General features: G+C 68.8%; 105 protein-coding genes, 1 tRNA gene, 2 pseudogenes and 1 riboswitch (1 of these 109 cut by a window edge). Of the genes and pseudogenes, 43 read left to right on the top strand and 65 right to left on the bottom strand.

Features of this window, described 5'->3' with window-relative positions:
* The 5 genes in view from AC1RVW_RS11595 to rbsD are tightly spaced (at most 33 nt apart) and all read left to right on the top strand, a layout consistent with a single transcriptional unit that may run on beyond the window.
* Positions 1-261, top strand: partial view of a sugar ABC transporter ATP-binding protein gene (locus AC1RVW_RS11595; protein ID WP_106936794.1) — the final stretch only. The gene continues 1,335 nt to the left of window position 1, outside the view; 261 of the gene's 1,596 nt are visible here — the last part of the coding sequence; its start codon lies beyond the left edge, outside the window; it ends in the stop codon at positions 259-261.
* Complete coding sequence (locus tag AC1RVW_RS11590) at positions 258-1,253, top strand: ABC transporter permease (protein WP_106936793.1); 996 nt, start codon at positions 258-260, stop codon at positions 1,251-1,253. Before AC1RVW_RS11595 ends, AC1RVW_RS11590 begins: the two co-directional genes overlap by 4 nt.
* 33 nt (positions 1,254-1,286) lie before the next feature.
* Positions 1,287-2,378, top strand: a complete 1,092-nt coding sequence (locus AC1RVW_RS11585) for a LacI family DNA-binding transcriptional regulator (protein WP_081271104.1) — start codon at positions 1,287-1,289, stop codon at positions 2,376-2,378.
* Positions 2,375-3,340, top strand: a complete 966-nt coding sequence (gene rbsK / locus AC1RVW_RS11580; protein WP_106936792.1) for a ribokinase — start codon at positions 2,375-2,377, stop codon at positions 3,338-3,340. The genes AC1RVW_RS11585 and rbsK overlap by 4 nt, the downstream gene beginning before the upstream one ends.
* Positions 3,337-3,729 (top strand): D-ribose pyranase, encoded by a 393-nt coding sequence (gene rbsD / locus AC1RVW_RS11575; protein WP_106936791.1) that lies wholly within the window; start codon positions 3,337-3,339, stop codon positions 3,727-3,729. Before rbsK ends, rbsD begins: the two co-directional genes overlap by 4 nt.
* Before the next feature lie 25 nt (positions 3,730-3,754).
* On the opposite strand, the gene AC1RVW_RS11570 is transcribed toward rbsD, so the two are convergent.
* Entirely contained in the window at positions 3,755-4,636 is an 882-nt protein-coding gene (locus AC1RVW_RS11570; RefSeq protein ID WP_106936790.1) for an MOSC domain-containing protein, read from the bottom strand.
* A gap of 146 nt (positions 4,637-4,782) precedes the next feature.
* On the opposite strand from AC1RVW_RS11570, the gene AC1RVW_RS11565 reads away from it, so the two are divergent.
* The 3 genes from AC1RVW_RS11565 to AC1RVW_RS11555 are packed head-to-tail and all read left to right on the top strand — an operon-like array spanning position 4,783 to position 8,523.
* Positions 4,783-5,910 carry an FAD-dependent monooxygenase gene (locus AC1RVW_RS11565; RefSeq protein ID WP_493200004.1) on the top strand — a complete coding sequence of 376 codons (1,128 nt, stop codon included), beginning with the start codon at positions 4,783-4,785 and terminating at the stop codon, positions 5,908-5,910.
* 40 nt (positions 5,911-5,950) lie between these two features.
* Positions 5,951-6,673, top strand: a complete 723-nt coding sequence (locus AC1RVW_RS11560; protein ID WP_081271109.1) for a DsbC family protein — start codon at positions 5,951-5,953, stop codon at positions 6,671-6,673.
* Complete coding sequence (locus tag AC1RVW_RS11555; RefSeq protein ID WP_106936788.1) at positions 6,673-8,523, top strand: M61 family metallopeptidase; 1,851 nt, start codon at positions 6,673-6,675, stop codon at positions 8,521-8,523. Before AC1RVW_RS11560 ends, AC1RVW_RS11555 begins: the two co-directional genes overlap by 1 nt.
* Here AC1RVW_RS11555 and AC1RVW_RS11550 read toward each other — a convergent pair whose 3' ends face one another.
* Both AC1RVW_RS11550 and AC1RVW_RS11545 read right to left on the bottom strand, forming a co-directional pair.
* Positions 8,524-9,108, bottom strand: coding sequence for a DUF2325 domain-containing protein (locus tag AC1RVW_RS11550; RefSeq protein ID WP_493200001.1), 585 nt, complete (start codon positions 9,106-9,108; stop codon positions 8,524-8,526).
* Positions 9,109-9,169: 61 nt separating this feature from the next.
* Entirely contained in the window at positions 9,170-9,505 is a 336-nt protein-coding gene (locus AC1RVW_RS11545; RefSeq protein ID WP_093130430.1) for an SMR family transporter, read from the bottom strand.
* Between the two features lie 97 nt (positions 9,506-9,602).
* On the opposite strand from AC1RVW_RS11545, the gene AC1RVW_RS11540 reads away from it, so the two are divergent.
* On the top strand, positions 9,603-10,382 hold the full coding sequence (locus AC1RVW_RS11540) for an enoyl-CoA hydratase (RefSeq protein WP_285414158.1): 780 nt from the start codon (positions 9,603-9,605) through the stop codon (positions 10,380-10,382).
* 33 nt (positions 10,383-10,415) lie between these two features.
* Here the strand turns inward: AC1RVW_RS11540 and AC1RVW_RS11535 are convergent, their stop codons facing one another.
* Positions 10,416-11,660 (bottom strand): hypothetical protein, encoded by a 1,245-nt coding sequence (locus AC1RVW_RS11535; protein WP_493199998.1) that lies wholly within the window; start codon positions 11,658-11,660, stop codon positions 10,416-10,418.
* Complete coding sequence (locus tag AC1RVW_RS11530; RefSeq protein ID WP_493199996.1) at positions 11,657-12,322, bottom strand: sigma-70 family RNA polymerase sigma factor; 666 nt, start codon at positions 12,320-12,322, stop codon at positions 11,657-11,659. The genes AC1RVW_RS11535 and AC1RVW_RS11530 overlap by 4 nt, the downstream gene beginning before the upstream one ends.
* A gap of 146 nt (positions 12,323-12,468) precedes the next feature.
* Here AC1RVW_RS11530 and AC1RVW_RS11525 point away from each other — a divergent pair.
* The 5 genes and pseudogenes from AC1RVW_RS11525 (at position 12,469) to AC1RVW_RS11505 (ending at position 14,949) form a co-directional block, all read left to right on the top strand.
* Positions 12,469-12,545, top strand: a tRNA-Met gene (locus tag AC1RVW_RS11525).
* Positions 12,546-12,612: 67 nt separating this feature from the next.
* Positions 12,613-13,014: a DUF2946 family protein gene (locus AC1RVW_RS11520; protein WP_493199994.1), complete on the top strand. Its 402-nt coding sequence runs from the start codon at positions 12,613-12,615 to the stop codon at positions 13,012-13,014.
* Between the two features lie 124 nt (positions 13,015-13,138).
* Positions 13,139-13,749, top strand: a pseudogene (locus AC1RVW_RS11515) (SCO family protein).
* A 41-nt stretch (positions 13,750-13,790) separates the two neighbouring features.
* Positions 13,791-14,276 (top strand): copper chaperone PCu(A)C, encoded by a 486-nt coding sequence (locus tag AC1RVW_RS11510; RefSeq protein WP_493199992.1) that lies wholly within the window; start codon positions 13,791-13,793, stop codon positions 14,274-14,276.
* Positions 14,277-14,463: 187 nt separating this feature from the next.
* Entirely contained in the window at positions 14,464-14,949 is a 486-nt protein-coding gene (locus tag AC1RVW_RS11505; RefSeq protein WP_234382314.1) for a hypothetical protein, read from the top strand.
* 184 nt (positions 14,950-15,133) lie between these two features.
* On the opposite strand, the gene AC1RVW_RS11500 is transcribed toward AC1RVW_RS11505, so the two are convergent.
* Positions 15,134-16,774: a 3-(methylthio)propionyl-CoA ligase gene (locus AC1RVW_RS11500; protein WP_493199989.1), complete on the bottom strand. Its 1,641-nt coding sequence runs from the start codon at positions 16,772-16,774 to the stop codon at positions 15,134-15,136.
* 123 nt (positions 16,775-16,897) lie between these two features.
* On the opposite strand from AC1RVW_RS11500, the gene AC1RVW_RS11495 reads away from it, so the two are divergent.
* Positions 16,898-17,569, top strand: a complete 672-nt coding sequence (locus tag AC1RVW_RS11495; protein WP_493199988.1) for a nitroreductase — start codon at positions 16,898-16,900, stop codon at positions 17,567-17,569.
* A 50-nt stretch (positions 17,570-17,619) separates the two neighbouring features.
* Positions 17,620-18,417: a phosphodiesterase gene (locus AC1RVW_RS11490; protein ID WP_493199986.1), complete on the top strand. Its 798-nt coding sequence runs from the start codon at positions 17,620-17,622 to the stop codon at positions 18,415-18,417.
* A gap of 46 nt (positions 18,418-18,463) precedes the next feature.
* Here the strand turns inward: AC1RVW_RS11490 and AC1RVW_RS11485 are convergent, their stop codons facing one another.
* The 3 genes from AC1RVW_RS11485 to AC1RVW_RS11475 form a co-directional block, all read right to left on the bottom strand.
* Positions 18,464-19,624 (bottom strand): GGDEF domain-containing protein, encoded by a 1,161-nt coding sequence (locus tag AC1RVW_RS11485; protein ID WP_106936777.1) that lies wholly within the window; start codon positions 19,622-19,624, stop codon positions 18,464-18,466.
* A 66-nt stretch (positions 19,625-19,690) separates the two neighbouring features.
* Positions 19,691-20,869: an acetyl-CoA C-acetyltransferase gene (locus AC1RVW_RS11480; RefSeq protein ID WP_493199984.1), complete on the bottom strand. Its 1,179-nt coding sequence runs from the start codon at positions 20,867-20,869 to the stop codon at positions 19,691-19,693.
* 32 nt (positions 20,870-20,901) lie between these two features.
* The gene (locus AC1RVW_RS11475; protein ID WP_493199982.1) at positions 20,902-21,684 is read right to left on the bottom strand and encodes an SDR family NAD(P)-dependent oxidoreductase; all 783 of its coding nucleotides are present in this window, start codon (positions 21,682-21,684) and stop codon (positions 20,902-20,904) included.
* Between the two features lie 138 nt (positions 21,685-21,822).
* On the opposite strand from AC1RVW_RS11475, the gene AC1RVW_RS11470 reads away from it, so the two are divergent.
* The 4 genes from AC1RVW_RS11470 to AC1RVW_RS11455 all read left to right on the top strand — a co-directional run bounded on the left by AC1RVW_RS11470 (position 21,823) and on the right by AC1RVW_RS11455 (position 26,906).
* On the top strand, positions 21,823-24,522 hold the full coding sequence (locus tag AC1RVW_RS11470; protein ID WP_493199981.1) for a winged helix-turn-helix domain-containing protein: 2,700 nt from the start codon (positions 21,823-21,825) through the stop codon (positions 24,520-24,522).
* Between the two features lie 209 nt (positions 24,523-24,731).
* A complete protein-coding gene (locus tag AC1RVW_RS11465; protein ID WP_493199979.1) occupies positions 24,732-25,583 on the top strand; it encodes an AP2 domain-containing protein in 852 nt (283 codons plus the stop codon).
* Positions 25,584-25,738: 155 nt separating this feature from the next.
* On the top strand, positions 25,739-26,470 hold the full coding sequence (locus AC1RVW_RS11460) for an AP2 domain-containing protein (protein ID WP_493199978.1): 732 nt from the start codon (positions 25,739-25,741) through the stop codon (positions 26,468-26,470).
* A gap of 58 nt (positions 26,471-26,528) precedes the next feature.
* Positions 26,529-26,906, top strand: coding sequence for a hypothetical protein (locus AC1RVW_RS11455; protein ID WP_081271123.1), 378 nt, complete (start codon positions 26,529-26,531; stop codon positions 26,904-26,906).
* Between the two features lie 14 nt (positions 26,907-26,920).
* Here the strand turns inward: AC1RVW_RS11455 and AC1RVW_RS11450 are convergent, their stop codons facing one another.
* The 6 genes from AC1RVW_RS11450 to AC1RVW_RS11425 all read right to left on the bottom strand — a co-directional run bounded on the left by AC1RVW_RS11450 (position 26,921) and on the right by AC1RVW_RS11425 (position 34,242).
* Positions 26,921-28,069 (bottom strand): acyl-CoA dehydrogenase family protein, encoded by a 1,149-nt coding sequence (locus AC1RVW_RS11450; protein ID WP_493199975.1) that lies wholly within the window; start codon positions 28,067-28,069, stop codon positions 26,921-26,923.
* A gap of 27 nt (positions 28,070-28,096) precedes the next feature.
* Entirely contained in the window at positions 28,097-29,656 is a 1,560-nt protein-coding gene (locus tag AC1RVW_RS11445) for an acyl-CoA synthetase (RefSeq protein ID WP_493199973.1), read from the bottom strand.
* A 38-nt stretch (positions 29,657-29,694) separates the two neighbouring features.
* Positions 29,695-30,807, bottom strand: a complete 1,113-nt coding sequence (locus tag AC1RVW_RS11440; protein WP_493199971.1) for a CaiB/BaiF CoA transferase family protein — start codon at positions 30,805-30,807, stop codon at positions 29,695-29,697.
* Between the two features lie 91 nt (positions 30,808-30,898).
* The gene (locus AC1RVW_RS11435; RefSeq protein WP_493199969.1) at positions 30,899-32,050 is read right to left on the bottom strand and encodes an acyl-CoA dehydrogenase family protein; all 1,152 of its coding nucleotides are present in this window, start codon (positions 32,048-32,050) and stop codon (positions 30,899-30,901) included.
* Positions 32,051-32,060: 10 nt separating this feature from the next.
* The gene (locus AC1RVW_RS11430; protein WP_493199967.1) at positions 32,061-33,278 is read right to left on the bottom strand and encodes an acyl-CoA dehydrogenase family protein; all 1,218 of its coding nucleotides are present in this window, start codon (positions 33,276-33,278) and stop codon (positions 32,061-32,063) included.
* Between the two features lie 94 nt (positions 33,279-33,372).
* Complete coding sequence (locus AC1RVW_RS11425; RefSeq protein WP_493199965.1) at positions 33,373-34,242, bottom strand: UDP-2,3-diacylglucosamine diphosphatase; 870 nt, start codon at positions 34,240-34,242, stop codon at positions 33,373-33,375.
* A gap of 94 nt (positions 34,243-34,336) precedes the next feature.
* Between AC1RVW_RS11425 and AC1RVW_RS11420 the strand changes: the two genes are divergently transcribed.
* A complete protein-coding gene (locus AC1RVW_RS11420) occupies positions 34,337-36,079 on the top strand; it encodes a lysoplasmalogenase family protein (protein ID WP_493199963.1) in 1,743 nt (580 codons plus the stop codon).
* Between the two features lie 121 nt (positions 36,080-36,200).
* Here the strand turns inward: AC1RVW_RS11420 and dmeF are convergent, their stop codons facing one another.
* Complete coding sequence (gene dmeF / locus AC1RVW_RS11415; RefSeq protein ID WP_493199961.1) at positions 36,201-37,148, bottom strand: CDF family Co(II)/Ni(II) efflux transporter DmeF; 948 nt, start codon at positions 37,146-37,148, stop codon at positions 36,201-36,203.
* A 7-nt stretch (positions 37,149-37,155) separates the two neighbouring features.
* Entirely contained in the window at positions 37,156-38,220 is a 1,065-nt protein-coding gene (gene ruvB / locus AC1RVW_RS11410) for a Holliday junction branch migration DNA helicase RuvB (protein WP_081271131.1), read from the bottom strand.
* A gap of 84 nt (positions 38,221-38,304) precedes the next feature.
* Here ruvB and AC1RVW_RS11405 point away from each other — a divergent pair, with 84 nt between their 5' ends.
* From AC1RVW_RS11405 to AC1RVW_RS11375, 7 genes are read left to right on the top strand one after another with little or no spacing between them, the layout of a single operon-like run.
* Complete coding sequence (locus AC1RVW_RS11405; protein WP_081271132.1) at positions 38,305-38,928, top strand: CDP-alcohol phosphatidyltransferase family protein; 624 nt, start codon at positions 38,305-38,307, stop codon at positions 38,926-38,928.
* A 26-nt stretch (positions 38,929-38,954) separates the two neighbouring features.
* Entirely contained in the window at positions 38,955-40,721 is a 1,767-nt protein-coding gene (locus tag AC1RVW_RS11400; RefSeq protein ID WP_493199958.1) for a bifunctional alpha/beta hydrolase/class I SAM-dependent methyltransferase, read from the top strand.
* Positions 40,718-42,064 carry a phosphatase PAP2/dual specificity phosphatase family protein gene (locus AC1RVW_RS11395; protein WP_493199956.1) on the top strand — a complete coding sequence of 449 codons (1,347 nt, stop codon included), beginning with the start codon at positions 40,718-40,720 and terminating at the stop codon, positions 42,062-42,064. Before AC1RVW_RS11400 ends, AC1RVW_RS11395 begins: the two co-directional genes overlap by 4 nt.
* The gene (locus AC1RVW_RS11390; protein WP_493199954.1) at positions 42,057-42,509 is read left to right on the top strand and encodes a hypothetical protein; all 453 of its coding nucleotides are present in this window, start codon (positions 42,057-42,059) and stop codon (positions 42,507-42,509) included. Before AC1RVW_RS11395 ends, AC1RVW_RS11390 begins: the two co-directional genes overlap by 8 nt.
* A gap of 50 nt (positions 42,510-42,559) precedes the next feature.
* On the top strand, positions 42,560-43,240 hold the full coding sequence (locus AC1RVW_RS11385; RefSeq protein WP_106937665.1) for a lysophospholipid acyltransferase family protein: 681 nt from the start codon (positions 42,560-42,562) through the stop codon (positions 43,238-43,240).
* Positions 43,237-44,190, top strand: coding sequence for a phosphatidate cytidylyltransferase (locus tag AC1RVW_RS11380; RefSeq protein ID WP_081269701.1), 954 nt, complete (start codon positions 43,237-43,239; stop codon positions 44,188-44,190). Before AC1RVW_RS11385 ends, AC1RVW_RS11380 begins: the two co-directional genes overlap by 4 nt.
* 44 nt (positions 44,191-44,234) lie before the next feature.
* The gene (locus AC1RVW_RS11375) at positions 44,235-44,789 is read left to right on the top strand and encodes a YdeI/OmpD-associated family protein (protein WP_493200027.1); all 555 of its coding nucleotides are present in this window, start codon (positions 44,235-44,237) and stop codon (positions 44,787-44,789) included.
* A gap of 23 nt (positions 44,790-44,812) precedes the next feature.
* On the opposite strand, the gene AC1RVW_RS11370 is transcribed toward AC1RVW_RS11375, so the two are convergent.
* Entirely contained in the window at positions 44,813-45,700 is an 888-nt protein-coding gene (locus tag AC1RVW_RS11370; RefSeq protein WP_493199951.1) for a hypothetical protein, read from the bottom strand.
* A complete protein-coding gene (gene ruvA, locus AC1RVW_RS11365) occupies positions 45,697-46,269 on the bottom strand; it encodes a Holliday junction branch migration protein RuvA (protein WP_106936759.1) in 573 nt (190 codons plus the stop codon). Before ruvA ends, AC1RVW_RS11370 begins: the two co-directional genes overlap by 4 nt.
* 20 nt (positions 46,270-46,289) lie before the next feature.
* On the opposite strand from ruvA, the gene AC1RVW_RS11360 reads away from it, so the two are divergent.
* Together AC1RVW_RS11360 and ybeY are read left to right on the top strand one after the other, a co-directional pair.
* Complete coding sequence (locus AC1RVW_RS11360) at positions 46,290-47,246, top strand: PhoH family protein (protein ID WP_493199949.1); 957 nt, start codon at positions 46,290-46,292, stop codon at positions 47,244-47,246.
* Position 47,247: 1 nt separating this feature from the next.
* Positions 47,248-47,715 (top strand): rRNA maturation RNase YbeY, encoded by a 468-nt coding sequence (ybeY, locus tag AC1RVW_RS11355; RefSeq protein ID WP_106936758.1) that lies wholly within the window; start codon positions 47,248-47,250, stop codon positions 47,713-47,715.
* A gap of 14 nt (positions 47,716-47,729) precedes the next feature.
* On the opposite strand, the gene dtd is transcribed toward ybeY, so the two are convergent.
* Positions 47,730-48,173, bottom strand: coding sequence for a D-aminoacyl-tRNA deacylase (gene dtd, locus AC1RVW_RS11350; RefSeq protein WP_106936757.1), 444 nt, complete (start codon positions 48,171-48,173; stop codon positions 47,730-47,732).
* Positions 48,170-49,087, bottom strand: coding sequence for a cation diffusion facilitator family transporter (locus tag AC1RVW_RS11345; RefSeq protein WP_493199946.1), 918 nt, complete (start codon positions 49,085-49,087; stop codon positions 48,170-48,172). Before AC1RVW_RS11345 ends, dtd begins: the two co-directional genes overlap by 4 nt.
* A 151-nt stretch (positions 49,088-49,238) precedes the next feature.
* Here AC1RVW_RS11345 and AC1RVW_RS11340 point away from each other — a divergent pair, with 151 nt between their 5' ends.
* Both AC1RVW_RS11340 and AC1RVW_RS11335 read left to right on the top strand, forming a co-directional pair.
* Complete coding sequence (locus AC1RVW_RS11340) at positions 49,239-49,703, top strand: FecR family protein (protein WP_285414203.1); 465 nt, start codon at positions 49,239-49,241, stop codon at positions 49,701-49,703.
* Positions 49,700-50,299 carry an OmpA family protein gene (locus AC1RVW_RS11335; protein WP_493199943.1) on the top strand — a complete coding sequence of 200 codons (600 nt, stop codon included), beginning with the start codon at positions 49,700-49,702 and terminating at the stop codon, positions 50,297-50,299. The genes AC1RVW_RS11340 and AC1RVW_RS11335 overlap by 4 nt, the downstream gene beginning before the upstream one ends.
* Before the next feature lie 11 nt (positions 50,300-50,310).
* On the opposite strand, the gene tyrS is transcribed toward AC1RVW_RS11335, so the two are convergent.
* On the bottom strand, positions 50,311-51,519 hold the full coding sequence (tyrS, locus tag AC1RVW_RS11330) for a tyrosine--tRNA ligase (RefSeq protein ID WP_081269693.1): 1,209 nt from the start codon (positions 51,517-51,519) through the stop codon (positions 50,311-50,313).
* A gap of 183 nt (positions 51,520-51,702) precedes the next feature.
* Here tyrS and AC1RVW_RS11325 point away from each other — a divergent pair, with 183 nt between their 5' ends.
* Positions 51,703-53,049 (top strand): M23 family metallopeptidase, encoded by a 1,347-nt coding sequence (locus AC1RVW_RS11325; RefSeq protein ID WP_106936752.1) that lies wholly within the window; start codon positions 51,703-51,705, stop codon positions 53,047-53,049.
* A 39-nt stretch (positions 53,050-53,088) separates the two neighbouring features.
* Positions 53,089-54,213 carry an anhydro-N-acetylmuramic acid kinase gene (locus AC1RVW_RS11320; protein ID WP_493199940.1) on the top strand — a complete coding sequence of 375 codons (1,125 nt, stop codon included), beginning with the start codon at positions 53,089-53,091 and terminating at the stop codon, positions 54,211-54,213.
* Between the two features lie 13 nt (positions 54,214-54,226).
* On the opposite strand, the gene mdtD is transcribed toward AC1RVW_RS11320, so the two are convergent.
* From mdtD to AC1RVW_RS11290, 6 genes are all read right to left on the bottom strand, one after another.
* Positions 54,227-55,651: a multidrug transporter subunit MdtD gene (gene mdtD / locus AC1RVW_RS11315; protein WP_493199938.1), complete on the bottom strand. Its 1,425-nt coding sequence runs from the start codon at positions 55,649-55,651 to the stop codon at positions 54,227-54,229.
* A gap of 81 nt (positions 55,652-55,732) precedes the next feature.
* Positions 55,733-56,098, bottom strand: coding sequence for an iron-sulfur cluster insertion protein ErpA (erpA, locus tag AC1RVW_RS11310; protein ID WP_007827949.1), 366 nt, complete (start codon positions 56,096-56,098; stop codon positions 55,733-55,735).
* Positions 56,099-56,280: 182 nt separating this feature from the next.
* Positions 56,281-56,673 carry a 30S ribosomal protein S9 gene (gene rpsI, locus AC1RVW_RS11305; protein ID WP_081269689.1) on the bottom strand — a complete coding sequence of 131 codons (393 nt, stop codon included), beginning with the start codon at positions 56,671-56,673 and terminating at the stop codon, positions 56,281-56,283.
* Between the two features lie 12 nt (positions 56,674-56,685).
* Positions 56,686-57,117 carry a 50S ribosomal protein L13 gene (rplM, locus tag AC1RVW_RS11300; RefSeq protein WP_007827946.1) on the bottom strand — a complete coding sequence of 144 codons (432 nt, stop codon included), beginning with the start codon at positions 57,115-57,117 and terminating at the stop codon, positions 56,686-56,688.
* Between the two features lie 175 nt (positions 57,118-57,292).
* Positions 57,293-58,576, bottom strand: a complete 1,284-nt coding sequence (locus AC1RVW_RS11295; RefSeq protein WP_493199934.1) for a S1C family serine protease — start codon at positions 58,574-58,576, stop codon at positions 57,293-57,295.
* Positions 58,573-59,187, bottom strand: a complete 615-nt coding sequence (locus tag AC1RVW_RS11290) for a hypothetical protein (RefSeq protein ID WP_493199932.1) — start codon at positions 59,185-59,187, stop codon at positions 58,573-58,575. The genes AC1RVW_RS11295 and AC1RVW_RS11290 overlap by 4 nt, the downstream gene beginning before the upstream one ends.
* A 161-nt stretch (positions 59,188-59,348) precedes the next feature.
* Between AC1RVW_RS11290 and AC1RVW_RS11285 the strand changes: the two genes are divergently transcribed.
* A complete protein-coding gene (locus AC1RVW_RS11285; RefSeq protein WP_493199930.1) occupies positions 59,349-60,314 on the top strand; it encodes a 23S rRNA (adenine(2030)-N(6))-methyltransferase RlmJ in 966 nt (321 codons plus the stop codon).
* Positions 60,315-60,324: 10 nt separating this feature from the next.
* Here the strand turns inward: AC1RVW_RS11285 and AC1RVW_RS11280 are convergent, their stop codons facing one another.
* The 4 genes from AC1RVW_RS11280 to ahcY all read right to left on the bottom strand — a co-directional run bounded on the left by AC1RVW_RS11280 (position 60,325) and on the right by ahcY (position 64,093).
* Entirely contained in the window at positions 60,325-60,939 is a 615-nt protein-coding gene (locus AC1RVW_RS11280; protein ID WP_285414284.1) for a septal ring lytic transglycosylase RlpA family protein, read from the bottom strand.
* A gap of 92 nt (positions 60,940-61,031) precedes the next feature.
* Positions 61,032-61,856: a methylenetetrahydrofolate reductase [NAD(P)H] gene (gene metF, locus AC1RVW_RS11275; RefSeq protein ID WP_493199928.1), complete on the bottom strand. Its 825-nt coding sequence runs from the start codon at positions 61,854-61,856 to the stop codon at positions 61,032-61,034.
* A 10-nt stretch (positions 61,857-61,866) separates the two neighbouring features.
* The gene (locus AC1RVW_RS11270; RefSeq protein ID WP_493199926.1) at positions 61,867-62,643 is read right to left on the bottom strand and encodes a TlyA family RNA methyltransferase; all 777 of its coding nucleotides are present in this window, start codon (positions 62,641-62,643) and stop codon (positions 61,867-61,869) included.
* Between the two features lie 10 nt (positions 62,644-62,653).
* The gene (gene ahcY / locus AC1RVW_RS11265) at positions 62,654-64,093 is read right to left on the bottom strand and encodes an adenosylhomocysteinase (RefSeq protein WP_081269683.1); all 1,440 of its coding nucleotides are present in this window, start codon (positions 64,091-64,093) and stop codon (positions 62,654-62,656) included.
* 67 nt (positions 64,094-64,160) lie between these two features.
* Positions 64,161-64,230, bottom strand: a riboswitch (S-adenosyl-L-homocysteine riboswitch).
* A 233-nt stretch (positions 64,231-64,463) separates the two neighbouring features.
* Between ahcY and AC1RVW_RS11260 the strand changes: the two genes are divergently transcribed.
* From AC1RVW_RS11260 to AC1RVW_RS11250, 3 genes are all read left to right on the top strand, one after another.
* On the top strand, positions 64,464-65,108 hold the full coding sequence (locus AC1RVW_RS11260; RefSeq protein WP_493199924.1) for a hypothetical protein: 645 nt from the start codon (positions 64,464-64,466) through the stop codon (positions 65,106-65,108).
* Positions 65,109-65,240: 132 nt separating this feature from the next.
* Positions 65,241-65,747, top strand: coding sequence for a TIGR01841 family phasin (phaP, locus tag AC1RVW_RS11255; RefSeq protein ID WP_285414211.1), 507 nt, complete (start codon positions 65,241-65,243; stop codon positions 65,745-65,747).
* 96 nt (positions 65,748-65,843) lie between these two features.
* Positions 65,844-67,472, top strand: a complete 1,629-nt coding sequence (locus tag AC1RVW_RS11250) for a peptide chain release factor 3 (protein ID WP_081269679.1) — start codon at positions 65,844-65,846, stop codon at positions 67,470-67,472.
* A 14-nt stretch (positions 67,473-67,486) separates the two neighbouring features.
* On the opposite strand, the gene AC1RVW_RS11245 is transcribed toward AC1RVW_RS11250, so the two are convergent.
* The 3 genes from AC1RVW_RS11245 to AC1RVW_RS11235 all read right to left on the bottom strand — a co-directional run bounded on the left by AC1RVW_RS11245 (position 67,487) and on the right by AC1RVW_RS11235 (position 70,436).
* Positions 67,487-68,290, bottom strand: a complete 804-nt coding sequence (locus tag AC1RVW_RS11245; RefSeq protein WP_493199921.1) for an ABC transporter permease — start codon at positions 68,288-68,290, stop codon at positions 67,487-67,489.
* 311 nt (positions 68,291-68,601) lie between these two features.
* Positions 68,602-69,378 (bottom strand): ABC transporter permease, encoded by a 777-nt coding sequence (locus AC1RVW_RS11240; RefSeq protein ID WP_493200025.1) that lies wholly within the window; start codon positions 69,376-69,378, stop codon positions 68,602-68,604.
* Positions 69,379-69,440: 62 nt separating this feature from the next.
* A complete protein-coding gene (locus AC1RVW_RS11235; protein WP_285414214.1) occupies positions 69,441-70,436 on the bottom strand; it encodes an ABC transporter ATP-binding protein in 996 nt (331 codons plus the stop codon).
* A 107-nt stretch (positions 70,437-70,543) separates the two neighbouring features.
* Between AC1RVW_RS11235 and AC1RVW_RS11230 the strand changes: the two genes are divergently transcribed.
* On the top strand, positions 70,544-71,377 hold the full coding sequence (locus AC1RVW_RS11230; protein WP_493199919.1) for an HAD-IIB family hydrolase: 834 nt from the start codon (positions 70,544-70,546) through the stop codon (positions 71,375-71,377).
* 13 nt (positions 71,378-71,390) lie between these two features.
* Here AC1RVW_RS11230 and AC1RVW_RS11225 read toward each other — a convergent pair whose 3' ends face one another.
* Entirely contained in the window at positions 71,391-72,641 is a 1,251-nt protein-coding gene (locus AC1RVW_RS11225) for an MFS transporter (protein WP_493199917.1), read from the bottom strand.
* A gap of 88 nt (positions 72,642-72,729) precedes the next feature.
* Between AC1RVW_RS11225 and AC1RVW_RS11220 the strand changes: the two genes are divergently transcribed.
* The gene (locus tag AC1RVW_RS11220; RefSeq protein ID WP_493199915.1) at positions 72,730-73,335 is read left to right on the top strand and encodes a TetR/AcrR family transcriptional regulator; all 606 of its coding nucleotides are present in this window, start codon (positions 72,730-72,732) and stop codon (positions 73,333-73,335) included.
* Here AC1RVW_RS11220 and AC1RVW_RS11215 read toward each other — a convergent pair.
* From AC1RVW_RS11215 to AC1RVW_RS11190, 6 genes are all read right to left on the bottom strand, one after another.
* On the bottom strand, positions 73,298-74,446 hold the full coding sequence (locus tag AC1RVW_RS11215; RefSeq protein ID WP_493199913.1) for a Fic family protein: 1,149 nt from the start codon (positions 74,444-74,446) through the stop codon (positions 73,298-73,300). The two genes, AC1RVW_RS11220 and AC1RVW_RS11215, sit on opposite strands and share 38 nt — an antisense overlap.
* 113 nt (positions 74,447-74,559) lie before the next feature.
* The gene (locus AC1RVW_RS11210) at positions 74,560-75,531 is read right to left on the bottom strand and encodes a Bug family tripartite tricarboxylate transporter substrate binding protein (RefSeq protein WP_081269672.1); all 972 of its coding nucleotides are present in this window, start codon (positions 75,529-75,531) and stop codon (positions 74,560-74,562) included.
* Between the two features lie 140 nt (positions 75,532-75,671).
* The gene (locus AC1RVW_RS11205) at positions 75,672-76,712 is read right to left on the bottom strand and encodes a histone deacetylase family protein (RefSeq protein WP_493199911.1); all 1,041 of its coding nucleotides are present in this window, start codon (positions 76,710-76,712) and stop codon (positions 75,672-75,674) included.
* Positions 76,713-76,752: 40 nt separating this feature from the next.
* A complete protein-coding gene (ocd, locus tag AC1RVW_RS11200) occupies positions 76,753-77,802 on the bottom strand; it encodes an ornithine cyclodeaminase (protein ID WP_493199909.1) in 1,050 nt (349 codons plus the stop codon).
* A gap of 143 nt (positions 77,803-77,945) precedes the next feature.
* Entirely contained in the window at positions 77,946-79,154 is a 1,209-nt protein-coding gene (locus AC1RVW_RS11195) for an amidohydrolase (protein ID WP_493199907.1), read from the bottom strand.
* A gap of 11 nt (positions 79,155-79,165) precedes the next feature.
* Positions 79,166-80,152 (bottom strand): Bug family tripartite tricarboxylate transporter substrate binding protein, encoded by a 987-nt coding sequence (locus AC1RVW_RS11190; protein ID WP_493199905.1) that lies wholly within the window; start codon positions 80,150-80,152, stop codon positions 79,166-79,168.
* A 112-nt stretch (positions 80,153-80,264) separates the two neighbouring features.
* Between AC1RVW_RS11190 and AC1RVW_RS11185 the strand changes: the two genes are divergently transcribed.
* Positions 80,265-81,224, top strand: a complete 960-nt coding sequence (locus tag AC1RVW_RS11185; protein ID WP_493199903.1) for a LysR family transcriptional regulator — start codon at positions 80,265-80,267, stop codon at positions 81,222-81,224.
* Positions 81,225-81,234: 10 nt separating this feature from the next.
* Here the strand turns inward: AC1RVW_RS11185 and uvrA are convergent, their stop codons facing one another.
* Positions 81,235-87,087 (bottom strand): excinuclease ABC subunit UvrA, encoded by a 5,853-nt coding sequence (gene uvrA, locus AC1RVW_RS11180; protein ID WP_493200023.1) that lies wholly within the window; start codon positions 87,085-87,087, stop codon positions 81,235-81,237.
* 187 nt (positions 87,088-87,274) lie between these two features.
* Between uvrA and AC1RVW_RS11175 the strand changes: the two genes are divergently transcribed.
* Positions 87,275-88,387 carry an ABC transporter substrate-binding protein gene (locus AC1RVW_RS11175; protein ID WP_493199901.1) on the top strand — a complete coding sequence of 371 codons (1,113 nt, stop codon included), beginning with the start codon at positions 87,275-87,277 and terminating at the stop codon, positions 88,385-88,387.
* Between the two features lie 15 nt (positions 88,388-88,402).
* On the opposite strand, the gene AC1RVW_RS11170 is transcribed toward AC1RVW_RS11175, so the two are convergent.
* From AC1RVW_RS11170 to AC1RVW_RS11110, 13 genes are all read right to left on the bottom strand, one after another.
* Complete coding sequence (locus tag AC1RVW_RS11170; RefSeq protein WP_199851880.1) at positions 88,403-88,552, bottom strand: hypothetical protein; 150 nt, start codon at positions 88,550-88,552, stop codon at positions 88,403-88,405.
* A gap of 121 nt (positions 88,553-88,673) precedes the next feature.
* The gene (locus AC1RVW_RS11165) at positions 88,674-90,368 is read right to left on the bottom strand and encodes an MFS transporter (RefSeq protein WP_106936727.1); all 1,695 of its coding nucleotides are present in this window, start codon (positions 90,366-90,368) and stop codon (positions 88,674-88,676) included.
* A 182-nt stretch (positions 90,369-90,550) separates the two neighbouring features.
* Positions 90,551-91,198: a 2-hydroxychromene-2-carboxylate isomerase gene (locus tag AC1RVW_RS11160; protein WP_493199898.1), complete on the bottom strand. Its 648-nt coding sequence runs from the start codon at positions 91,196-91,198 to the stop codon at positions 90,551-90,553.
* Positions 91,195-91,452, bottom strand: coding sequence for a DUF1289 domain-containing protein (locus AC1RVW_RS11155; RefSeq protein ID WP_081269663.1), 258 nt, complete (start codon positions 91,450-91,452; stop codon positions 91,195-91,197). The genes AC1RVW_RS11160 and AC1RVW_RS11155 overlap by 4 nt, the downstream gene beginning before the upstream one ends.
* Positions 91,449-91,937, bottom strand: coding sequence for a YbaK/EbsC family protein (locus AC1RVW_RS11150; RefSeq protein WP_081269662.1), 489 nt, complete (start codon positions 91,935-91,937; stop codon positions 91,449-91,451). Before AC1RVW_RS11150 ends, AC1RVW_RS11155 begins: the two co-directional genes overlap by 4 nt.
* A gap of 14 nt (positions 91,938-91,951) precedes the next feature.
* Complete coding sequence (gene rhtB / locus AC1RVW_RS11145; protein ID WP_081269661.1) at positions 91,952-92,593, bottom strand: homoserine/homoserine lactone efflux protein; 642 nt, start codon at positions 92,591-92,593, stop codon at positions 91,952-91,954.
* A 3-nt stretch (positions 92,594-92,596) separates the two neighbouring features.
* Positions 92,597-93,517 carry a hydroxymethylglutaryl-CoA lyase gene (locus AC1RVW_RS11140; protein ID WP_493199895.1) on the bottom strand — a complete coding sequence of 307 codons (921 nt, stop codon included), beginning with the start codon at positions 93,515-93,517 and terminating at the stop codon, positions 92,597-92,599.
* Between the two features lie 137 nt (positions 93,518-93,654).
* Positions 93,655-94,824: an acyl-CoA dehydrogenase family protein gene (locus AC1RVW_RS11135; protein ID WP_081269659.1), complete on the bottom strand. Its 1,170-nt coding sequence runs from the start codon at positions 94,822-94,824 to the stop codon at positions 93,655-93,657.
* Positions 94,821-96,044 carry a CaiB/BaiF CoA transferase family protein gene (locus AC1RVW_RS11130; protein WP_081269658.1) on the bottom strand — a complete coding sequence of 408 codons (1,224 nt, stop codon included), beginning with the start codon at positions 96,042-96,044 and terminating at the stop codon, positions 94,821-94,823. Before AC1RVW_RS11130 ends, AC1RVW_RS11135 begins: the two co-directional genes overlap by 4 nt.
* A gap of 52 nt (positions 96,045-96,096) precedes the next feature.
* Positions 96,097-97,116, bottom strand: coding sequence for a Bug family tripartite tricarboxylate transporter substrate binding protein (locus tag AC1RVW_RS11125; protein WP_493199892.1), 1,020 nt, complete (start codon positions 97,114-97,116; stop codon positions 96,097-96,099).
* 26 nt (positions 97,117-97,142) lie between these two features.
* Complete coding sequence (locus AC1RVW_RS11120) at positions 97,143-97,532, bottom strand: cupin domain-containing protein (RefSeq protein ID WP_198968860.1); 390 nt, start codon at positions 97,530-97,532, stop codon at positions 97,143-97,145.
* On the bottom strand, positions 97,529-98,278 hold the full coding sequence (locus tag AC1RVW_RS11115; protein ID WP_106936720.1) for an IclR family transcriptional regulator: 750 nt from the start codon (positions 98,276-98,278) through the stop codon (positions 97,529-97,531). Before AC1RVW_RS11115 ends, AC1RVW_RS11120 begins: the two co-directional genes overlap by 4 nt.
* A 93-nt stretch (positions 98,279-98,371) precedes the next feature.
* Complete coding sequence (locus tag AC1RVW_RS11110; protein ID WP_493199889.1) at positions 98,372-99,292, bottom strand: 2-hydroxyacid dehydrogenase; 921 nt, start codon at positions 99,290-99,292, stop codon at positions 98,372-98,374.
* Positions 99,293-99,377: 85 nt separating this feature from the next.
* Between AC1RVW_RS11110 and AC1RVW_RS11105 the strand changes: the two genes are divergently transcribed.
* Positions 99,378-99,692 (top strand): EthD family reductase, encoded by a 315-nt coding sequence (locus tag AC1RVW_RS11105; protein ID WP_493199887.1) that lies wholly within the window; start codon positions 99,378-99,380, stop codon positions 99,690-99,692.
* Positions 99,693-99,712: 20 nt separating this feature from the next.
* On the opposite strand, the pseudogene AC1RVW_RS11100 reads toward AC1RVW_RS11105, so the two are convergent.
* The 9 genes and pseudogenes from AC1RVW_RS11100 to AC1RVW_RS11060 form a co-directional block, all read right to left on the bottom strand.
* Positions 99,713-99,988 (bottom strand): annotated as a pseudogene (locus AC1RVW_RS11100) (glutathione transferase); the annotation flags it as partial.
* A gap of 53 nt (positions 99,989-100,041) precedes the next feature.
* Entirely contained in the window at positions 100,042-101,007 is a 966-nt protein-coding gene (locus tag AC1RVW_RS11095; protein WP_493199885.1) for a DUF4349 domain-containing protein, read from the bottom strand.
* A 59-nt stretch (positions 101,008-101,066) separates the two neighbouring features.
* Complete coding sequence (locus AC1RVW_RS11090; RefSeq protein WP_493199883.1) at positions 101,067-103,091, bottom strand: acetyl/propionyl/methylcrotonyl-CoA carboxylase subunit alpha; 2,025 nt, start codon at positions 103,089-103,091, stop codon at positions 101,067-101,069.
* On the bottom strand, positions 103,084-103,758 hold the full coding sequence (locus AC1RVW_RS11085) for a DUF4126 domain-containing protein (protein WP_493199881.1): 675 nt from the start codon (positions 103,756-103,758) through the stop codon (positions 103,084-103,086). The genes AC1RVW_RS11090 and AC1RVW_RS11085 overlap by 8 nt, the downstream gene beginning before the upstream one ends.
* A gap of 15 nt (positions 103,759-103,773) precedes the next feature.
* A complete protein-coding gene (locus AC1RVW_RS11080; RefSeq protein WP_493199879.1) occupies positions 103,774-104,277 on the bottom strand; it encodes an SMI1/KNR4 family protein in 504 nt (167 codons plus the stop codon).
* 5 nt (positions 104,278-104,282) lie between these two features.
* Positions 104,283-105,083 (bottom strand): enoyl-CoA hydratase/isomerase family protein, encoded by an 801-nt coding sequence (locus AC1RVW_RS11075; protein WP_493199877.1) that lies wholly within the window; start codon positions 105,081-105,083, stop codon positions 104,283-104,285.
* A 16-nt stretch (positions 105,084-105,099) separates the two neighbouring features.
* Entirely contained in the window at positions 105,100-105,966 is an 867-nt protein-coding gene (locus AC1RVW_RS11070) for an alpha/beta hydrolase family protein (RefSeq protein WP_106936713.1), read from the bottom strand.
* A gap of 21 nt (positions 105,967-105,987) precedes the next feature.
* The gene (locus AC1RVW_RS11065) at positions 105,988-107,616 is read right to left on the bottom strand and encodes a carboxyl transferase domain-containing protein (protein WP_081269647.1); all 1,629 of its coding nucleotides are present in this window, start codon (positions 107,614-107,616) and stop codon (positions 105,988-105,990) included.
* Entirely contained in the window at positions 107,613-109,292 is a 1,680-nt protein-coding gene (locus AC1RVW_RS11060) for an AMP-binding protein (protein WP_493199874.1), read from the bottom strand. Before AC1RVW_RS11060 ends, AC1RVW_RS11065 begins: the two co-directional genes overlap by 4 nt.
* Between the last annotated feature and the right edge of the window lie 56 nt (positions 109,293-109,348).

The following is a 109,348-nucleotide window of genomic DNA, read 5'->3' as shown; positions in this document are numbered from 1 at the left end:
TACGCCGAACTCGACCGCATGACCGACGCCGGCAAGGCGCTGCTGATGGTGTCGAGCGACCTGCGCGAACTGATGGCCATGTGCGACCGCATCGGCGTGATGAGCGCCGGCCGGCTGGTGGCGGTGTTCGAACGCGGCGAATGGACCGAACAATCGCTGCTGGCCGCAGCATTCAGCGACGCGGCCGGACGCGCCGCCAACAATCCGCCGACGGCATCCCCCGTTTCCGATTCGACCCCGGTCACCGCCGACACACAATGAACGCCGAAGCCTCCACGAAATCCACCCCGCCGTCCTCGCCCTCCGCACTCAAGGGCCAGCTCGGCACCTACCTGGGCCTGACGGTCGTGCTCGTGGGCATGATCGCGCTCTTCGGCTCGCTCAGCGAATACTTCCTGACGCGCGAGACCTTCGTCTCCATCGCCAACGAGATTCCCGCGCTGGCCGTGATGGCGGTCGGCATGACCTTCGTGCTGATCATCGCGGGCATCGATCTTTCCGTCGGCTCGGTGCTGGCGCTGAGTGCGGCCGTCACGGCGGCGGCCATCCTCGAATGGAAGCTGTCGGTGCCGGTGGCCGCGGCGCTCGGCCTCGCCACCGGGCTGGTCTGCGGCACGGTCACCGGCGCGGTGTCGGTCGCGTGGCGGCTGCCGAGCTTCATCGTCTCGCTGGGCATGCTCGAGGCGGTGCGCGGCGGTGCCTACCTGGTGACCGATTCGCGCACGCAGTACGTGGGCGACGCCATCTCGGGCCTGGCCGCGCCGTGGATCGGCGGCATCTCGGCCGCCTTCGTGCTGGCGGTGGTGCTGGTCGTCATCGGGCAGCTGGTGCTCACGCGCACGGTGTTCGGCCGCCACGTGGTGGGCATCGGCACGAACGAAGAAGCGATGCGCCTGGCAGGCGTCGACCCGCGCCCGATCCGCATCATCGTTTTCGCGGTCACCGGGCTGCTGGCCGGGCTCGCGGGCCTGATGCAGTCGGCCCGCCTCGAAGCCGCCGACCCGAATGCCGGCGTCGGCATCGAGCTGCAGGTGATCGCGGCGGTGGTGATCGGCGGCACCAGCCTCATGGGCGGACGCGGCTCGGTCATCAACACTTTCTTCGGCGTATTGATCATCGCGGTGCTGGAGGCCGGCCTCGCGCAGGTGGGGGCCAGCGAGCCGAGCAAGCGGATCATCACCGGCGCGGTGATCGTCGTGGCCGTCATCATCGACACGTTGCGCCAGCGCCGTGCCGAACGCCGGCTGGCCTGACGGCACCCGCCAACCAGGAAAAGGACAAGCCCCATGGCCACCATCAAGGACGTCGCGCTCAAGGCGGAGGTTTCGGTCACCACCGTGTCGCACGTGGTGAACGACACGCGCCACGTGAGCGCCAAGGTGCGCGAGCGCGTGGAGCTCGCCATCCGCGAACTGGGCTATGTGCCCAACGCGATGGCGCGCAGCCTGAAGAGCAACACCACTTCGACGCTGGGCATGCTGATTCCCAACAGCTCGAACCCCTACTTCGCCGAGATCGTGCGCATCGTGGAAGACCGCTGCTTCGGCGCCGGCTACACGCTGGTGCTGTGCAACACCGACGACGAGCCCCACCGCCAGAGCGTCTACCTGCAGGTGCTGGCCGAGCGCCGCATCGACGGGCTGATCGTGGTGTCGACCGGCGCGGGCGACGAGGAATCCCTGATGAAGCAGCTGCGCGGCCTGCGCATGCCCACGGTGCTGGTCGACCGCGAGATCGCCGACCCGGCCTGCGACCTGGTGGAGACCGCGCACATGCAGGGCGGCCTGCTCGCGGTGCGGCATCTGCTGTCGCTGGGCCACAAGCGCATTGCCTGCATCGGCGGGCCGGTGGGCGTGATGCCGAGCGAGCAGCGCATCGAGGGCTGGCGCATGGCGCTGGCAGAGACCGGCGCAACGCCCGACATCGCGAATGCGCAAGCGCTGCTCTGGCGCGGCGGCTTCACCAGCCAGGGCGGCTACGAGGCCATGCACGCCATCCTGCGCACCGAACAGAAGCCGTCGGCGGTGTTCGTCTGCAACGACCTGATGGCCATCGGCGCGCTGCGCGCCGCGCACGAGAGCGGCGTGCGCGTGCCGGACGATCTTTCGATCGTCGGCTTCGACGACATCGAACTCTCGGCCTACACCAGCCCGCCGCTCACCACGGTGGCGCAGCCCAAGGAGCGCATCGGTGCGCTGGCGGTCGACATGCTGCTCGAGCGCGTCGGCGGCAAGCGCCGCGATGCGCGCAAGGTGGTGCTGCAGCCCGAGCTGCGCGTGCGCGCCTCGACTGCGCGGCACGCGAGTTTCCGCGAGCCCGCCGCCCCCGTTCCGGCCGAAACGCCTTCCACGCAAACCCGAAAGTCCCGCACCCCGTGAGCCTGAAGCCTTCCTCCAGCAGCCCAGCCCGGGCCCCGCGCATCGTGGTGCTCGGCAGCCTCAACATGGACCTGGTGCTGCGCGTGCCGCACGCCCCGGCCGCGGGCGAAACCCTGCTCGGCCATTCGATCGCCACCATCCCCGGCGGCAAGGGCGCCAACCAGGCCGTGAGCTGCGCGCGCGAGGGCGCTCAGGTGCGCATGATCGGCTGCGTCGGCGACGACGCGCACGGCTCGGCGCTGCGCGATGCGCTCCAGCGCGACGGCATCGACACCGCCGCCCTGCGCACCGTGGCCGGCGAGCCCACCGGCACGGCGCTGATCCTCGTGGAGGACAGCGGCCAGAACCGCATCGTGCTGATTCCCGGCGCCAACGCGCGCCTGGAGGTCGACGAAGCCGCGCTGGCGCAGCAGGTGCAGGGCGCGGCCTTCCTGGTGGCGCAGTTCGAGACGCCGCTGGACCAGGTGGCGCGCGGCATCGCCGTGGCGCATGGCGCGGGCTGCAAGGTGATGCTCAACCCCTCGCCGGTACAGCCGATCGCCGAGCCCCTGTGGCCGCTGATCGACACGCTGGTGGTCAACGAGATCGAGGCGCAGGCGCTGTGCGGCCAGTCCGCCGACAGCCCGCAGGAAGCGGCGCAGGCCGGCCGGGCGCTGCGCGCCAAGGGCATCGCGCGCGTGGTCGTCACGCTGGGCGCGCGCGGCGCGGTGGCCGTCGATGCCGACGGTGCGCGCCACCATCCCGCGCCCAAGGTGCAGGCGGTCGACACCACGGCCGCCGGCGACACCTTCCTGGGTGCGCTCGCGGTCGCGCTGGGCGAAGGCCAGTCTTTCGACGACGCCGTTCGCCTGGGCATCCGCGCCGCCGCGCTGTGCATCCAGCAGCCGGGCGCCCAACCCTCCATTCCGCAGCGCGACGCCGTTCTGCTGAGCCCGCTGCCGCCCGACTGGATCACGCTGTGAAACGTTCTCCCCTGCTGCACGCCGAACTCTCCCATGTGATCGCCTCGCTGGGTCACGGCGACATGCTCGTGCTCGGCGACGCCGGCCTGCCGATTCCCGACGGCCCGCGCCGCATCGACCTGGCCGTGGCGCGCGGCGTGCCGCGGCTCGACGAGGTGCTGCAGGCGGTGCTGTCGGAGATGCAGGTCGAAGGCATCGTGGTGGCCGACGAAGCGCTGGACGACGCGAAGAATCCGCCGGGCTGGTATCCGCAGTCGCTGGGCATCGCGCCGCAGACGGTAGCGCATGAAGAATTCAAGCGCCGCACCGCGAAGGCCCGGGCCATGGTGCGCACGGGCGAATGCACGCCCTACGCCAACATCATCCTGATCGCTGGCGTGAAGTTCTGAAGCGGCACCGCCCGGGCGCCGCCGGTCATTCGAATTTGTAGTTCGCGCCCACCGGCTGGCCGACCTTGAGCACGTGCTCCACGCCCCGGATCACGATGCAGTTCATGCCGAAGGTGATGCCGCCGTCCACGCGCGGATCGGCGCGGTAGGTGCGCAGGGTGTTGCCGACCTCGGGGCTGCTGACGGCGGTGGCCGGGTCGATGTCCGGGATCGGGCAGCGCGTGCAGGGCTTGACGGGGCGGAGTTCGGCTTCGCCCTCGCCGGTGGCGATGTGCAGCGCGTCCACCCGGTCCTCGTCGTGCGACTCGATGCCCGCCAGCACGATGTTGGGCCGGAAGCGCTCGATGCCCACGGCATCGTGGCCCTGCGCGGCAAGGCGCTCGTTCAGCTCGGCCAGCGAGCCTTCGCTCGCCACCAGCACCGGGTAGCCGTCGGCGAACTGGTTCTCGGCCTCGATGCCGCCGGTCCACTTCAGGCTGGACAGGCGCTTGTGTTCCGGGTCGAAGCGCACGAGACGCAGGGTCTGCGGCTTGCCGGGCTCCGACAGGAAATCGCTGAACCACTGCGCGGCGATGTCGCCCATGTCGTAGGCCGCCACTTCGTCCTTCCAGACGCGCACGCGCACCGGTTTCTCGACGCGGTCGAAGGCCAGGTGCAGCGCCAGCATGCCGGGGGCGCGCAGAACCACTTCCATGTGCTTCATCTGCGGCTTGATCAGCGCCATGCGCGGCAGCTGCCGCTGGGTGACGAATTCGCCCTGGGCGTCGACCACCATCCAGGCGCGGTCGAATTCCAGGCCGGTCTCGGTCAGCAGCACCTCGGGAAGCTCGACCCCGCCGCAGGACTTGACCGGGTAGATGAACAGGCGCGCGATGGTGGCTTCGAGGTCGAAAGCGGGCTGGGACACGGTGGGGGTTCCTTGGAAATCGGCGGCAATTGTCCCGCAGCTTTGGAAAGTACCCTGAGCCGTTCCGGGGATACTGCGGGACCGGCTCCGCCGGGCCGCTGGTAGCGCCCCCGCGAGGGGGCGGGCGTAATCCATACAATCGTTTCATGGCTCTCCCCCCAGAAGTTTGCATTCGCGGCGCCGGCATCGTCGGCCGCACGCTGGCCCTGCTGCTCGCGCGCGAGCGTGTGCGCGTCGCGCTGGTGGTGCCCCCGGCCACGCAGGGCAAGCAGGACGTCCGCGCCTATGCGCTGAACACCGCCTCCCGCACGCTGCTCGAATCGCTGCGCGCCTGGCCCGACGCCGCGCACGCCACGCCGGTGCGCGAAATGCTCGTGCACGGCGACGAAGGCGGCCGGGTGCATTTCAGCGCCACGCGCCAGAAAGTCGACGCGCTGGCCTGGATCGTCGACGTGCCCGCGCTCGAGCAGCAACTGGCAGACGCCGTGCGCTTCCAGCCCCTGATCGAAGTCGTGGCCGAGCCGGTCGCCGCACCGCTCACCGTGGTGTGCGAAGGCAAGGCCAGCGCCACGCGCGAGGCGCTCGGCGTGAGCTACGAGGTCACGCGCTATCCCCAGCATGCGATAGCGGCGCGGCTCGAGGCAGAGCAGTCGCACGACGGCATCGCGCGCCAGTGGTTCAACGACAAGGGCGAGGTGCTCGCGCTGCTGCCTCTGGGCGGCGTGCACGGCAGGACGGTCGCGCTGGTCTGGTCGGTCGACCAGTTGCGCGCACCGGCCCTGCTTGCGCAAGGCGACGAAGAATTCAATGCCGCGGTCACCGAGGCCAGCCGCGCGGCGCTCGGTGCGCTCAAGCTCACGAGCGAGCGCGGTGCCTGGCCGCTGGCCCGCGCCATCGCCGATCGCTGGACCGGCGCCATGCCCGGCCAGCCGGCCCGCTCCTGGGCGCTGGCGGGCGACGCCGCCCACACGGTGCACCCGCTCGCCGGCCAGGGCCTGAACCTGGGCCTGGCCGACGCCTCTGCGCTGGCCGATGTGATCGAGAACCGCGACTACTGGCGCAGCGTGGGCGACGCGCGCCTGCTGCGCCGCTACGAACGCGCCCGCCGTGCCGACGTGCTGCAGATGAGCCTGGCGACCGACGGACTGCAGCAACTTTTCTCGCACAACCTGGGGCCGCTGCCTGCATTGCGCAACTGGGGCATGCGCGGTTTCGACCGCACGCGCCTCGTCAAGCACTGGATCACGGCCCAGGCGATGGGCCTGAAGGCCTGACGCCCCGCCATCTTCTCGAATCGAACCAACGGATCTCCCGATGACACTCGCACGCAACCTCCTACTCGCCGCCTGCACGCTGGGCGCGGTCGTGGCCGCCACAGCCGGCGAAGCCGAGATCCGCAAGAACCTGCCGGCGCGCATTCCGCAGTTCCCCGCCATCGACGAAGTGTCGAAGTCGCCGATTCCGGGCCTCTACGAAGTGCGCGTGAACAGCTCGCAGATCTTCTACACCGACGAGCAGGGCAACTACCTGATCCAGGGCAACCTGATCGACGTGAAGTCGCGCAAGAACCTGACCGAGGAACGGGTCGAGAAGCTCAGCGCCGTCGCCTTCGACCAGCTGCCGCTGAAGGACTCGATCAAGATCGTGCGCGGCAACGGCAAGCGCAAGCTCGCCGTGTTCGAAGACCCGAACTGCGGCTACTGCAAGCGCTTCGAGAAGGACATGAAGACGGTCGACAACGTGACCGTTTACCTGTTCCTGTACCCCGTGCTCGGCCCCGATTCGAACATCAAGTCGCGCGACATCTGGTGCAGCAAGGACAAGGGCAAGGCCTGGGGCGACTGGATGGAGTCGAGCACCCGTCCCGCCACCGCGCCCAGCAGCTGCGACGTGACCGCGCTGCAGCGCAACGTCGAGTTCGGCCGCAAGTACAACATCACCGGCACGCCCACGCTGATCTTCAGCGACGGCACGCGCACGCCCGGCGCCATTCCCGCAGAGCAGGTCGAGAAGCAACTCGCCGCTTCGTCGAGCTGATGGCGACGAAGGCTCCTGCGCGGCGCAGTACCGCCGCTACCGCCGTGCCCGTGGCCGGCGTGCGCTTTCGCGTCGAATGCGCGGATCTCCATGCGCGCCTGTTCGGGGTGACGCTGACCATCGACGCGCCCGCCGCGCAGCAGCGCGTGTCGCTGCCGGTGTGGATTCCGGGCAGCTACCTGGTGCGCGAATTCGCCAAGAACCTGCAGGGCCTGCGCGCCACGCAGGGGCGCCGCAAGCCGACGCTGACGCAGCTCGACAAATGCAGCTGGCTCGTCGAATGCACGCCCGGCCAGCCGCTGGTGCTGAACTACCAGGTCTGCGCCTACGACAACTCGGTGCGCACCGCCTGGCTCGACGCCGAGCGCGGCTTCTTCAACGGCACCAGCGTATGCCTGCGGGTCGAAGGCCAGACCGACGCGCCGCATGCGCTGGAGATCGTCGCGCCCGTGCTGCCTGAGGATGCCGCGCGCTGGTCCTGCGCCACCGCGCTGGTTCCGCTCAAGACCGACAAACACGGCTTCGGCAGCTACCGCGCCGCCGACTACGACGAGCTGGCCGACAGCCCGGTCGAACTGGGCGCCTTCTGGAGCGCCGATTTCGAAGCCTGCGGCGTGCCGCACCGCTTCGTGGTGGCGGGCGCCGCAGCCTCGTTCGACGGCGACCGGCTCATTGCCGACACCAAGGCCATCTGCGAAGCAGAGATGCGCTTCTGGCACGGCGACAAGGCCGGCAAGCGCGGCGGCCCGAAGCTGCCGATCGACCGCTACGTGTTCATGCTCAATGCGGTGGACGACGGCTACGGCGGGCTCGAGCATCGCCACTCCACGGCGCTTATCTGCAACCGCCGCGACCTGCCGCAGCGCGGCGAGAAGAAAAAGCAGCCCGAGGGCTACACCACGCTGATGGGCCTCATCAGCCACGAGTACTTCCACACCTGGAACGTCAAGCGCATGCGGCCCGCCGAGTTCGCGCGCTACGACTACAGCCAGGAAAACTACACGCAGCTGCTGTGGTTCTTCGAGGGCTTCACCAGCTACTACGACGACCTGCTGCTGCGCCGCGCCGGCCGCATCGACGACGCGGCCTACCTGCGCCTGCTGAACAAGACCATCAACCAGGTCATGCAGACGCCGGGCCGGCTGGTGCAGCCGGTGGCCGACGCGAGCTTCGACGCCTGGGTCAAGTACTACCGCCAGGACGAGCAGACGCCCAACAGCACGGTGAGCTATTACACCAAGGGCGCGCTGGTGGCGCTGTGCTTCGACCTCACGCTGCGCCATGAAGGCAAGGGCACCCTTGATGACGTGATGCGCCACCTGTGGACGCACAGCGGCGGCGGGCCGATCAGCGAAGCCGACTTCGCGGCCGCGCTGGAGGCCGTGAGCGGCCGCTCGTATGCGGCGGAACTCGCGCGCTGGGTGCATTCGACCGAGGAGCTTCCGCTTGCGCAGCTTCTGCGTGCGCACGGCGTCGCCACGCTGGAAGACCCGTCGCAGCAGGCGCAGGTACTGGGCCTGCGCGTGGCCGAAACCAACGGCAGCGTGCAGGTCAAGGTGGTGCTGCGCGGCGGAGCGGCCGAGAAGGCCGGCTTTTCGGCGAACGACGAGTGGATCGGCATCGAGCTGCCTGCTGTCGGCCGGAAGGGCCAGCAGCGGCCGGCGCAAGCCTGGCGCATCGCCAAGCTCGACGACCTCGCGCTGTACCTGGGCGATGCGACGAAGTTCACGGCCATCGTCGCGCGTGACCGCAAGCTGCTCAGGCTGCCGCTCGCGCTGCCGGCCAACGCGACCACCTGGCGCCTGTTCGCGCACGATGCCGCCAAGGCGGCGGGCTGGCTGGCCGGCTAGCTAGGCGTTTTCCGGCGCGGCCGGGTGCCGCACGAACATCATCGGCTGCGGCTCCCCGACCAGCACGCAGGGCTTGCCGGTCCTGCGGCAGTGGTCCTGCACGCGCCAATAGGCGCCGTGGCTCACGCAGCCGGTCTGGCAGATCACCAGGTCGGCGGCACGCAGGCTGGCTTCGAGCGCGGGATCGTCCGCGTCGGCACCGCCGTCGTGGTGCAGGTAGCGTCCTCCCGCGATTTCGACCAGCTGGCGTGCGAGCGACGGCGCCTGGTCTTCATGGCCGACGCAAAGCACGGCTTTCTCGCGCAGATCGGCGGGCGCTTGCGGCCGGGACGGCCGCAGATGGCGCCGGCTGCCCGGCGACAGCAGCGCATTCAGCCGCTTGGGCAGCGCCCCGCCCGCGGCGGCACGCGCGGCCAGCTCCTCGCGCACGATGGCAACGGCCGAATCGCGCGCCACCAGTGCGCCGCGTAAACGGACGATCTGCGCCTCGAGCCTTTCGACCAGCGCGGCCTGCTCGGCCAGCAGGCGCGAGCAGCGCTCCTGGGCCCGGGCATAGGCCCGCAGCAACACGGCATGTTCTTGCATCGGGAACTCCATGGCGGGCATTCTAGATGAGAGTAATTCTCAACTGAAGTCCATTTGGTGATTAGTGCGAAACCGACTTCGAGAACACGTTCACCACCACCACGCCCGCGATGATCAGCCCGAGCCCCGCGATGGCCGGCCCGTCGAGCTTCTGGCCGAACCACAGCCAGCTCACGAGCGAGATCAGCACGATGCCCACGCCCGACCAGATCGCATAGGCGATGCCGGTCGGAATGGTGCGCAGCGTCAGCGAGAGGAAGAAGAACGCGACCACATAGCCGGCCACCGAGGCCAGCGTGGGCCACAGCCGCGTGAAACCATCCGAGCCCTTGAGGAAACTGGTGGCGATCACTTCGGCCACGATGGCGACGAACAGGTAGGCATAGTTGGAACTCATGGCGGGCACTCTATGGGAACTCGCCATGCCCTGCCACCCGCGCCGGCCATGCTGGGTATAGTGAAGCGCGTTTTTCTTCCCCTTCCCCGGAGACACCATGAGCTACGAAAACATCGAAGTGCGGACCGAAGCAGGCAAGGTCGGCATCATCACCCTCAACCGCCCGAAGGCCCTGAATGCGCTGAACGACGCGCTGATGACCGAACTGGGCCAGGCCCTGAAGGCCTTCGATGCGGACGATGCCATCGGCTGCATCATCCTCACCGGCAGCGAGCGCGCCTTCGCGGCCGGCGCCGACATCGCGGCGATGGCCAAGTACAGCTTCATCGACACCTACAAGGGCGACTACATCACGCGCAACTGGGAAATCATCCGCTCGATCCGCAAGCCGGTGATCGGCGCGGTGGCCGGCTTCGCGCTGGGCGGCGGCTGCGAGCTGGCGATGATGTGCGACTTCATCATCGCGGCCGACAACGCGAAGTTCGGCCAGCCAGAGATCAAGATCGGCGTGATCCCCGGTGCCGGCGGCACGCAGCGCCTGCCGCGCGCGGTGGGCAAGAGCAAGGCCATGGACATGGTGCTCACGGCACGCATGATGGACGCGGCCGAAGCCGAGCGCGCCGGCCTCGTGAGCCGCGTGGTGCCCTTCGAGAAGCTCGCCGACGAGGCGCTGGGCGCGGCGCTGATCATCTGCGGCTTCTCGCAGATCTCGGTGATGGCGGCCAAGGAATCGGTCAACCGCGCCTTCGAGAGCGGCCTGAGCGACGGCGTGATGTTCGAGCGCCGGCTGTTCCACGCGCTGTTCGCCACGCAGGACCAGAAGGAAGGCATGGACGCCTTCCTGAACAAGCGGCAGCCGGACTTCAAGAACGCCTGAGGGCGGATGCGCGCGGCCGGATGTGCGTTCCGGTCAGCGCGTGAGCAGCGCGCGCAGCGCGTCGAGCGCCTGCGCGGGCGGCGTGCCGACCAGCGCGGTGCCGCCGGGCTGCGGCGTCCAGCGCACCTGGCCGCCGGCGAGCTCCAGCACGGCGACGAGCGTGCTGCCGCGATAGAGCGAAAGACGCGCCTCGACCGGCGCGGCGAGTGCTTCGCCGGGCGCCGTCGCCGAACGGGCCACGGTGCCAACGAGCGCGGGCAAGCCTTCGATGTCGCCGCGCGCGTGGCGCACTTCGGCGCCTGAGCCCGCGAAGCTGAAGGACGTCCACCTGTCCAGCGCAGTGAAGCCCGCCGGGCCTTCTGCCCGCAGGACCGACTTGGGTACTGCAGCGCGCGGAGCGGGGGCGCGCTGCAGCGCGCCGGAGGCGTCTGCGCTCGCGTTGTCGCCTTGCGGCGGTGGCAGCGGCGCGATGGCCGGTGCAGGCGCTGCAGGCGCTGCAGGCGCTGCAGGCGCTGCAGGCGCCGGAGCCTCCGCCGAATAGGCGCGCCGGCGTTCGTTTTTCAAGCGCTCTTCACGTTGCTCGTCGCTGCGCGAGGGAGCGGCCTGCTCAGCCACTGCGGCTGAAGGCGATGCAGGCGCCGGCGCGACTGGCGCTGGGGCAGCCTGCAATGGCGGCGCGGGGCGGCGAACGGCATCCGCGCCGGCATCGCGCTGGGCCTGCGCTTGTTTCTGTTCGGCGGCGGGCGCTTTTTTGGCGGCAACAGATGGCGGCGATGCCGGTCGAGGCGCAGGCGCGGCAGCCGCCGGCGGTTCCGCAGGAGGCGCGGCCTCTGCCGCCGGTTGAGCCGGCGCAGGCGCAGGTGGGGCCGCCGCTGGAGCCGCAGCGCCGGCAACGCGTGCCTCGCCATCCAGCTGTGCATCCGGCACCGGCTCGCGATGCCACAGCACCGTCACGAAAGTCGCCAGCAGCACCGTGGCGAACGCCGCATTCCAAGGCATGCGCGAACGCGGCTCCCCGCCACCACCGAAGACACGGCGCCACCACGGCACGGCGCTCGCGCTGTTGGCGGCGGTGTTGGCGACGGTGTTGGCGACGGTGTTCTGCGCGGCCGGCACGGTGGCGGCAAGGTTGTGCGCCATCTTCAGGATGGCATCGCGCGTGCGCGGGTCGGGGGTTGCGTCGCTGTCGGGCGCATGGTCCAGCGCGCGGCGCAGGGCCGGGTCGCGCAGGTCGCGTTCATCGTCGCGGTCGAAACCGGTGGTGCCGTTGCCGCTCATGCTCGCTGCTCCAGCACCGCAAGGTAACGCGCCATGCAGCCGCGCAGCTTCTGCAGGCCGTAGCGCAGGCGGCTGCGCACGGTCTCGAAACCGATCTCCAGGCTCGCGGCCAGCGCCTCGACGGTCAGGCCGTCTTCGTGGTGCAGCAGGAACGCGGCGCGCTGGTCGCTCGGGAGCTCGTCCAGGCAGGCCAGCAGCCGGCGGCCGGCGGCGCGCCAGAAAGCGAGCTCCTCGGCGGATGGATGCGCGGCAGCGTCCATCGCGCCGCGCACGCCGCGCTCGAGCGCGGGCACGGGATCGCCGTCGTCGTCGGGATGCGCATCGAGCGCCACTTCGCGTCCGCTCACGCGCAGGCGGTCCATCGCAAGGTTGTGTGCAATGGTGAAGGCCCAGGTGCGCCAGGCGGCGCCCTGCGGCGAGAAGCTGTCGCGCGCCGAGATGATCCGCACCCAGGTGTCCTGGAACACTTCGTCGGCCTGCGCGGCGAGCCGCGCGCCCAGCAGCCGCTTGACGAAGCGGAACAGCCCGCCCTCGTGGCGCGCATAGAGCACGTCGAACGCGGCGGCGTCGCCCTGCGCGTAGGCCAGCATCAACTGGTCGTCGGGCATGGCCTGTCGCTCGGTGGCGCTGTCGACGGAAGGGGCGCGGGGAAGCGCGGACATCGGAGGATTTTCACCCGGGCTTGTACGGACGACGAGCGGCTTCGGGGTTCGAGCCTGCAAAAATCGAATCGGGTGGCCAGCAGGCTGTTGAACTCGGGCAAAAAGCTGGGCTATAATTTTGGGCTCGGCACCAAACAATGCCGAACGGCTCTTTAGCTCAGTCGGTTAGAGCGATGGAATCATAATCCACAGGTCCGCGGTTCGAGTCCGTGAAGAGCCACCAACAATATAAGCCTTGCAAGTCATTGACTTGCAAGGCTTTTTTCTTGGCCGAAGGATAATCGGCGGCAATGCCCGCCTCCTTCCGCGCCACACCGACCACGCCTGCCGTCCGCGCAGGCCTGCGTCGTCCCGGCGCGGGCCTGATCCGCTGGGTCTTGCTGTGGTTCGCGCTGTCGCTCGGCGCGGCCATCGCGTCGCCGGTGGTGCATCCGCAGTCCGTGGAGCTGGTCTGCTCGAGCGCCGGGTCGGTCAAGGCCATCGTGCATACCGACGACGGCGCGCAGGAGCTGGGCATGGGCCACATGGACTGCCCGCTGTGCGTGCTGGCAGGCGCGCCGCCCGCGACGCCCGCGGTCGAACTTCCCGCGCTCGTGCCGCCGTGCCATGCGGTGCAGCCGGTTCCGGCCGCGCACGTCGCCGTGGGCACAGCGGCACCTCCGCCCGCGCGCGGCCCTCCTTCGCTCTCCTGACGCTTCCCGTTTCGCTCGTCCGCGCATGCGATGCCGCCGCCTGAGGGCTGGCTTCGTCGCATCGCGGTCCTCCGCACAACGCATCGATCGGCGCTCGCGTCCGGGCGCCAGAGAGCTTTTATCCATGACTCATTCCACGCTTTCACGCCGTGGCCTGCTGCTGTCCGGCGGCACCGCGCTTGCGGCCCTGGCCCTCGCCGGCTGCGACAACGGCAAAGTGCTGCCCGCCAGCTTCAACGGCGTCGACATCAGCGGCGCCACCTACGCACAGGACTTCCGCCTGACCGACCCCGACGGCCGCGAGCGCACGCTGGCCGACTTCAAGGGCAAGGCGGTGATGATGTTCTTCGGCTTCACGCAATGCCCCGACGTGTGCCCCACCGCGCTCGTGCGCGCCGCCGAGATCAGGCGGCTGCTCGGCGCCGACGGCGAACGGCTGCAGGTGATCTTCGTCACCGTCGACCCCGAGCGCGACGCGCCCGTGGTGCTCAAGGCCTACACCCAGGCCTTCGATCCGAGCTTCATCGGCCTGTATGGCGACGCGCAGAAGACCAGCGACACCGCGAAGGAGTTCAAGGTCTTCTACAAGAAGGTGCCCACCGGCTCCTCGTACCCATGGACCACTCGGCCTTCAGCTACGTGTTCGACCCCAGGGGAAAGATCCGCCTCGTGCTGCGCCACGAGCAGAGCGCGCAGGAATGCGCCGACGACCTGCGCAAGATCCTGCAGGCCTGACCTTTTCAACCATTCAAATCCAATCCAAGGAGATCCAGACCATGAAGAACCGCATTGCACACATCCTCGCCGTCACCAGCGCAGCGCTGCTGCTCAGCGCGCATGCGGCGCACGCGCAAGTCACCGTCAAGGACGCCTGGGTGCGCGCCACCGTGCCGCAGCAGAAAGCCACCGGCGCGTTCATGCAGCTGAGCGCCGCAAAGGACACCAGGCTGGTGTCGGCCAGCTCGCCCGTCACGCCGGTCGTCGAAGTGCACGAGATGGCCATGCAGGACAACGTGATGCGCATGCGCCAGATCGCCGCGCTGGACCTGCCGGCCGGCAAGGCCGTCGAACTCAAGCCCGGCGGCTATCACGTGATGCTGCTCGACCTCAAGCAGCAGGTGAAAGAAGGCGACACCGTGCCGCTCACGCTGGTATTCGAGGGCAAGGACGGCAAGCGCGAGACGGTGGAGGTGAAGGCGCCGGTGCGGGCGCTGAATGCGTCGGCGCAGCCGGCGGCGGGCCACGGCGGGCACAAGCACTGAGCGCCCCCGGCGCGGGACCGGCTGAAGGAACTACCCTGTTTCGGTGATGGCGCCCGCCCCCGGGACGCACAAGAATTGTTAATAAATATTGACAAACCATCCCCTCCCCGGCCGGCGTCTTCGTGGGCCGGATGGCCGAGGGAGGTGCATACGGGGGTTTTCAGTGCCGCTCAGCTACCTGCTCCACTTGGAGAACGCTCGCCTGCCGATGCACGTGACCGGCGCGCAGGATGTGCGCCGGGTCTCCGTCCTGAAGGCGACCGGCCTCATCGAGGCCGCCATCGACCCGGCCTACGACACCGGCAAGGGCAGCTACAGGCTGGCGCAGGACGCGCTGGTGATCTGCATCACCGACGACGGACATGCCGAGATCGACCGGCTGCGCGGCGGCGAGGGCAACGGCAGCAGCACATCGCCGAAGAAGGCATCGAACGCCAGGCTCGAGCCGCTCGACTACCTTCGCGCCATAGAAAGTTCGGCCTTCCCCCTTCGGGTGCAGGACAGGGAGGCGATCGGCTGCGTGGAGGCACTGAAGCAGGCGGGCTTCGTCGATGCGGTCATCGGCCCGGCGCTCACATGGAAGGCCGCCGACGGCGAGCCGCAGGGGCTGGCGGTGATCAAGCGCATCACGCCTTTCGGCCGGGCGCATCTGGCGCGAAGCGCGACCAGGTGATTGCGCGGCATCTGGAATTCCGGCCAATCGGCGCCGCAAGCGGTCGGCGCCAACGGCTGGGCGCGCGGCTGCCTATTCAACAGGCAACGTGGCGGGAACCCACGCCGATGCTTGCTCCGCCGATCCGACTCCCCGCACAACCCACAGAGTTGTCCACAGAAAAATCGAACAAGTCATCAAACGGTCAAACAGATGTCGTCGCCGTGTAACCCTTGAACTGCTCGCGCAGCTTCGTCTTCAGCAGCTTGCCGGTGGCGGTGTGCGGCAGGCTGTCGACGAACACCACGTCTTCCGGTAGCCACCATTTCACGACGCGCTCCGCAAGGAATGTGAGCAGTTCCTCTCGTGTCACTTCCGCCCCGGCGCGCTTGACGACAATGAGCAGCGGCCGCTCCTGCCACTTCGGATGCGCAATGCCGATCACCGCCGCTTCGGCCACCGCCGGGTGCAGGCTCGCCGTGTTCTCCAGGTCGATGGAGGAAATCCATTCGCCGCCCGACTTGATCACGTCCTTCGCGCGGTCGACCAGCTGCACATAGCCGTCTTCGTCGATGTTGGCGACGTCGCCCGTGGGAAAGAAGCCTTCGGCGTCGAGCACCGGCCCGCCCTCGCTCTTGAAGTAGCCGCTCGCGATCCACGGTCCGCGCACATGCAGGTGGCCGAAGGCCTTGCCGTCGTGCGGCAGGCGCTGGCCGTCTTCGCCGACGATCTTCAGCTCCACGCCCCACACGCCGCGGCCCTGGCGCATCTTCACGCGCAGCTGCTCTTCCTTGGGCATCGACAGGTGCTTGGGCAGCAGGTTGCCGATCACGCCGATGGGGCTGGTCTCGGTCATGCCCCAGCCCTGCACGAAGTCGGCGCCGAAGTCGCGCTCGAAGCGCTCGATCATGCTGCGCGGCGTGGCGGCGCCGCCCACGCCGATGCGCTTGAGGCCGATGACGCGGGTGTCGATTTCAGGATGCGCGTCGAAGTACTGGAACAGCATCAGCCAGATGGTGGGTACGGCCTGAGAGAAGCCGACCTTCTCGTCGCGCATCAGCTCGTACAGGCTCTGGCCGTCCATGTGCGGGCCGGGCATGACCAGCTTCGCGCCGGCCATCGCCGCTGCATACGGCATGCCCCAGGCGTTGGCATGGAACATGGGCACCGCGAGCAGCAGCGTCATCTGCGAATTGACGCCGAAGGTGTCGGGCGCGCATTCCATCAGCGAATGCAGCACGGTCGAGCGGTGCGAATACAGCACGCCCTTCGGGTTGCCGGTGGTGCCCGAGGTGTAGCAGAGCGAAGAGGCGGTGCGCTCGTCGAACTCGGGCCAGGCGTAGGCCTCGCTCTGCGCGCCGATGAGTTCGTCGTAGCACAGCAGATCGGGCACGTCGATGGCGGGCATGTGCGCGCGGTCGGTCATGGCGATGAAGGCGCGCACCGACTTCAGGCCCGGTGCGAGCTTCTCCACCAGCGGCGCGAAGGTGGTGTCGAAGAACAGCACCTTGTCTTCCGCATGGTTGACGATGTAGTCGATCTGCTCGGGAAAGAGCCGCGGGTTCACCGTGTGCAGCACCGCGCCCGAGCCCGACGCGCCGAAGTACAGCGCCAGGTGGCGATACGTGTTCCAGGCCAGCGTGCCGACGCGGTCGCCGGCCTCGATGCCCAGCGTCTTCAACGCATTGGCCACCTGCTTGGAGCGGCGCTGTATCTCCGCATAGTTTGTGCGGTGCACCGGCCCCTCCACGGTGCGCCCGACGATCTCGGCGCGCGGGTGGAAGGTGGCCGCGTGATCGATCAGCGACGAGATCAGCAGCGGGCGGTCTTGCATCAATCCGAACATGGTCTTGTCTCCTGTACGCTGGGGCGATGCTAGGCAGCCGCCGTGCCGCGCCGCATCGTCGGAACGGACGATTGAGGGCGTTCAAGGGTTGCCCCTAGCATCGATCTTCAAGAGGACCCTTGCATGAACGTTCAGGACGCCATCGCCACCCGCCGCTCGGTGCGCGACTTTCTCGACACGCCGGTGCCCGGCGACGTCATCCGCCGCGTGCTCGCGCAGGCATTGCGCGCGCCCTCGGGCGGCAACCTGCAGCCGTGGCACCTGCACGTGGTGGGCGGCGACAGGCTGTCGGAGCTGAAAACCATCATGCGCACCCGCGTGCAGGAGGCACCCGGCGGCGAGGGCAGCGAGTACGACATCTACCCGCGCGAGCTGGTCGCGCCCTACCGCGACCGCCGCTTTGCCGTGGGCGAGGCCATGTACGCACGCCTGGGCATTCCGCGCGAGGACAAGGCCGCGCGCCGTGAATGGTTCGCGCGCAACTACCAGTTCTTCGGCGCGCCGCTCGCGCTGTTCTGCACCGTCGACCGCCGCATGGGGCCGCCGCAGTGGTCCGACCTGGGCATGCTCCTGCAGAACGTGATGCTCCTGCTGCGCGCCGAAGGGCTCGACAGCTGCCCGCAGGAATGCTGGGCCATCTACCCGCAGACCATCGGCCGGTTCATCGAACTGCCACTCGAGCGCATGCTCTTCACCGGCATGGCCATCGGCTACGCCGACCGGAGCAGGCCGCTCGACGCACTGGTGACGGAGCGCGCGCCGCTCGATGAAGTGGCGGAGTTCACGGGCATCTGAGCCGAGGAACGGAACCTGCTTGCCGCCGGGCGTACTCCACGAAGCGCCCGATGATGCTCATTGCCCAGATCTCCGACCCGCACATCCGCCCCGCCGGCCAGCTCTACCAGGGCGTGGCCAATTCGAACCGGATGTTCGAGGAAGCCATCGACCATCTGCACGCCCTTGACCGCAGGCCCGAGCTGGTGCTGCTGACCGGCGACCTCGTCGACGAAGGTCGGCCCGACGAATACGCGCAGGCGCGCCGCCTGCTGTCGAAGCTGGCTATTCCCTGCCTCGTGATTCCCGGCAACCACGACCACCGCGAGAACTTCCGCACGGCCTTCGCGGACCACGCCTACCTGCCGGCCGAAGGCCCGATGCACTACTGCATCGACGACCATGCGGTGCGCATCGTGGCGCTGGACTCCTGCGTTCCCGGCCTGCACCACGGCGATGTCGACGCAGAAGGCCTCGCATGGCTGCGGCGCACGCTGGAGGCGGACCGCGCGAAGCCGACACTTCTGATGCTGCACCACCCGCCCTTCGCCAGCGGCATTCCCTACATGGATACCTACAGCTACGCCAACCCCGCACCGCTCGAAGCCGTGCTGCGCGACTTCGGCAACATCGAGCGCGTGCTGTGCGGGCATGTGCACCGCACGATGCTGCGGCGCTGGGCGGGCACGGTCGTGTGCTCCTGCCCCAGCAGCACGACGGAAATCGCACTGCGGCTCGCGGACGGTGCGGCGCCGGCCTCCTACATGGGGCGGCCGGGCTGCATGCTGCATCTGTGGGACGAGGTGCATGGCATGGTGAGCCATGTGAGCCACGTCGGGGCGATGGAGGGGCCGTATCCGTTTGCGTGAGGTATCTGGTGAAGCGGGCATCCGTCGCCGCGCTGCCCACCGCGCCTCAGGCCGCCGCGATCACCTGGTCGCGCCCCATCGCCTTGGCCTTGTAGAGCGCCGCGTCGGCGCGCGCCAGCACTTCGTCGACGCCCCGGCCGCCGTCGTTCGCGGCCACGCCGATGCTCACCGCGATGGAGCCGACCTCGGCCATGGGGGAGTCGGCGCCGAAGGGCTCGCCGATGGCCTGCTTGAGCCGCGCGGCGATGGCCATGGCCTCGACCTGGCCGGTGCCGGGCAGCAGCACCACGAACTCCTCGCCGCCGTAGCGCCCGAGCACGCCCGCGTCGCCCACCGCCCGCTGCATGCGCCGTACGGCCTCGCGCAGCACCTTGTCGCCCATCTGGTGGCCGAAGCGGTCGTTGACGTCCTTGAAGTGGTCCAGGTCCACCATCAGCAGCGCCATGTGCCGCCGGTCGGATGCGAAGGCGCCGCGGCAGGCATCGAGCAGCGCGCGGCGGTTGAGCGCGCCGGTCAGGGAGTCGCGCGTGGCCAGGTACTCGAACTCGGTGTGCACGCGGTCCGTGGCCATCAGGATGACGGAGATCGACAGCAGCAGCACCGAGAACGAATACATGCTGATGTAGAGCGACTGGATCCAGTTGCCGTCCATCAGGTTGCTGCCGGCCATGCCCAGCACCACCGACACGAAACGCAGCGCCGCCACCGCAGCCTGCGCCAGCAGCAGGCCGATCATCAGCGGCTGGCCGAACACGCGGGGCCGGTGGCGCAGGTAGAGCAGGGCATGCGCGAAGAACAGCAAGGACACCGCGAAGGTGACGATCAGCAGGCGGGCCTCGAAGTCGGGCTTGACGGTGCTGAACCAGAACATGGACAGCCCTATCAACCCGTTCAGCAGCGTCCAGCCCCGGGTGTCGCTGCTCCCCAGCAGGAACTTCTGGCTGCCCGAGTAATAGAGGATGCACGCCTGGAACAGCACGACGTTGGCGACCACGATCGTGAGGAAGTCCGGAAGGTAGTCGCGCGCCGCGAACAGCATGGTGCTGGTGAAGGCCAGCAGCGGCGCCAGCGCCCATTCGCTCAACCCGCGGATGCTGGCCGGGTAGCTGCGCCGCATGAAGAACATCACCAGGGCCATCATGACGCCCATGAGGCCGGCCAGCACGATGACGGAACGGGGGTCGAGAAGGGATGGCAATGCGCCCATGGGGCGAGATTATTGATTATGTTGACATTGCCTTCCGGGAAGCCGCTCCAAGGCCTCCGGCGCGGCTCAGAGCCGTTCGACGATGGTCACGTTGGCCATGCCGCCGCCTTCGCACATGGTCTGAAGCCCGTAGCGCTTGCCGCGCTGGCCGAGCGCATGCACCAGCGTGGCCATCAGCTTGGTGCCGGACGCGCCGAGCGGGTGGCCCAGCGCGATGGCGCCTCCGTTCACGTTCAGCCGCGCCGGGTCGGCGTCCAGCGTCTGCAGCCAGGCCAGCGGCACCGGCGCGAAGGCCTCGTTGACCTCGTACAGGTCGATGTCGCCGATCTTCATGCCCGCCTTCGCCAGCGCCCGCCGGGTGGCGGGAATGGGCGCCTCCAGCATGATGACCGGGTCGTGCCCCATCACGCTCATGTGGTGGATGCGCGCGAGCGGCTGCACGCCCAGCGTCTTGAGGCCGCGCTCGTTGACCACCATCAGACCGCTCGCGCCGTCGCAGATCTGGCTGGCGGTGGCGGCGGTGCAGCGCCCGCCCTCGGCGATCAGCTTGACGGCGGCGATGCTCTCCAGCGTGGCGTCGTGGCGGATGCCTTCGTCGACGGTGTGCAGTTCGCCGGTCTCGGTGCCGTCGGCCATGCGCACGGCCACCGGCACGATCTCGCGCTCGAAGTGGCCCGCCTTCGTCGCGGCGATGGCGTTGCGGTGGCTGCGCAGCGCGTAGGCGTCGAGCTCGGCTTTCTCTATGCCGTAGTTCCTGGCGATCATCTCGGCGCCGGTGAACTGGCTGAACTGCACGTCGGGGTAGCGCCTGGCCATTTGCGGGCTCACGTAGAAGCCCAGCCCGTTCTTCAGCGGCAGCGTGGTCGGCAGGCCCATGGGCACGCGCGTCATGCTTTCCACGCCGGCCGCGATCACGATGTCCATGCTGCCCGACATCACGGCCTGCGCCGCGAAGTGCAGCGCCTGCTGCGACGAGCCGCACTGCCGGTCGACCGAGGTGGCCGGCACCGACTCGGGCAGCTTCGACGCCAGCACCGCGTTGCGCGCGATGTTGGCCGCCTGCTCGCCGGCCTGGCCGACGCAGCCCATGATGACGTCCTCGACCAGCGCGGGGTCGGCGCCGGTGCGCTCCACCAGTGCGTCGAGCACCTGCGCGGCGAGGTCGGCCGGGTGCCAGCCGGCCAGGCGGCCGTTGCGGCGGCCGCCTGCGGTGCGCGCGGCGGCGACGATGAATGCTTCGGGCATGAAAGTCTCCTGTGTTCGTGGGTGGTGCGGGCTCAGCGCGGCGCCATGCGGATGGCCCCGTCGAGCCGCACGCTCTCGCCGTTGAAGTAGCCGTTGGTGATCATCAGCTCGGCCAGCGTCGCGTATTCCGCCGGGTTGCCCAGCCGCTTGGGGAACGGCACCGACGCCGCCAGCGCGGCCTTCACGTTGTCGGGCGCGCCCTGCAGCAGCGGCGTGTCGAAGATGCCCGGCAGGATGGTGTTGACGCGGATGCCCTCGGCCATCAGGTCGCGCGCGATGGGCAGCGTCATGCCGACGATGCCGGCCTTCGACGCGGTATAGGCCGCCTGGCCCATCTGCCCGTCCTGCGCGGCCACCGAGGCGGTGTTGACGATGGCGCCGCGCTCGCCGTCCTGCAGCATACCGAGCGTGAGCATGCCGGCGGCCGACTTGGCGATGCAGCGGAAGGTGCCGACCAGGTTGATCTGGATGATGCGGTCGAAATTGGCGAGCGGAAAGTGCTTGATCTCGCCGCTGGCCTTGTCGCGGCTCGCGGTCTTCACCGCGTTGCCGGTGCCGGCGCAGTTGACCAGCACGCGCTCCTGCCCGTGCGCGGCGCGGGCCTTGGCGAAGGCCGCGTCCACCTGCTCGTCGGAGGTGACGTCGACCTTGCAGAAGACGCCGCCCAGTTCCTTGGCCAGGGCCTCGCCCTGTTCGGCGTTGAGGTCGAACAGCGCGACCTTCACGCCGTGGCCGGCCAGGCGGCGCGCGGTGGCGGCGCCGAGGCCGGAAGCGCCGCCGGTGACGACGGCGGCAATGCTGGAATCGAGTTGCATGAGATGCGGTCCTTGCAGGGTAAGTGGCGGTTTCCGCGGGCCAGTTTAGGAAGCAGAATCGACTGCGGCATCGTCGGAAACGACGGAAATCCGGGCCGTTCGGGCTCCGGTGCGCCAACCGCCCTTGCCCGCCCGCCGATGTCGCCTCCCGCGCCCCGCATCCTCGAGACCAAGCTCAACCCGCCGGCCGCCAACGCCACGCAGGTGCCGCGCACCGCCATCCGCGAAGAGATCGCCGCGGCCGCCGTCAAGCTGGTGCTGGTGCGCGCGCCGGCCGGCTTCGGCAAGACCACGGCCATGGCGCAGATCCGCGAGCGCATGGAGGCGCAGGGCATCGCCACCGCGTGGCTCACGCTCGACCGCGCCGACAACGACGTGTCGCGCTTCCTCGACTGCCTGGCCGAAGCCGCGCAGCGCCTGGGCGTGGACGAGCCGCGCGCCAACGGGCCGTTCGACGCGGTGGCCGCGCTGGCCGCGCACGACGCGCCCTTCACGCTGTTCCTCGACGACTTCGAGGTGGTGCAGGAGCCGGCGGTGCTCGGCCTGGTGCGCGAGATCGTCGAGCACCTGCCGCGCCGCGGCCAGATCGTGATCGGCTCGCGCGGCCTGCCCGACCTGGGCCTGGGCCGGCTGCGCGCGCGCGGGCAGCTCATAGAGATCGACACCGACCGGCTGCGCTTCAGCCTGGAGGAAACCAGCGCCTTCTTCGGCCTGCGCATGGCGCATGCAAAGCAGGCGATGCAGGCGCTGCCCGCCGACCTGCTCTCGCAGCTGCATCGCAAGACCGAAGGCTGGGTGGCCGCGATCTGGCTGGCTTCGATGGCGCTGGAGCGGCACGGCACCGAGACCGGGTTCGTCGAGCGCTTCTCGGGTTCCGACCGCGCCGTGGCCGACTACCTGGCCGAGGACGTGCTCGCGCACCAGCCGGCCGACATCCGCGACTTCCTGCTGCGCACCAGCATCCTGCGGCAGCTCGACGCCTCGGTGTGCCAGGCGCTGTGCCCGCGCGCCGACTGCGCGGCCATCCTGGAACGGCTGGCCGCGTCCAACCTGTTCCTCACGCCGGTGAGCGGCGACGGCGGAGATGGCGGAAACGGCGGCGCGTGGCGCTATCACAGCCTGTTCGCCGACTTCCTGCGCGCGCGGCTCGCGCACGAGCAGCCCGGCGAAACGGCGCGGCTGCATCTCGCGGCCGCCGGCTGGTACGAGTCGCACGACCGGCCGGTGCCCGCCATCGACCACGCCATCGAGGGCGGCGACCATCCGTATGCGCTGGCGCTGCTCGACAGCTACGCGGCGCAGTTCCTCGAACAGGGCCGCATGCGCATGCTGGCGCGCTGGTTCTCGGCCATTCCGGAGCACCAGCTGCGCGAGCATCCGTTCCTGCAGCCGATCGCGCTGTGGGCCACCTGCTTCACGCACGGCCCGTGGGAGGCGATGCGCATGCTCGATCAGTCGGGCTGCCTCGAAAGCCCCATCCCCGAGGTGCGCGCGAGCGCCCACACGCTGGTGCCGCTGCTGCTGGCCATGCAGGACCGCCACGACGAGGCCTACGAGGCCGGCCGCCAGAGCCTGGCGCGACTGCCCACCGGCCTGCCGTTCGCAGACAGCGTGCTGCTCAACGGCATGGCCCACATCCTCGCAGTGCGCGGCGACCAGCACGAGGCGCGCCGCATGCTGGAGGCCGCGCGCGAGCGCGGCAGCAGCACCTTCAACCGCATGTACACCGAGTCGCTGGCCGGCCTGTTCGACCTGCACGAAGGGCGGCTGCGGCAGGCCACCGCGCGGCTGCGCATGGCGGTCGACTCCACCCATGCCGTGTCGTACAACCACAGCCACGGCAACGCCTGGGCCGGCGTGCTGTATGCGGGCGCGGTGTACGAGACCAACCAGCTCGTGCAGGCCGAGCACCTGCTGAACGTGTACCTGCCGCTGGCGCGCGACGTCGGCCTGCCGGACCACATGATCCTGAGCCACGTGATGCGCTCGCGGCTGGCGTTCCACGCGGGCGACATCGACGCCGCGTTCCAGGCGCTGACCGAGCTGGAATACCTCGGCCACCATCGGCAGCTGCCGCGCGTGGTGGCCGGCGCCAAGCTGGAGCGCTCGCGCATGCTGCTGCTGCAGGGCAACGGACCCGCCTCGCGCGACGAACTGGCCCGCGCCGACGACCCCGCGCTGTGGGAACGCGAGAGGCGCCAGCGCCTGCCGGCGCACGACCTCGACTACATGGCCCTGGCGCGGGCGCGCTGGGACATCGCCTTCGGCGATGCGCGCGCCGCGCTGGACGCGCTCGACACCGAACTGCATGCCGCGCTGGCCGTGGCGCACAACCGCCGCGCGCTCAAGCTGCGGGTGCTGCGCGCGCTGGCGCTGCAGGCCGCGGGCGACGCGTCGGCGGCCGTCAAGGAATTCGAGACCGTGCTGCAGGCCGCCAGCCAGGAAGGCTTCGTGCGGCTGATCCTCGACGAAGGCCCGGCCGTCGGCGCGCTGGTGCACCGCTATGCGCAGTCGGCGCAGGAGGCGCCCGCCGCGCGCGGCGACCCGATCCTGGCGGACTACCTGCAGCGCCTGCTGCAGCTCGTCGGCCCGATGCCGGCGGCCGACGCGGATGCGCCCGCATCCGGCGCCGACGCGATGAAGGAGCCGCTCACGCGCAAGGAAATCCGGGTGCTGCAGTTGCTGGCCGAGGGGTATTCGAACAGCGCGATGGCGGAGAAGCTGTTCGTGTCGGACAGCACGGTGCGCACGCACCTGCGCAACATCAACATGAAACTCGACGCGAAGAGCCGCACGCAGGCGGTGGCGATCGCGCGGCGGCTGGGCGTGATCCGGTAGGCGGCGCCACCGGTGGTATTACAAATACTACGGATTCCGGTGATACCGCCCGCCTCTGGCCGTCCATAGCATTCCCTCAGAGAGATCAGAGCCTTCCTGCTGCCGCGGTTGCCATTGTGCGGCGCGGCGGCGGAAGCGCAGCGTCCGGCCGAATGCGGCAGGCCGCGCAGGGAGTCATCGACACACAGAGCGACAGGAGCGAAGCCACCATGCCCAAAGGAATCCCCAACCCGGCCCCCATGTATGGCATCGCCCCACGCGCCTGGGGTTTCGAGGTGTCGATCGTTCGCAACGGCAACCGCTTCTACAAGCAGTTCGGCCGCGCCAGCTACGGCAGCGAGGAGCAGGCCCTGCTGCATGCGCAGGCCTGGCGCGACGAGATCGTGCGCAGCTTCCCCCCGGTCGCGCGGCGCACGCGGGCCGAGAAGCTGCGCGCCAACAACACCACCGGCGTGTCGGGCGTGTTCTGCCAGGTCGCTTCGGGCGGCCGGGTGCGGGCATGGGTCGCCAAGACCTATCTTGGAGAAAACGAGATCCTGCGCACCGATTTCCCGGTCGATGCCGCCGGCGGCGATGCGCAGGCGCTGGCCATCCAGGAGCGCGCGCGGCAGCTGGAACACATGTCGGGCCTGGCCCGCCTGCATCCGGCCGAGGAGTCGATCCGCAAGAGCCAGGACAGGCTGCCGGCCGAACTGCTGTCGCCCAAGCGCTCCAAGTCCGAGATCCGGCGCAGCACCAATTCCAGCGGCGTGAGCGGCGTGCACTTCAAGGCGCCCAACGTTGGCCACCCGGGCTACTGGCTCGCCATCACCTACACGGCGGGCAAGGGCAGCGTGAGCAAGGCGTTCTCCATCAAGGAACACGGGCCCGAGGAAGCCAAGCGCCTGGCCATCGCGGAGCGCGAGCGCCAGCTCGAGGCCAAGCTGTCGGGTGGACGCACCCGCGCCGCCACCGATGTGCGCACCGATACAGCCATCGCCCCCATCGCCTACCGCCAGGAAGCGCGTTCGCAAGGCACGGCGGGCGCCGGCGCGCCGGAGTCAGGGCAGGTCCGGCTGTGAGGCTTCGGCGGCGGCGGCGGGCAGGCCGGGCGTGCGGGTTCGCCGGATCGCCATGCCGCTTCGGCCAGAATAGCGGGCAAATGCGTGCGCCGACGAGCGCCGCGCAGTTCGGGGAGCCCGCCAACAGCAGTGCGCAGAAGAGCAGCACGTCGAGAATGCCCAAAGGAATCCCCAATCCGGCCGCCATGTACGGCATCTGCATCAGACCCTGGGGATTCGAAGTCTCTATCGTGCGCAACGGCGTGCGCCACTACAGGCAGTTCGGCAAGGCCAGCTACGGCGGCGAGGCGCAGGCGCTGCTGCAGGCGCAGGACTGGCGCGACGCCATCGTGCGCAGCGTGCCGCCGCCCACGCGGCGCGAGCGCGCGCAAAAGCTCAGGGCCAACAACAGCACCGGCGTGCCGGGCGTGTTCCACCAGATGTCCGCCGGCGGCCAGGTGCGGGCCTGGATGGCCAAGACCTACATCGGGCAGGGCGAGATTCTTCGCACCGACTTCATCGTCGACCACCTGGGCGACGCGGCCCAGGCGCTGGCCATCCGCGAGCGCGAGCGGCAGCTCGAACGCATGCAGGGGCTGGTGCGGCTGCACCCGGCCGAGGAAGCGATTCGGATGGGCCTCGCGACCCATGCGCCAGCGCCCCGCGCGGCCAAGCGCTCGAAGTCGGAGATCACCCGGCGCAACAACACCAGCGGCGTGAGCGGCGTGCATTTCAAGACGCCCAACGCCAGCCATCCGGGCTATTGGCTGGCCATCACCTACACCACCGGCAAGGGCAGCGTGAGCAAGGCTTTTTCGGTGAAGGAACACGGCTACGACATGGCCAAGCGCCTGGCGATCGCCGAACGCGCGAATCAACTCGCCGCGAAGCTGGGCCAAGACCGCTGATGGCACAAGACAGACGCGGCTTCGCCGCTGCGGCGAAGCCCGCCACGGGTGCCCGGCCATGACGCTCAAGTCCATTCACCAGCTGCTGCGCGTGGCATCGCACCTGCTGGACCAGGCGGCCGCCGAGGTCCACGCGACAGATCTGGAGCCGGTGCAGGAAAACGTCGAGCGCATCGGCCGCGCGCTGATCGAGGTGATCGAAGTGCAGCGCCGCATCTACGAGGAACAGCCGGAGCTGGCGCCCAAGTCGCTGGCGGCCTCGCCGAAGGAAGCCGACGCCAGCCGCCTCTTCACCGAGTTCACGATGGAGGCGCTGGCGCTGGAAGAAGCGGGCAAGACCGCCGCGGCGCGCGAGAAGTACACGGCGTTCATCGGCATCTCGCCCTCGCACCTGCACCGCGAGATCGCGCGGGCGGAGATCCGGCGGCTGTCCTAGCAGGCCGTGTCGGGTCACAGCGCCCGCGAGATCACCTCCTTCATGATCTCGTTGGTGCCGCCGTAGATGCGCTGCACGCGGGCATCGGCGTACATGCGCGCCACCATGTATTCGTTCATGAAGCCGTAGCCGCCGAACAGCTGCAGGCACTCGTCGACCACGCGGCCCTGCGCTTCCGAGCCCCAGAGCTTGGCCATCGACGCGGTGGCGGTGTCGAGCTTGCCGGCCACCAGGTCTTCCACGCAGCGGTCGATGAAGGCGCGGCCCACCTTGATCTGCGTGGCGATCTCGGCCAGCTTGAACTTGGTGTTCTGGAACTCGGCGATCGGCTTGCCGAAGGCCTTGCGGTCGCGCACGTAGTCGAGCGTGGCCTCGTAGGCGCCCTCCATGGTGGCGAGCGCGCTCAGGCCGATGATGGTGCGCTCGTACGGCAGGTCGCTCATCAGCTGGAAGAAGCCCTGCCCTTCCACGCCGCCCAGCAGCGCATCGGCCGGCACGCGCACGTCGTCGAAGAAAAGCTCGGAAGTGTCCTGCGCCTTCATGCCGATCTTGTCGAGCACGCGGCCCACGCGAAAGCCCTTGCAGCCTTCGGTCTCGACGATGAGGATCGAGGTGCCCTTGGCGCCCTGGGCCGGGTCGGTCTTGCACACCACCAGCACCACGCCGGCCAGGTAGCCGTTGGTGATGAATGTCTTCGAGCCGTTGATGCGAAAGCCGCCGCCGTCCTTCTCGGCGCGCGTGCGCACGCCCTGCAGGTCGGAGCCGGCGCCGGGCTCGGTCATGGCGATGGCGCCGACCATCTCGCCGCGCGCCATGCGCGGCAGGTAGTGGCGCTTCTGCTCTTCCGTGCCGTGGTTGAGGAAGTAGTGCGCCACGATGGCATGCACCGACGTGGCCATGCCGGTGAGCGCGCGGCGCGACATCTCTTCGTAGAACACGGCCTCGTGGCGGAAGTCGCCGCCCGCGCCGCCGTACGCCTCGGGGATGTCGGCGCACAGCAGGCCGAGCGCGCCGGCCTTGCGCCAGACCTCGTGGCCGACGTGGCCGCGCTTGCGTGCGTCCTCGTCGTGCGGAAGCACTTCGGATTCGATGAAGCGCACCACGTTGTCGCGGTACAGCTCGAGGTCTTCGTCGCTCCAGGAGCGGCGGAAATCGATGGGCATTTTCTTCTTCCTTAAGGTGTTCTTCGGTCAGCCGACGCGGCGGCTCCTGCCGGCCCAGAAGGGCTCGCGCAGCTGGAACTTCTGCAGCTTTCCCGCGGCCGACAGCGGCAGCGCGTCGCGGAACTCCACGCTGCGCGGGCACTTGTAGCCGGCGATCTGTTCGCGGCAGTGCGCGATGACGGCCTCCGCCTCCAGCGCCATGCCTTCGCGCCGCACGATCACCGCGTGCACGCGCTCGCCCCACTTGTCGTCGGGCACGCCGATCACGGCGGACATCAGCACCTGCGGGAGCTGGGCGATGGCGTTCTCGACCTCGGCCGAGTACACGTTCTCGCCGCCGCTCACGATCATGTCCTTCATGCGGTCGACCACGAAGACGAAGCCTTCCTCGTCCATGTAGCCGCCGTCGCCGGTGTGCATCCAGCCGCCGCGCAGCGCGGCCTCGGTTTCCCTCGGCTTGTTCCAGTAGCCCTTCATGACCATCGGCCCACGCGCGACGATCTCGCCGACCTGGCCGAAGGGCACTTCGTTGTCGTCGCCGTCGACGATGCGCAGCTCGGCAATGGAGATGGGCGTGCCGGCCGAGCGCAGCAGGCGCTCCCGATCCGGCCCCGGCGCGTGGCAATACGGCGGCAGCGCGGTAACCACCGGCGACAGCTCCGTCATGCCGTAGATCTGCGCGAACGCGGTGCCCGGAAAGGCGCGCATGGCCTGGTCGAGCAGCGCCGCGTCGATGGGCGCCGCACCATACGACAGCAGGCGCAGGCTCGACAGGTCGAACTCCGCGAAGCGCGGATGCTCGATCACGCGCTTGATCATGGTGGGCACCAGGAACATCTCGGTGATGCGCGCCGACTGAAGCGTCTGCAGCACCGCCAGCTCGTCGAACACCGGCACCACGTGCACCGGCACCAGCCGCATCAGGCTCTGCAGCGCCACGCCGCAGCCGGCCACGTGGAACATGGGCGCCGCGACGATGGCCGCGGCGTCCTGCGTGTCGCGCGGCAGCGCGGCCACCGTGCCCAGCGCGTTGATGCACAGGCTGCCGTGCGTGAGCATCACGCCCTTGGGCTGGCCGGTGGTACCGCCGGTGTACATGACGGCGGCCAGCTCGTCGCTGCCGTGCGGCGCGTCTTCGGCGGGGTCGGCGGCGGCGAGCAGCGCCTCGTAGCCGACCATGCCTTCGGGCACCGCGCCGTCGCCGCAATAGACCACGGTGCGCAGCGAGCGGGAGAGCCGGCGCAGCTCGGCGGCCATGGGCGCGAAGACGTCGTCCACCAGCAGGATGCGGGTGTCGCAGTCGTCGAGCGAGTACGCCACTTCCTTGGGGTTCCAGCGGATGTTGACCGGGTTGATGACGCCGCCGCCCCACCAGGTGCCGAAGAAGTATTCGACGAAGCGGTGCGAGTTGAGGCTCATCATGCCGACCCGGTCGCCCGGCTGCATGCCGAGCTGCCGCAGCACCGCGCCGAGGCGCGCGACGCGGTCGGTGAACCCGGCGAAGTCGAGCCGCGTGCCGCCGCAGACCACGGCGGTGGCCTTGCCTTTCTCGCGCCGGCCCTTGTGCAGGGGTTGGGTGAGGAACATGGGGTCTGTCTCCGTTCTTCGTTGCTTTTCTTTTTCGCTCAGGAAGCGCCCGGCGGCGCGATGGCCTCCGCCGCCACGCCCCAGCGGCGCAGCACGGTCGGCCCGTCGTCGTGCGCGGCGGCCGGCGGCACCACCGGCGCGGTGCGGCTGAAGCGCGGCGCGGGCGCGGGCTGCACCACGCCGCCCACGTTGGCGAAGGTGCCGCGCGCCACGTTGTGCGGATGCGCGGGGGCCTCGTCCCAGTCGAGTACGGGGGCGAAGCAGGCGTCGCTGCCCTCGAGCAGCACGCACCATTCGTCGCGCGTGCGGGTGCGGAAGATGTCCGCCATGCGCAGCTTGAGCACCGGCCAGCGGTCGGCGTCCATCTGCGCGTCGAAGGCGGGGTCGTCGGCGATGCCGCAGCGCTCGCGCATCAATGCGTAGAACTGCGGCTCGATGGCACCCACGGCCACATGCTTGCCGTCGGCGCAGGCGTAGGTGTCGTAGAAGTGCGCGCCGCCGTCGAGCATGTTCTCGCCGCGCTGGTTGCTCCACTGGCCGGCCGACTTGAAGCCGTACATCATGGCCGAAAGCAGCGCGGCGCCGTCGGTCATGGCGGCGTCGACCACTTGGCCCTGCCCCGAGCTCTTCGCCTCGTGCAGCGCGGCCAGGATGCCGAAGGCCAGCAGCATCGCGCCGCCGCCGAAGTCGCCCACGTAGTTGAGCGGCGGCACCGGCGGCTCGCCGGCGCGGCCGATGGCGTGCAGCGCGCCGCTGATCGCGATGTAGTTGATGTCGTGCCCCGCCGCATGCGCCAGCGGGCCGTGCTGGCCCCAGCCGGTCATGCGGCCGTACACCAGGCGCGGGTTCCTCTGGTGGCAGGGCGCGGGGCCCAGGCCCAGCCGCTCCATCACGCCGGGGCGAAAGCCTTCGATGAGCACGTCGGCCTTTTCGACGGCTTCGAGCACCTGTTGCGCCGCGCCTTCGGCGCGCAGGTCGACCTGCAGCGTGCTGCGCCCGCGCGCGAGGATGTCGTGCGGCGCGGTGCGCGTGCCGGGGCGCTCGATGCGCAGCACCTCCGCGCCCATGTCGGCGAACAGCATCGCGCAGAACGGTCCGGGGCCGATGCCCGCCATCTCGATCACCCGTAGTCCCTGCAATGGGCCTGCCATGGCTTGTCTCCTGTTGCGAGCGGCCATCTTGGCGCGCGGGCGGCGGCGCTGCATCGTCCAAAGCGACGAATGCGGCGCCCGATGCATCGAGTCAGGCCGCGCCACCTCGCCACCGCGCCACGCGGCGCAAATGCCATGCGGGCGGGCCGAACTGGGTCTCGATGAGCGTGGCGCGCCGGAAGTAGTGGCCCACGGCCAGTTCCTCGGTCATGCCCATGCCGCCGTGCATCTGCACCGCGCCCTGCCCCACGGCCCGGCAGGCCTTGGCGACCGCCACCTTGGCGGACGACACGGCGCGTGCGCGCTCATGCGGCGCGGCGTCGTCGATCGACTCGCCCACGCTCGCGGTGAGCGCATCGGCCTGTTCCAGCGCCATGTGCATGTCGGCCAGCCGGTGCTGCAGCACCTGGAAGCTGGAGATCGGCACGCCGAACTGCTTGCGCTGGCGCACGTAGTCGAGCGTGTCGCGCATCAGCCGGCGCATGACGCCGATGGACTCGGCGCAGACGGCGAGCGTGGCCTCGTCGAGCGCCTGCTCGATCTGCGGCAGCGCCTCGCCTTCGATGCCGAGCAAGGCATCGGACGGTACGCGCACGCTGTCGAAGACGATGTCGGCGGCACGAGCGCCGTCGCGCGTGGGGTAGGCGCGCATGCGCAGGCCCGGCGCGTCCTTCGGCACCACGACCAGCGAGAGCCCGTCCGCATCGCCGGGGGCGCCCCGGCTGCGCGCACTGACGATCAGGTGGCCGGCCCACGGCGCGGCCTGCACGATTGCCTTGTGGCCGTCGAGCCGGAAGCCGTCGCCTTCGCGCACCAGGCGCACCCGTACGTCGGCCCGGTCGTGCCGGCTCTGCGGCTCGCCGTGCGCAAAGGCCAGCACGGCCTGCCCCGCGACGACGCGCGCGAGCAAGGCGTCGGCCAGCGTACCGGGGTGGCGCTGCAGCAGGCCCGCGCCGATGACCATCGTCGACAGGTACGGCTCGGCCGCGAGCGCGCCGCCCAGCGTTTCCATCAGCGCCAGGTGCGCGGCCATGCCCAAGCCCATGCCGCCGCGCGATTCGGGCAGGGCCGCGCCCAGCAGGTCGAGTTCGCGCGACAGGCCCTGCCAGAACGGCGGCGGCGCATCGCCGGCATTGGCCAGCGCATGCAGGCGCTGTTCGAAACCGTGGTGGTTGTCGAGATAGCGCGCGAGGCTGTCGCGCAGCATCGAGAGGGTGTCTTCCTGTTCGGTGCGTGTGTTCATGGCGGCGGACTCAGCGGGCGAGCAGGTGGGCGGCGACGATGTTGCGCTGCACCTCGTTGGAGCCGGCATAGATCGAAGCGGCGCGGTCGTTGAGGTAGGCCGACATCGAGAACACGGCCTCTTCGGGGATCGGCAGCTCGCCCGCCAGACCGTCGTCCAGCGGCAGGCTGGCGGCGGCGTAATGGCCGGCGATTTCCACGCCCAGCTCGGTCAGCCGCTGGCGCAGCTCGGAGCCGAGCACCTTGCCCATCGACGGACGGATGCCGTGCGGCTCGCCGCGTGCCTGAGCGCGCAGCGACTGCAGCTCGGTGGCTTCCAGCGCGTCGATGGCGCAGTCCATCTCGGCCAGGCGCAGGGCCATGTCGCCGGCCTCATCGCCGTCATGGCCGTCATGGCTGGTGTTTGCCGAGAACGCCGCATCGGCCGCGGTGCTCAGGCGGCGCAGGCGCGCACGCAGCATGGGCGCCCAGGCACCGCCGCGCTCGTGCTGCAGCAGATATTTGGCGATGGCCCAGCCCTGGTTCTCCTCGCCGATCAGGCCCTCGGCGGGCACGCGCACGTCGTCGAAGAACACCTGGTTGAGCTCATGGTCGCCCGAGATGCTGATGATCGGGCGGATGGTGATGCCCGGCGCGGGAATGTCGAAGCACAGGAAGCTGATGCCCTGCTGCGGCTTGCCGCCCGAGGCGGTGCGCACCAGGCAGAACATGCGGTTGGCGTACTGCGCGTGCGTGGTCCAGATCTTGGTGCCGTTGATGACGTAGTGGTCGCCTTCGCCGGATTGCCGCACCGCCCTGCATTGCAGCGAAGCCAGGTCGGAGCCCGATTGCGGCTCCGAGTAGCCCTGGCACCAGTAGTCCTCGCCCGAGCGGATGCCGGGCAGCCAGGCGCGCTTCTGCGCCTCGGTGCCGAAGGCGATGATCACCGGCGCGACCATGCCAGGGCCCATGGGCGCGCGCGGCGGCGCGTCGGCCGCCGCCAGTTCGCTCGCGAAAAGGTAGTGCTGCATCGGCGTCCAGCCGGTGCCGCCGTGCTCCACGGGCCAGTGCGGCACGCTCCAGCCGCGCTTGGCGAGGATGCGGTGCCAGCGGTTGCCGTACTCGTAGTCGGTGAAGATGCCGGAGCAGCGGCGGCCGGCCGTGCGCAGCTCGGGCGTCAGTTCGCGCGCGAGGAAGTCGCGCACTTCGTCTCGGAATGCGGTCTCCGCCGCGCTGAGGGTCCAGGCCATGGTGTCGTCCCGTTGGAATGCACCACGCAGTGTGCGCCCGGAATGCCCGGGCGGCATCGTCGGATCGGACGAAGATCGGGCGGGAGCAGCCTTCTCAGGCCGCGACGGCTTCGCGCGTCGCCGCCGCCTTCGACGGCACGGGCATGTGCCGGGCCCAGTCGATGATCTCGAGGCTGCCGTCGGCGTGCTCGGCCAATGCCGTCAGGCTCTCGACCCAGTCGCCGTCGTTGCAGTAGAGGATGCCGTCGATGTCGCGCATCTCGGCATGGTGGATGTGGCCGCAGACCACGCCCTGGGCGCCGCGGTTGCGGGCCTCGCGGGCCACGGCATTCTCGAAGTCGCCCACGTAGCTCACGGCGCGCTTGACCTTGCCCTTGAGGTATTTGGAGAGCGACCAGTACGGCAGCCCCATGCGCGCGCGCAGCGAATTGAGGTGGCGGTTGAGCTTGAGCGTGAATTCGTAGAGCGAGTCGCCCACGTAGGCGAGCCACTTGGCGCACTGGATCACGCCGTCGAACAGGTCGCCGTGGATGATCCAGAGCTTGCGGCCGTCGGCCGTTTCGTGGATCCATTCGTCGGCCACGTCGATGCCGCCGAAGTTGTGATGCAGGTACTTGCGGGCGAACTCGTCGTGGTTGCCCGGAATGAAGATCACGCGCGTGCCCTTGCGCGCCTTGCGCAGCAGCTTCTGGATCACGTCGTTGTGCGCCTGCGGCCAGTACCAGTGGCGCTTGAGCTGCCAGCCGTCGATGATGTCGCCGACCAGGAACAGGGTCTCGCACTCGGTGTGCTTCAGGAAATCGAGCAGTGCGCGGGCCTGGCAGCCGGGCGTGCCCAGGTGCAGGTCGGAGATCCAGAGGGTGCGGAATTGCAGCGGCGGACGTGCGCGATCTTCGTCCTCGGGGTCGAGGGCCTGGGTGGCGGTGTCGCGCCATGCGCGAAGGAAAGCGTCGTCGCGTTGCATGGACGGGTAGGCTCCCACCGGCCCATGACCGCGCGATGGCACACCCGTGACATCCCGGTGACGCGTTGCCGCCCGGCAACGCCACAATGCCGCGATGCGCCCCGGTCAGATCATCGTTCTTGCAACGCCTGTCTTCTTTCTTCTTATCGCGATCGAATTCGCGGTGGGCCGCACGCGCGCCCGCCGTGGCACGGGACGCGACACCTACCGCCTGGCCGACGCGTTGAACAGCATCGGCCTGGGCATGCTGAGCCAGATCAGCGCGGTGCTCACCGGGCTGCTGCGCATCGGCATCTACTCGGCGGTGTATTCGGCGGTGGCGCTTTTTCCTTTGGAGGCCGCGAAGGAGTTCTGGACCACCTGGTACGGCTGGCTGCTGGCGCTGGTGTTCTACGACTTCTGCTACTACTGGCTGCACCGCATGGGCCACGAGTCGGCGGTGCTGTGGGCGGCGCACGTGGTGCACCACCAGAGCCAGCACTACAACCTGTCGACCGCCTTGCGGCAGACCTCCAGCGGCGCGCTGTTCAGCTGGATCTTCTACCTGCCGATGGCCGTGGCGGGCGTGCCGCCGCTGGTGTTCGGCGTGGTGGCGCTCATCGACCTGCTCTACCAGTTCTGGGTGCATACCGAGCAGGTGGGCAAGCTGGGCTGGTTCGACCGCTGGTTCTGCTCGCCTTCGAACCACCGGGTGCACCATGCGGTGAACGACAGCTACCTCGACCGCAACTACGGCGGCATCCTGATCGTGTGGGACCGCATGTTCGGCACCTTCCGCGAGGAAGACGAGCGCTGCGTGTACGGCACGCGCGGCGAACTGCGCAGCTGGGACCCGCTGTGGGCCAACGCCGAGGTGTACTGGGCGCTGGCCAGGGATTCATGGCATGCGAAGAGCTGGGCCGACAAGCTGCGCGTGTGGCTCAAGCCGCCGGGCTGGCGGCCGGCGGACGTGGCGGCGCGTTTTCCGAAACCGGCCTTCGACATCGCCAAGGTCACGCGCTACGAGCCCGAGGTGAGCCTTGGCGTGCAGTGGTTCGCGGGGCTGCAGTTCCTGCTGCTGGTCGGCTGCGCGGTGGTCTTCCTGTGGTTCTCCGACGTCATGCCGCTGCCGCAGGCCGCCGTGTGGCTCGCCGCGCTGACGGCGAGCCTGTGGGCCATCGGCGGTGTGCTGCAGGGGCGGCTGAGCGTGACCGAGGTGCTGTTCATCGAAGCGGCCGCCCTGGCCACGGCGAGCGCGGCGCTGGGCATCGGCTGGCTGCATCTCGTCTTCAAGCCGCTGGCGCTGGCCATCGCGATCTTCTTCGTGGCCAGGCGTGCGATGGCGGCGGGCACGGTGACCCGGTTCGATGGGCTGCTGCTCGCCGGGCTGGCGGCTTCGCTCGCAGGCGACGTGCTGCTGATGGGCCCGGCGACGCTGTTCGTGCCCGGGCTCGTGGCCTTCCTGCTGGCACACCTGGCGTACATCGCGCTGTTCAGCATGGGGGTCGGCATGTTTCCCCGGCGCGGGGTGCTGGCCGCGACGCTGCTGATCGGCGCGGGCATGTATGCGTTCCTGTGGCTGGGCGGACTGCCCGCGGCCCTGCGGATTCCGGTCGCGGCCTATGTGGTGGTGATCGCCTGCATGGCGGCGCAGGCGATCGGGCGCGCGGCCGTGCTGCACGCCACGGACCCATCCGCGCGGTGGGTCGCGGTGGGGGCATGCTTCTTCATGCTGAGCGATTCGCTGCTGGCGACGAACCGGTTCGTGACGCCGCTGCCGCTGGCGTCGTTGTGGGTGCTGGGCACGTATTACGCGGCGCAGATGCTGATCGTGCGGAACGCGCGGCCGAGGGGCTGACTCTGTATTTCTCCCTCCCCCGCTGGGGGAGGGTTGGGGTGGGGGCAAGCGGCGCTCTCGATGGGCGCCCTGCTGCCCCCATCCCGACCTTCCCCCAGAGGGGGAAGGAGCAAGGCAAAACCTAGTCCACGCAGCGCTGGATTTCCACCGTCGAGTGGCGGATCTCCTCGTGCATCGAGAAGCAGGCCCGCACCTGGTCGGCCGTCAGCGTGGGCGAGTGCGTCACCACCGTGAGCGCACAGGCGTAAGCCTCGCGGCCCACGCGCCACACATGCAGGTCGGCCACGCGGGTTTCCGAATCGGCCAGCAGGGTCTCGACGCCTTCGCGGATTTCCTCGGTCACCGGGTGGTCCATCTCGCGGTCGAGCAGCACCTTGCCGGTTTCCTTCAGCAGCCCCTTGGCCCAGGCCGCCACCAGCACCGCGCCGACGATGCCCATCGCCGGGTCGAGCCAGGCCCAGCCGTAGAACCAGCCGCCCAGCAGCGCCGCGATGGCCAGCACCGAGGTGGCGGCGTCTGCCACGACGTGGATGTAGGCGGAGCGCAGGTTCAGGTCATGGCCGTGGTGGTGGTCGTGGTCGTGTGCATGCCCATGGTCGTGCCCATGATGGTGGTGCGCCCCGCCCAGCAGCCGCGCGCAGACGAGATTGACCACCAGCCCCAGCACCGCCACCGAGATGGCCTCGGGGTAGTGGATGGCCGCGGGCGACCACAGCCGCTCCAGCGAGCCCACCACCATCAGCACCGCAATGCCCAGCAGCGCCAGCGCGCTGGCAAAGCCGCCGAGCACTTCGATCTTCCAGGTGCCGAAGGCGAAGCGCGGATCGCGCGCATAGCGCCGCGAGGCGGCATAGGCGAAGGCGCTCAGGCCGATGGCCAATGCATGCGAACTCATGTGCCAGCCGTCGGCCAGCAGCGCCATCGAGTTGAACCACCACCCCGCGCCGATCTCGGCCACCATCATCACGGCGGTGATCCACATCACGAGGCGGGTGCTGCGCTCGGCGGAGGTGTTGTCCGCGCCGAACTGGTGGTCGTGCCGCCAGGCGCTCAGGTCATGGGTGTGCATGGGATGCTCAGGCTCCGAAGAGATCGGGAACGTCGCCGCGACCCGATGGGGGTGCCACGCCAAGGTGGCGGTAGGCCGCCAGCGTGGCGATGCGACCGCGCGGCGTGCGTTGCAGGTAGCCCTGCTGTATGAGGTAGGGCTCGATCACGTCCTCGATGGTGTCGCGCTCCTCGCCGATGCTGGCCGCCACGTTGTCCAGCCCGACCGGGCCGCCGTCGAAGCGGTGGATCACGGCCTCGAGCAGCTTGCGGTCCATCAGGTCGAAGCCCTGCGGATCGACGTCGAGCATGGCCAGCGCCCTGTGCGCGATGTCCTCGGTGATGCGGCCGTTGCCCTTGACCTCGGCGTAGTCGCGCACGCGGCGCAGCAGCCGGTTGGCGATGCGGGGCGTGCCGCGCGAACGGCGGGCGATCTCGAAGCCGCCGGCGGCGTCGGTCTCCACCTTGAGCAGGCCGGCGCTGCGGTGCACGATCAGCGCCAGTTCCTCGGGCGTGTAGAACTCCAGCCGCGCCACGATGCCGAAGCGGTCGCGCAGCGGGTTGGTCAGCATGCCGGCGCGGGTGGTGGCGCCCACCAGCGTGAAGGGCTGCAGGTCGAGCTTGATGCTGCGCGCCGCGGGGCCTTCGCCGATCATGATGTCGATCTGGTAGTCCTCCAGCGCGGGGTACAGGATTTCTTCGACGACCGGGCTCAGCCGGTGGATCTCGTCGATGAAGAGCACGTCGTTGGGTTCCAGGTTGGTCAGCAGCGCCGCCAGGTCCTTGGGCTTCTCGAGCACGGGGCCGGAGGTCTGGCGCAGGTTCACGCCCAGTTCGGCCGCGATGATGTGCGACAGCGTGGTCTTGCCCAGGCCGGGCGGGCCGAACAGCAGCACGTGGTCGAGCGCCTCCTTGCGCTTGCGCGCGGCGCCGATGAAGATCTCGAGCTGCTCGCGCACCTTGGCCTGGCCGACGTACTCGTCCAGCAGCTTGGGGCGCAGTGCCCGCTCTATCGCCTCTTCGTTGGGCGATGCGGGGGCCGCGGACACCACGCGTTGGGGGATGGGCGCGAAATCGTCTGTCTGGATAGTCATGAGAGAGGTTTTTCGCCTACGAGTTTAGTACCTGCACACTGGCAGAATGCTCCGGCCATACAAAGAACGAGGGGAAGCCAGCACGTGTCGATCTACGAACTGAAGCCGCGTTTCCAGGCCCTGCTGCGGCCGCTGGTGGTCCGCCTGCATGCGATGGGCGTCACCGCCAACCAGGTCACGCTGGCGGCATGTGTCGTGTCGGTGGTGCTCGGGCTCTGGCTCTTCTTCGCGGCGCCCTCGCCGGCCGCCTTCGCGCTCATTCCGATGTGGATGTTCCTGCGCATGGCCTTCAACGCCATCGACGGCATGCTGGCGCGCGAGCACAACCAGCAGAGCAGGCTGGGCGCCTTCCTCAACGAACTGACCGACGTGGTTTCCGACGCCGCGCTCTACCTGCCCTTCGCGCTGGTGGCGCCGTTCAGCGGCTTCTGGGTCGGCACGGTGATCGTGCTGGCCGGCCTGAGCGAATTCGCCGGGGCGCTGGGCCCCACGGTGGGCGCCTCGCGCCGCTACGACGGCCCGCTGGGCAAGAGCGACCGGGCCTTCGTGTTCGGCGCGCTCGGCCTCTACGTGGCGCTGGCATGGCCGCTGCCGGGCTGGACGGCATGGCTGATGCCGCTGCTGGCGCTGCTGGTGGCCTGGACCATCGCCAACCGCATCCGCCGCGCGCTGGCCGAGGCCGAGGCGGGCATCCCCGCCAGCCACTGACACAGAACAAGACTCACAGGGATTCAATGACCGACATCACGCAACGCGTTCCGCAAGAACACCACTTCCAGACGCACGACGGCGAATCGCTGTTCTACCGCCACTGGCCCGCCACCGGCGGCGCACGGCGCGGCGCCGTCCTGCTGTTCCACCGCGGCCATGAACACGGCGCGCGCATGGCGCACCTGGTCGACGAACTCGACCTGCCCGACTTCGACTTCTTCGCCTGGGACGCGCGCGGCCACGGCCGCTCGCCGGGCCAGCGCGGCTACAGCCCCAGCTTCGGCACCTCGGTGCGCGACGTGCAGACCTTCGTGCAGCACATCGGCGCCGCGCACGGCGTGCCCGAGCACGACATCCACGTGGTCGCGCAAAGCGTGGGCGCGGTGCTGATCGCCACCTGGGCGCACGACTACGCGCCCAAGGTGCGCGGCCTCACGCTCGCCTCGCCGGCCTTCAAGGTCAAGCTCTACGTGCCGTTCGCGCGGCCCGGCCTCGCGCTGATGCACAAGCTGCGCGGGCTGTTCTTCGTCAACAGCTACGTGAAGGCCAAGTTCCTCACGCACGACCCCGAGCGCATCGCCAGCTACGAGAGCGACCCACTCATCAGCCGCCCCATCGCGGTCAACATCCTGCTGGGCCTGTACGAGGCGGCCGACCGCGTGGTGGCCGACGCCAACGCGATCACGCTGCCGGTGCAGCTGCTCATCTCGGGCGCCGACTGGGTGGTGCACCACAAGCCGCAGCACCAGTTCTTCGAGCGGCTGGGCGGCGCCGTGAAGACCAAAACCGAGCTGCCGGGCTTCTTCCACGACACGCTGGGCGAGAAAGACCGGGCGCCGGCGGTGGCACAGATCCGCGAATTCATCCTGCAGCGCTTCGACGAGCCGGCCGTGCCGGTCGACCGCCGCGAGGCGCACCTGAGCGGCGACACCGCCGACGAGTCGCGCGCGCTGGCCGAGCCGCTGTCGCCACTGTCGCCGCGCGGCGCCTACTGGGCCATGACCCGCGCCGGGCTGAAGCTGGGCGGCAGGATGTCCGAGGGCATCAAGCTGGGCCACGACACCGGCTTCGACTCCGGCAGCACGCTCGACTACGTGTACCGCAACCAGCCCAGGGGCGGCTCGTTCATCGGCCGCTCGATCGACAAGACCTACCTGGAGTCGATCGGCTGGCGCGGCATCCGCCAGCGCAAGATCCACGTCGAGGAGCTGCTGCGCATCGCGATGGAGCGGCTGGCCGAAATGCACCGCGAGGTGCGCGTGATGGACATCGCCGCCGGCCACGGCCGCTACGTGCTCGACGCGGTGCTCGCGAGCCCCGTCAAGGCCAGCTCGATCCTGCTGCGCGACTACAGCGACATCAACGTGCGCGACGGCCGCGCGCTCATCGCCGAGAAGGGCCTGGAAGACGTTGCGCAGTTCGTGCAGGCCGACGCCTTCGACCGCATGAGCCTCGCGAGCGTCACGCCGCGGCCCACGCTGGCGGTAGTGTCGGGCCTGTACGAGCTGTTCCCCGACAACGAGATGGTGCGCCGCTCGCTCGCGGGCGTCGGCGACGCGGTGGAAGACCGCGGCTACCTGGTCTACACCGGCCAGCCCTGGCATCCGCAGCTCGAGATGATCGCGCGCGCCCTCACCAGCCACCGCCAGGGCGAGGCCTGGGTGATGCGCCGCCGCACCCAGTACGAGATGGACCAGCTGGTGGAGGAAGCGGGCTTCCGCAAGATCGACCAGCGCATCGACGAGTGGGGCATCTTCACGGTTTCGCTGGCGGTGCGCACCGAGCGATGAACGCCCGGCTGGCACGACGGCCCTGGAAGCGCGCCGCCGCATGGCTGGTGTTCCTCGGGCCGTTGTTCTATGCAACCTACGGCTTCGCCAACTGGTGGGCGACCACGCGGGCCCACGTGCCGTCGATGGCCTTCGGCTGGGAGCGTCAGATTCCGTTCTGGCCGTGGACGATCTTTCCGTACTGGACGATCAACGTCTTCTACGCGCTGTCGCTGTTCCTCGCGCGCAACAAGCACACGCTCGACCGGCATGCGCTGCGGCTGGTGACGGCCACACTGGTGGCCTGCACCTGCTTCATCCTCTGGCCGCTGCACTTCAGCTTCGGCCAGCCGCCGGTCGACGGTGCGCCGGCCTTCCTGTTCAACGCGCTGCGCGGGTTCGACCAGCCCTTCAACCAGGCGCCGTCGCTGCACATCGCGCTGGCGGTGATCCTGTGGGACTGGTACCGGCAGTTCATCCGCCCGCTGTGGGCGCGGCTGGTGCTGCATGTGTGGGCCTTCGCCATCTGCGCGTCGGTGCTCACGACGTGGCAGCACCACTTCATCGACATTCCGACCGGTGCGCTGCTCGGGCTGTTCTGCGTGTGGCTGTGGGCGCTGGAGCGCGCGGTGTCGATGCCGCGCGCGTGGCGCGTCACCCGCGACCCGCAGCGATGGAAGCTGGCGTGTTTCTACGCCGTGGGCGCGGCGCTGTTCCTGGCAGCCGCGCTCTACGGCGGCGGCATCGCGCTGTGGCTCGCATGGCCGGCCGCGTCGCTCGCGCTGGTGGCGCTCAACTACGTCGGCTTCGGCGCGCGCGGTTTCCAGATGGACGGGCATGGCCGCATGGGCTGGGCCGCGCGCTGGCTGTTCGCGCCGTACCGGCTGGGCGCGGCAGTCAATGCCTGGCTCTGGACGCGCAAGCTGCCGGCCTCGGTCGAGGTGGTGCCCGGCGTGCGGCTGGGCCGCCGGCCGACGCACGCCGAATGGCTCGCGGCCGGCCGGCCCCGGCTGGTGAGCCTTTGCGCCGAGCTGCAGTTGCCGTCCGGCGTGCCGCATGCGCGCTGCGTGCCGCTGCTCGACCTGACGGTGCCGCCGCCGGCGCGGCTGCAGCGCGCGGCGGCGGTCATCGAAGGGCAGCGCCGCGCTGCCGGCGGCGCGCCGGTGTGGGTGTGCTGCGCGCTCGGCTTCTCGCGCAGCGCCGCCGCGGTGATCGCCTGGCTGGACCGCTACGGCGCTGCCGGCGGCGTCGCGCAGGCCGAAGACGCGGTGCGCCGCGCACGTCCGCAGATCGTGCTTCGGCGGGCATGGCGCGTATCGCTGGAGGCCCTGAACCCCGCCGCGGAGACACGCAGCCATGAATGACAACGACCGCGCCACCTGCGCCACGCTGGCCGGACTGCTGCGCGCCGCTGCCGTGCTGACCCTGTGGGGCTTCGCGCTGACATGCATCGCGGCGCTGGTGCTCGCGCTGACGCTGCGCTCGCTCTCGACCACCGCCACCATGAGCCTCGGCGCCGTCGTGATCCTGGGCGCGCTGGAGCGCTACTTTTCATTCCGGCTGCGCTTCGACGAGGCGCTGTTCGACGGCCTTGCGAAGGGCCGCATCGCGTCGCTGGAGGCGCTCGACGGCGCGCTGTCGAGCCTCGGCCTGCGCGAGACACAGCAACAGCAACAGCAGCCACGCACCACCCGCCCGCTCGACGACCGCGTGGCCGGCACCCGCCAGCTCATGCAGCGCCACGCCATCGTGGTGGCCTGCCAGAGCGCCATGTTCCTCCTTGCCTTGATGACACAGGACATCTCTTGACCGAAGCAGACGACAACAACAAGAACGACAAGCCGCCGGCCGAAAGCACGGTGCTGCGGCGCGCGCTCGCCGTGGTGGTGGGGAAACTCATCATCGGCGTGGCCGGCCTGCTGACCGGCGTGCGCGCCATCTGGTCGGGCACCAGCCCCAAGGCCGAGCAGACGCTGTACTTCGCCAACCACACGAGCCACGGCGACTTCGTGCTGCTGTGGGCGACGCTGCCGCCCGACCTGCGCGCGCTCACGCGGCCGGTGGCGGGGCAGGACTACTGGGAGGCCTCCAGGCTGCGCAACTTCATCGGCCGCGACGTGTTCAACGCGCTCATGATCCGGCGCGACGGCTCGGGCCAGGGCGGCAATCCGGTCGACCAGATGAAGGAGGCGCTGGAAGGCGGCGACTCGCTCATCATGTTCCCGGAAGGCACGCGCAACACCGGCGACGACATCCTGCTGCCGCTCAAGAGCGGCCTCTTCCACCTGGCGCGCGCCTGCCCCAACGTGCGGCTGGTGCCGGTGTGGATCGAGAACTTGAAGCGCGTGCTGCCCAAGGGCGTGCTGCTGCCGATTCCGCTGGCCTGCACGGTTCGCTTCGGCACGCCCATCACGCTGGGCGAAGGCGAGGACAAGGTGTCGTTCCTGGCACGGGCGCGCGCCGCCATGCTCGACATGCGCCCCGAGTACGACCGCGTTCCCGAACAAGAAAAAACAACAACGACGACGACGACGCCATGAACATCTCCGCTTCCACCCAGACCACGCTGGAGCTGTTCGGCGGCGTCGCGGGCGTGCTCATCCTGGCCTCGGCCATCGGTGCGCTGCTCAAGTGGCGCGTGGCGCATGGCCAGCCCAACTCGGTGATCGACAACCTCAACGCGCGCGTCAACGCGTGGTGGGTGATGGTGGCGGTGATCGGCATCGCCTTCGCCTTCGGCAAGGGCGGCGTGATCGTGCTGTTCTACCTGATCTCTTTCTATGCGCTGCGCGAGTTCATCAGCCTGGCCTACACCCGGCGCGGCGACCACGGCGCGATCGCGCTCGCCTTCTACCTCGCGCTGCCGGGGCAGTACTTCCTGATCTGGATCGACTGGTACGGGCTCTACGCCATCTACATCCCGGTCTATGCCTTCCTGCTGCTGCCCATTCTTGCGGCGGTGGGCGGCGACACGCAGCGCTTCCTGGAGCGCACCTCGAAGATCCAGTGGGGCCTGATGGTGTGCGTGTTCTGCATCAGCCACGTGCCCGCGCTGCTGACGCTGCAGATCCCCGGCTTCGAGGGCCGCAACCTGCTGCTGATCGCCTTCCTCGTCATCGTGGTGCAGGGCAGCGACGTGCTCCAGTACGTGTGGGGCAAGCTCTTCGGCAAGCGCAAGGTGGCGCCCGAGCTGTCGCCTTCCAAGACCTGGGAAGGCCTGATCGGCGGCGTGGCAAGCGCCACCGCCCTGGGCGCTGCGCTCTACTGGGCCACACCCTTCAACCCGTGGCAGGCGGCGCTGATGGCGCTGACCATCTGCCTCATGGGCTTCTTCGGCGGGCTGGTGATGTCGGCCATCAAGCGCGACCGCGGCGTAAAGGACTGGGGCTCGATGATCGAGGGCCACGGCGGCATGCTCGACCGGCTCGATTCGGTGATCTTCGCGGCGCCCATCTATTTCCACGCGCTGCGCTACTGGTGGGTGCCGTGAGCAAGGCGGCCAAAGACGCGGAGCGCGTGGCGCACGACACGCCGATGGAGTGCGCCAACGCCGCGTCGTGGACGCGCTGGCTCGAGCGCCACCACGCCAGCGCCGCCGGCGTGTGGCTGCGCATCGCCAAGAAGGACAGCGGCATCGCCTCCGTCGACCACCCCGCCGCGCTGGAAGAGGCGCTGTGCTGGGGCTGGATCGACGGCCAGCGCAAGAGCGACGACGCGCAATACTTTCTGCAGCGCTTCACGCCGCGCACCAGGCGCAGCATCTGGTCGCAGATCAACCGCGCCAAGGTGCTGAAGCTCATCGACGAAGGCCGCATGCAGCCGGCCGGGCTGGCCGAGATCGAGCGCGCAAAGGCCGACGGCCGCTGGGACGCGGCCTACGAGGGCGTCGCTGCGGCCACGGTGCCGCCCGACCTGCAGGCCGCGCTGGACGCCAACAAGAAGGCCGCGAAGTTCTTCGCCACGCTCGACTCCCGCAACCGCTTCGCGGTGCTGTTCCGCACCCAGGGCGCGAAGAAGCCCGAGACCCGCGCGCGCCGCATCGCGCAGTTCGTCGAGATGCTGGCCAAGGGCGAGAAGATCCACCCCTGAAACCGAACTGCACCAACGAGCGGTCAGTCGTCGTCCATGTGTCGTGACCGGCCGAACCAGAAGCCCAGGATCATGCCGACCGTGCCGAAGCCGATGGCGATCCAGAGGCTCAGGAAGGTGAAGACGTTGTAGCGCCCGGGCTGCTGCGCGAGCGCGCTCGCCAGGTCGGGTTCGTTCAGGCCGCCGAGCCCGCGCGCGGCGGCGAAGTCGAAGCCCGCCGAGCCGAGGAAGTTGAGCGTCAGCAACAGCGGCAGGATGGTGAGCAGCGGAAACCACGCGCCGCGCATCTTGCGCCACGACATCAGCTGCGCCGCCACGAACAACGCCACGCCGACACCGATGAGCCCGAGCACGAAGCGGTCGCGGGCCAGCGGCAGCAGCCACGGCCAGACCCATTGCAGCGGGTAGAGCGGCCATTCCGCCTGCGGCGCCAGGCCGCCGGGGCGCGCAAAGGCCTGCCAGCCCAGCGAGAGCGTGATGCGCCCCACCAGCGCGGACGCACAGGCCACGGCCGCGACGCTCAGGCAGCCGATGCGCAAGGGAGAAGAGCGCGGCTGCGCAAAGGCATGCGCCGGCAGCGCGGGCGACGGAAATTGCCCCGGCCGCCAGACCCGCTTCACCACAATGACCGGCGGCGGCGCCACCGACAGCGCGCCGCGCACCAGCCAGTCGATGGCGAAGATCGCCAGCGCAAAGGCCATCGCGGCCGTCAGCCAGGCGCAGGCGCCCGGCATGTCGACGAAGCCGATCGGGGTGAACATCGGCAGGTTGCCGTACACGAGCCCCGCGCAGCCGTAGGCCAGCAGGATCGGCACGCAGCCGACATGGGCCGCGCGCATCAGCAGTTCGTCGCTGCGGACCGACTCCTGGCCAAGCGCCTGGACGCGTGACCAGGCTCCGCGCAGGCTCACTTGGCCAGCGACTTCAGCGCGAGCTTGATGCCCTCGCTCACCGTCGCGTCCTTCGGCAAAGCCTTCAGCGCGAGCGCGGCTTCCTTGTCGCTGTACCCCAGCGCGATCAGCGCCTGGAGGATGTCGGCCTGCGCGTCGGAGGCCGCATGCGCCGGCAGTCCGATGTCGGCGCCGAGCTTGCCCTTCAACTCCAGCAGCAGCCGTTCGGCGGTCTTCTTGCCGATGCCCGGGATCTTCACGAGCCGGCCCAGCTCCTGGGTGGTGATCGCCTGCGCCAGCTCGCCCACGCTCATGCCCGACAGCAGGCCCAGCGCGGTGCGCGGCCCCACGCCGGTGATCTTGATGAGCTGGCGAAAAGCCGCACGCTCCTCGGCGGTACCGAAGCCGTAGAGAATCTGCGCGTCCTCGCGCACGACGAAGTGCGTGAGCAGCGACACCTTCGCGCCGACGTTCGGCAGGTTGTAGAACGTGCTCATCGGCACATCGACCTCGTAGCCGACGCCGTTGCAGTCCACCACCACCTGCGGTGGATTGCGTTCGGCCAGCGTGCCGGTGAGTTTGCCTATCATGGGTGCCCTTTTTCCTTGAAATGTCCGGCGTGATTCTGCGACACACCTTTACCCCACTGAACAATTCGCGCCTCGCCCACCTGTGCGGACCTTTGGACGCGCACCTGCGCCGCATCGAGGAAGCGCTGGGCGTGAAGATCGCGCACCGCCACGAGCAGTTCAAGGTCGACGGCCCCAAGGCCGCCGCCCAGCGCGCGATGGACGTGCTGCAGGCGCTCTATGAGATCGCCCAGCGCACGATCGACCCGGCCGTGGTGCAGCTCACGCTGGCCGGCGACGGCTCGATGCTCGAGGGCGACGACGACATCGCGATGCTGGTCACCCGCCGCACCGACCTGCGCGCGCGCACCCCCACCCAGGCGGTCTACCTGGACAACATCGCCAAGCACGACATCACCTTCGGCATCGGCCCGGCCGGCACCGGCAAGACCTACCTCGCGGTGGCCTGCGCGGTCGATGCGCTGGAGCGCGCGGCGGTGCAGCGCATCGTGCTCACGCGTCCGGCCGTGGAAGCGGGCGAGCGGCTCGGCTTCCTGCCCGGCGACCTGACGCAGAAGGTCGACCCCTACCTGCGCCCGCTGTACGACGCGCTCTACGACCTGATGGGCTACGAGAAGGTGCAGAAGGCCTTCGAGCGCAACGCGCTGGAGATCGCGCCGCTGGCCTTCATGCGCGGGCGCACGCTGAACAACGCCTTCGTGATCCTCGACGAGGCGCAGAACACCACGCCCGAGCAGATGAAGATGTTCCTCACGCGCATCGGCTTCGGCGCGCGCGCGGTGGTGACGGGCGACGTGAGCCAGATCGACCTGCCCAAGCAGCAGTTGAGCGGCCTGATCGACGCCGAGCGCGTGCTCAAGCGCGTGAGCGGCATCGCCATGACGCACTTCACCAGCGCCGACGTGGTGCGCCACCCGCTGGTGGCGAAGATCGTCGACGCCTACGACGGCCAGCGCAAGCGCGCGGGAGCGCACTGAGATGGCCGCATCGAAGCTCCCGGCACTGTCCCTGTCGCTGCAGTTCGGCCGCTTCAAGGGCGTGGAGCGGCACCGCGCCGCATTGCCGCGCCACAGCGTGACGCGCTGGATCCGCCATGCGCTGGACATCGACGGCGAGATCACCGTGCGCATCGTCGATGCCGAGGAAGGCCAGCGCCTGAACCGCGAGTTCCGCGGCAAGGACTACGCCACCAACGTACTGACCTTCGACTATGCGCAGAGCCCGCTGGTGATGGCCGACCTGGTGCTGTGCGCGCCGGTGGTGGCGCGCGAGGCCAAGGAAAACCGCAAGACCCTGGCCGACCACTATGCGCATCTGCTGGTGCACGGCACGCTGCATGCGCAGGGCTGGGACCACGAGACCAGCGAGGCCGACGCCGACGAGATGGAGGCCTGCGAGATCGAGATCCTCGCGGGCCTGGGCATCCGCAGCCCGTACGGCAAGTAGCCGGGCGGCGGCGGCTACGCCGTCATCTGCAGCGGGATCGTCACCGGCCCGTCGTTCAGCAGGTGCACCTGCATGTCCGCGCCGAATTCGCCGGTGGCCACCACCGGGTGCGCGGCACGGGCCTGCGCCACGAAATATTCGTAGAGCCGGCGCCCCTCGTCGGGCGGCGCCGCCTGTGTGAAGCTGGGACGGTTGCCGCCGCTCGCGTCGGCCGCCAGCGTGAACTGGCTCACCACCAGCAGGCCGCCGCCGATGTCCTGCACGCTGCGGTTCATCTTGCCGGCCTCGTCGGCAAAGATGCGCAGCTTGAGGATCTTGGCGAGCATGCGGTCGGCCAGCGCATCGACATCGCCGCGCTCGGCGCACAGCAGCACGAGCAGGCCGGAATCGATGGCGCCGACGGTGCGGCCCGAAATGTCGACGCGTGCATGGGCGACACGCTGGAGAACGGCTTTCATGGGGAGTGATGTTCGCCGGCCTGGGTGGCGCGGGCTTCCATGGTCAGGGGCAGGAGCTGGATGGTGACGCGCAGGCCCGGCACGGCGTCCATCAGGGACTGCTCGAGCTGGTCGCGCATGCTGGCGGCGTGCTGCAGCGTCCAGTCGCCGGGCACGTGCATGTGGAGGTCGGCAAAGCGGCGCTGGCCGGCGCTGCGCGTCACCATGTCGTCGAAGCGCAGCCGGGTGCCTTCGGGCATGCGGGCGGCGAAAGCGTCAAGGGTGGCGCGCACGGTGGCGAGCGTCTCGGGGTCGAGCGCGCGGTCCATGAGCCCCTGGGACGAGCGCCACACCAGCTTCGCGCCCTCGCGCACGATGTTGAGCGCCACGCCGATGGCCAGCACCGGATCGAGCCAGAGCCAGCCGCTGAGCTGCACGCCGACGATGCCGATCACCACCGCGGCCGAGGTCCAGACGTCGGTCATCAGATGGCGGCCGTCGGCCTCCAGGGCGATGGAGCGGCATTCGCGGGCCGCCCGGAACAGCATCACGGCCAGCCCGGCGTTGAGGCCCGAGCTCACGACCGACAGCGCCAGGCCCCAGCCGACCTGCTCCAGAGGCTGCGGCGACAGCAGGCGCTGCACCGACACCCAGAGGATCGCGATGGCCGCGCCGACGATCAGGATGCCCTCGAAGCCCGAGGAGAAGTACTCGGCCTTGTGGTGGCCGTAGGGGTGCTCGTCGTCGGCCGGACGCTCGGCGATGGTCACCATGGCCAGCGCGAACATGGCGCTCGCGAGGTTGACGAAGGACTCCATCGCATCCGAGATCAGGCCCATCGAATTGGTGATGTAGCCAGCCGTTCCCTTGAGCACGATGGTGATCAGGGCGACCGCGACGGAGAGGCGAAGCAGGGTCTTGGGGGTCAGCGTCATGCGGGATCGGATGTGGATTTGGACGAATGGCCACGCAAAAAGCGGTAATAGGCCGCAAGATCCGGCTGAATTTTCGGCCTCGTGTCCATATGTAACGCCTTCGCCTTAATATTTGTGACCGTTGCGAAACATCTCGCGCAGAAAAGTCAGGATGATGAAAAAAACCGTGATCGCCTTGTGCGGCCTCGCCATTGTGGGCTCGGCCGCGATGGCCCAGACGCCCGCCGCCGAACCGAAGGCAGGCTTCGTGAAGTCCGTGCGCGGCAGCGTGCAGCTGCTCGATGCGGGCGGCGCCGTCCGCAACGCCAGTCCCGGCGATGCGCTGGGCTCCGTGGACCGCATCGTCACCGGGCCCGACTCCTCGGCCTCCGTGGTGATGCGCGACGACACGACACTGGTGGTCGGCCCCGCGTCGCGCCTCGACCTGAAGGAATTCCATTTCGACGGCACCACGCACGAAGGCGGCATGCTGCTGTCGCTGCTGCGCGGCTCGATGCGCATGATCACCGGCCTGATCGGCAAGACCAACCCCGACGCGGTGCGGGTTGAAACCCAGACAGCCACCATCGGCATCCGTGGCACCGATTTCATCGTTCAAGCGGACGGGCGCCCATGAAGACCCGTTTAGCACTCCTCACCGTCCTCGCGCTGTCGCTCGCTGCATGCTCGACACCCGGCACGCGCGTGGTGCTGCTGCCGCAGGCCGACGGCATGCCTTCCGCAGTGGTGGTTCGCGCCAAGGACGGGGAAGAAGTCCTGTCCAAGCCCTACCAGCGCGCCACCGCCGCCGTCGGTGCCAGCGGCGCCCCGGTCGTCGACCAGGCCGACGCGGCCAAGGTGCAGGCGGAGAACAGGCAGCTGTTCGACATGCGCCCGCCGCCGCCGAAGCGCTACACGGTGTATTTCGAGCTCGGCGGCACCACGCTCACGCCGTCTTCGCAGCTGACCTTGTCCGAGGCGCTGGCCGAAGCGCAGGCGCGCAGCGGCAGCGACATCGTCGTCACCGGCCACACCGACACCAAGGGCTCGATCGAGCAGAACGACGAGCTGTCGCGCCGGCGTGCGCAGGAAGTGGTCCAGCTGCTGGTGGAACGCCAGTTCCCGTCGCGCCGCATCGAGGCTGTCGGGCGCGGCGAGCGCGAACTGGCGGTGCCGACCGCGGACGACGTGGACGAGCCGCGCAACCGGCGCGTCACCATCGAAGTCCGCTAGCGCCGTCCCGGTCAGCTCAGCGTCACGCGCGCGAACTTGCGCTTGCCGACCTGCACCACGTAGCTGCCCGCAGGCAGCTTCAGCGCCTTGTCGCTGACCACGGCGGAGTCGATCCGCACGCCGCCGCCGTCGATCAGGCGGTTGCCCTCCGAAGTCGACGGCGCCAGGTTGGCCTGCTTGAGCACCTGGGCGATGCCCAGCGGCGCGCCGCTCAGCGCCACTTCGGGAATCTCGTCGGGCACGCCGCCCTTGCTGCGGTTGATGAAATCCTGCTCGGCCGCCTCGGCCGCTGCCGCGCTATGGAAGCGCGCGGTGATTTCCTTGGCCAGCGCGACCTTGGCGTCCTTCGGGTTGCGGCCGCCCTCGATCTCGGCCTTCAGCGCCGCGATCTGCTCGAGCGACTGGAAGCTCAGCAGCGTGTACCAGCGCCACATCAGGTCGTCGGAAATCGACAGCACCTTGGCGAACATGGTGTTGGCGTCCTCGCTGATGCCGATGTAGTTGTTCTTGCTCTTCGACATCTTCTCGACGCCGTCGAGGCCTTCCAGCAGCGGCATGGTCAGTATGCACTGCGGTTCCTGGCCGTATTCCTGCTGGAGGTGGCGGCCGACGAGCAGGTTGAACTTCTGGTCGGTGCCGCCCAGTTCGAGGTCGCTCTTGAGCGCGACCGAGTCGTAGCCCTGCATCAGCGGGTAGAGGAACTCGTGCACCGAAATCGACTGGCCGGCCTTGAAGCGCTTGTTGAAGTCGTCGCGCTCCATCATGCGGGCGACCGTGTACTTGGCAGCCAGCTGGATCATGCCGCGCGCGCCCAGCGGGTCGCTCCACTCGGAGTTGTAGCGGATCTCGGTCTTCTCGGGGTCCAGCACCAGGCTGGCCTGCTTGTAATAAGTCTGGGCGTTGGCCTCGATCTGCTCGCGGGTGAGCGGCGGGCGGGTGTTGTTACGGCCGGAGGGGTCGCCGATGGTGCTGGTGAAGTCGCCGATCAGGAAGATCACCCGGTGGCCCAGGTCCTGCAGCTGGCGCATCTTGTTGAGCACCACGGTGTGGCCGATGTGGATGTCCGGCGCGGTCGGGTCCAGGCCCAGCTTGATGCGCAGGGGCGTCCCGGTGGCTTCGGAGCGCTGCAGCTTGCGCACCCATTCGTCCTGCGGCAGCAGCTCGTCAGCGCCCCGGAGGGATATTTCGAGCGCGCGTCCTACACTATTTGAGAGGCTCATGGATGTAACAGATTCGGCCTTTACGGGCTTTTTTGGCTGACTTTTGGGGTGCCGAAGCTATACTCAGCCCGACTTTTCAAGCGCCGGATTCTAAGCGGCGCTTTTTTCCGCACCGTCTCCTGCCGCCCTGAACGTACTGGGCCTTGCAGCACGGATTTGCAGAACCTGAGCTGGAATTCAAGTTTGATCAACGGCATTCTTGCCGCCGAGGAGCTCCTTGCTTCCCGCGTGGCCTACACATTCCGGACGTACCCCAAGCAGATCACCGCAGTCATCGCGGCTGCCCTGCTGAGCGCCGGCACCCTCGCGGTGGCATCGCTCGGCCCGGATGCATCCGACCTCCCCGTGCGCCAGATCCTGGAAGCCACGGCACCTGTTTCAGTGGCCGACCAGAGCGAGGCGCTGGAAAGCTTCAGCTTCACGCTGTTCCGCACCGACGTCACCCGCTCGAGCGACACGGCCGAGGCGCTGCTGAAGCGCCTGGGCATTAGCGACCCCGCCGCCACCGCCTTCGTGCGCGGCAGCGTCGAGGCCCGCAACGCGCTGTTCTCGCGTGCCGGCCGCACCGTGACGGCCGAGGCCACGCAGGAAAACCAGCTCAAGAAGCTCAGCGCCCGCTGGATTCCGGACGGCGACGGCGGCTTCAAGCGCTACGTGATCGAACGCACGCCGACCGGCTTTGCCGGCGTGACCGAGCGCGACACCCTCACGGCAGGCACGCGCCTGGCGAGCGGCACCATCCGCACCTCGCTGTTCGCCGCCACCGACGACTCGCGCATTCCCGACGCGGTGGCGAGCCAGCTGGCCGACATCTTCGCGGGCGACGTCGACGTGCGCAACCTGCGCAAGGGCGACCGCTTCGCCGTGGTCTACGAGACCCTGGAAGCCGACGGCCAGGCGCTGCGCAGCGGCCGCGTGCTCTCGGCCGAGTTCGAGAACAACGGCAAGATCCACCAGGCCGTCTGGTTCCAGCCCCCGGGCGCGGGCCAGAAGGGCAGCTACTACCGCCCGAACGGCGACAGCCTGCGCAAGGCCTACCTGGCGACGCCGGTCGAGTTCTCGCGCGTATCCAGCGGTTTCGCGATGCGCATGCACCCGATTTTGAACAGCTGGCGCCAGCACAACGGCATCGACTACGCCGCACCCACGGGCACCTCGGTGCGCACGGTCGGCGACGGCACGGTCGATTTCGCGGGCACGCAGAACGGCTACGGCAACATCGTCATCATCAATCACCGCAACAACCAGCAGACGGCGTACGCCCACCTGAGCCGCATCGACGTCAAGTCCGGTCAGAGCGTGAGCCAGGGCCAGACGATCGGCGCCGTGGGCATGACCGGCTGGGCCACCGGCCCGCACCTGCACTTCGAATTCCGCGTGGGCGGGGTCTACCAGAACCCGACCTCCATCGCGCAGGAAGGCGGCGCGCCGATCACCGCGGCCATGCGCCCGGCCTTCGAGCGCATCGCCGTCGGTGCCCGCACCGAGCTGGCTGCAGCCTTCTCCGTCATCCAGGCCAGCGCGGACTGAGCACGCGCGGCGGCCCTTCTTTCTTCACCTGACGCCAGCATGGCCGCCGAACTTTTCATCGGCCTGATGTCGGGCACCTCGCTCGACGGCGTCGACGGCGTGCTCGCCGAGCTTTCAGGCGGCCGCATCGCGGTGCGGTCCTACGCCACGGCCAGCTTCCCCGTGGCACTGCGCGCCGAGCTGCTCGCGCTCAACACCCCCGGCGACAACGAACTGCACCGCGCGGCGCTGGCCGGCAACGGGCTCGCGAGGGCCTATGCCGGCGTGGTCCGGCAGCTGCTGGCGGACAGCGGCACCGATGCCGGCGCCGTCACCGCCATCGGCGCGCACGGGCAGACGGTGCGCCACCGGCCGCTGGAGTTCGACGACGTCGGCTACACGCTCCAGATCAACAACCCCTCGCTGCTGGCCGAGCTGACCGGCATCGACGTGGTCGGCGACTTCCGCAGCCGCGACCTGGCTGCCGGCGGCCAGGGCGCGCCCCTGGTGCCGGCCTTCCACCGCGCGCTGTTCGCCCGCGCCGGCGAGCCGGTCGCGGTGCTCAACATCGGCGGCATCTCGAACCTGAGCCTGCTGCCGCCCGCCGACGCGCCCGAAGGCGCGATCGTGCTCGGCTTCGACTGCGGCCCCGGCAACGCGCTGATGGACCATTGGTGCCAGGCCCACCAGGGCCAGCCCTTCGACCGCGACGGACAGTGGGCGGCCAGCGGCCAGGTGCTGCCCGGGCTGCTCGCGCAGCTGCTGGCCGATCCCTACTTCGGCAAGGTGCCGCCCAAGAGCACGGGGCGCGACCTGTTCAACCCGGACTGGCTGGCCGCGCAAATCGGCACCACGGCCCTGCCGCCCGCCGACGTGCAGGCGACGCTGGCCGAGCTGACCGCGAGCGCCTGCGCGGCCGACCTGCGCCGCCACGGAAAAGACGCCAGGCTGCTGATCGTCTGCGGCGGCGGCGCGCTGAACGGCCACCTGCTCGCCCGCCTGCGCGCGCTGCTGCCCGGCGTCAGCGTGGAGGCATCGACCGACCACGGCCTGCCGCCACAGCAGGTCGAGGCCGCGGCCTTCGCCTGGCTGGCCCGCGCCACCGTGCGGCGCGAGCCCGGCAACCTCGCCAGCGTGACCGGCGCGCGCGGGGCGCGCGTGCTGGGCGCCATCTACCCCGCCTGACAGCGGCCGTCCGTCAGCCCTGGCCGGACACTTCCGGCTGCGCGGGGTGCGCCGCGCGCACCTCCGACGGCAGGTGCCAGAAGATGAGGGCGGACGCCACGGTGATCAGCCCCATCGTCGCGAAGGTCGCCTGGAAGGCATCGAGCGTGTGGGCGGCCGTCTCGGTGCCGAAGATGCCGTTGTAGCCCGCCAGCACCGCGCCGGCGGCGGCCACGCCCATGCTCATGGCCAGCATCTGCACCATCGACAGCAGGCTGTTGCCGCTGCTGGCCATGCTGCCGTCCAGGTCCTTCAGCGTGATGGTGTTCATGGCGGTGAACTGCAGCGAATTGACCGCGCCGAAAGCCAGCAGCTGCAGCACGTGCAGCACCATCGGCTGGCCCGGCGCCGTGAGGCCGAAGCTGGCCATGGTGCAGCCCACGAGGGCCGTGTTGACCACCAGCACCCGGCGGTAGCCGTAGCGCGTGATCAGCGGCGTGGCGAAGCGCTTCATGGCCATGCCGGCCAGCGCGATCGGCAGCATCATCAGACCGGCGCGCACCGGCGAATAGCCCATCGACACCTGCAGCAGCAGCGGCACCAGGAAAGGCATGCAGCTGCTGCCGAGCCGCGAGAACAGGTTGCCGATCAGCCCGATGCTGAGCGTCGGCACCTGGAAGAGCGAGGGCGCGAACAGCGGTTCGGGCGTGCGCGAGGCGCGCAGCCAGTAAGCGGCGATGCTGGCAAAGCCGAAGATCAGCACGACCATCACGCCGCCCTGGCGCAGGCCCACGCCGTCGAGCGAAAGCGAGATCGCCACCATGCCGAAGGCCAGCAGCGCATAGCCGACGCTGTCGAAGCGCTTCTGCACCACGCCGCGCAGGTCGGGCATGTACTTGAGCGTGGCGACGCAGCCGGCCAGCCCCACAGGCACGTTGATCAGGAAAATCCAGTGCCAGGAGGCGTACTGCACCAGCCAGCCGCCCAGCGTGGGGCCCAGCAAGGGCCCTATGAGCCCCGGGATGGCCACGAAACTCATCGCCTGGAGGAACTCCCCGCGCGGCACCGTGCGCAGCAGCGACAGCCGCCCCACGGGCAGCAGCAGCGCCCCGCCGAGCCCCTGCACCACGCGCGCGGCCACCAGCTGCCCAAGGCTGTGCGACAGCGCGCAAAGCACCGAGCCGAGCGCGAACAGCACGATGGCCGAGAAGAAGATGCGGCGCGTGCCGAAGCGGTCGGCGATCCAGCCCGAGGCCGGGATCAGCATCGCCATGGTCAGCGCATAGGCCACCACCACCGACTGCATGCGCAGCGGGCTCTCGCCGAGACTGGCCGCCATTGCCGGCAGCGCCGTGTTGATGATGGTGGCATCGAGCGTCTGCATGAAGAAGCCGACGGCGACGAGCCACAGCAGGCTCTTGCGAACGGGTTGGACGGCGGTTTCGGCCTCTGAAGTCATGGGCAAGGGGAAAGGAGCAGGAACGAAAAAGCCGCCCGGAGGCGGCTTTCTGGAGAGGGCTTGGTCAGCGGCATCCGGGCATCAGGCCGAGAAGCTCGATCCGCAGCCGCAGGTGCTGGTGGCGTTGGGGTTCTTGATCACGAACTGGGCGCCTTGCAGGTCTTCCTTGTAGTCGATCTCGGCGCCGACCAGGTACTGGTAGCTCATGGCGTCGATCAGCAGCGACACACCGTTCTTGGTCATGGTGGTGTCGTCTTCGTTGGTGATCTCGTCGAAGGTGAAGCCGTACTGGAAGCCGGAGCAGCCGCCGCCTTGCACGAACACGCGCAGTTTCAGGTCGGGGTTGCCTTCTTCGGCGATCAGGTCGGCCACCTTGGCTGCCGCACTGTCGGTGAAGACGATCGGCTCGGGCATCTGGGTCTGGATGTTTTCGGCTACGGCGCTCATGGGGTAATAACTCCTGGTGGGCCGAACAGGCGGCCAATGGAACGAATGCTACTGCAATGCCGCATTTTCGGCAGGCGGACTGTGGCGTGCACCCCTATGCAAGTGGGGTCGGACGGCAATGCGCCAAGACGTCGCAACGAAAAAGCCGCCCGGAGGCGGCTTTTTGTTCGAAGCGAACAGGATCAGCGCTTGCTGAACTGCTTGCGACGGCGGGCGGAGTGCAGACCGACCTTCTTACGCTCGACTTCACGTGCATCGCGCGTCACGAAGCCGGCTTGGCTCAGGACGGGCTTCAGGCTTGCGTCGTAGTCGATCAGGGCACGGGTGATGCCGTGGCGCGTGGCACCAGCTTGACCCGATTCGCCGCCGCCGTTCACGTTGACCATCACGTCGAAAGCTTCGAGGTTGTTGGTCAGCACGAGGGGCTGCTTCGCGATCATGATCGAGGTTTCGCGGCCGAAGAACGCTTGGATGTCCTTGCCGTTGACCGTGATCTTGCCGGTGCCCTTTTTCAGAAACACGCGGGCGACGCTGGATTTGCGACGGCCGGTGCCATTGTTCCATTCACCAATCATTCTCAAGGCTCCTTACAGTTCCAGCACTTTGGGCTGTTGGGCGGTATGCGGGTGCTCAGCGCCACCGTACACCTTGAGTTTCTTGATCATTGCGTAACCGAGCGGGCCCTTGGGCAGCATGCCCTTGACAGCCTTTTCCAGGGCGCGGCCCGGGTGCTTGTTCTGCATGTCGCGGAAGTTCGTCGCCGTGATACCGCCCGGGTAGCCCGAGTGACGGTAGTACACCTTGTCGATCGACTTGGCGCCGGTGACGCGCAGTTGCGCGGCGTTGATGATGACGATGAAGTCACCGGTATCGACGTGAGGCGTGTAAATGGCCTTGTGTTTGCCGCGCAAACGGAGAGCAACTTCGCTGGCTACTCGTCCGAGGACCTTGTCGGTCGCGTCAATCACAAACCACTCGTGCGTCACGTCAGCGGGCTTGGCGCTGAACGTTTTGGTCATGAGTTTTTCTCTTGAAAAGAGGGTTTGGCGAGCCCTTTTCCACGGTCGGCGTTCCTCTGGTGGGAATCTCTTAGGTGGGTTTGAAGTCTTCGCCGCGGGGCTACAAAAACGCTGCGAAGCCCGCGATTATATGAAGAAACGGCGAAATGGCCAATTTCCGGGGTTCGGGCCGGTTTCAGCGCTGGATGCGGACCAGTTCCAGGGCCTCGTTGGTTGCACTGGAATTGCCGCGCCGGTGTTCGCCTTCGAACCTCACGATGCGCCCGAGTTCGGGGCTGTAGAGCGCGGACCCCACGAAACGCGTGCCGACGAGGGAAGCGCCCGTGCCATAGGAGGCATAGATCCATCCCTCGTACACGATGCGCAGCACGTTGAGCTCCACGCCCGCCACCCGGAACGGACGCTCGCCGCCGACCGTTGCATCCAGTTCGTGCCGCAGCCTATCCCCGCTCGAGGCGATGTAGTCGAGGTGCCAGCGCATGCCGGGCTGCACGCCCTTGCGGACCCAGCCTCCTGGCGGCGACGAGGTGTCGAACATGCCGCCGGCCGGCGACGCGATCGACACGACTTCGCCGTCGGCCTTCTCGACGCGCCCGCCCATGTTGAACGAAAACGCGTCGCCGTCGACCTTGTCGAGGCGATAGATCACCGGCGTCCGGTTGCCCGTCAGCTTGTCGATGCGCACGTACTCGAGCGCGTCGCCGGGGCGCAGAGGCTCGTTCAGCGGCACTTCGACGCCAGGCACCCTCCGGCCCGATGACCCGGCGGGCTCCCTGGCCCGGGCCTCCAGCATCGCCTTGGCCCGCGCAGGCAGTTCCGCCAGGAACTCGACCGGCATCGCGAAATTCAGGCTGCCGCCGTCGCGCGCGGCAAAGGTGGTGATGCCGAGCAGGCGCCCTTCGCTGTCGAACAGGCCTCCGCCGCTCGAGCCCGGCGAGATGGCCGCCGTGGTCTGCAGCAGCCGCGCCTCCGGCTCGCCGGCGCCACCACCACCGGTGCCGCCGCGCAGACCCGACAGGATGCCCTCGCTGAGCGTGTTCTCCAGCCCGCGCGGATTGCCGATGGCATACACCCGCTGTCCGACGCGCGCGCTGCCCGCGGGCGCCAGCGCGACCGGGGGCGCAGTGAAATTGGCCACCTTGATCTGGCACAGGTCGCGCGCCGGGTCCGGAAACTCCAGCGTCGCCCCGTAGGTGACGTTGTCCTGCTTGATGACGAAGCTGCTCGCCTTGGCCAGCACGTGGCAGTTGGTGACGAGGCGCCCGGGCGCGATCACCACCGCGCTGCCGGCGCGCAGGGGGCGCTCCTGCGCGTCGAAGGTGCGAACCGCCCAGACGCTGCCCGACACCTTGCTGAACAGCACTTCCGGCTCCAGCGCGGCGGCCGCGCCCGCCGCCAGGGCCAGGCCCAGGAACGCGGATGCCGCGCGCAGCGGCACGGCCTTCACCGGGCCGCTCATGGCTTGTTCGGCAGCAAGCCGCTCAGGTCGTCCATCGAAACCCGTGTTTCGGCCTTGGGCTGCGGCGCAGGCGGGGCCACCGGAGCGGCCGGCGCCACCACCTTGAGCGCAGGCGGCGGCTCCGGTGCCGGCACCACGGGCGCCGGACGCGCCTCCTCGGGCGGCTTCACCGCCACGACCTTGGGCGCCACGGGCGGTGCCGCGGCCATCTCGGTCGTGCCGATGCGGACACCGGCGGTCGGCCCTTCGCCCGTCTGGGCGCTGCGGTCGATGCTTCGCACTTCGCCGAAAATCAGCTGGATCCAGCTCGGATAGTTGTAGCCCGCCGCCGTGCCGGCATCGACCGCCGCGCCGATCAATCCGCCGATCAGGATGTTTCCCGCCATGCCCACGTTGGCGCGCGACACGGCCTGTCCGTTGGCCGGTGCGAAGCCGGGCTGGCTGCATTCGATGTTGAGATTGGCGCTAGAGCGCCTGATCGGCACCGTGTCGCCGGAGCGCATCACCGAGTCGTTGCGGTCGTTGGTGACCAGGCATTTCGCGCCGTCGACCACCTTGCCGGCGGCCGTCATGGTCTCGATCTTCACGTTCTGCGTGGTGCCGTGCGTCACCGACGCGCAGCCCGTCAGAATAGACAGAACACCCGTGCAGACGCACAGGCCCCAAAATCGCCATCCAGCTCCTCGCATCTGCGACGCCCTCTTTTTTGTAAATCGATGTTTCGGCGCGAGAGTCTAGCGTCGTCCATTCACTTTTTTCAGGCCCATCCCACATGTTCAGTTACCGCCACGCCTTCCATGCCGGCAACCACGCCGACGTGCTCAAGCACACGGTGCTGATTGCCACGCTCGACCACCTGCTCGAAAAAGACGCGGCCCTCACGGTCGTCGACACCCACGCCGGCGCCGGCCTGTACCGCCTCGACGGCGACTACGCCGGCACCAGCGGCGAAGCCGCCGAAGGCATCCTTCGCCTTCTTTCGGGCAAGAAAGAGCCCGCCGCGCCCGCAGCAGCACCCGCCCCCGCGGCGAAGTCGGCCGCGAAGAAGGCGGCACCCGACGCCGAAGCCCCGCTGGCAGATGCCATTGCCCGCTACCTCGGCGTGATCAGCGACTTCAACCCCAAGGGCGGCGCGCGCGTCTACCCGGGTTCGCCGTTCATCATCCAGCACCTGCTGCGCGACCACGACAAGCTCAAGCTGTTCGAGCTGCACCCGACCGACTCGCGCACGCTGAGCGCCAACATCGCGCAGCTCGAAGCCGGCCGCCAGATCGCCGTGCTGCTGGAAGACGGCTTCGGCAGCGCCACCAAGTTCCTGCCGCCGCCCTCGCGCCGCGCGCTGGTGCTGATGGACCCGAGCTATGAGATGAAGACCGACTACGGCCGCGTGCTCGACTTCGCGGCCGAGGCGCTCAAGCGCTTTGCCACCGGCACCTACGCGATCTGGTATCCGATCATTCCGCGTCCCGAGGCGCACGACCTGCCGCGTCGCCTGAAGACAATGGCGACCAAGGCCGGCAAGTCGTGGCTGCATGCCACGCTGACGGTCAAGTCGAGCAAGATCACGAAGGACGCCGCATCGGGCGAAACGCAGCGCCCGGGCCTGCCGGCCAGCGGCATGTTCCTGATCAATCCGCCCTACACGCTGAAGCCGCTGCTCGCCGAAGCGCTGCCGCAACTGGCGGAACGCCTGGGGCAGGACCGCAACGCCACCTTCTCGCTCGAATCGGGCGGCTAGCCCTTTCCCGTTACTTGCGGCGGCGCTGCGGCACGATCACCTTGCGCCGCGCCGGAACCTGCACCCTGGCGCGCTGCTGCGGCTCGGCCGACGCCACCGGCGCCTGCGCGTCGCCCGGCTCCACCGGCAGGCCGCCGCAGCGCATGCCGTCGTGGTCCACCACGGTCAGCGCCACCTGCTTGATGCCCAGGCCGGTCAGGCCGATGCGGTCGGCCGCGGCGCGGCTCAGGTCGATCACGCGGCCCATCGAATAGGGGCCGCGGTCGTTGATGCGCACCAGCACCTCGCTGCCGTTGACGAGGCTGCGCACGCACACGCGCGTGTTGAAGGGCAATGTCTTGTGGGCCGCGGTCATGGCGGTCATGTCGAAGCGTTCGCCGCTGGCGGTCTTGCGCTGGTGGAACTGGATGCCGTACCAGGAAGCGCCGCCGCGCTCGAAGATCTCGCGCGGGCCGTCGTCGCCGGGCACGCCGTCGTCCGGCGTCAGTTCGCCCGTGCCGGACACGGCCAGGTCATAGCGCACCGAGGGCACGCTCGACCGCGCCGCGACGCCCGGCGGCACCGCCAGCGCCCGCGGCAGGGGTTTCAGGCTGCCATCGCCTTCGGCATCGGTGGCGGGCGGCATGGCGCAGCCCACGAGTGCGCAGGTCGCGGCCACGAGGGCCGCGTGCAGCACGCTGCGCAGCGATGCTGCCGTCACCCCGACCGCGCGCCCTCTCAATCCAGGCGCTCCAGCAGAGCCAGCGTCGCGGCCGACTGGTTCATCGTGTAGAAGTGCATCGCCGGCGCGCCGCCCTCGGCCAGGCGCGCGCACAGGTCCGTGACCACGTCGAGGCCGAAGGACTTGATCGACGCCGTGTCGTCGCCGAAGCCCTGCAGGCGCAGGCGGATCCAGCGCGGGATCTCGGCGCCGCAGGCGTCCGAGAAGCGCATGAGCTGCGTCGAGCTGGTGATCGGCATGATGCCCGGCACGATGGGCGCGTCGAGCCCCAGCCTGCGCGCGTCGTCGACGAAGCGGAAGTACGCCTCGGGGCTGAAGAAATACTGCGTGATCGCCGAATCGGCGCCCGCCTTCACCTTGGCGGCAAAGGCCTGCAGGTCGGCTTCTGGCGAGCGGGCCTGCGGATGGATCTCGGGGTAGCACGCCACCTCGATGTGGAAGTCGCGGCCGGTCTCCTCGCGGATGAAGGCGACCAGGTCGCTCGCGTACTGGAACTCGCCGCCGATGCCGTAGCCGCTCGGCAGGTCGCCGCGCAGCGCCACCAGGCGCTTGACGCCCATGGCCTTGAGCTCGGCGAGCTGCTCGCGCACCGTGGCGCGCGTGGCGCCGATGCACGAGAAGTGGCTCGCCGCGTCCACGCCCTCGGACAGGATCTCCTGCACCGCACCGAAGGTGCCCTGGTGCGTGGAGCCGCCAGCGCCGTAGGTGACCGAGCAGAACTGCGGCTTGCGCGCATACAGCTGCTGGCGCACGGCGCGCAGCTTGACCGCGCCTTCGGGCGTCTTGGTCGGGAAGAATTCGAAACTCAGCGGAAGGCGCACCTGCGTCTCCTTAGGAACCGTCCGCGTGAACAGCGCGCACGGCGTGAATGAAAAACTCGCGGTTGCCGTCGCCGCCGGCGATCGGGCTGTCGAACCACTGCAGCACGCGCAGGCCGAGGGCCTCGCAGGCGTCGCGCAGGCGCTTCTCGACCACCGCATACATGGCTTCGTCGCGCACGATGCCGCCCTTGCCGACCTGGCCCGGCTGCAGTTCGAACTGCGGCTTGACCAGCATCAGCAGGCGGCCGTCGTCCGCCAGGAACTCGACCACCGCCGGCAGCACCAGCGTGAGCGAGATGAACGACAGGTCGCCCACGATCAGGTCGAAGCGCGACTCGCCCTCTTCGCCGAGGTCGTCGGGCGACAGCGCGCGCGCATTGACGCCCTCGATGGGCACCACGCGCTCGTCCTCGCGCAGCTTCGCGTGCAGCTGCCCGTGGCCGACGTCGACGCCCACCACCCTGGTGGCGCCGCGCTGCAGCAGGCAGTCGGTGAAGCCGCCGGTCGACTGGCCCACGTCGAGGCACAGCTTGCCGGCCGGATCGACGCCGCTCGCGGCCAGCGCGCCTTCGAGCTTGAGGCCGCCGCGCGACACATAGCGCGCCTCGGCCGCGTCGACCAGCTCGAGCTCGGCCGACTCGGGCACTTCGTCCTTGTTCTTGGCGACGTTGCGCCATGCGTCGCTCGTGCCCGCGTCGCGCCAGCGCATGCCGCCGGCGATGAGCCGCACGGCCTGCGAACGCGACGCGGCCAGGCCGCGCTCCACCAGCAATTGATCGGCGCGCATGCGCTGTCGATCAGTAGCGGTACGTGTCCGGCTTGTACGGACCGTTCTTGTCCACGCCGATGTAGGCGGCCTGCGCGTCGGTCAGCTCGGTGAGCATGGCGCCGACCTTCTTCAGGTGCAGGCGAGCGACCTTCTCGTCGAGGTGCTTGGGCAGCACGTAGACCTTGCCGGCCTCGTACGCGTCGGGCTTGGTGAACAGCTCGATCTGGGCGATGGTCTGGTTCGCGAACGACGACGACATCACGAAGCTCGGGTGGCCCGTGCCGCAGCCCAGGTTCACGAGGCGGCCCTTGGCCAGCAGGATGATCTTCTTGCCGTCCGGGAAGGTGATGTGGTCGACCTGCGGCTTGATTTCTTCCCACTCGTACTTCTCGATCGAAGCGACGTCGATCTCGTTGTCGAAGTGGCCGATGTTGCAGACGATGGCCTGGTCCTTCATGGCGGCCATGTGCTCGTGGCGGATCACGTCGCGGTTGCCGGTGGTGGTCACGAAGATGTCGGCCTTGTCGGCGGCGTATTCCATCGTCACGACCTTGTAGCCTTCCATGGCGGCCTGCAGGGCGTTGATGGGGTCGATTTCAGTCACCCACACCTGCGCCGACAGCGCGCGCAGGGCCTGGGCCGAGCCCTTGCCCACGTCGCCGTAGCCGGCCACCAGTGCCACCTTGCCGGCGATCATCACGTCGGTCGCGCGCTTGATGCCGTCCACCAGCGACTCGCGGCAGCCGTACAGGTTGTCGAACTTGCTCTTGGTGACCGAGTCGTTCACGTTGATGGCGCGGAACAGCAGCGTGCCCTTGGCCGACATTTCGTTCAGGCGGTGCACGCCGGTGGTCGTTTCCTCGGTCACGCCGATGATCTCGGCGGACTTGCGGGTGTACCAGGTCGGATCGACGGCCAGCTTGGCCTTGATGGCGGCGTACAGGATGCGTTCTTCTTCGCTGGTCGGGTTGGCCAGCACGCTCTGGTCTTTTTCGGCGCGCTGGCCCAGGTGCATCAGCAGCGTGGCGTCGCCGCCGTCGTCCAGGATCATGTTCGGGCCTTCGCCCTTCGAGCCCTTGGGACCGAAGTCGAAGATGGCGTGGGTGTAGTCCCAGTAGTCCTTCAGCGACTCGCCCTTGATGGCGAACACCGGCGTGCCCTTTTCGGCGATGGCGGCGGCGGCGTGGTCCTGCGTCGAGAAGATGTTGCACGAGGCCCAGCGCACTTCGGCGCCCAGGGCTTGCAGCGTCTCGATCAGCACGGCCGTCTGGATGGTCATGTGCAGCGAGCCGGTGATGCGCGCGCCCTTGAGCGCCTGGCCCTTCGCGAACTCCTCGCGGATGGCCATCAGGCCGGGCATTTCGGTTTCCGCGATGCGGATTTCCTTGCGGCCCCAGGCAGCGAGGGACAGGTCGGCGATCGCCTGGTCGGCGGTCGAGACGGGGGTGGGCTTGAGAACAGCGCTCATGAGAACTCCAACAAAACTGGTTTGAAAGATGCCACTGCGTTCGGGGAAAAGGACTCACCGCGAGAACAGCGGGTGAGCGTGGTTGCGATGTGGATCCGAGCCTCACGCCTGGCGGCGCTGCAACGCTCCTCGGGACGGGGCATTGTAGACGGGGCGAACGGCCGCGCCAACCTCGGGGATTTGCGCGCATTTCGAGCGTCTTCTGCCCTCTTCGGCTGACATTTGAGACGCGCGGCGCGTCGCCCGCTCCCGGGGCCGCATGCCGCAACGCCGGCATGCGGCCCTTGCTCATTCAGGCCTAAGTCGGCCGCCAGCAGATTCCGGCGCGGCGGCGTACATTGCCCCGACTCCCACTCCGCCGAAAGCACTCATGCAGATCTTCCTGTCCCACAACCGTCGGGCGCTGCTCGCCGCCACGGTCCTCAGCCTGGGCTTCGCCGCGCTGCCGACCGGCGCAGCCGCCCAGACTTCCGACCCCGTGCGCATCCGCGGCACCATCGTCCGCGTCGACGCGAAGACCCTCGTCGTGCAGGACCGCGGCGGCGAGGTCGTCTCGCTCGCGCGGCCGGCCGACATGCCGGTGTCGGAGGTCTACCGCATCAAGATGTCCGACATCAAGCGCGGCAGCTTCGTGGGCACGGCCGCCATGCCGCAGGCCGACGGTACGCAGAAGGCGATCGAAGTGGTGGTGTTTCCCGAGGCCGCACGCGGCACCGGCGAAGGCCACCGCCCCTGGGATCTGCTGCCCGAGAGCACCATGACCAACGCCACCGTGGCCGACCTGGCCGCGGCGCCGAAGTCGGTGCGCGGCGGCCAGCAGATGCGGCTGACCTACAAGGGCGGCGAGAAGACCGTCATCGTGCCGCCCAATGTGCCGGTGGTCACGTTCCGGCCCGGCACTGAGGCGCTGCTGGTGCCCGGCGCCAAGGTGATGGTGAACGCGCAGGAAAAGAACGGCACGCCCACGGCGCTGCGCGTGACCGCGGGCCGCAACGGCTTCGCGCCTCCGATGTAATCCATCCAAGGGAAATCCCGCAGGCATTTTTTTCGTGGCGGCATGCCGGTGCGGCGTATCGTGGCGATGGACTTTTGCCGTCCGGCCGGTCCTCGCCATCCATCCGTTCACCGTCACAGGAGATTCCGCACCATGGCCACAGCCAAGAAAGCCGCCGCCAAGAAGACCACCGCCAGCAGCAGCAGCAGCGACAGCACCGCCAGCGCGAAGAAGGCAGCGCCGACTGCCGCGGACATGCTCAATCCGCTGAAGGGCATGGCCGACCGGCTGCAGGACCTCAACCTGACCGGTGGCGCCGGCAAGCTGCTGGAAAGCGGGCGCAAGGACCTGGCGGCCCTGATGCAGGCCAACGAGAAGTCCTACCAGGGCCTGCAGACCGTGGTGCAGCGGCAGACCGAGATGATCAAGCACGCCATCACCGAATGGCAGACCGCCGCCAAGGAAATGCCGGGCAAGGATGCGAAGGAAAATCTCGCCAGGCTCGACGAGCTCGGGCGCCAGTCGTTCCAGCGCGCCATCGACGACATCAAGGAGCTGGCCAACCTCGCCGCCAAGTCGCAGGCCGACGCCTTCGACGTGGTGCGCCAGCGCATCCAGTCCAACGTGGACGAGGTCACGAAGATGCTGCAGCGCAAGTAAGGAAGCACCGGCGTTCGCGGGGCGCTTTGCGCCGGCCGGCGGGCGGAAATCCCCGGCCTTCTAAAATCGCGGCATTCCCCTGCCCGATTGCCCACCTTGTCTTTTGTTGCCGAAACCCGCCGCCGTCGCACCTTCGCGATCATTTCCCACCCTGACGCCGGCAAGACCACGCTGACCGAGAAGCTGCTGCTTTTCTCGGGCGCGATCCAGATCGCCGGCTCGGTGAAGGCGCGCAAGGCCTCGCGCCACGCCACCTCCGACTGGATGGAAATCGAAAAGCAGCGCGGCATCTCGGTGGCCTCGTCGGTCATGCAGATGCTGTACCGCGACCACGTCATCAACCTGCTCGACACGCCCGGCCACAAGGACTTCTCGGAAGACACCTACCGCGTGCTCACCGCCGTCGACTCGGCGCTGATGGTGATCGACGCGGCCAACGGCGTGGAAGCGCAGACGCGGCGGCTGATCGAGGTCTGCCGCCAGCGCGACACGCCCATCATCACCTTCGTCAACAAGATGGACCGCGAAGTGCGCGAGCCGCTGGACATCCTGGACGAGGTGGAGCGCGAACTCGGCATGCCCTGCGTGCCCATGACCTGGCCCGTGGGCCAGGGCAAGACTTTCCGCGGGATCATGAACCTGCGCACGCAGGCCATGACGGTGTTCGAGTCGGGCAGCGAGCGGCTGCCGCAGGACTTCGAGACCATTCCGCTGAGCGAGCGCGACACGCTCGCCAAGCGCTTCGGCGCCGACTTCGAGACCGCCATGGAAAGCATGGAGCTGGCCACCGGCGCATCGCCCACCTGGGACCGCGAGGCCTTCCTGGCCGGCAAGCAGACGCCCGTGTTCTTCGGCTCCGGCGTGAACAACTTCGGCGTGATGGAAGTGCTGGACGCGCTGGTCGACCTGGCGCCTTCGCCGCAGTCGCGCACCAGCACCACCATGGTCAACCGCCAGCCGGTGGTGAAAGAGATCCAGCCCGAGGACAAGGATTTCGCGGGCGTGGTCTTCAAGGTGCAGGCCAACATGGACGCCAACCACCGCGACCGCATCGCCTTCGTGCGCATGGCCTCGGGCAAGTACACGCCGGGCATGAAGCTCAAGGTGCAGCGCACCGCCAAGGAACTGCGCCCCACCAGCGTGGTGACCTTCATGAGCCAGCGGCGCGAGGCGGTGGAAGAGGCCTATGCGGGCGACATCGTGGGCTTCACCACGCACGGCGGCGTGCAGCTGGGCGACACCATCACCGACGGCGCGAGCCTGCAGTTCACCGGCCTGCCCTTCTTCGCGCCCGAGCTGTTCATGACCGTGATCCTGAAGAACCCGCTGCGCACCAAGCAGCTCCAGCAGGGCCTGGCCCAGCTCGGCGAAGAGGGCGCCATCCAGGTGTTCCGACCCGAGATCGGCGGCCCGATGCTGCTGGGCGCCGTCGGCCAGCTGCAGTTCGAAGTGGTGCAGCACCGCCTCAAGGCCGAGTACGACGCCGACGTGCGGCTCGAAGGCTGCCAGTACACCGGCGCGCGCTGGATCACCGCCGACACCCCGGCCGAGCTGCGCGAGTTCGTCAACGCCTATCCGCAGCGCATGGCCAAGGACGCGGCGGACACACTGGCTTTCTTGTGCACCTCGCCGTACGACGTGCGGCTGGCGCAGGAGCGCTTTCCGAAGATCCACTTCCATCCGCTGCGCGAGCACGCGGGGTTGGCGCTGCAGAGCGCGGGCTGAGCGCCCGGACGGGATCAGCTCCCGGTAGAAGCATAGTGGCGCAACCCGAAGCGCCACACGCCGAAAGCCGCCGCGAGGAACACGAAGCCCGCGAGCGGCGACACGAGCCCCGTCCACGCGGGCGCCCCGAGCGGATCGGGCTTGCCCAGGATCGCCAGCGCCGGGTAGTACGCCACGCAGGCGAGCGGCACGATGAATGTCAGCACGCGCCGGAACCACTGCGCATACAGCGCCAGCGGATATTGCGCGGCCTGTACGCCGCCGTAGGTCAGCACGTTGGCGATCTCCAGGCTTTCGACGGTCCAGAACGACAGCGTGCCCTGCAGCACCAGGATGCCGAGGAACAGCGCCGCGCCGCCGGCCAGTGCGAATAGCGCGATGCCCACGGCGGACGGCGTCCACGCGATGTTGGCCTGCACCGTCGCGAATATCAGCACCAGAATGCCTTGCAACAGGCGGCCCGCGCGGCTGATGCGGAAGTCGTGCCCCATCAGTTGCAGCGCCACGGGGCGCGGGCGCAGCAGCAGACGGTCGAAGGCGCCGGTGCGCAGGAACTCGGTGCCGAGCGTGTCGAAGCCGCGCCCCAGCGCGTCGGCCACGGCAAACATGCAGTTCACGAGCCCGTAGAACAGCGCCACTTCGCCAAGTTGCCAGCCCTGCACTTCGCCGAAGCGATGGAACAAGGCCCACACTGCGATGACCTCGATGCCGGTGCCCAGGAACTGGCCCGTGGTCAGCATCAGCGCCGAGGCTGGATAGCGTGCCTGGCCGCTGAGCGAGGCTGCGATGAGCCTCATGAGTAGGCGGAGCGATCCCATTTGTTCAGTGGCTCCGAATTGCTTTGCGTGTGTTCTGGGGGCGTGCGCAGGCCACCGGGTAGCTCCCTCCGCGAATGTCCCCCGCCCTTCGGGCTCCTCCTTTATTTCGCTGCGGGAGCCACCCGGCGCCCTGCGCACAGTGGACGCTGCCGTCGTGCTCGCCGATCAACCAGTGCTCTGGGCGATCACGCCGGCTGGGTGCTCTGCGCAGCGAAATAAAGGAGGAGGCCGCAGGCCGGGGGACATTCGCGGAGCAGAGTACCCAGGCGGCGTGATTGCGCCCCGAAAGCATCGAACACACAGTCAAGAACTCAACCACCCTGCACCTCCAGCCGCCGCATCGTCCGCTGCATCGCCATGCGGCCGAACACGACCAGCACCACGATCCAGAACGACTGCAGCCCCAACCCAGCCATGGCCTGCCAGCCGCTCATCAACCCGAAGTAGATCCGCGCGGGAATGTCGACCACGCCCGCGAACGGCTGCAGCAGCAGCGCCGTCTGCCATGCGTCGGGCAACAGCACCAGCGGCAGCAGGTTTCCAGAGAACACGATGACCACCGGCCCCGCCAGCGCGTTGATGCCACGCTCGTTGAGCGCCGCGGTCGCCGCGATGTTGAGCAGCATGACCATCGACGTGGACAACAGCAGCGCCAGCACCGCTGACGCCAGAAATGCCACCGCGGCCGAAAAACTCGCCGGCGGCTGCCAGGCCCAATCGCCCAGTCCGGCCAACGGCAGCGCGATGCCCGCGAAGGCCGCCATCAGAGCCACGCGCGGCAACACGCGCGCCGCGATCCAGCCCGTGCTGCGCGCGAACCACAGGGCGTAGGCATCGACAGGCCGAAGGCGGTCGTAGGCCACAGCGCCGGTGCGCACGGCCTGGGCCACCTCAGGGTCGCCGAGCCACGGCACCAGCACCAGCAAGCCCTGCGAGAGCCAGCTGTAGGTGATCGCCTGCGTCAACGACATCGGCGTGCCGGCCATCGACGCGCCGCTGTAGAAGGCGGCCAGCACCATCACCTTGATGCCGCCCCACCAGCACTGCGTGCCGAAACCCGCGAGCGCGGCCGTGCGGTACTGCAGCATCTGCAGGAAGCGCGAGGCAAAGGCCGCGATGTAGGGGCGCGAGAGTTCGCGCAGGACCGTCGTCACGCTTCGGCCGCTCCGTGCATCGCGTAGAAGCGCGCGATGACGGCCTCGATGGCCAGGCCTTCGAGGCGGATGTCTTCCACCGCATGGCCGGCCGCGATGCGGGCGATCAGCGCGGGCGCCGTCGTCACCGCCGGGTCGAAGTCCAGCACCAGCGTCTGGCCGTCGCGCGAATGCACCCTGGCGCCTTCCACCTGCGCGGGCAGCGCCGCGTCCTGCGCAAAGTCGACCACCAGCCGGCGCTCGGCCATCACCTGCGCGCGCAGCGCCTCGACCGGGCTGTCGGCCAGCACGCGGCCGTGGCCGATGATGATCACGCGCTGCGCCAGCGCCTCGATGTCATGCATGTCGTGCGTGGTCAGAAGCACGGTGGTGCCGCGCTCCCGGTTGGCGCGGCGCACGAAGTCGCGCACCGCCAGCTTCGACGGCGCGTCGAGCCCGATGGTCGGTTCGTCGAGGAACAGGATGTCGGGTTCGTGCAGCAGCGCCGCCGCGATTTCCGCGCGCATGCGCTGGCCGAGCGACAGCTGCCGCACCGGCTGGTCGAGCACGCGCTCCAGGTGCAGCAGCGCGACCAGCTCGTCGCGCGTGCGGCGGTAGCGCACGGGGTCGACCCGGTAGATGTCGCGCAGCAGGTCGAAGCCGTCGCCCACCGGCAGGTCCCACCACAGTTGCGTGCGCTGGCCGAAAACCACGCCGATGCGCCCCACGTGCCGCTCGCGGTCGGCGAAGGGGTCGCGCCCGTCGATCTCCACGCGCCCGCCGTCTGCCCGCAGGATGCCCGCGAGGATCTTGATGGTGGTCGACTTGCCCGCGCCGTTCGGCCCGATGAAGCCCAGCAGCTCGCCGCGCTCGAGCGAGAACGACACGCCCGACAGCGCCTCCACCGTGCGATGGCGGCGGTGCACGAGGCCGCGCAGCGCGCCCATCACGCCGGGGTCGCGCTCGGAGATGCGGTAGGTCTTGAGGAGGTTGTCGACGAGGATGTGGGGCATGAGGGGCGCCGCACCGGGCTCGATGCGCGGCGGGGGCGGGATGCTACACGAAAAGCGCCGCTACGATCACGCCTCCTCTCATCCTCATCTGCCCCCTCCTGCACGCCATGCCAGCGCCGTCTTCACCGCCCGTTTCGCCGAACCACCTGATGCCTCTGACACGTTGGGAGACATCCGCGCGCGGCGCGCTGACGGGCGTGTTCACCGACATCGACGACACGCTGACCAGCGATGGCGCGATCACGCCGGACGCCCTTGAGGCGCTGGCCGACCTCAAGGCCGCGGGCCTCGCGGTGGTTGCCATCACGGGCCGCCCGGTGGGCTGGAGCCTGCCCTTCGTCAATGCCTGGCCGGTGGATGCCATCGTGGCCGAGAACGGCGCGGTGGCGCTGCTGCCGGCCGCGGGCGGCGAAGTCGAGAGGCGCTACCAGCAGGACGCAGCCACGCGCGCCGCCAACTTCGCGCGCATGCAGGCCGTGCTGGCGCGCATCGAGCGCGAGATACCCGGCGCCGCGCGCGCCACCGATTCACCGGGCCGCGAGACCGACATCGCCATCGACCACAGCGAGTTCGTCCAGCTCGACGACGCCACCGTGGCGCGGGTGGTGGCGCTGATGCGCGGCGAAGGCATGCACGCCACCGTGAGCAGCATCCACATCAACGGCTGGTACGGCGACAACGACAAGCTCGAAGGCGCGCGCTGGATCGTGCGCGAGCTGTGGGGCCGCACGCTCGACGACGAGATGGACCGCTGGGCCTACGTGGGCGACTCCACCAACGACCAATTGATGTTCCGCACCTTCGCGCACAGCATCGGGGTGGCGAATGTGGCGCGCTTCGTGCCGCAGCTGGCGCACCTGCCGCGCTACGTGACGCAGGGAGAGCGCGGCACGGGGTTTGCCGAGGCGGCGCGCGCCGTGCTGGCCGCGCGCCGCGCATAGCCGACGCCGGAGCTCAGGCGCCGGGCGCCTTCCGCAGCACCGCCCAGTAGTTCCAGACGCCGAAAGCGGCAATCAGCAACAGCACGGCGGCATAGCCTTCCACCGTCGCCAGCAGGCCGAGCGGCTTGACGAGGAAGCCCGCCAGCATCGCCGGCAGGCTGAATGCGAGATAGCTCACCACGAAGATGGCCGCGAACAGTTCGCCGCGCTCGTGCGGCTGCGCCAGCGGCGCAAGCGCCTGCACCAGCGCCGAGAACGCACCGCCGAAGCCCACGCCCGCCACGGCGGTGCCGACGAAGAACAGAGCGAGCGAGCCCGTGGCCAGCGACGCGAGCAGCAGCACCAGCCCAGCCGCGATGCTGGCCATGCCGACGATGGCGGGCCGCGGCGCGGCAAGGCGGCCCAGCAGCGTTGGCGCGATGGCGCCGACACCCGACAGCACCGCCACCGTGAGCCCGTTGACCACGCCGTTGTCGACGCCGAATACATGCAGCATCAGCGACGGCGCCAGCGAAAGAAACAGCCCGCCGAGCGCCCACACCACGACGAACACCGGCAGGCCGCGCGCGAACTCGGCGCGCGCGCGCGCCGGGATCGACACGCGCGGCACCAGCGAGGCCCAGGCACCGGGGCGGCGCGTCACCGTCTCGGGCATCCACAGCACCACTGCCGCGCCGAGCGCGAACACCGCTGCCAGCACGCCGAACACCAGCGCCACGGGCTGGAGCGAGAACTTCACCGCCACGCCCGTCAGCAGCGCGCCGAGCGCAAGGCCGGCCATCGGCGACACGCTAGTGATCAGCGCGCCCAGCCGCTTGCGCGATGCCGGTGCGGCCTCGACCACCGCCGCGCTCAGCGCGCCGCTCGCAACGCCCGTGGCCACGCCCTGCACCACGCGCGCGACGATCAGGCCGCCGATGCCCTGCGCCAGCAGGAAGAGCCCCATCGCCACGGCCTGCAGCGCCAGCGCCCCGAGCACCACCGGCCGCCGTCCGATGTGGTCTGACAGCGAGCCCGCCACCAGCAGCGAGATCAGCAGCGCGATGGCGTAGATCGCGAAGGCCACGGTGAGCAACGACGACGAGAAATGCCAGGCGTGCTGGAACACCACGAACAGCGGCGATGGCGCTGCGGCCGCAAAGAAGAAGGCGAACAGCACGGCGGCCAGCAACGGGAACGCCACGTTCGCAGGCAGCCGGCGAGGCTTGGCGCGGGCGGCGATGTCGGCGGTGGCGGCTGCGAGTTCGGGGCAAGTGGTCGGCATGTCGAATCCTTAATGCAACTTTTTTTGCTTTTGTGATTCTAGACCTGTGAATCTTCTAAAGCAAATATCTTTGCGTTAAAGTCCGGACATGAACGACGTCACCCTCCCCAACAAGCGTCCCGGCGGCCGCAGCGCACAGGTGCAGGCGCAGGTGCGTACCGCGCTGGAAGAACTGGTGGCCGAGCAGGGCCGCGAGCGCGTCACCGTGCCGGCCGTGGCGGAGCGCGCGGGCGTCAGCGCGTCGAGCATCTACCGCCGCTGGGGCGACCTGCAGGGCCTGCTGGCCGAAACGGCCACCCATCGGCTGGACCCGAACCGCCCGCTGCCGGACACCGGCACCCTGCGCCAGGACCTGGAAGCCTGGGCGCGCGAACTCATCGAGCACCTGGCCAAGCCGTGCAACACCTCATTGCTGAAAGCCGCGGCCGCGCTGGCCACTGGCGATTCGGACACCGACTGCCTGCGCAACCGCCGCAGGGAAGCGCTGACGCTGGTGGAGCAGGCGCATGCGCGCGGCGAGCGCGCGCCCGAGCCGCAGCAGGTGATCGATCACCTGATTGCGCCGATCGTGTTCAGGCTGGTGTTCGGGAGTGAGCCGGTGAAGCCGGAGCTGGCGGGGCGGCTGGTGGACGAGCTGTTTGCGATCGGGACGCCGATCAGCGCGTCAACAACGCGACGTACGCCTGGTAGCTGAAGCTGCGGTTTTTCCGTTGCCCTGTCACTTCATTCACGATGCCCAGTTCCTCCAGCAGTTTCACGGCCGCGTTGGCCGTCGGAAAACTCGTTTCGAGCTTCTGGCGCACCCTCTCCACGGTGAAACGCGGCATCAGCGGCAAGAGTTCGAACAGCCGGTAGCTGGCTGGCCCCGACTTGGGGTGCTGCAGAAGTCTCCGGCGATCCGCTGTCACCAGGCTCGCAATGGCGACCACGCTTCGTTCGGCGTCGTTGGCGGCGGTAACCACCCCCTCCAGGAAGAAGCTCACCCAGCCCTCCCAATCGCCGTCCGTGCGAATGTTCGATAGACGCCGGTAGTACTCCGCCTGATGCTGCTTGAGATAGCCACTGAGATACATCAAGGGTTCGGGCAGCAGGCGCCAATGCTCCAGAAGTGCTGCTATCAAGAGCCGGCCGATACGCCCGTTGCCGTCGAGAAATGGGTGAATAGTCTCGAACTGCGCATGCACGAGCGCGACCTTCACCAGTGGCGGCAGATCAGGGAATGTGCTCGCGTGAATGAATTGCTCCAAGTCGCCAAGCAAGCCGGCAACACGCTCGGCCGGCGGAGGCACGAAAACGGCGTTGCCCGGACGCGTTCCCCCTATCCAGTTCTGCGAACGGCGCAGCGCACCGGGCTGCTTGCCGCTGCCGCGCGCACCGTCGAGCAGAAGCGCGTGAGCGTCGGACAGCAGCCGCACGCTGATCGGCAGCCCGCCCGGAGCGCGCAAGTTGTCTTGCACCAGGCGAAAGGCGCGCAGATAGTTCGTGACCTCCTCCACGTCGTCGGTATTGCGAACTGCAATGCCCGCCTCGTCGTCGAAAAGGTCGGTCAGGGTGGCTTGCGTCCCTTCGATCTGGGAAGTGAGCAGCGCCTCCTTGCGGATCGCGCTGTAGAGCAACCAGTCCACCGACGGAACGAGCCCGGAGACCCCGGACAAGCGGGCCAGCGCCAGTTCGGCAACGCGGTTTTGCTCCACGAAGGATTCCGGAGCCAATGCAGGCTTGCTCGGCGGCAGCGGATGGGGCACGAACGCGCGGACCGGTTCACCCAGCGTCGTGGAAGTGGCGTAGGTACCTGTGCTGCGCATTGGATGAAAGCTTTCTTGAATTGCCGTGGCTCATATTAAAGCGGACTTTAATTTATATGAGCCTCATGAAAGCACCAAGCAACACTGGCGCGTGCAGGATTGCACGCCTCTGCTTACTTCTCCTTCGCCAACCCCAGCTTCTCGATCACCGCCTTCTCCCGCACCACCGTATCCTGCGCGAACTTGGTGTACGTGGCCGAGCTCATGTAGTTCGGCAGCATGTCGTAGCGGCCCAGCGACGCCACGTAGCTCGGCTCTTCCATCGCCTGCTTGAAGGCGTCGTGCAGCTTCTTCACCACCTCCGGCGGCGTGCCCTTGGGTGCGCCGATGCCGAAGGGCGAGTTCTGCACCACGTCGTAGCCCAGTTCCTTCAGCGTAGGCGCGTCGGGGAACTTGGCCAGGCGCTTCTCGCCCCAGGTGTTGAGCACGCGCAGCTTGCCGGCTTCCACTTGCGGCGCGAAGCCCGTGCTGTCGGCGGCGGCCATCAGCTGGCCGCTGACCACCGCCAGCATCAGGTCGGCGCTGCCCTTGTAGGGCACGTGCTGCAGCTCGATGCCGGCCTTCTGCGCGACGATTTCGGTGGTCAGGTGCGGGCTGGTCAGCGTGCCGGTGGAGCCGTAGGTGAGCTTGCCGGGGTTGGCCTTGGCGTAGGCGACGAAGTCGGCCCAGGTCTTGAAGGGGCTGTCGGCCGGCACCACGATGCCGAAGGCATAGCCGGTGACGTTCAGCACATAGGTGATGTCCTTCAGCGGGTCCCAGTTGATCTTGGTGGTGTAGCCCAGGCGGAACACGCCCAGCGGGATCTGCGCGACGGTGTAGCCGTCGGGCTGCGCGGTCTGCAGCGCCTGCGCGGGCAGCGTGCCGCCGGCGCCGGGTTTGTTGTCGATGATCACCGGCTGGCCGAGGATCTTGCTCGCGTTGTCGGCAAGCTGGCGCATGGTGATGTCGGTCGGGCCGCCCGCCGGAAAGGCGATGACCAGCTTGACCGGCTTGGTGGGAAAGCCCTGTGCGAAAGCCGCCAGAGGAGAAACGAGGCCGCACGCGGCGAGCGTAGCGGCGCAGAGGAATGATGAACGGCGGAGCATGGCTGACTGGATCCTGACTTGGAAAAGCGCCGATTGGGCCTTGCCCGGTGCGCGAAGGCAATCGGGACTGCCCTGATTTCCCGCCCGGCGAGGGGTGAATCGGGCGATCCGAGTCGCCTGCGCGTCAGCCAGCCGGCTGGCTACGCCTGCCCGAAGCCTTCGAGCACGTTCACCGCGTTCACGCCCACCTCGGCCACCGCATAGCCGCCCTCGAACACGAACACCGTCGGCAGGCCGGCGCGCGCCAGGTCCTCGCCCATGCGCAGGTAGTCGTCGCTCTTCAGCTTGAAGCCGGAGATCGGGTCGCCCTCGAAGGTGTCGACGCCGAGCGAGACCACGAGCGCGCCGGCCTTCACCTCGGCGATGCGCTCGAGCGCGGCCTTCAGCGCCGCGCGCCACGCCGTGAAATCCGTGCCCCGCGGCAGCGGCAGGTTGTGGTTGAAGCCCTCGCCCCTGCCCGCGCCGCGCTCGTCGGCATGGCCCAGGTAGTACGGGTAGTCGGTCAGCGGATCGCCGTGCAGGCTGGCGAAGTGCACGTCGTCGCGCTCGTAGAAGATGGCCTGCGTGCCGTTGCCGTGGTGGTAGTCCACGTCGAGCACCGCCACGCGCCCCACGCCCGCATCGCGCAGCGCCTGCGCGGCGACGGCGGCGTTGTTGATGAAGCAGTAGCCGCCGAAGAAATCGGCGCCCGCATGGTGGCCCGGCGGGCGCGTGAGGGCAAAGGCCGCGCGCTCGCCGCCGATGACGCGCCGCGCCGCAGTCCACGCACAGGCGGCGCCATGCCGCGCCGCCGCCCAGCTGCCGGCCATCAGCGGCGTGCCGGAGTCGAACGAGAACAGCCCCATGCGCGCCGGAAAGCTCTTGGGCAGCACGTCGGTGCGCATGCCGCGCGTGGGCCAGTACGACGGCAGCGCATCGCGCGACGCGTTGGCCGGGTCCAGCGCCACCCACTCGTCCCAGGCATGCGCGATGAAGTCCAAATAGCGCGGCGCATGCACCCCGGCCAGCAGCGATTCGTCGAACGCATCGGGCGCCTGCAGCGGGCCGAGGCCGCGGCGCTCCAGTTCATGCTTCACATGGTCGACGCGTGCGGGCACCTCGAAGCACGGCACGAGTTCGCCGCGGAACATCTCGACTTTGCCCTGGTGGAGAACGTGCTGGTCGTTGTGGATGGTGAGCATGGATGAAGAAGAGCGGCATCGGCTGTGATGAAGCCGCCCATCATGCCGCACGCCGCAGCACCGCCCGGCGCCGGCCCGAGGCCGTGAGGCCGAACAGGTCCTTCGGGTCGTCCAGCTCGGGCACCAGCGCGATCTGCTGGCCGATGCCGCGCTCGGTGGCAATGCGCTGGATGTAGCGCAGCGCGGTGTAGTCCTCCAGCGCGAAGCCGACCGAATCGAACAGCGTGACCTGCCCCGGGCTCTCGCGGCCAGGCACTTCGCCCAGCAGCACGCGCCACAGTTCGTGCACCGGGAAGTCGGCCGCCACCTGCTGGATCTCGCCCTCCACCCGGGTCTGCGGCTCGTACTCGACGAACACGCGCGCCAGCCGCAGCACGTCGGGGTGCAGCTCGGTCTTGCCGGGCGAGTCGCCGCCCACGGCGTTGATGTGCATGCCGGGCTCGATCATGTCGGGCGTGAGCACGGTCGCGCGGCCCTGGTAGGCGGTGACGGTGGTGACGATGTCGGCGCCGCGCACGGCATCGGCCACGGAGCGCGCACGCACGATCTCCAGCGGCGTGCAGGCCGAGAGATGGCGCACCAGCTTGTCGGTGGCGTGCGGGTCGGTGTCGAACACGCGCATCTGCTCGATGCCCAGCAGCGCATGGAAGGCCAGTGCCTGGAACTCGCTCTGCGAGCCGTTGCCGATCAGCGCGAGGCTGCGCGAGTCGGGCCGCGCCAGCGCCTTCGCGGCCATTGCCGAGGTGGCGGCCGTGCGCAGCGCGGTGGTGAGCGTGAGTTCCGACAGCAGCATGGGGTAGCCCGTGTCGACCTCGGCCAGCACGCCGAAGGCCATGACCGTCGGCAGCCCGACCTGCGTGTTGTGGGGATGCCCGTTGACGTACTTGAAGGCGTAGGCGCCGTCGTCGGCCACCGGCATCAGCTCGATCACTCCGAGGTGCGAATGGCTGGCCACGCGCGCCTTCTTGTCGAACTCGCGCCACCGCAGGAAGTCGTCGCGCAACGCGTCGGCCAGGGCCTCGAGGAATTGCGGAACGCCGGTCTCGTCCACCAGGCGAACGAGGCTGTGAACATCGATGAAGCGGGTCATGACATGGCTCCTTGCGTGGCCCGCGGCACGGCGCTTCACCCCTTCACATGGTCTCCACCATGGCTGATTCAGGATGCGCCTGCGCCAAGGGTTGAAGCCATTGTGCGCCGCTTTCCACGACCTTGGCGAGGCCCCCGAAAGGCCTATGCGTTCAGATGGAACGGCGCGTTGGCGAACAGCTGCACCCCGTGCAGCAGCGCGTCTTCATCGAAGTCGAAGTTCGGATGGTGATGCGGATGGACGATGCCCTTGGCCGCGCTGCGCGCACCGATGAACACATAGGCGCCCGGCGCATGCTTCAGGAAGGCGCCGAAGTCCTCGCTGTTCGGCAGCGGCCGGATCGGCTGCAGCGCCGCCGTGGAAACGCCCTGGCGCACCACCTCGCGCATGCGTTCCGCCACGGCCGGGTCGTTGACCACCGGGCTGTAGCCGCGGACGTATTCCAGGTCGCAGGAGGCGCCGTGCGCGCCCGCCACACCATTGGCGATGCGTTCGATCAGGGCCGGTACCAGTTCGCGCACATGCTCGCTGAAACAGCGCACCGAGCCCCACAGCTCCACCGTGTCCGGAATCACGTTGAAGGCGCTGCCGCCTTCGAAGCGGGTGATCGACAGGATCAGCGCCTCGTGCGGATCGGCGTTGCGCGAGACCACGGCCTGCAGGTTGCCGACGATCTGGGCGCCGATCATGATCGGATCGATGCAGCGGTCGGGGTTGGCCGCATGGCCGCCGCGCCCGCGCAGGCGCAGCACGAAGCGGTCGGAGCTGGCCAGCGCCGGGCCATCGAGCACGGCGATGCTGCCGGTGTCCAGCGTCGACATGACGTGCGCCGAGATCACCTGGTCTACGCCCCGCATCACGCCCGCGTCCACCATCTGCTGGGCGCCGCCCGGATGCTGTTCCTCGGCATGCTGGAAGAAGAAGCGCACCTCGCCCGGCACCTGCGCGCGCAGGCCGGCCAGGATGCGCGCCGCGCCGAGCAGCATCGCAGCGTGGCCGTCGTGGCCGCAGGCGTGCATGACGTCGGGCCTCGTCGAGGCATAGTCGCAGCGCTTGCGATCCTGCAGCGGCAGCGCATCGACGTCCGCGCGCATCGCCAGCGTGCGGCCTTTCCTGCCGCCGGCCAGCCGCGCGAGCAGGCTGGTCGGCGTGGGACGGCTCACTTCCAGGCCCTTGATGGCAGCGAGCTCGCGTTCGAGGAAGTTGGCGGTATCCACCTCCTTGAACGAGAGTTCGGGGTGGCGGTGCATGTGGCGCCGCCATGCGACGACCTCGGCATGCTGGCGCTGCGACTGCGATTCGATGGTCTCGGCGATGCCGGCGAGCGAGAGCCGCGTGCTGAATACGTTCATGGTGCCGTCGTTCACTCGGGACTGATTCCCGCAGCCTGCATGATGCGGCGGTTGCGCGCCAGCCCGCTTTCGATCTGCGAGCGGAAGGCGTCGGCAGAACCGCCGACCGGGTCCGCGTCCATCTCGTTCAGGCGCGCGATCAGCGCCGGATCGCGCAACGCGGCCACCGCGGCCTCGTGCAGCCTCTTCTGGATGGCGGCCGGCGTCTTCGCCGGCGCCACCAGGCCGAACCAGGTCATCGCGAGCTGGTTGAGATCCGGCTGGCCGAGTTCCTTGAGCGTGGGCACGGAAGGCAACGCCTGCAGCCGCTTCGAGGCGCCCACGGCGAAAGGCACCAGCTTGCCGCTCTTGATATGCGGGGCCGACGAGGGGTACTGGTCGATCGACACCTGGGTCTCGCCCGCCAGCGCGGCCGTCATGGCCGGCCCCATTCCGCGGTACGGGACGTGGCGCAGCCTGAACTTGAGGTCGGCATTCATCGCCTCGATCAGCAGGTGGCTGATGGAACCGGGGCCCGACGAGCCGATGTTGTAGATGTCGGGCCTGGCGCGCACCTCGGCCACCACCTGCTCGAAACTGCGCCCCGGGAACGAAGGATGCACCATGAGGACCGTGGGCACGGTCGCCAGCATGGTGATCGGCGCGAGGTCCTTCAGCGGATCGACGCGGTTGGCCTTCAGCATGACCGGATTGACCGTCAGCGTGCTCACGGTGCCGATGCCCAGGGTGTAGCCGTCCGCCTCGGCGCGGGCCACTGCTTCCGAGCCGATCATCCCGCCACCGCCCGCCCGGTTGTCCACGACCACCGGCTGGCCCAGCGCGGCCTGCATCTTGTCCGCCACCAGGCGGGCCACGATGTCGGTGGAGCCGCCGGGCGCAAACGGCACGATCAGCTTGACCGGGCGCTGGGGATAGCTGTCCTGCGCCGCGGCCGGAAGCGCGAGCTGGCCCAGCAGGGCGGCCGGGATGGCGGCAAACCGGCGACGTGAGAGCTTCATGGGTTGGTGATCCGTGTATGCCGAAAGTTGTCGGATTATGTTGACGCCCATGATCGGCATCCAATAAATTCGCGGCCCTTCGTATAAGCAAATCCAATACCCCGGAGCCCGCATGCACGCCGCGACACCAGCCTCCTCCGTCCTCTATTCCCGGCTGGTCACGAAGGGACGCTTGCGGCACCTGCAGCTCCTGGTGTCGGTCGCAGATTCGGGCAGCGTGCGGCGCGCGGCCGAACAAATAGGTATCAGCCAGCCGGCGGCGACGCAGGCCTTGGCCGACATCGAGTTCCTGCTCGGCACCCCTCTGTTCGACCGTCACGTGCGCGGCATGCGGCTCACACCCGCGGGCCACGCCATGGTGCCGATGGCGCGCAACACGCTGAGCGCCTTGCGCGCATCCGCTGACACGGTGCATGCGCTGGCGGAAGGCGCCGGCGGCGTGCTGCGCGTGGGCGCGATCACCGCCGGCGTCGGTGGCCTGCTGTGCCGGGTGCTGCCCGCGTTTGCAACGCGCCACCCGTCATTGCGCATCGAGGTGCTGGAGGCCCCCGGCGCTCAACTGCTGGCCGACGTGATGTCGGGCCGCGTCGACATGGCGCTGTGCCGCCGGCCGCCCGAACTGCCCGCGCCCTGCACCTTCGAGATGCTCGCGCCGGACGCCCCCTGGATCGTGGCGGGTCGCCGTCATCCGCTCGTGCGCAATGCCCGCCCGACGCTGGCCGATCTGCACGCCGCGCGCTGGATGGAGCCTGTCCGGGGCATCGGCGTGCGCAGCGTCTTCGATGCGCTGTTCGACACGCCCGATGCACCGAAGCCCCTGCTTCACCCGATCTCCAGCACCTCGCTGCCGCTGGTGCTCGAGTTGCTGCGCAACCATCGCGTGCTGACGCTGGTGCCGCGCAGCATCATCGCGCCCTTCGTGGAGTGGGGCGTGGTCGCCCGTGTGCCCTACGAACTCGGCGGCGAGTTCGAGGGCCTGGGCGTGCTGCAGGGTTCGGACAGCGACAGGCCGGCGGTGGCCGCCTGCCTGGAGGCATTGCGCGGGGCCGCCGGCTGGGAGGCCCCCGCCTGAGCGGCGGCGGTCAGCGCGCCAGCACAGGCGCCAGCGCCACCCCGGTGTGGGTACCCAGGCGCACCACTTCCTCCGGCGGCGCCGCCGCGACGATGCGCCCGCCCGCGTTGCCGCCTTCCGGCCCCAGGTCGAGGATCCAGTCGGCCTCGGCGATCAGGTCGAGGTCGTGCTCGATCACCACCACGCTGTGGCCGCCGTTCACCAGCCGGTGCAGCACGTGGATCAGCTTCTCGACGTCGGCCATGTGCAGGCCCACGGTCGGCTCGTCGAGCACGTACAGCGTGTGCGGCGGCTTCTGGCCGCGCCGGGTGATGTCGTCGCGCACCTTGCTGAGTTCGGTCACCAGCTTGATGCGCTGCGCCTCCCCGCCCGACAGCGTGGGCGAGGGCTGCCCCAGCGTGAGGTAGCCCAGGCCCACGTCCTTCAGCAGCTGCAGCGGATGCGCGATGTTGGGCATGCTCGCGAAGAACTCGACGGCCTCGTCGACTTCCATCTTCAGCACGTCGCCGATGCTCTTGCCGCGCCAGCTCACGGCCAGCGTCTCGGGGTTGAAGCGCGCGCCGTGGCAGACCTCGCAGGGCACCTTCACGTCGGGCAGGAAGCTCATCTCGATGGTGCGCACGCCCGCGCCCTCGCAGCCCGGGCAGCGGCCTTCGCCGGTGTTGAAGCTGAAGCGCGCCGGGCCGTAGCCGCGCGCCTTGGCTTCGAGCGTGTCGGCAAAGAGCTTGCGGATGGTGTCCCAGAAGCCGATGTAGGTGGCCGGGCAGCTGCGCGGCGTCTTGCCGATGGGCGTCTGGTCGACCTCGAGCACGCGGTCGATGGTCTCGTAGCCGTCGACCTTCCTGCAGCCGGCCCATGCCGGGCGCTTGCCGGCGGCGTCGGCGTCGCGGCCCGCCTTCGTCATGCGCTGCACCACGATGCCCTGCACGTTGGCCAGCAGCACGTCGCGCGCCAGCGTCGACTTGCCCGAGCCGCTGACGCCGGTGACCACCACCAAGCGGTGCAGCGGCAGCGTGGCGGTCACGTCCTGCAGGTTGTGCAGGTCGGCGCCGTGCACGGTGAGCCAATCGCCGCTCTCCTCGGCCTTCGGGTCGGGCGAGGGAATCGTGCGGCGTGCCTGCAGCGGGTGCCGGATGGCATCGCGCAGGTAGCGGCCGGTCTGCGAATCGCCGGCATTCTGGATGTCGGCCACCGAGCCTTCGGCCACCAGCCGGCCGCCGCGCTTGCCCGCGCTCGGGCCGATGTCGATGATGTGGTCGGCGCGGCGGATGGTGTCTTCGTCGTGCTCCACCACCACCAGCGTGTTGCCCTTGTCGCCCAGCTTGTGCAGCGCGTTCAGCAGGATCTGGTTGTCGCGCGCATGCAGGCCGATGGTCGGCTCGTCGAGCACGTAGCACACGCCCTGCAGGTTGCTGCCCAGCTGCGCCGCCAGGCGGATGCGCTGCGCCTCGCCGCCGGAGAGCGTGGGCGCGCCGCGGTCGAGCGTGAGGTAGCCCAGGCCCACTTCTTCGAGGAATTCGAGCCGGCTCTTGATTTCCGGCACCAGGTCGCGCGCGATCTCGGCTTCGCGGCCCGTGAGCGCCAGCCCTTCGAACCACTGGCGCACCTCGGTCACGCTCATGCGCGCAAGCTCGGTGATGCCGATGCCGCCCGTGCCGTCGGCCGCGGTGCCGAAGCCCACGGCACGGGCCGTGGCGTTCAGGCGCGTGCCCTCGCAGGTCGGGCAGACCACGTCGGCCAGGTCCTCGACCTCGGGTTCGGCGAAGGTCTGCTCGCGGCCCTTGTTGTCGTCGTCGCGCACGGAGTCGTCGAACACCTTGCGCTGGTCCTTGCTGAGCTTGACGCCGGTGCCCACGCAATCGGGGCACCAGCCGTGCTTGCTGTTGTAGCTGAACAGGCGCGGATCGAGCTCGGCATAGCTGGTGCTGCACACCGGGCAGGCGCGCAGCGTGGAGAACACGTTCACGCGGCCGATGCCCGCGGCGGACACGCCCGCCATCATCGCGGCGCGCAGGCCGTCGAGTTCGCTCAGCACATGCACCACGCCCTTGCCGTGTTCGAGCGCCCTGGTCAGCGCCTCGCGCAGTTCGGTTTCCTTCGACGGCAGCACGTCGAGGCTGGCCACGGGCAGCTCGATGCTGTGTTCCTTGAAGCGGTCGATGCGCGGGAAGCCCGTGGTCGGCAGGAAGTCGCCGTCCACGCGCAGGTGCGTGAAGCCGCGCGGGCGCGCCCAGTCGGCCAGCTCGGTGTACACGCCCTTGCGGTTGCTCACCAGCGGCGCGAGCAGGCCGATGTGCTGGCCCTTGAAGTTGCGCATCAGCTGCGCGGCGATGCTGTCGGGCGTCTGCGGCTGCACGGCGGCGCCGTCGTGAATGCAGTGCTGGATGCCCAGCTTGACGTACAGCAGCCGCAGGAAGTGCCACACCTCGGTGGTGGTGCCCACCGTGCTCTTGCGGCCGCCACGCGACAGGCGCTGCTCGATGGCCACGGTCGGCGGAATGCCGTACACCGCGTCCACCTCGGGCCGGCCGGCGGGCTGCACGATGCTGCGCGCATAGGCGTTGAGCGACTCGAGGTACCGGCGCTGGCCTTCGTTGAAGAGAATGTCGAACGCGAGCGTCGACTTGCCGGAGCCGCTCACGCCGGTCACCACGCTGAACTTGCCGCGCGGAATGTCCACGCTCAGGTTCTTCAGGTTGTGCTCGCGCGCGTTGACGATCTCGATGGCGTTGCTGCCCGGCGCCGTCTTCGCGTTGGCGATGTAGCGGCGCGCGGCGCGCTCGGCCACCTTGTAGGCATCGGGGCCGATGGCCAGCTCGTAGTCGGCCAGCGCGGCGCCGGTGAGCGAGGCGCGGTTCTCGCGCAGCTGCTCGGGCGTGCCTTCTGCCACCACCTGGCCGCCGCCCTCGCCGCCTTCGGGGCCGAGGTCGATCAGCCAGTCGCTCGCGCGGATCACGTCGAGGTTGTGCTCGATCACGATCAGCGAATGACCCGCGTCCAGCAGCTTGCGCAGCGCGCGCATCAGCCGCGCGATGTCGTCGAAGTGCAGGCCGGTGGTCGGCTCGTCGAACAGGAACAACGTGCCCTTGCGCGCCACCGACTGCTTGCTGGCGGTCGCGTTCTTCGCGGCCTCGGCCAGGAAGCCGGCGAGCTTCAGGCGCTGCGCCTCGCCGCCGGAAAGCGTGGGCACGGGCTGGCCCAGCTTGACGTAGTCCAGGCCCACGTCGGAGATGGGTTGCAGCACGCGCAGCACGTCGCGGTCGGCCTCGAACACCGCCGCCGCTTCGGCCACGGTGAGGTCGAGCACGTCGGCCACGTTGTAGCTCCTGCCCTTGCGCTCCACGCGCACTTCGAGGATCTCGGGGCGGTAGCGCTTGCCGTCGCAGTCGGGGCAGCGCAGGTACACGTCGGACAGGAACTGCATCTCGACGTGCTCGAAGCCCGAGCCGCCGCAGGTGGGGCAGCGCCCGTCGCCGGAGTTGAAGCTGAACTTGCTCGCGGTGTAGCCGCGCTGGCGCGACAGCGCCGCGGTCGCGAAGATTTCGCGGATGGCGTCCCACGCGCCCACGTAGCTCGCGGGGTTGGAACGCGCGGTCTTGCCGATGGGCGACTGGTCGACGAACACCACGTCGCCGAGGTGGTCGGCGCCGAGCATGCGGTCGTGCGCGCCGGGCGTTTCCGTGGCCTTGCCGAAGTGGCGCATGAGCGCGGGCGCCAGCACGTCCTGTATGAGCGTGGACTTGCCCGAGCCGCTGACGCCGGTGACGCACACCAGCCGCGCCAGCGGAAACTCGACCGTCACGTCTTTCAGGTTGTGCTCGCGCACGCCTTCGAGGATGAGCCGGTGCGTGTTCTCGCTCACCAGCCGCTTGAAGCCCATGCCGATCTTCTTGCGACCGCCCAGGTACTGGCCGGTGAGCGTGTCGGCGTCGCGCAGCTGGTCGGTGGTGCCGTCGAACACGATCTGCCCGCCGCGCGCGCCGGGGCCGGGGCCCATGTCGATCACGCGGTCGGCGGCCAGCATCACGGCCGGGTCGTGCTCGACCACCACCAGCGTGTTGCCCGCGTCGCGCAGGCGCAGCATGGCCTCGGTGATGCGGTTCATGTCGCGCGGATGCAGGCCGATGCTGGGCTCGTCGAGCACGAACAGCGTGTTGACCAGCGAAGTGCCGAGCGCGGTGGTGAGGTTGATGCGCTGCACCTCGCCGCCGCTCAGCGTGCGGCTCTGGCGATCCAGCGTGAGGTAGCCGATGCCGACGTCGTGCAGGTAGCGCAGGCGGGTGGTGATTTCTTCGAACAGCAGCTTCAGCGCCTGCGCCTCGCCCTGTCTTGCTCCTTCCCCCGCCGCGGGAAGGTCGGGATGGGGGCTCTCGGCCTCCACCACGGCCACGGCCTTTGCGGAGGCCGCGTGCCCCCACCCCTGCCCTCCCCCAGCGGGGGAGGAAGCCATGCCGTTGCCCATGCGGTCGAAGAACCTGCGCAGCCTCTCGATGGGCAACAGCATCAGGTCATGCAGGCACAGCCCCGGCAGCGCCTCCAGCTGCGCGCGCGTCCACTTCGCGCCGGTCGGCATGAAGCGCTTCCCGGGCGGCAGCACCGCGTCGGCGTCTTCCTTGCTGCCGATGCGCCAGATCAGGCTGTCGAGCTTCAGCCGTGCGCCGCTGCAGGTCGGGCACTGCGTGTAGCTGCGGTACTTGGACAAGAGCACGCGGATGTGCATCTTGTAGGCCTTGCTCTCCAGGTAGGCGAAGAAGCGGCGCACGCCGTACCACTGCTTGTTCCAGTTGCCTTCCTTGTAGTTGGGCGTGCCCTCGATCACCCAGTGCTTCTGCTCGTCGGTGAGCTTGTTCCACGGCGTGTCGCGCGGAATGCCTGCCGTCTCGGCATGGCGCATGAGGTCGTCCTGCGCTTCTTTCCAGGCGGGCGTCTGGATGGTCTTGATGGCGCCCGCGCGCAGCGTGAGCTTGTCGTTCGGAATCACCAGGCCCAGGTCGACGCCGATCACGCGGCCGAAGCCGCGGCAGGTGTCGCAGGCGCCCACGGCCGAATTGAACGAGAACATCGACGGGATCGGGTCGGCGTAGCGGATGTCGCTCTCGGGGCAGTGCAGGCCGGTCGAAAACTTCCACACATCGGTTGCAGCGTTTTCCTCGGCTCCCGTGGCATGCACGGTGACGCGCCCGCTGCCGCGCTTGAGCGCGACCTCGATGGCCTCCACCACGCGCGAACGCTCGGCGCTCGACGCGCGGAAGCGGTCCGCCACCACGTCCAGCACCTTGCGCGGCCCGGTGGGCGTGGCCACTTCGCGCTCGGCCTGCACGCGCGTGAAGCCGCTGGCCGACAGCCACTGCGTGACTTCCTCCGCCGTGGTGCTCGCGGGCAGCTCGACCGGGAAGGTGACGACCAGGCGCGGGTCGCCGGCGGCGGCCGCGCGCTCGACGATCTGCGCATAGATGCTGTCGGGCGAGTCGTGCCGCACCGGCAGCGCGGTCTCGCGGTCGAACAGGTCGGCCGCGCGCGCGAACAACAGCTTCAGGTGGTCGTTCAGCTCGGTCATGGTGCCGACCGTGGAACGCGAGGAGCGCACCGGGTTGGTCTGGTCGATGGCGATGGCGGGCGGCACGCCCTCCACCTTGTCGACGGCCGGCTTGTCCATGCGGTCCAGGAACTGGCGCGCGTAGGCGGAGAAGGTCTCCACGTAGCGCCGCTGTCCTTCGGCATAGAGGGTGTCGAACACGAGGCTCGACTTGCCCGAGCCGCTGGGCCCGGTGACCACGGTCATCTCGCCGGTGCGGATGTCGAGGTCGAGGTTCTGGAGATTGTGCTGGCGCGCGCCGCGAATCCGGATGGAGCCCTGTGTCATGAATGCCTTGAGGGGTGGGGCAAACATTCTAGGGAGTGGTCCATGACGGGCTTGCGCGGTGGGTCACAAGGTCCGTGCCCGCGCAGGGGTTTGTCCGAATGGAGTTCGAGACACTTCTGGAAACAAATACGACGTTTGTTTACGCCAATTCACACACCGCTTCCCAGCTCTGTTCCGAAAGGTTTCCATGACGAAGACGCGCACGATTTGCGCCGCAGCCCTGCTGGCTTTCAGCGCCGCCGGCGCCTCGGCCCAGCTCCTGATCGGCCAGACCGCAGGCATGACAGGCTCGGTGGCCGCGAGCGTGAACGAGACCATCGGCGGGGCACAGCTGGTTATCGACGCGGTCAACGCGCAGGGCGGCATCCACGGCGAGAAGATCGAGGTGTTGCGCATGGACGACGGCTTCGACGTGAAGCGCGCCGGCGACAACGCCCGCGCGCTGATCGAGGACAGGAAAGTGCTGGCGCTGTTCATGAGCCGGGGCACGCCGCATTCGCAGGCCATCATCCCCTGGCTCGACAAGTACGACGTGGCGCTCATCGGCCCGTCGACCGGCGCGATGGTGCTGCACAAGCCGCTGCAGAAGCATGTGTTCAACGTGCGCGCCACCTACCAGCGCGAGGCGGAAAAGGCGGTGCAGCACCTGCTGACCATCGGCCTCACGCGCATTGCGGTGGTGTACGTGACCGACTCGTTCGGGCAGGACGCGCTGGAAGGCGCGATGGCCGGCTTCGCCAAGGGCGGGGCCAAGCCCACCGCGACCATTCCCGCGGACCGCGACAAGCCCGACTACAAGGCCATCGTGCCGGCCATCAAGGAGGCCAACGCGCAGGCCGTGGTGTGGATCGGCTCGGGCGTGGCCGTGGTGGACGGCATCAAGGCGCTGCGCGCGGCCGGCTCGGCGGCGCAGGTGGTCACGCTATCGAACAACGCATCGTCGGGCTTCATCAAGCAACTGGGCGATGCAAGCAAGGGTGTGATCGTGACGCAGGTGTTCCCTAACGAACGCTCGCTGGGCCAGCCCATGGTGAAGGAAGCGCTGACGCTGGCGCAGGCCAAGGGCCAGGCGGAGTTGTCGCCGGCCGCGCTGGAAGGCTTCGCGTCGGCCAAGGTGCTGGTGGAGGCGCTGCGCCGCGCCGGCCCCAAGCCCACGCGCGCCAAGGTGACGGCCGCGCTGGAAAGCATCAGGGGCTTCGACCTGGGCGGCGGGCTGGAAGTGAGCTACTCGCCGCAGGACCACAGCGGCATCGACTTCGCCGACCTGTCGATCATCAGCGACGGCCGCTTCAAGCGCTAGCCGCGCGAGGCAAGGCTACTTAGGTGCGGCGGCCGGCGCGGCTTCGTGCGTGGTCGTGTCGCCGCCGTGCTTTTCGCCAGACATGTCGACCTTGTCGCCGGCCTTGGAAATCACGAACAGGGCAAGTGCGGCAAAAGCGATGAAGCCGACGACGATCTTCCACATGGGTCTGGTCTCCTGAAAAACTGGGATGAAGGGAAAGGGCTCAAGAAAAAGGCTTCATGCGGGGTGGCATGAAGCCTCTTTGTTGAACGGAGGGCATTGCGCCCTCCTGCTTGCGTCGGACTCAGTCGTTGGCGTAGATGTCCACGTCCTTGGTCTCGCGGATGAACAGCGTGCCGATCACCAGCGTGATGCCCGCGATGATGATCGGGTACCAGAGGCCGTTGTACATGTTGCCGGTCGAAGCCACGATGGCGAAGGCGGTGGTCGGCAGCAGGCCGCCGAACCAGCCGTTGCCGATGTGGTACGGCAGGCTCATCGAGGTGTAGCGGATGCGCGTGGGGAACATCTCGACCAGCATCGCGGCGATCGGGCCGTAGACCATCGTCACCAGCAGCACCAGCCAGAACAGCAGCAGCACCGTCAGCACCTTGTTCATCTTCGCGGGGTCGGCCTTGGACGGGTAGCCCGCGATCTTCAGGTCTTCGGCCACGCCCTTCTTGAAGGCGGCGATTTCCTTGGCGGAGTTCTCGTCGAACTTGAGGTTCACCACGTTGCCGATGGGCGCCTCGACGGTCTTGTCGCCGATCTTCACCACGGCCTTGGAGCCCGGCGCGCCGGCCACGTTCTCATAGCTTACCGAGTTCTGCACCAGGTAGCGCTTGGCGATGTCGCACGAGCTCTTGAAGTCGATCTCGCGGGCCACCGGGTTGCCCTGGAACGAGCAGGTCGCCGGGTCGGCCGTCACCGTCACGCCGGCGGTGGCCTGTGCGCGGGCCAGGTCGGGGTTGGCGGCTTCGGTCAGCATCTTGAAGACCGGGAAGTAGGTGACCACGGCCAGCAGGCAGCCGGCCATGATGATCGGCTTGCGGCCGATCTTGTCGGACAGCGTACCGAAAATCACGAAGAAGGGCGTGCCCAGCAGCAGTGCCGCGGCGATCATCAGGTTGGCCGTGGTCGCGTCGACCTTCAGCTGTGCCGTCAGGAAGAACAGCGCGTAGAACTGGCCCGAATACCAGACCACCGCCTGGCCGGCCGTCAGGCCCACCAGCGCCAGGATCACGATCTTCAGGTTCTTCCACTGGCCGAAGGACTCGGCCAGCGGCGCCTTCGAGGTCTTGCCCTCGGCCTTCATCTTCTGGAAGGCGGGCGACTCCGACAGCGTCAGGCGGATCCACACCGAGATGCCCAGCAGCAGGATCGACACCAGGAACGGAATGCGCCAGCCCCAGTCGTTGAACACCGCTTCGCCCAGGCCTTCGCGCACGCCCAGGATCACCAGCAGGCTCAGGAACAGGCCGAGCGTGGCCGTCGTCTGGATCCACGAGGTGTAGGCGCCGCGCTTGCCGTGCGGCGAGTGCTCGGCCACGTAGGTGGCGGCACCGCCGTACTCGCCGCCGAGCGCCAGGCCCTGCAGCATGCGCAGCGCGATCAGGATCACCGGCGCCGCGACGCCGATGGTCGCGTAGCTGGGCAGCAGGCCGACGATGAAGGTCGACAGGCCCATGATCAGGATCGTGACCAGGAAGGTGTACTTGCGCCCGATCATGTCGCCCAGGCGGCCGAACACGATGGCGCCGAACGGACGCACCAGGAAGCCGGCCGCGAACGCCAGCAGCGCGAAGATGAAGGCCGCGCCCGCATCCAGGCCGCTGAAGAACTGCTTGGCGATGATCGCGGCCAGCGAGCCGTAGAGATAGAAGTCGTACCACTCGAACACGGTGCCGAGCGACGAGGCGAAGATGACCTTCTTCTCCTCCGCTGACATGGGCCGGGGGGCCGGATGCGGCACTCCCCGCGAATCTAGTGTGGCTGCCATTTGGTCGTCTCCTGTGTGTATGCGTCCATGCGGTTCCACCGATTCCGGGGACCGTGGGGCATTCTTGGAGGCGCGACTGACCCGAGGCTTTCGCGAAACTGAATCGACGCTTACGGATTAGGGTGAAACCCGCGCCGTGCGTTTCAGCTTGTAAGAAATCGGACCCTTGCTCGGGTTTGTCCTCAGCCCTGCTTGCCGCTGCGCAGCAGGGACGGGCGCTGGTCGGCGGCGGTCCATTGCGGGCCGTCGAACCATGCGTCGCCGCTCAAGCAGGCGCGCAGCATGGCGAGCCCGTCGAAGCCCCAGAACAGGCGCCCGTCGACCACGTAGGCCGGCGTGCCGAACACGCCCAGCTGCAGCGCCTCTTCGGTGTTGCGCTTGAGCAGGGCCTTGCTCTCGTCGCCGTTCGCGTCGCGCAGGGGCTCGAGCTGCGCGGTGAGCGCGGCAAGGCGGGCGGGGTCGCCCGCTTCCTCGCCGCCGCGCCACACATGGCGGAAGATGGTCTCCGCCACGAGCCGGCTGATGGTGCCGTCGTCGCCGGTCGACAGCGCGAGCCGCAGGTGCGCCAGCGGGTTGTAGGGATGCGAGGCGGGCATCTCGATCGGGATGCCGTGCGCGTGGCCCAGCCAGAGCACGTGGCGGTAGGTCCAGCTGCGCTTGGACGGAATCTCCGCCGGGCCGAGCTGGCCGTGCTGCTTGAGCAGCGCGCCCAGCAGCACCGGCTTGTAGGCCACGCTGTAGCTCAACCCTTCGAGCGCCTCCGGCAGGTGCTCGAACGCAAGGTGCGCGTAGGGCGAGATGAAGTCGAGATAGAAGTCGATGTGCTTCATGCGGCGTGGTCTCCTGGGGCGCGCCAGATGCCGGCGAGCGCCCGCAACTCTATCGCGCGCCACACATGGCGCCGGGTCTCGTCTTCCATCTTGCTCCACCCCGCGATTTCGGGAATGGTGCGCAGGCAGCCTTCGCAGAAGCCGCTCAGGCGGTCCATGCGGCACACCGACGAGCAAGGCGAGGGCACGTCTTCGGCCATGGCCTGCACGGCCACGGCGCGCTCGGCCAGCGTCTGCGCTTCGCCGAAATTCACACCACGTCCGCCACCGGCGCGCCGGTGAGCTTCTCGAGGTCTTGCGGGCGCAGCTGGAACACCGCATGCGGGTGGCCGGCCGCGGCCCAGATTTCCTCGAAGCGGAACAGCTCGCGGTCGATCAGCACCACCGGCTTGGTCAGGTGGCCCACGGGCGACACCCCGCCGATGGTGAAGCCGGTGCGCGCCTTCACGAAGTCGGCGTCGGCGCGGCCGGTCTTGCCGATCAGCGCATCGACCTTCTTCTCGTCCACGCGCTTGTCGCCGGAAGTGATGACCAGCACCGCCGCCTCGTCGCTCTTGCGGCGGAAGATGATGCTCTTGGCGATCTGCCCGACGGAAATGCCGAGCGCGTCGGCCGCCTGCTGCGCGGTGCGGCAGGCGTCATCGAGCATGCGTGGCGAATGGGGATGGCCGGCGTCCTGCAGCACGCGGGAAACGCGCTGGACGCCTTCGGGGAGGGAGTGGAGTTCGGAGCCGCACATGGGATTCGAATCTATCAGGCGCTTCGCTTGAAGAGGAACAGGAAGGCGCCCATGCTCATGAGCACACCGCCGAAGACGCGGTTCTGCGCGCGCCGGGCACGCACGCTGCGCAGCACGCCCTGCAGCCGCGCGGCCAGCCAGGCGTAGCCGTGCATCACGGTCACGTCGACCATCACCGTCGTGGCCAGCAGCACCAGCAGCTGCAGCCACAGCGGCCGCGTCGGCTGGATGAACTGCGGCAGCACCGCGGCCATGAAGACGATGCCCTTGGGATTGGTCACGTTGGTGAGAAAGCCGCGCAGCACGCGCTGCGGCGCGGTGAGGTCGGGCTCGCGCGCGGCCTCGCCGCCTTCTGCACTCGCCGCCGGCGCCACGGGCGCGCGCCACTGGCGCCAGCCCAGCCACAGCAGATAGCACGCGCCAACCACCTTGATCACCGTGAACGCGGTGGCCGAGGCGGTGAGCACCGCGCCCACGCCGAGGCCGGCCACCAGCAGGATCACCGCCAGCCCCAGCTGCAGGCCGACGATGGTCGCGGTGGTGCGCCGCACGCCGTAGCTGAGGCCGTGGCTCATGCTGAGCACGGCGCCCGAACCGGGCGACACCGCGATGACGCAACTCGCCACCAGGAATGCGAGCCAGACATTCAGGTCCATGCTTCAACCCGCCCGCTTGGTGCGGATGGCCTTGGACGCGCGCGAGTTCGGCTCGCGGCCCAGTGCCTCGCTGATGTACACGCCCGCGTCGATCAGCCTGTCGAGGTCGATGCCGGTCTCGATGCCCATGCCGTGCAGCATGTAGACCACGTCCTCGGTCGCCACGTTGCCCGTCGCGCCCTTGGCGTAGGGGCAGCCGCCCAGGCCGGCCGAGGACGACTGGAAGTTCCACACGCCCAGCTCGAGCGCCGCCAGCGTGTTGACCAGCGCCTGCCCGTAGGTGTCGTGGAAGTGCCCTGAAACGGCGTCGACATCGAAGTGCGCCAGCGTGGCTTCCATGGCCGCCTGCACCTTGCGCGGCGTGCCCACGCCGATGGTGTCGGCCACGTCCACGCGCTGCACGCCGATGCCCTTCATGAGCTGCGCGAGATAGCCGACCTTGGCCGGCGCGATCTCGCCTTCATAGGGGCAGCCCACGGTGCACGACATGGCGCCGCGCACGCGGATGCCCTTGTCGAGCGCCGCGGCCACCACGGGCGCGAAGCGCTCGATGCTCTCGGCGATCGAGCAGTTGATGTTCTTCTGGCTGAAGGCTTCGCTGGCGGCGCCGAACACCACGATCTCGTCGGGCCATTCTTCGCGCGGCGCGGCGATGGCGGCCTCGAAGCCCTTCATGTTCGGCGTGAGCACCGAGTAGCGCACGCCGGGCTGGCGGCGGATGCCGTGCATCACCTCGGCGTTGTCGGCCATCTGCGGCACCCACTTGGGCGACACGAAGCTGGTGACCTCAATCTCCTTCAGGCCCGCGTCCTGCAGGCGGTGCACGAGGCCGATCTTCACTTCGGCCGAGACCGGCTGCTTTTCGTTCTGCAGGCCGTCGCGCGGGCCGACGTCGATGATCTTGACTTGGGCGGGGAGTTTCATGGGATGTCTCTTGTATCGCGGGAGGATGGAAGACCGCCTGCGATTGTCCGACACCTGCAAATGCCCTGCTCGCCGCACGAGTCGCGGAAGGTAGCAATGCCTGCCTGCGGGGTTGCAAATGGTGCCAGCCGCGCGGCTCAGTACGACTTGGGCAGCCCCAGCGCCTTCTCGGCGATGAAGTTCAGGATCATCTGCGGGCTCACCGGCGCGATGCGCGGTATGTAGCTCTCGCGCAGCAGCCGCTCCACGTGGTATTCCTTGGCATAGCCCATGCCGCCGAGCGTGAGCACCGCGTTCTGGCAGGCGTCGTGCGCAGCCTCGGCCGCGAGGTACTTGGCGGCGTTGGCCTCGACGCCGCAGGGCTCTCCCGCGTCGTACAGCGTGGCGGCCTTGAGCATCATCAGGTCGGCCGCCTCCAGGTTGGCCCAGGCACGCGCCAGCGGATGCGCCACGCCCTGGTTCTGGCCGATGGGCCGGCCGAACACGACCCGCTCCTGCGCGTACTGCGAGGCGATGCGCAACGCCGCGCGGCCGATGCCGATGGCTTCCGCCGCGATGAGGATGCGCTCGGGGTTGAGCCCGTGCAGGATGTATTCGAAGCCCCTGCCCTCCTCGCCGATGCGGTCTTCTTCAGGCACCGCGAGCCCGTCGATGAAGAGCATGTTGGAGTCCACCGCCGCGCGGCCGAGCTTGTGGATCTCGCGCACCTCGACCTTGCTGCGGTCCAGCGGCGTGTAGAAGAGCGTGAGGCCCTGCGTGGGTTTCTTCACCTGGTCGAGCGGCGTGGTGCGCGTGAGGATCAGCATGCGGTCGGCCACCTGCGCGGTCGAGATCCAGATCTTGCGGCCGTGCAGCAGGTAGCCGCCATCGGGCTGGCGCACCGCCTGCGTCTTGAGGCTGGTGGTGTCGAGCCCCGCGTCGGGCTCGGTCACGGCGAAGCAGGCCTTCTCGGTGCCGGCGATGAGCGGCGGCAGGAAGCGCTGGCGCTGTTCCTCTGTGCCGAACACCACCACCGGGTTGAGCCCGAAGATGTTCATGTGCACCGACGACGCGCCCGACATGCCCGCGCCCGACGCACTGATGGCACGCATCATCAGCGCCGCCTCGGTGATGCCGAGGCCCGCGCCGCCCTGTGCCTCGGGCATGGCGATGCCGAGCCAGCCGCTCTCGGCCACGGCGCGGTGGAACTCGTGCGGGAACACGGCGCGGTCGTCATGGTCGCGCCAGTAATCGGCCGGGAAGTCTTCGCACAGGCGCTCGATGGCCGCGACCAGCGAGCGCTGGTCATCGTTCAGGGAAAAATTCATTCGCTGTCTTTCGTTGGTTCCGGTTGCAGCGTGACGCCGCGCGCCAGCATGGCTTCGATGCTCTCGTCGTCGTAGCCCGCCTCGCGCAGCAGCTCCACGCTCTGCTCGCCGATGCGCGGCGCAAGGCGGCGTATGGCGGTGGGCGTGGCGCTGTAGCGGCCGACCGGCGCAAGGGTGCGGATGCGCCCCTCGCTCGGATGGTCGAACTCGGGATAGAAGCCCACGGCACGCAGGTGCGGGTCGTCGAGCAGGCTGTCGGTGCTGTGCAGGCGCGCGACCGGAATGTCGGCCGCCGCCAGCGCGGCGAACCATTCGTCGCTGGTGCGCGTGGCCATCACCTCGGCGACGAAGGCGTACACGGCGCCGATGTTCGCGGCGCGCGCGGTGTGCGTGCCGAACATGGGCGAGTCGCGCAGCTCGGGCCGGCCAATCACGTCGAAGAAGGCCTGCCAGTGCTTGTCGTTGTAGATCAGCACGCTGAGGTGCCCGTCCGAGGTCGCATAGGGCTTGCGGTGCGGCGCGAGCAGGCGCGCGTAGCCGGTGGGGCCGAGCGGCGGCTCGAAGCTGTGGCCGCCGAGGTGATCACCCATGACGAACTGCGAGAGCGCCTCGAACATCGGCACCTCCACCGCCTGGCCCTTGCCGGTGCGCTGCGCATGCAGCACGGCGGCCAGCAATGCGATGGCCGCCTGCAGACCCACGGCGCGGTCGGCCAGCGTGACTGGCGCGTAGCGCGGCTCGCCGCCGCTTTGCTGCGCGAACAGCGAGGCGATGCCGGCTGCGCCTTGAATCAGGTCGTCGTACGCGGGCTTGCCCGCGTAGGGACCCTGCTCGCCGTAGCCGAAGGCGCCGAGGTAGACGATCTTGGGGTTGGCCGCCGCCACGGCTTCGTAGCCGAGCCCCAGTCGCGCCATCGCCTGCGGTCGCGTGTTGTAGATCAGCGCATCGCAGCCCGCCGCCAGCTTCAAGCAGGCCTCGCGGCCCTCGGGCTGCTTGAGGTCGAGCACGATGGAGCGCTTGTTGCGGTTGAGGTGCATCGCCATCGCGCCCATGCCCGCATGGCGCATCGGACCCACGGCGCGCAGGTTGTCGCCGCCGGGTGGCTCGACCTTGACGATGTCGGCGCCGAGGTCGCCGAGCGTCTGGGTGGCGTAAGGGCCCATCACCACGGCCGTGAGGTCGAGGATGCGGATGCCTTGGAGAGGTCCGGATGTACTCATGTCTTTGCGTTGGCTCCTTCCCCCTCTGGGGCGAGGGAGAAATTCAGTTCGCTCATTCGGGTTGAATGCCGGCGGCCTGGATCAGCTTCTTCCACTTCGCCAGCTCCGACACCGTGAACGCCCCCAGCTCCTCCGGCGTGCTGCCGAAGGCATCGAAGCCCAGCTTCGCCACGCGCTCGCGGAAGACCGTTCCGTTCGCCATGTCCGACAGCACCTTGTTGAGCTTCAGCACGATGTCGCGCGGCGTGCCGGCCGGTGCGAACACGCCGTTCCACGAGGTAATGTCGAAGCCTTTCAGCTCCGGCGTGTCGGCCAGCGGCGGCAGTTCGGGAAAGAGCTTGGTGCGCTCCTGCGTGGTGACGGCAATCGCGCGCATCTTGCCGGCCTTCACCGTCGCCAGCCCCGCGGCGAGGTCGACCACCATCATCGACACCTGCCCGCCGATCAGGTCGGCAATCGCGGGCGGCGTGCTCTTGTAGGGCACGTGCAGCATCGGCACGCCGCTCATGCGCGACAGCGTGGCGCCGCTCACGATGCCGGTGCTGTTGCCGCTCGCATAGGTCAGCTTGCCGGGATGCGCGCGGCCCCAGGCCAGCAGTTCGGCCACGCTCTTCACCGGCAGGTCGTTGTTCACCACCAGCATGAACGGCAGGTTGCCCATGCGGCTGACGGGCGCGAAGTCTTTCACCGGGTCGTAGGGCAGCGACTTCATCAGGCTCGGGTTGGCCGAGTGCGTGGTGTTGGTGGTCATGAACAGCGTGTAGCCATCGGGCGCCGCCTTGGCGACGTACTCGGCCGCGATGACGCCGTTTGCGCCCGCCCTGTTGTCGACGATGACCGAGCCCTTGAGCGCATCGCCGAGCATCTGCCCGGCGATGCGGGCCACAGCGTCGGTGCCGCTGCCGGCCGCGAAGGGCACGACGATGCGTATCGGCTGCTTAGGGTAGCCGCCGTCCTGCGCGAAGGCCCAGGGCGCCGCACTGGCCAGGCCCGTGGCGGCACCGATGGAAATGAAACGGCGGCGGCTTGCCACCACGACCGATTTCTCGGTCGCGTTCTTCGTTGTCTGCATTTGCTTGTCTCCGGGTTGTTGTCGCTTCAGGGCCGGATCACGCGCTCCGGCGATTCCTCGTACGGCGGGCTGTAGATCACCAGCACGCGCACCGGCTCGTCGCTCACCACCGTGAAGGTGTGCATCGCGTCGGCCGGAAAAAAGCAGCTGTCTCCAGGGTGCAGCTCCTGCCGCTGTCCGCCCACCTCGGCGACCGCGCGGCCTTCGAGCATGTAGCAGACCTGCTCGATGCCAGGGTGTGCATGCGGCAGCGCGCCCTTGCCCTTCTGGATGTGGCCGACCAGCACCTCGAGCTGCTTCGCGCCCACCGTCTCGGGGCCGATCAGCCGCTTGTTCAGCGTGCCGGTGTGGTTGGCGGGGTGGTAGCCGGCGATGTCGGCTTCCCGGACGAAGTAGCGGGCGGTGGAGGTGGTCATCGGGGGTTCTCGGTCTTGGGTTCGATGGCGAGGCAGGCGGAGCGCAGCATCGCGGCGATGTCTTCGATGCGCGGCTCCATGCGGTAGCGCGGGCCCGCGACCGAGATGGCGTAGGCCTCGCCGCCGATGCGCAGCGGCCAGGCCAGGCCGATCAGGTCGGGAATGCTTTCGCCGAGGTTGCCGTACCAGCCGCGCGCGGCGCCGCGCTGCAGCTCGGCTTCGATGGCTTCGGCGGTGGTGAGCGTGGCTTCGGTCAGCGGCGCGAGCGCCATGCCGTCCAGCAGCTTGCGGCGCGCCTCGGGTTCGAGCGTGGACAGCAGCGCGCGGCCCAGCGAGTTGGCATAGGCCGGGCGCGTTTCGCCCGACTCGGCGGAATAGCGGATGGCTTGCGGTGCGCTCAGCACCTCCAGGTACACCACCTGGCCCGCGTCGCGGAATTTGCCGAAGACCACCGTCTCGCGCGCCGCGTCGCGCAGTTCTTCCAGCGTGGCCTTCACCCGGTCGAGCACCGGGTCGTGGGCGGCGATGACCTGCGCCATCGCCAGCAGCCGGCCGGTCGGGTAGTAGCCCTGGCGGCGGCCGGTTTCATACATGTAGCCCTGTTCTTCGAGGGTACGGATCAGCCCCAGGCAGCTGGACACCGGCATGTCGAGCAGCCGCGCCATTTCCGAAAGCGCCAGCGGCTGCTTCTCCCGCGCGAACAGCTCGACGATCTCGATCACCCGAAACGCAGTTTTCACAGTCATGAAAAGATTTTCATGCTTGTGAAAAACTCGCGCTTCAGGGTTTCCCCTGCCCGCGCCGAATTACTCCAGCGCCGGAAGCGGTGGCACCCGCCTTCAGTAGCCGCGTGCCGGATCGACCACGCCGGCGATCGGCAGGCCCTGCTCCATCGCGCGGATCTTCCCGGCGATCTGGGCGATCGACTCCTCGCGCAGCGTGCGCGCCGAGCCGTGCGGCGTCACGGTGATCTTCGGATGGCGCCAGAAAGCATGGTCCGAGGGCAGCGGCTCGACCTGGAACACGTCGAGCGTGGCGCCCGCGAGCTCGCCTGCATCGAGCATCGGGATCAGGTCGTCTTCCACCAAATGGCCGCCGCGCGCGATGCTGATCAGGTAGCCCCCGGGCTTGAGCCTGCCGAGCGTCTTGCGGTTCAGGATGCCGCGCGTGGCCTCGGTCAATGGCAGCAGGTTGACCAGCACGCGCGTGGACGACAGGAACTCGTCGAACTGCGCCTCGCCGCTGAACACCTGCACGCCGTCGATGTCCTTCGGCGAGCGGCTCCAGCCCAGCACCGGGAATTCGAACTGCGCCACGGCCCTGGCCACGCGTTCGCCCAGCACGCCCAGGCCCATGATGCCGACCGGGAAGTCGCGCCGCAGCTTCGGCTTGCGATAGCTCCACTTGCCTTCGCGCGCATCGGCCTCGTAGGCATCGAACTCGCGGAAGTGGCGAATGAGCGTGTGGCACACGTACTCGGCCATCTGCACCGACATGCCCGCGTCGTCGAGCCGCACGATGCGCGTGTGCGCCGGCACCTTGAGCTTGAGCAGCGCATCGACGCCCGCGCCGATGTTGAAGATGCCGCGCAGCTTCGGCTGCTCGTCGATGAGCTCCTGCGGCGGCGCCCACACCACGGCATGGTCGGCCTGCGGCGCGCTGGGCTTCCAGGGCTCGATGACGGCATCGGGGAGTTCGGCCTTGAGGCCTTCGATCCAGGGTTCTGGGCGGTTGTCGGTGAGGTAGACGGTGATTCGCATGGGGCCGAATCTTAGTGAAGCCGCTGACGCGGCGCGCACGGATGGCTATGCTCGAACGCCTTACTTCATCAGGAGACAGACACCCATGATCAAAGTCAGCGTGATGTACCCCCACACCCCCGGCGCGCGGTTCGACCACGACTACTACCGCAACAAGCACATGCCGATGCTCAAGGCCCGCATGGGCGACGCCTGCCTCTCGTACACCATCGACAAGGGCCTGGCCGGCGGCGCGCCTGGCTCCCCGCCCACCTACGTCGGCATGTGCCACGTGTTCAGCGAATCCGTCGAAGCCTTCCAGAAGGCCTTCGGCCCGCACATGAAGGAGATCATGGGCGACGTGAAGAACTACACCGACATCGCGCCGGTGATGCAGATCAGCGAAGTGGTGGTGGGCTGACGCGGGTCAGCGCGCCAGCTTCACCACCGCTGGACCGAAGGCCGCTGCCACTGCCGCGCCGCATACGCGGCCAACCGCTGCGGCACTTCGTCCCCGTTCATCGCCAGCCGGTTCAGCATCAGCGCCAGGTCCACATCGGCGATCGACCATTCCCCGAACAGGTTCTGCGCATCGGCGGGCAGCAGCGCCTCCACCGCGTCGAACAGCGACTTCGCGCAGGCCTGCGCCGCTGCGGACAGCGGCGTGCTCGACGGCCTGAAGAACACGACCTCCGTCGAACGCTCCTGCCGGTTCGGGTCCTGCATCGGGAATGGCTCCTGGGGTTTGACGGCAGGCCCGACCGCGGGCCTCATGCCATCTTGGAACGCCGACGGCGCCACAGCACCCGCACCAGCCACCCCAGCGGCAGCACCACCAGCACCAGCCACGGCAGCACCGCCGCGATGAAGGTGATGAGCGCGCCCACGCTCTCCGCCAGCACCGAGCCCGCGTTGCGCAGCGCCTGCCGCATCGGGCTGTAGCCGTCGCCGTTGCTCACCAGCGCGCGCTTGGGCGTGAACTGGATCTGGATGTGCTGCTTGCTGGTTTCCTGCGCCAGCACCTTGCGCTGCGTGGCGATGGCGTCGAGCTCGGCCTGCGTGTCCGACAGCGTGCGCTGGATCGCCAGCAGGTCGGCCATGGTGCGCTTGGTGACGGTGTCGCGCAGCATGACGCGCAGGCTGTCGCGGAACTCGGTGCGGTTCTTGATGCGGGCCTCGACGTCGATCACTTCGGCGGTCTTGTCCTCGCTGGTGGTGGTGTGTGAAACCACGTTCGCCAGGCCGGCCAGGCCGCCGAGCAGCTTCTCGACATCGGCGGGCTCCACGCGCATCTCGAGCATGGCGTTGCCGGGCTGCTGCGGCGTCTCCCGCAGCAGCGAGGACGACAGCAGCTCGCACTTGAGCGTGCCGCACAGGTCGCGCACCTTGCCCCATGCGTCGGCCAGTTGCTCCGCCGGCACCTCGACGTTCAAGTCCTGCCGCACGGCGAGGAAGCGCTGCAGCGGCGAGTCCTGCGCCGACGACGCCTCGGCCGCCGACGGCTCCGCGGCCGTGTCGGCCATTCGCGAGCGCGACTCCTTCATCGCCACGCCACCGCCGTAGCCGGCGGCGGCCTGCATGGGTGCGGGCGGAGGTGCCGGCCGGGCGAGCGATTCGTCATGCCCGTTGTTGCGGCCGCAGCCGGCCAGCGACAGGGCGGCAGCCAAGGCCAGCAGGGCGAGCCCTGAGCGATGGCGGGCGAGGAAGAAAAAAGCGGAGGGCCTGCGAGCGGTCATGAAAATCCCTTTGAAAGAATGACTACCGCAGCTGATACGGGCCAGCGCCCGGAACGGGGTTAAACCGTTGCGGCGGCCATTCGCAACAATTCGTCGCCTTCGGCCACCTGCTCGCCGGGGGCGAACAGCAGTTCCTCCACGGTGCCGTCGGCCGGTGCCGCGATGGTGTGCTCCATTTTCATGGCTTCCATCACCGCGAGCGGCTGGCCGCGGCTGACCTTGTCGCCGGCCTTGACGGCGAACGACACCACCTTGCCCGGCATCGGCGCGGTGAGCCGGCCGCCTTCGGCCTGGGCGTCGCCAGCGTGGGCGAGGCGGTCGATGGTGGTGATCTTCGTCGCGCCCTTCGATGCGAAGACGTGGGCGGTGGCGCCGTCGAGGTGCACGTCGAGCGTCTGGCGCATGCCGGCGAACTCGACCTCGAATTCGCCCGACGGGAACTGGCCGATCACCAGCGGACCCTCGGTGCCGCCGGCTTCCAGCCACAGGCCGCCGTCGCGCTTGTAGGTGAGCACGGCGGCCTGCTCCGCGCCGCGGAACTCGAAGTCGAAATGACGCCGGTACTCGCCCAGCGAGCGCCAGCCGTCGCGGCGGGCAAAGGGGTCGGGCATCTTGCCAGGCCATTCGGTGACCAGCGTGCGCGTGATGGCGGCGGCGGCGGCCAGCGGCAGGCCCAGCGTCTCGCGGTCGAACAGCACCGCGCGCTCGCGCTCGATCAGCGCGGTGTCGAGGTTGGCCCTGGAGAACGATTCGGTCGCCAGGATGCCACGCAGGAACTGCACGTTGGTCTGCACGCCCACGATCTGCACCTGCGCCAGCGCGGCGTCGAGCCGCGCCAGCGCCTCGTCGCGCGTGGCGCCGTGCACGATGAGCTTGGCGATCATCGAGTCGTAGAACGGCGAGATCTCGCCGCCCTCGCGCACGCCATCGTCGATGCGCACCCCGGCGCTCGCGCCGGTCAGGGCCATGCGTTGGAACGCCGTCGCCTGAGGCTTGCGGTACACGCGCAGGGTGCCGGTGGCGGGCAGGAAGTTGTTGTCGGGGTTCTCGGCGCAGATGCGCGCCTCGATGGCGTGGCCGTGGATCTTCAGGTCGGCCTGCTTCGCGGGCAATGCCTCGCCCGAGGCCACGCGCAGTTGCCATTCGACGAGGTCGAGGCCTGTGATGGCTTCGGTCACCGGGTGCTCGACTTGAAGACGCGTGTTCATCTCCATGAAGAAGAAGTTCATCTCCCCGCCTTCACGTTGCTCGACGATGAACTCCACCGTGCCCGCGCCCACGTAGTTCACGGCGCGCGCGGCCGCCACGGCGGCATCGCCCATCTGCTTGCGCATGGCCTCGGTCATGCCGGGCGCGGGCGCTTCTTCCAGCACCTTCTGGTGGCGGCGCTGCACCGAGCAGTCGCGCTCGAACAGGTAGACGTAGTTGCCGTGCGTGTCGCCGAACACCTGGATCTCGATGTGGCGCGGGCGCTGCACGTATTTCTCGATCAGCACCGCGTCGTCGCCGAAGCTGTTGATGGCTTCGCGCTGGCACGATGCGAGCGCGGCAGCGAAGTCCTCCGCCTTGTCGACCGCGCGCATGCCCTTGCCGCCGCCGCCCGCGCTCGCCTTGATGAGCACCGGGTAGCCGATGCGGTCGGCCTCGCGCTGCAGCAGTTGCGGGTCCTGGTCGTGGCCGTGGTAGCCGGGCACCAGCGGCACGCCGGCTTTCTCCATCAGTTGCTTCGACTCGGCCTTCAACCCCATGGCCTTGATGGCCGAGGGCGGCGGGCCGATGAAGACCAGGCCGGCGTCGGCGCAGGCTTGCGCGAACTCTTCGTTCTCGCTCAGGAAGCCGTAGCCCGGGTGCACCGCCTCGGCGCCCGTGGCCTTGGCGGCCTCGAGGATCTTCTCCCAGCGCAGGTAGCTGTCTTTAGGGGCGCTGCCGCCGAGGTGCACCGACTCGTCGCAGGCACGCACGTGGTTGGCATGCGCGTCGGCATCGGAATACACGGCAACCGTGCGAATGGCCATGCGGCGCGCAGTTGCCGCGACGCGGCAGGCGATCTCGCCACGGTTCGCAATGAGGATCTTCTTAAACATTCGGAGTGTCTCCCGGAGGATTCTTTTTCAGTTGAAACGCGGGCACCACGCCCGGATCGGGTCGGCCGCTGAAGATGCGGGCCACGCGGGCGAACAGCGCCTTGAGGAAACGCCAGCTCTTGCGGATGAGCCACACGCTCAGCACAAGCACCAGCACGAACAGCAGGAGAAAGACGAAAGGGTGCGCCACCGCCAGCCACAGCCCGGCAGGCACCACGGAGTCCTCGACCAGCGAGGCGCCCACGTTCGAGAACGGCTCGGGCGAGGTGTTGATGGCCGCGCGCGTGGTGGCCTTGGCCGCGTGCGCCGTGGCCGCGAACCCGCCGCCCAGCAGCGCCGCGACGATGGCCATCACGCCGTGATCGGTGCCGAACACGCTGGCGGCGAGCGCGGCACCGGCCGGGATGCGGATGGCGGTGTGCACCACGTCCCACAGCGAATCGAGGCCGGGAATCTTGTCGGCGAAGAATTCGATGAACACCATGAAGCCGCTGGCCGCGATGACCACCGGGTGCGCCAGCAACTGCAGGCCGCTCGGCAACGGAACCCAGCCGAAGTAGCCGACGATGCCCGTCAGCAGCACGACCAGGTAGAGCCGCACGCCGCTGGCCCAGCCGATGGCGGCGGCCAGTGCGATGAGCTGGGGCATGTCGAGGCTGGTGTTCATGGCGGCGGCTCTCTATCAGTCGAATTCGATGGTGCCGGCTTCCATGGAAGCCACGAGGTCCGCGAGCCATGCCTCGACCGACGCATGTTCGACAGGCCGGTCTTCGTCGGCTTTCCAGAAGGCAACGAGCTGCCCCGGTTGCCCGCCGCCCTCGGCATCGATGTCGACGCACAGGTAGCTGCCGCCGCCGTTCGACAGAAACGGCACCCAGCCGCGCCGCCAGGTGGCGGGGTCTTCGAAGTCGGTGCCGATCATGTCGTCGAGCATCTCCTTGGTGTCGGCGATGTCCTCGAGAGCGCTGAACATGCGGTTGCCCTGCAGGCTGTCGAAGCTGCTGTCCGGCTGGCCGTTGCGCCAGCGGTAGAGCGCACGAAAAGCCTCCGGCAGCTGCAGCGAGAACTTCGCTTCGAATGCGTCGAGCGCGGCGTCGCTCACGCCGGGCTGCAGCACCGCGTGGTAGTCCGCGCGATGCGCGGCCAGCCACGCATCCATGCGTTCGACGAGTGCGTCGTGCGCCATGGTGCTCAGGCCTTGCCCGTTTCCAGCCACGAGGGCTTGCGCTTCTGCAGGAAGGCCTGCACGCCCTCGCGGCCTTCTTCGCTCGCGCGGATGTCGGCAATGCCCTCGACGGTCTTCGCGATCAGCGCATCGTCGATCTCTCGGCCGTCCACGTCGGCAATCAGCTGCTTGCAGGCGCGCACGGCCGCAGGGCTGGCGCCGGTCAGCGCCTTCAGCAGTTCGTCGACCTTGGCATCGAGCGCGTCGGCGGCCACCACTTCATGCACGAAGCCGATGCGGTGCGCCTCGGCGGCGGTGAAGCGCTCGGCCGTGAGGAAGTAGCGCTGCGAGGCACGCGTGCCCATCGCGCGCAGCACATACGGGCTGATGGTCGCGGGCACCAGGCCGATCTTCACCTCGCTCAGGCAGTACCAGGCGGTGTCCACGCTCACGGCCATGTCGCATGCGGCGACCAGCCCCATGCCGCCCGCGTACACGTCGCCCTGCACGCGCGCGATGGTGGGCTTGTGGCACTCGGCAATCGTGCGCAGCATGGCTGCCAGCTTGCCCGCGTCGGCGATGTTCTCGTCGCGCGTGTAGTCGGCCATGCGGCGCATCCAGTTGAGATTCGCGCCCGCGCAGAAGGCCGGACCGTTGGCGCCGAGCACGATGGCCTTGACCTGCGGCAATGCGCCGGCCTCGGTGAAGGCCTGCGTCAGCTCGGCGATGACGACGTCGTCGAAGGCGTTGCGCGCGTCGGGCTGGTCGAGCCAGATGCGGGCGATGGCGCCGTCGATGCGCAGTTGCAGTTTGGTGTATTCGCTCATGTCTCTTGTCGTTTGTTCATTGAAGGCGCTGTGGCAGCCCCAGCTTCGCAAGGAACTGATCCACCATCGGCACCCAGATGGCCGCGTTGTCCCGCCCTTCGAAGAAGGCGTGGCCGTCGTCGCCGTAGGGCGGCACGGCCTCGAAGCGCACGTCCACGCCCCTGGCCTTGTAGGCGTCCAGCAGCCGGCTCGCCAATGCGGGGCCGAAGAAATGGTCGTTCTGCGAATAGACCCACAGCATCGGCACCTTCGTGGTCGAGGCATAGCGGCCGAAGGCGTCCACCAGGCTGGCCTCGTTGCACACGTCGTCCGGTCCGCGCGAGCCGCGTCCGCCCGCGAAATTGATGGTGCCGATCACGCCGGCCGGGTTCAGGCTCGACAGCGCCAGCACGCCGAAGCCGCCGGCCGACTTGCCCAGCAGCACGATGCGCTGCGCGTCGGCATACGGCAGCGCGCGGGCGTAGTCGAGCGCGGCGCCGATGTCCTTGGCGCTCTCCAGGCCGGCGCGCACGTAGTCGGGGTTGCTGCAGCTGAAGTAGTTCTCGGCCCACGGCCCGTCGGACTTGCCGTAGCCGCGGCGCATCGGGTTGATGACCAGGAAGCCGTGGCGCGCGAACATCTGGGCCTGCCGTGCATAGCGGTCCTGCATCTTCGCGAAGTCGGAAGGCGAACGCGGCGTGCCGTGGTTGATCACCAGCACCGGAAACGGCCCGTCGCCCTCGGGCTTGTATTCGGTGGCCGCGAGCTTGACGTGCGACTCGCCGAAGAAGCCCTTGACGGTCATCGGAATCTCGACGTCGCGGCGTGCCACGTCCTGGGCCTGCGCGCCGAGCGCGCAGCACAACAGTGCGGTGGCAATGAACGCGAGCTTGCGCAACGTCATGAAGGATTCCTCGGGCGCCTCTTACATCCGGAAGATGCCGAACTTCGGCTCGGGCACCGGCGCGTTGCGCGCGGCCGCCAGGCCCAGCGCCAGCACGCGGCGCGTGTCCGCCGGATCGATGATGCCGTCGTCCCACAGCCGCGCGGTGGCGTAGTAGGGGTGGCCCTGGTCCTCGTACTGCTGGCGGATAGGCGCCTTGAAGGCCTCTTCCTCTTCCTTGCTCCAGCTGCCGCCCTTGAGCTCGATGCCGTCGCGCTTCACGGTGGCCAGCACGCTCGCGGCCTGCTCGCCACCCATCACGCTGATGCGCGCGTTGGGCCACATCCAGAGGAAGCGCGGGCTGTATGCGCGGCCGCACATGCCGTAGTTGCCGGCGCCGAAGCTGCCGCCGATGATGATGGTGAACTTGGGCACGTTGGCGGTGGCCACGGCCGTCACCATCTTGGCGCCGTGGCGCGCGATGCCTTCGTTCTCGTACTTGCGGCCCACCATGAAGCCGGTGATGTTCTGCAGGAACACCAGCGGAATCTTGCGGTGGCAGCACAGCTCGATGAAGTGCGCGCCCTTCTGCGCCGACTCGGAAAACAAGATGCCGTTGTTCGCGATGATGCCCACCGGCATGCCCTCGATCTCGGCAAAGCCGCAGACCAGCGTGGCACCGAAGCGCGCCTTGAACTCGTGGAACTCGCTGCCGTCGACGATGCGCGCGATGATCTCCCGCACGTCGAAGGGCTTGCGCGTGTCGGTGGGGATCACGCCGTACAGCTCCTCGCGCGGGAACTCGGGGGCGCGCACCGCCTTGCCGTCCGCAGCCTCGGCGCCCGCATTCTTCGCATTGAGGTTCGCCACCGCCGTGCGCGCCAGCGCCAGCGCATGCAGGTCGTTCTGCGCGAGGTGGTCGACCACGCCCGACAGGCGCGTGTGCACGTCGCCGCCGCCCAGGTCTTCGGCCGTGACCACTTCGCCCGTGGCCGCCTTCACCAGCGGCGGGCCGCCCAGGAAGATGGTGCCCTGGTTCTTCACGATGATCGACTCGTCGCTCATGGCCGGCACATACGCGCCACCGGCCGTGCACGAGCCCATGACCACCGCGATCTGCGGGATGCCCTGCGCGCTCATGTTGGCCTGGTTGTAGAAGATGCGGCCGAAGTGGTCGCGGTCGGGAAACACCTCGTCCTGGTTCGGCAGGTTGGCGCCGCCCGAGTCGACCAGGTAGATGCAGGGCAGGCGGTTCTGCTCGGCGATTTCTTGCGCGCGCAGGTGCTTCTTCACCGTCATCGGGTAGTAGGTGCCGCCCTTCACCGTGGCGTCGTTGCACACGATCATGCAGTCGACGCCGTTCACCCGGCCGATGCCCGCGATGATGCCCGCGCCCGGTGCCGACTCGGCCCCCTTGGCGTCGAGGTACATCGCATGCGCGGCCAGCGGCGCGATTTCGAGAAAGGGCGTGCCCGGGTCGAGCAGTTCCGCCACGCGGTCGCGCGGCAGCAGCTTGCCGCGCGCGGTGTGCTTGGCGCGCGCGGCCTCGCCGCCGCCCTGCTCCACTTTGGCGAACTGCTGGCGCAGGTCGTCGACCAGCGCGCGCATGGCGGCTGCATTGGCCTGGAAGTCGGCCGAGCGGGCGTTCAGTTTGGTTTCGAGTTTGCTCATGCGGTTTTTTCTTGGCTGAGGCCGAGTTGCTCTGTCATGGCTTCGCGGATCTTGAATTTCTGGATCTTGCCGGTGACGGTCATCGGGAATTCGGTGACGAAATGGATGTACCTGGGCACCTTGTAGTGCGCGATCTGGCCCTTGCAGAAGTCGCGGATCTCCTCGTCGGTGGCGCTCTGGCCGGGCTTGACGATGATCCACGCGCACAGCTCTTCGCCGTACTTCCTGTCGGGCAGGCCGACCACCTGCACGTCCTGCACCTTGGGGTGGCGGTAGAGGAATTCCTCGATCTCGCGCGGGTAGATGTTCTCGCCGCCGCGGATCACCAGGTCCTTGATGCGCCCGACGATGTTGACGTAGCCCTCGGCGTCCATGGTGGCGAGGTCGCCGGTGTGCATCCAGTGTTCGGGGTCGATGGCTTCGCGCGTCTTGGGCTCGTCGTCCCAGTAGCCGTGCATCACCGAATAGCCGCGCGTGCACAGCTCGCCCGACTGTCCGGGCGGCATGATCGCGCCGGTCTCGGGGTCGACGATCTTCACCTCGAGGTGCGGCTGCACCGTGCCCACGGTGGACACGCGGCGGTCCAGCGGCGTGTCGGTGCTGCTCTGGCAGCTCACGGGGCTGGTCTCGGTCATGCCGTAGGCGATGGTGATCTCGCTCAGGTGCATCTGGCTGACCACGCGCTTCATCACCTCGATGGGGCACGGCGAGCCGGCCATGATGCCGGTGCGCAGCGTGGAGAGGTCGAACTCCTTGAAGCGCGGATGGTCGAGCTCGGCGATGAACATGGTGGGCACGCCATGCAGGCCGGTGCACTTCTCGGCCTGCACCGTCTCAAGCACGGTGAGCGGATCGAACCCGTCGTTCGGGTACACGATGGCAGAGCCGTGCGTGAGGCAGGCCAGGTTGCCCAGCACCATGCCGAAGCAGTGGTACAGCGGCACCGGAATGCACAGCTTGTCGACGGGCGACAGCTTCATGCATTCGCCGATGAAGAAGCCGTTGTTCAGGATGTTGCGGTGCGTGAGCGTCGCGCCCTTGGGAAAGCCGGTGGTGCCGCTGGTGAACTGGATGTTGATCGGGTCGGCGGCCTTCAGCGTCTTCTGGATCTGCGCGATGCGCGGATCGGCCGCATCGCCGCTGGCCAGCAGTTGGCTGAAGCGCCGCATGCCGGGCTGTTCGTCGCCCTGGCCGGGCCTGTCGATCCAGAAGATGTGCTGCAGCAGCGGCAGGCGCGCGGGGCCCAGCTCGCGCAGCATGCCCAGGTAGTCGCTGGTCTTGAACTGCGCCATCGTCACCAGCGCCTTGCAGCCGACCTTGTTGAGCGCGTACTCGAGCTCCGAAGTGCGGTAGGCGGGGTTGATGTTGACGAGGATCAGACCGACCTTGGCGGTGGCGATCTGCATCAGCACCCACGGCACGTTGTTGTGCGACCAGATGCCGACGCGGTCGCCGGTCTTCAGCCCCAGGCCCAGCAGCGCGCTGGCGAGCCTGTTGGATTCGGCCTGCAGTTCGCGGTAGGTGAAGCGCTGGCCTTCGTGGCGGCTGATGAGCGCTTCGCGGTCGGGCTGCCTTGCGACCATGTCGTCGAAGAAGTCGCCGATGGGTTGTTCGATGAGGGGGACGTCGGTGGCGCCCTTGCCGTAGCTCTCGGTCAGTGCTGCAGTCATGTTCATTTCCTTCCTTGTCTCCTTGTCTTGCTCCTTCCCCCTCTGGGGGAAGGCTGGGATGG

This window comes from Variovorax sp. MPBD4-3 (assembly GCF_058809745.1).
Note: the sequence above shows the minus strand (reverse complement) of the source record. Positions and strands in the feature narration are given on the sequence as shown.

Excerpts from the sequence above, each read along its gene's own strand:
- AC1RVW_RS11590 (WP_106936793.1), top strand. The coding sequence starts at position 258 with ATGAACGCCGAAGCCTCCACGAAATCCACCCCGCCGTCCTCGCCCTCC.
- AC1RVW_RS11585 (WP_081271104.1), top strand. The coding sequence starts at position 1,287 with ATGGCCACCATCAAGGACGTCGCGCTCAAGGCGGAGGTTTCGGTCACC.
- AC1RVW_RS11565 (WP_493200004.1), top strand. The coding sequence starts at position 4,783 with ATGGCTCTCCCCCCAGAAGTTTGCATTCGCGGCGCCGGCATCGTCGGC.
- AC1RVW_RS11560 (WP_081271109.1), top strand. The coding sequence starts at position 5,951 with ATGACACTCGCACGCAACCTCCTACTCGCCGCCTGCACGCTGGGCGCG.
- AC1RVW_RS11555 (WP_106936788.1), top strand. The coding sequence starts at position 6,673 with ATGGCGACGAAGGCTCCTGCGCGGCGCAGTACCGCCGCTACCGCCGTG.
- AC1RVW_RS11550 (WP_493200001.1), bottom strand. The coding sequence starts at position 9,108 with ATGCAAGAACATGCCGTGTTGCTGCGGGCCTATGCCCGGGCCCAGGAG.
- AC1RVW_RS11545 (WP_093130430.1), bottom strand. The coding sequence starts at position 9,505 with ATGAGTTCCAACTATGCCTACCTGTTCGTCGCCATCGTGGCCGAAGTG.
- AC1RVW_RS11540 (WP_285414158.1), top strand. The coding sequence starts at position 9,603 with ATGAGCTACGAAAACATCGAAGTGCGGACCGAAGCAGGCAAGGTCGGC.
- AC1RVW_RS11535 (WP_493199998.1), bottom strand. The coding sequence starts at position 11,660 with ATGAGCGGCAACGGCACCACCGGTTTCGACCGCGACGATGAACGCGAC.
- AC1RVW_RS11530 (WP_493199996.1), bottom strand. The coding sequence starts at position 12,322 with ATGTCCGCGCTTCCCCGCGCCCCTTCCGTCGACAGCGCCACCGAGCGA.
- AC1RVW_RS11520 (WP_493199994.1), top strand. The coding sequence starts at position 12,613 with ATGCCCGCCTCCTTCCGCGCCACACCGACCACGCCTGCCGTCCGCGCA.
- AC1RVW_RS11510 (WP_493199992.1), top strand. The coding sequence starts at position 13,791 with ATGAAGAACCGCATTGCACACATCCTCGCCGTCACCAGCGCAGCGCTG.
- AC1RVW_RS11500 (WP_493199989.1), bottom strand. The coding sequence starts at position 16,774 with ATGTTCGGATTGATGCAAGACCGCCCGCTGCTGATCTCGTCGCTGATC.
- AC1RVW_RS11495 (WP_493199988.1), top strand. The coding sequence starts at position 16,898 with ATGAACGTTCAGGACGCCATCGCCACCCGCCGCTCGGTGCGCGACTTT.
- AC1RVW_RS11490 (WP_493199986.1), top strand. The coding sequence starts at position 17,620 with ATGATGCTCATTGCCCAGATCTCCGACCCGCACATCCGCCCCGCCGGC.
- AC1RVW_RS11485 (WP_106936777.1), bottom strand. The coding sequence starts at position 19,624 with ATGGGCGCATTGCCATCCCTTCTCGACCCCCGTTCCGTCATCGTGCTG.
- AC1RVW_RS11480 (WP_493199984.1), bottom strand. The coding sequence starts at position 20,869 with ATGCCCGAAGCATTCATCGTCGCCGCCGCGCGCACCGCAGGCGGCCGC.
- AC1RVW_RS11475 (WP_493199982.1), bottom strand. The coding sequence starts at position 21,684 with ATGCAACTCGATTCCAGCATTGCCGCCGTCGTCACCGGCGGCGCTTCC.
- AC1RVW_RS11470 (WP_493199981.1), top strand. The coding sequence starts at position 21,823 with ATGTCGCCTCCCGCGCCCCGCATCCTCGAGACCAAGCTCAACCCGCCG.
- AC1RVW_RS11465 (WP_493199979.1), top strand. The coding sequence starts at position 24,732 with ATGCCCAAAGGAATCCCCAACCCGGCCCCCATGTATGGCATCGCCCCA.
- AC1RVW_RS11460 (WP_493199978.1), top strand. The coding sequence starts at position 25,739 with ATGCCCAAAGGAATCCCCAATCCGGCCGCCATGTACGGCATCTGCATC.
- AC1RVW_RS11455 (WP_081271123.1), top strand. The coding sequence starts at position 26,529 with ATGACGCTCAAGTCCATTCACCAGCTGCTGCGCGTGGCATCGCACCTG.
- AC1RVW_RS11450 (WP_493199975.1), bottom strand. The coding sequence starts at position 28,069 with ATGCCCATCGATTTCCGCCGCTCCTGGAGCGACGAAGACCTCGAGCTG.
- AC1RVW_RS11445 (WP_493199973.1), bottom strand. The coding sequence starts at position 29,656 with ATGTTCCTCACCCAACCCCTGCACAAGGGCCGGCGCGAGAAAGGCAAG.
- AC1RVW_RS11440 (WP_493199971.1), bottom strand. The coding sequence starts at position 30,807 with ATGGCAGGCCCATTGCAGGGACTACGGGTGATCGAGATGGCGGGCATC.
- AC1RVW_RS11435 (WP_493199969.1), bottom strand. The coding sequence starts at position 32,050 with ATGAACACACGCACCGAACAGGAAGACACCCTCTCGATGCTGCGCGAC.
- AC1RVW_RS11430 (WP_493199967.1), bottom strand. The coding sequence starts at position 33,278 with ATGGCCTGGACCCTCAGCGCGGCGGAGACCGCATTCCGAGACGAAGTG.
- AC1RVW_RS11425 (WP_493199965.1), bottom strand. The coding sequence starts at position 34,242 with ATGCAACGCGACGACGCTTTCCTTCGCGCATGGCGCGACACCGCCACC.
- AC1RVW_RS11420 (WP_493199963.1), top strand. The coding sequence starts at position 34,337 with ATGCGCCCCGGTCAGATCATCGTTCTTGCAACGCCTGTCTTCTTTCTT.
- dmeF (WP_493199961.1), bottom strand. The coding sequence starts at position 37,148 with ATGCACACCCATGACCTGAGCGCCTGGCGGCACGACCACCAGTTCGGC.
- ruvB (WP_081271131.1), bottom strand. The coding sequence starts at position 38,220 with ATGACTATCCAGACAGACGATTTCGCGCCCATCCCCCAACGCGTGGTG.
- AC1RVW_RS11400 (WP_493199958.1), top strand. The coding sequence starts at position 38,955 with ATGACCGACATCACGCAACGCGTTCCGCAAGAACACCACTTCCAGACG.
- AC1RVW_RS11395 (WP_493199956.1), top strand. The coding sequence starts at position 40,718 with ATGAACGCCCGGCTGGCACGACGGCCCTGGAAGCGCGCCGCCGCATGG.
- AC1RVW_RS11390 (WP_493199954.1), top strand. The coding sequence starts at position 42,057 with ATGAATGACAACGACCGCGCCACCTGCGCCACGCTGGCCGGACTGCTG.
- AC1RVW_RS11380 (WP_081269701.1), top strand. The coding sequence starts at position 43,237 with ATGAACATCTCCGCTTCCACCCAGACCACGCTGGAGCTGTTCGGCGGC.
- AC1RVW_RS11375 (WP_493200027.1), top strand. The coding sequence starts at position 44,235 with ATGGAGTGCGCCAACGCCGCGTCGTGGACGCGCTGGCTCGAGCGCCAC.
- ruvA (WP_106936759.1), bottom strand. The coding sequence starts at position 46,269 with ATGATAGGCAAACTCACCGGCACGCTGGCCGAACGCAATCCACCGCAG.
- AC1RVW_RS11360 (WP_493199949.1), top strand. The coding sequence starts at position 46,290 with ATGTCCGGCGTGATTCTGCGACACACCTTTACCCCACTGAACAATTCG.
- ybeY (WP_106936758.1), top strand. The coding sequence starts at position 47,248 with ATGGCCGCATCGAAGCTCCCGGCACTGTCCCTGTCGCTGCAGTTCGGC.
- dtd (WP_106936757.1), bottom strand. The coding sequence starts at position 48,173 with ATGAAAGCCGTTCTCCAGCGTGTCGCCCATGCACGCGTCGACATTTCG.
- AC1RVW_RS11345 (WP_493199946.1), bottom strand. The coding sequence starts at position 49,087 with ATGACGCTGACCCCCAAGACCCTGCTTCGCCTCTCCGTCGCGGTCGCC.
- AC1RVW_RS11340 (WP_285414203.1), top strand. The coding sequence starts at position 49,239 with ATGATGAAAAAAACCGTGATCGCCTTGTGCGGCCTCGCCATTGTGGGC.
- AC1RVW_RS11335 (WP_493199943.1), top strand. The coding sequence starts at position 49,700 with ATGAAGACCCGTTTAGCACTCCTCACCGTCCTCGCGCTGTCGCTCGCT.
- tyrS (WP_081269693.1), bottom strand. The coding sequence starts at position 51,519 with ATGAGCCTCTCAAATAGTGTAGGACGCGCGCTCGAAATATCCCTCCGG.
- AC1RVW_RS11320 (WP_493199940.1), top strand. The coding sequence starts at position 53,089 with ATGGCCGCCGAACTTTTCATCGGCCTGATGTCGGGCACCTCGCTCGAC.
- mdtD (WP_493199938.1), bottom strand. The coding sequence starts at position 55,651 with ATGACTTCAGAGGCCGAAACCGCCGTCCAACCCGTTCGCAAGAGCCTG.
- erpA (WP_007827949.1), bottom strand. The coding sequence starts at position 56,098 with ATGAGCGCCGTAGCCGAAAACATCCAGACCCAGATGCCCGAGCCGATC.
- rpsI (WP_081269689.1), bottom strand. The coding sequence starts at position 56,673 with ATGATTGGTGAATGGAACAATGGCACCGGCCGTCGCAAATCCAGCGTC.
- rplM (WP_007827946.1), bottom strand. The coding sequence starts at position 57,117 with ATGACCAAAACGTTCAGCGCCAAGCCCGCTGACGTGACGCACGAGTGG.
- AC1RVW_RS11295 (WP_493199934.1), bottom strand. The coding sequence starts at position 58,576 with ATGAGCGGCCCGGTGAAGGCCGTGCCGCTGCGCGCGGCATCCGCGTTC.
- AC1RVW_RS11285 (WP_493199930.1), top strand. The coding sequence starts at position 59,349 with ATGTTCAGTTACCGCCACGCCTTCCATGCCGGCAACCACGCCGACGTG.
- AC1RVW_RS11280 (WP_285414284.1), bottom strand. The coding sequence starts at position 60,939 with ATGCCGCCCGCCACCGATGCCGAAGGCGATGGCAGCCTGAAACCCCTG.
- AC1RVW_RS11270 (WP_493199926.1), bottom strand. The coding sequence starts at position 62,643 with ATGCGCGCCGATCAATTGCTGGTGGAGCGCGGCCTGGCCGCGTCGCGT.
- ahcY (WP_081269683.1), bottom strand. The coding sequence starts at position 64,093 with ATGAGCGCTGTTCTCAAGCCCACCCCCGTCTCGACCGCCGACCAGGCG.
- AC1RVW_RS11260 (WP_493199924.1), top strand. The coding sequence starts at position 64,464 with ATGCAGATCTTCCTGTCCCACAACCGTCGGGCGCTGCTCGCCGCCACG.
- phaP (WP_285414211.1), top strand. The coding sequence starts at position 65,241 with ATGGCCACAGCCAAGAAAGCCGCCGCCAAGAAGACCACCGCCAGCAGC.
- AC1RVW_RS11245 (WP_493199921.1), bottom strand. The coding sequence starts at position 68,290 with ATGGGATCGCTCCGCCTACTCATGAGGCTCATCGCAGCCTCGCTCAGC.
- AC1RVW_RS11240 (WP_493200025.1), bottom strand. The coding sequence starts at position 69,378 with ATGCTGCAGTACCGCACGGCCGCGCTCGCGGGTTTCGGCACGCAGTGC.
- AC1RVW_RS11235 (WP_285414214.1), bottom strand. The coding sequence starts at position 70,436 with ATGCCCCACATCCTCGTCGACAACCTCCTCAAGACCTACCGCATCTCC.
- AC1RVW_RS11230 (WP_493199919.1), top strand. The coding sequence starts at position 70,544 with ATGCCAGCGCCGTCTTCACCGCCCGTTTCGCCGAACCACCTGATGCCT.
- AC1RVW_RS11225 (WP_493199917.1), bottom strand. The coding sequence starts at position 72,641 with ATGCCGACCACTTGCCCCGAACTCGCAGCCGCCACCGCCGACATCGCC.
- AC1RVW_RS11220 (WP_493199915.1), top strand. The coding sequence starts at position 72,730 with ATGAACGACGTCACCCTCCCCAACAAGCGTCCCGGCGGCCGCAGCGCA.
- AC1RVW_RS11215 (WP_493199913.1), bottom strand. The coding sequence starts at position 74,446 with ATGCGCAGCACAGGTACCTACGCCACTTCCACGACGCTGGGTGAACCG.
- AC1RVW_RS11210 (WP_081269672.1), bottom strand. The coding sequence starts at position 75,531 with ATGCTCCGCCGTTCATCATTCCTCTGCGCCGCTACGCTCGCCGCGTGC.
- AC1RVW_RS11205 (WP_493199911.1), bottom strand. The coding sequence starts at position 76,712 with ATGCTCACCATCCACAACGACCAGCACGTTCTCCACCAGGGCAAAGTC.
- ocd (WP_493199909.1), bottom strand. The coding sequence starts at position 77,802 with ATGACCCGCTTCATCGATGTTCACAGCCTCGTTCGCCTGGTGGACGAG.
- AC1RVW_RS11195 (WP_493199907.1), bottom strand. The coding sequence starts at position 79,154 with ATGAACGTATTCAGCACGCGGCTCTCGCTCGCCGGCATCGCCGAGACC.
- AC1RVW_RS11190 (WP_493199905.1), bottom strand. The coding sequence starts at position 80,152 with ATGAAGCTCTCACGTCGCCGGTTTGCCGCCATCCCGGCCGCCCTGCTG.
- AC1RVW_RS11185 (WP_493199903.1), top strand. The coding sequence starts at position 80,265 with ATGCACGCCGCGACACCAGCCTCCTCCGTCCTCTATTCCCGGCTGGTC.
- uvrA (WP_493200023.1), bottom strand. The coding sequence starts at position 87,087 with ATGACACAGGGCTCCATCCGGATTCGCGGCGCGCGCCAGCACAATCTC.
- AC1RVW_RS11175 (WP_493199901.1), top strand. The coding sequence starts at position 87,275 with ATGACGAAGACGCGCACGATTTGCGCCGCAGCCCTGCTGGCTTTCAGC.
- AC1RVW_RS11170 (WP_199851880.1), bottom strand. The coding sequence starts at position 88,552 with ATGTGGAAGATCGTCGTCGGCTTCATCGCTTTTGCCGCACTTGCCCTG.
- AC1RVW_RS11165 (WP_106936727.1), bottom strand. The coding sequence starts at position 90,368 with ATGGCAGCCACACTAGATTCGCGGGGAGTGCCGCATCCGGCCCCCCGG.
- AC1RVW_RS11160 (WP_493199898.1), bottom strand. The coding sequence starts at position 91,198 with ATGAAGCACATCGACTTCTATCTCGACTTCATCTCGCCCTACGCGCAC.
- AC1RVW_RS11150 (WP_081269662.1), bottom strand. The coding sequence starts at position 91,937 with ATGTGCGGCTCCGAACTCCACTCCCTCCCCGAAGGCGTCCAGCGCGTT.
- rhtB (WP_081269661.1), bottom strand. The coding sequence starts at position 92,593 with ATGGACCTGAATGTCTGGCTCGCATTCCTGGTGGCGAGTTGCGTCATC.
- AC1RVW_RS11140 (WP_493199895.1), bottom strand. The coding sequence starts at position 93,517 with ATGAAACTCCCCGCCCAAGTCAAGATCATCGACGTCGGCCCGCGCGAC.
- AC1RVW_RS11135 (WP_081269659.1), bottom strand. The coding sequence starts at position 94,824 with ATGAATTTTTCCCTGAACGATGACCAGCGCTCGCTGGTCGCGGCCATC.
- AC1RVW_RS11130 (WP_081269658.1), bottom strand. The coding sequence starts at position 96,044 with ATGAGTACATCCGGACCTCTCCAAGGCATCCGCATCCTCGACCTCACG.
- AC1RVW_RS11125 (WP_493199892.1), bottom strand. The coding sequence starts at position 97,116 with ATGCAGACAACGAAGAACGCGACCGAGAAATCGGTCGTGGTGGCAAGC.
- AC1RVW_RS11120 (WP_198968860.1), bottom strand. The coding sequence starts at position 97,532 with ATGACCACCTCCACCGCCCGCTACTTCGTCCGGGAAGCCGACATCGCC.
- AC1RVW_RS11115 (WP_106936720.1), bottom strand. The coding sequence starts at position 98,278 with ATGACTGTGAAAACTGCGTTTCGGGTGATCGAGATCGTCGAGCTGTTC.
- AC1RVW_RS11110 (WP_493199889.1), bottom strand. The coding sequence starts at position 99,292 with ATGCGAATCACCGTCTACCTCACCGACAACCGCCCAGAACCCTGGATC.
- AC1RVW_RS11105 (WP_493199887.1), top strand. The coding sequence starts at position 99,378 with ATGATCAAAGTCAGCGTGATGTACCCCCACACCCCCGGCGCGCGGTTC.
- AC1RVW_RS11095 (WP_493199885.1), bottom strand. The coding sequence starts at position 101,007 with ATGACCGCTCGCAGGCCCTCCGCTTTTTTCTTCCTCGCCCGCCATCGC.
- AC1RVW_RS11090 (WP_493199883.1), bottom strand. The coding sequence starts at position 103,091 with ATGTTTAAGAAGATCCTCATTGCGAACCGTGGCGAGATCGCCTGCCGC.
- AC1RVW_RS11085 (WP_493199881.1), bottom strand. The coding sequence starts at position 103,758 with ATGAACACCAGCCTCGACATGCCCCAGCTCATCGCACTGGCCGCCGCC.
- AC1RVW_RS11080 (WP_493199879.1), bottom strand. The coding sequence starts at position 104,277 with ATGGCGCACGACGCACTCGTCGAACGCATGGATGCGTGGCTGGCCGCG.
- AC1RVW_RS11075 (WP_493199877.1), bottom strand. The coding sequence starts at position 105,083 with ATGAGCGAATACACCAAACTGCAACTGCGCATCGACGGCGCCATCGCC.
- AC1RVW_RS11070 (WP_106936713.1), bottom strand. The coding sequence starts at position 105,966 with ATGACGTTGCGCAAGCTCGCGTTCATTGCCACCGCACTGTTGTGCTGC.
- AC1RVW_RS11065 (WP_081269647.1), bottom strand. The coding sequence starts at position 107,616 with ATGAGCAAACTCGAAACCAAACTGAACGCCCGCTCGGCCGACTTCCAG.
- AC1RVW_RS11060 (WP_493199874.1), bottom strand. The coding sequence starts at position 109,292 with ATGAACATGACTGCAGCACTGACCGAGAGCTACGGCAAGGGCGCCACC.